This window comes from Magnetococcales bacterium, from assembly GCA_015231755.1.
GTDB lineage: Bacteria > Pseudomonadota > Magnetococcia > Magnetococcales > Magnetaquicoccaceae > Magnetaquiglobus.
The window spans coordinates 115,343-230,685 of the sequence record JADGAZ010000001.1 but is presented as its reverse complement, the minus strand read 5'-3'; the positions used below and the strand labels follow the sequence as shown (position 1 = coordinate 230,685).

Here is a 115,343-nt window from a genome sequence, read left to right as displayed (position 1 = left end):
TTCGCCGCGTGGCGCATCGGCTCCCGCACCCTGAAAAACCGGGTGTTGTGGACTCTGGCCATCCTGTCGTTTCTGGCGATCTTCGTCATGCATCTGCCCTTTCCCCTGATCGTGCTGGCTGCCGGCATACTCGGAGCCGTGGGGGGACGCTTGGCCCCGGACTCCTTCAAGGCCGGAGGGGGACATGGCTCCCAGGGCAAGCATTACGGCCCCGCCCTCCTGGATGACGACACCCCCCAACCCGAACACGTGCGTTTCAAACCGGGTCGATTGGGGGTGATGATCGTCGTTTCTCTGGCCATCTGGGGCGGGATCATGGCCCTGCTGACCAACCCCACCCTCCACGACATGGGACTGTTCTTCTCCAAGGCGGCCCTGGTCACCTTCGGGGGGGCCTACGCGGTGCTGCCTTATGTCTATCAAGGCGGCGTGGAAACCTTCGGCTGGCTAACCGGCGCCCAGATGGTGGATGGACTGGCCCTGGGAGAGACCACTCCCGGTCCCTTGATCATGGTGGTGGCCTTCGTGGGATTCGTGGGCGGCTGGACCAAGGCCCTGTTCGGAGCCGACGCCCTGTTCGTAGCCGGTGTGGCCGGGGCAACGGTGGCCACCATTTTCACCTTTCTGCCCTCTTATCTCTTCATCCTGGCGGGCGCGCCGCTGATCGAAGCCACCCACGGGGACCTCAAGTTCACCGCGCCCCTCACCGCCATCACCGCCGCTGTGGTGGGAGTGGTGGTCAATCTGGCGGTTTTCTTCGCCTGGCACGTGCTTTGGCCCCATGCCACCGAGGGCGCCCCTTTTTCCGGAGGTTTCGCCGGCTTGCAGGCCCTGATCGCCGCCGCCGCCTTTATCGCCCTGTTTCGCTTCAAGCTGGACATCATGCGGGTCATCGGTGTATGCATGGTGATCGGACTTATTCAGGTCTTCACCATTGGATGAGTCTCATTCCATCACTCCATGAAGCCATCCAGACATTCCCATGACCCGCTCCAGACACCTGTTCACCTTTCTGGCCCTGAAACGCGAAACCGTGGGGCTGCTGCTGTTGGTGATTCTGGTGGGGTTGGGGGAACGGATGGCGGAACGGTTTCTGCCCATCTATCTCCTGGCCCTGGGGGGCGGACCCTGGGTGATCGGCCTGCTCGGGGCCATGAACAATCTCCTGTCCGCCCTCTACTCCCTGCCCGGCGGCTATCTGGCGGAACACTTCGGCATCCGCAAAAGCCTGTTGATCATCAATCTGACCGCCATGAGCGGCTATCTGCTGGTGATCCTGATTCCCCGCTGGGAGGCGGTATTGGTGGGAGCCATCCTTTTCCTGGCCTGGAGTTCCCTGTCGCTTCCGGCCAGCATGGGATTGATCGCCAAAGTACTCCCGGCCAACAAACGCACCATGGGCGTGACCATGCACTCTTTGGTCAAACGGATTCCCATGGCCCTGGGCCCCATCATGGGAGGGGTGTGCATCGACCGGTTCGGGGAGGTGGACGGCATTCGTCTCTCCTTTGTCATGGCCCTGGTTTTGGCCCTGATGGGACTCTTCGCCCAGCAACGGCTCATCCCCGACGACCGTCCCGGACCCACGCCCCCCACCGCGCCGGGCCAGATTCTCGCCCTGCTCACCCCCAACATGCGCCGTCTGCTGGTTTCGGATATCCTGATCCGCTTTTGTGAACACATTCCCTACGCCTTCGTGGTGGTGTGGTGCATGAAAAACATCGCCCAACCGGTCACGGCGGTGGAATTCGGCCTGCTCACCTCCATCGAAATGGCCACAGCCGTGCTGATTTATCTGCCTGTGGCCTGGATGGCCGATCGCACCGGCAAAAAACCCTTCGTCTTGATCACCTTTTTGTTTTTCACCGCCTTTCCCCTGATGCTGCTGCACGCCGACTCCTTTGGCATGCTGGTGGTGGCCTTCGTGGTGCGGGGCTTGAAAGAGTTCGGCGAACCGGCCCGCAAGGCCCTGATCCTCGACCTCGCCCCCCCGGATCATCGGGCTGCCGCGTTCGGGGCCTATTATCTGGTGCGGGATCTGTTCGTCTCACTGGGGGCTCTGGGCGGGGCCTATCTGTGGCAACTCGGACCCGCCGTCAACCTCTGGGCCGCCACCGGGTTCGGCGTGGCCGGCACCCTGTGGTTCGCCCTGCGGGGCACCGACGACGCCTGATGCCGTCCCGCTTCCTCCCGGCAACGGGACTTGACGCGCCCTCCCAGCCTCTGTAGACTGATAACACTTTGCATTGCCAAAGAAAATCTTTGCCCTGCTTCCGGTCCACTCTCTTCCCTTGTCCCTTGATTGATCACTATGACCCACCCATCCGATCCATCCCAGCGCAACACACCCGACATTCACGCCGGCTCCCCGGACCGTTTCGGCTATTCCCATGTGCTCAAGAAACTGCTGGACATCCATGTGGAACAGTTCGACGGCTGGACTGCGGCCCTGCCCCGGGAACTCTGGAAAGAGGCCTCTTTTCTGGATGTGGGCTGCGGCATGGGACGCAACTCCCTGTGGGCCACCCAAAGAGGAGCCGGTCCCGGTGTGGCCATCGACGTGGATGAAGGTGCTTTGGCGTTCGCCCGCGACATCCTGCGCGCCAAGACCGATGTGCCGGTGGATGTGCGCTGGATGAGCGCCTATCAGATCGACTTCCAGGACCACTTCGACATCGCCTTCAGCCTCGGGGTGATCCACCACCTGGAAAATCCCGAACTGGCGGTGCGCAACATGACCAAAGCCACCAAACCCGGTGGCCGGGTGCTGGTGTGGCTCTATGGCCGGGAAAACAATGGCTGGATCGTGCATCTGTTCAATCCGGTACGCCGTTTTCTCTTCAGTCGGCTGCCGATCCGCATCACGGATCACCTGTCGTGGGGACTGGCGGTGGTACTGTGGGTCATGCTGCATCTGGGTTGGGGACGGCTGCCCTATCACGACCTGCTCCGCAAAACCACCCTGCGCCATCTGAAACAGATCACCTTCGATCACATGTTACCCCAGATCGCCCTGTACTACCGTCGGGAGGAGGCGGAAAATCTGCTGCGACAAGCGGGTTTGACGGATATCGTCTCGGTGTGGACCAACCAGATGTCCTGGTCGGTCTCCGGCGTCAAGCCCCAGACTCCGACCGCCCCTTCCGCCCCCTGACACCACCACCCGTCACGCTGCCGAACCCGAAACAGGGTCAAGGAGTCCAGATGTGCGGCATCACCGGATTCGCGGGTCCAGGAACCCAGACCGACCTGGAACGGATGACCCGTGCCCTGACCCATCGGGGACCGGACGGCGAGGGTCTGTGCGCCGATGAGGCACAGCGGGTCTTTCTGGGACACCGACGCCTGGCGATCCTGGACATCGACGGGGGCAAACAGCCCATGTGGACCACAGACCGGAAGCTGTGCGTGGTCTTCAACGGGGAGATCTACAACCACGCGGCCTTGCGCGCCACCTTGATCCAGCGGGGTCACCGCTTCGTCTCCCACCACTCGGATACCGAAACCCTGCTCCACGGCTACCGGGAGTGGGGCACGGGACTGCCCGAACGGCTCAACGGCATGTTCGCGTTCGTGATCTTCGATCCCGACAACCGACGGCTGTTCGCCGCCCGGGACCGCTTCGGCAAGAAACCGTTCTATTACGCCTTGCAAAAGGATTTATTCCTGTTTGCCTCCGAGTTGTCGGCCCTGCGGCGGCATCCGGGTTTCACCGGCGGCATCGATCCCAAGGTGTTGCAGAAATATTTCGCTTATGGCTTCATTCCGGCTCCCAACGCCTTGTATCAGGGCAGTCGCAAACTGCCGGGAGGAAGCTGGCTGGAGCTGGATTTGACCCGCTTCACCCTGCGGCAGCAACGCTACTGGCGCTTTCGTCTCACCCCGGATCCGGCCCTGCTGGAGCGGCGGGAAGAGTCCCTGGCGGAAGAGCTGCGGGCCCTGCTCTCCCAGGCGGTCAAGCGCCGCATGGAAAGCGATGTCCCGCTGGGATTTTTTTTAAGCGGAGGCATCGACTCCAGCGCCATTCTGGCTTTGGCGGCCCGACACGCCCCCCCCGCCTCCCTGAACACCTTTGCCATCGGCTTTCAAGAACCCTCCTTCGACGAATCCGCCTATGCCCGTCAGGAGGCGCAACGGATCGGATCCAACCATCGGGAGCAGATCCTCACCCTGGATGGGGCCAAAACCCTGATCCCTGCGGTGCTGGGACGTCTGGACGAGCCTCTGGGGGATCCGTCCATTCTGCCCACCCATCTTTTGAGCCACTTCACCCGCCAGCACGTCACCGTGGCCCTGGGGGGGGATGGGGGGGATGAACTGTTCGCCGGATACGATCCCTTTCTGGCCTTGGGGCCCGGCCAGCTTTACCACCGCCTGATGCCGGGTTTCCTGCATCGGGGTTTGAGAAACCTGACCGCACGACTGCCGGTATCGGGTCGCAACATGAGCCTGGATTTCAAGGTACGCCGTTTCCTGGCCGGACTCTCCCACCCCATGCCGTTGTGGAATCCCACCTGGATGGCCCCCCTGGCACCCGAGGAGATCGGAGAACTGTTCCATCAGCCCATGGACCCCGAGGAGCTGTACGCCGAAGCCCTGGCGGTCTGGCACGATTCCGAAGTCACCCATCCCATCGACAAAAGCCTGGAGTATTTCACCCATCTGTACCTGCCGGACGACATTCTCACCAAAGTGGATCGGGCCTCGATGATGGCCTCGTTGGAGGTGCGGGCACCATTTCTGGACAACGATGTGGTGGCCTTTGCCCAACGACTGCCCCACGCCCTCAAGTTGCGTCGGGGGGTGCGCAAATATCTGCTCAAAAAGGCCATGACCGGTCTGCTGCCCGATGGCATCATCCATCGTCGCAAAAAAGGATTTGGCGTGCCCATCGCCGACTGGCTGAAAACCGATCCGCTTCTTCCCCCCATGCTCCCCATGGCCGGAACCGACCTTGCCTGGGTGGCACAACGCTGGCAGGAGCATCGCGGAGGTCGGGGGGATCATCGCCTCTTTTTGTGGAGCTGGTTGAGCGCCCAGTATCATGCCACGTCAACCCCGGGAGGCGATTGAGATTCCATGCAAATCGGTCGCGCAGTGGAATGGCACAACCATGTGCTCCACTCCTGGCATCGTTCGTCGGGAGGCAAGCCCCAGCCCAAACCCGAGGTGTGGCAACCCCTGCCCGCCGGGGTGTGCTGGTTTCGCTGTCGCATGGAACCGGCTGACTGCGACAAGCTCTATGTGATCGGCTCCCAGGACTGGAAACTGCTGTTCGGTTCCTGTCGTCTGCCGATTGTGGCCGCGGATCCCTGCCTGGGCACGGACGATTACCGCCACAAATCCCGCATCCAGAGCATGAAAAAAGCCCTCGCCGTGGGGGACTCCTTCGAGCCTCTCATTCTGACCGCCTTTTCGGGAGAAGGCCCCTTCGTGATCATCGATGGCAACCATCGGGCCGTCGCCTTGCAGCAACTGGGCCTGCTGGTGGGACAGACGGTCTTCGTCGGCTTTCACCCCCGGATGGGCCATGATTTTGTCTGGTTCCGACGCGCGGTCCAGACATGACCCCCTCTTTCCATCCTTGAGAAACCAGGATCCCACCCATGGAGCGCGCCCACGACACCGCCACCCTGTTCGTCTCGATTGCCAGTTATCGCGACAGCGAATGCCCCTGGACCCTGACGGATCTGTTCGCCAAGGCCAGCCATCCGGAACGGATCAGGGTGGGGGTGTTGTGGCAGATCCTCCCGGAAGAAGACGACCACGCCACCTTTCTCCGGGTTCCCCCGGAATGGGCCGATCAGGTGCGGGGACGGGTGATCCACATCGACGACAGCCGGGGAGCCTGCTGGGCGCGCCATCGGATTCAGGTGGAGTTCTACCAGGGGGAGAGCTACTATCTACAGGTGGACAGCCATACCCGCTTCGATCCGGGCTGGGACGCGCAACTGATCGACATGCTCCACGCCTGTCCCTCCCCCAAGGCGATCCTCTCCACCCATCCCAACAAGTACATTCCCCCGGATGAACGGTTTGCCAGAGGCTATCCCTATCTGCGGGCGAAAAAATTCAATCGGGATGGCATCCTGGTGCCCCAGGGGGAGTATGTGGATCTGGAAGACCGCCCGGCGGTACCCCGTCCCTCGGCTTTCGTGGGGGGCGGATTGCTGTTCGGTCCCGGCTCCCTGGTTCACGAAGTGCCCTATGATCCCTATCTGTATTTCCAGGGGGAGGAGATCACCCTGTCGGTCCGATTGTGGACCCACGGTTATGACCTCTACAGTCCCAACGGGGTGATTCTGTATCACGACTACACCGACCGGACCCGCCGCCGCCACTGGGATGACCACAAAATCGACTGGAGCAGGCTGCAACGCCAATCCGTGGCCCGGCTGGAACATCTGCTGGAAATCCACGCCTCCACGGATCCGGAGGTATTGCAGGAGATCGAACGCCATGGTCTGGGCAAAATACGCACCCTGGCGGAATACGAAGCCTACGCGGATGTGGATCTGCGCCGCCGCCGCATCGGCACCCGCGGCGCGGACGGTCGATTTCCACCCCATCCCCCCACCACCGGAACTTCGGTGGAGATCCAAAAACTGTTTACCAAGATCCATCAGGAAAACCAGTGGGGCGCCAGCGAAACCCGCAGCGGGTCCGGCTCCCTGATGAGCGCCACCCGGGAGATGCGTCCCCATCTGCAAGACGCCTTGCGCCAACTGGGGGTGCGCACCCTGGTGGATGCGGGCTGCGGGGATCTGAACTGGATTGCGTCGCTGTCGGCGGAGTGGGATCTGTATCTGGGATTCGATGTGGTTCCGGAGATCATCGCCCACAATCGCACCCTGTTCGCCCTGCGCAAAAACCATTTTTTCAATGTGGCGGACATCTGCCATCAGGTGCTGCCCCGGGCCGACGCGGTGCTGTGCCGCAACACCCTGACCCATCTGCCGGACGCACTGGGAACCCAGGCGCTGCGCCACTTCAAAAGCAGCGAAGCCCGTTATCTGATCGCCACCACCTTTCCGAACGCCACCAATGGAGCCTCCAGGTTGGGCCACTGGCACAAGGTCAACCTGACCGCTCCCCCCTTCGGATTGCCGCAACCCGTGATGCTGATCCCGGACGGCAAAGCCCGGCACGAACGCTTCCTGGGCGTGTGGCGATTGGCAGAGTGGTGAACGCAACAAACCCTGTTGCTCCCCCCGGTTCCTGACTTTGCGACCGGGAGGCGACAGGGATTGTTCGTACCGGAAAAAAAGGAAAATGGCCAACGGATACAACCCACAACGCCCACTCCAGCCGGAACCTTTACCAACCGCTCCGGACCGATCCTGGCAAAAAAAAGCAGGTCACTTGAAATTGTGAAAAAAATAGGGCATTTTGTGGTGGTGGCAAACAGGTTCCTGATGCCGAGGTGCCCATCCACCCATACCCGCGACCTCTTCCATGCCGAGTTCCCGGATCGCCTGGAATGGGACAACCTGCTGTTGTGATGAAAAGAATCCATGTCAAATCCGCCTGTTGGAACCCTGTTCCATCCATGACGGATCACACGCCAAGAGGCGATACCGCCCCGGGGCACAACCGTTTCAAACCGATAGGAATCCAATGGATACTCAGAAAAATCGAGAACTCCTGATCCAGTTTCTGGCCACCATCAAACGTCCGGATCTGCCCCTGGATGGCATCGCCGACAGCGATGGTCTGATCAAGTCCGGTCTCATCGACTCCCTGGCCATGCTGGAGATCATCGCCTTTCTGGAATCCCGATTCGCCATTGATTTCTCGGATACCGGAGTCGATCCCGTTGAACTCGAATCCATTCAGAAAATCCTGGATCTGATCGACCGATACACAAAATGATTTTCCACAGTTATTATCATAAGATTTCCCAATTTCACGAAGACAGCCGTCTGCATGAGTTTTCGGTGTCGACTCCGGGAAATGTTATTCTTTGGGTAATCGTTTTTGCGCTGTTGTATACCACAAAATATCTTGCCCTGTTGCCCTTGATGATTCTGACGCAGTTGTTTCCCAACCAGCGCGCCTGGATCATGGCGGTGGGCTGCGGTGGACTGTTTCTTTATACCAAACTGAACCAACTGAACGTCGATGGCATTTTTTGGCTGACAATCGACTCGCTGTTGATTGTCGGAATACTTTATATTTTTTACAGTATCGCAAAATCATTTACATTGCTACCAAAAATCGCCAGAAATCATCCCCAGATCTTTTTGCACATCACTTTATGGATCTGGATCATCGTCATGTTGTTCTTTCCGGTGGATTTCCGCGATGATCCCTCCTGGATCGTGGCCACCAACCTGAATGCCGCCCTGGTCTTTTTCTCGTTTCTGGTCTGGCGCATCGGCTTTTTGCTGTATTCGGGCAAACGGGGATCCCTTAAGCAAAACGGATTCGTGGACCACCTGATCTACTGTCTGCCCTACCTGGGTTCCAGTCAGGTTCCTTATGGCAAAGGCCTCGACTATCTGTATTCCAAACGCGCCACGGGACGACTCGATCTGGCCCGCATCCAACTGGCGGGAATCAAGCTGCTGATTCTGGCTTCGATATGGGATTCGGCCCTGGATCTGCTCGATTGGTCCTTCTTCGATTCCGCCGATGGGGCCATTCCCCTGTTCAAGCTGCACCACATCAACGAACTGATCATCCTGAGCGCCACCCGGATGCCGGACCCGATCACGGTCTGGGGCAGCCTGATCATGGATATGGTCTACGAAACCACCCAACTGGCCATCGTCGGTCATTTGATCATCGGCTGTCTGCGGCTGTTCGGCTTCAATCTGTTCCGCAACACCTACAAGCCGCTGCTGGCCAAGACCCTGATCGACTTCTGGAACCGTTACTATTTTTATTTCAAGGAACTGCTGGTTGATTTCTTTTTCTTCCCGGTTTACCTCTCCTATTTCAAGCAACACCCGAAATGGCGTATCTTCGCCGCCACCATGGCGTCGGCCTTTTTCGGCAACCTCTATTATCACATTCTGCAACACTTTGACCGCCTGATCATCAACGGCGAGATTCTCTCCTTTGCGCGTTTCACCTCGTATGTGTTCTATACGTTCATCCTGGGCATCGCCATCTTCGTGAGCATCCTGCGGGAGCAGAATCAGCGGGGAAAACACTCGGCCCCTTGCACCACCCTGGTGACCATCCGCAAGGTGGCCGGGGTCTGGATCTTTTTTGCCATCCTGCGCATCTGGGACCGTACCGACTCTTCATTCGTGGAAGACACCACGTTCTTCCTCGGACTGTTAGGCCTGCACTGGTAAGACCTGGACCGTCATGACCAATCCGCAACCGATCAACATCGCCCAACGGTTCCATCAAACCGCCCTGCGACAACCGGAGCAGCCCGCCCTGTTTCTCGGCGACACCGGCTACCGTTACGGGGAGCTGCGGGAGCGGGTCTTGCAACTCGCCTCGGCCATCGAACGGTTCAACCCGGACCCTGCCAATCCCACGGTGGCTCTCTTCGGATACCGCTCCCTGACCGCCTACGCCTCCATTCTGGCGATCCTGTACGCGGGCAAGGGATATGTGCCCCTGAATCCGCATTTTCCCGTATCCCGCAACCGGCACATCACCGACTTGTCCGGGGTGCAACTGCTGATCCTGGATACCCGCTGCGCCGAGTCGGCCCAGGCGTTGTTGGAAACCAGCGCCAACGCTCTGACCATCCTGCTCCCCGAACACCCGACCCTGCCGGAGTGGACCCAATCCCTTTCCCGGCATCGTTTTGTGACGCAAACCGAATTGTTCGCCGTCTCGCCCCATGTGACGGCACCGCAGCCGGACGGAGGACCCGTCGCCTATCTGCTGTTCACCTCCGGCAGTACCGGCATTCCCAAGGGGGTGATGGTCTCCCATGCCAATGTCGAAGCCTTTGTGGTCGGCATGCTGGAGCGTTATCAACCCGGCCCCCAGGATCGCTTCTCCCAACACAGCGATCTGACCTTCGACGCGTCGGTCTATGACCAATTCGTCTGCTGGGCGGCGGGAGCCTGTCTGTATCCGGTTCCGGAAGCCAGCCGCATGGCTCCGGCCCGATTCATCCAGGATCACGCCCTGACCTTCTGGGAATCCGTGCCTGCGGTGATCACCTTCATGCAGCGCATGCGCCTGCTGCGGGCCGGGGCGTTTCCGTCATTGCGCTGGTGCGTGTTCGGCGGCGAACGGCTCACCCGGGAGGCGGCGCGCCTGTGGCAAAACGCCGCTCCCAACGCGGTGATCGACAACAGTTACGGCCCCACGGAAGGGACCATCTGCGTGACCGGATATCTCTGGAACGCCGCACACTCCCCGGAAGAGTGCCTCAACGGCATTGTCCCCATCGGCATCCCCTATCCGGGACAATCCGCGGCGATACTGGTGGATGGCAACCTGCTCGAAGAGACGGAAGGAATGCAAGGGGAGTTGTGTCTTTCCGGCTCACAGGTGACTCCGGGTTATTGGAACAATCCCACCGAAACCCAACGGAGCTATTTTTCGCAAACGGATGCCACCGGGAACTCCCGACGGTGGTACAAAACCGGGGATCTGGTGCGCTGGCAGACCGGGGTGGGCTATCACTATCTGGACCGGGTGGACCGGCAATTGAAAATCCGCGGCTACCGGGTGGAGTTGTCGGAAATCGAACACACCCTGCGTCAGGCCGCCCAGTCGGATCAGGTGGCGGTAGTGGGCTGGCCCGCCTCGGGGGAGAATGTCACCTGTGTGGTGGGCTTTGTCTGCGACTCGAAACGCACCGATGCGGAAATCCTGGAAACCTGCGCCCAACGGCTGCCCCATTACATGGTGCCCCGCCACCTGCAACGGCTGGCCCTGCTCCCCTTGAACGCCAATGGCAAAACCGATCTGCTCAAACTGGCGGAACTGGTGAATCCCCCCACCACGGCGGGCAACTGATCCCCCCTTTTTCAGAAGGCGACATCCACCGGAATGCCCGCCTCCTCCACCCGTCGCAAATCCGCCAGCAACTCGGCGGAAAGAGTCCCGTAGCGCCGTTCCAGCTCCCGGACGCCGTTCAAATCCCCATTGCCCTGCAAAATCAGGATGCGGCTGGCCAGTTCCCGGGAGGCTTCCCGCATGCGGGCCACATCCACCCGATAGCGACCCTGCCGGTCCCGTGCGAAGGCCCCACCCGCCTGCAAAAAATTGAACCGGATCAAATTGGCGCGGGCATGGGCACTGCCGGGACCAAAACGGATGGCGCGAAACAGGGAGGCGAATTCGGTGACGGCGCGACTCTCCTCGGTCATCAGCATCCCGTCGGGGGAGGAGTCCCACAACTCCATCTCCCCATCCAGATCCCCCAGCCACAAGGAGAGGGCATCCGCCTTGCCTTCTTCCATCATCCAGGCGTCTTCTTTCAAGGCGTCGTTGACCGTGCCGCCGGACTCGTCCCCCCGGATCACCTTCTTGATCCCCAGACCATGGGCCACCTCGTGAAACAACGTATTGACGAACAACGCCCCGAAGGTCACCTGACACACCTGGGCCGGATCCAGCAACGTTTGCGCCATGGGCAACAGAATCCGGTCGAACTTGGCGCGCATGACATTGCGCAATTGCAACCGCCGGGAGCCTTTTTCCAATTGCACCTGGGGGTCGTTGGGCAGATTGACGGCAATGGGTCGGGTGGCGGCGGCGTCACCGGTCATCAGCAGGGCGTCGTACACCCCGAGGTCCGACTCGGCGCCGGGAAGTTCCGCCCGATACGCCTCCGGCACCGGCAAATGGGCCTGATACGCCCCCAGCCGCCGGGTCTGACGCTCCAAACGCCGCTCCCAGGCCGGATCCTTGATCAACAGCAACGCCTCATGGGCAGCCTTGATGCTCATCAGTCCATCCTCGTAGGTCTCGATGGGGCCGATGATCAGATCCAGACGATTGTTCTTCATCTCCATCCAGGCCCGGTCGCTCTCCTGGTAACGATCGGTGAGCAACGCCTCGGCGCGCAAATTCAGATAACGGGCCTGGGCCTCATCCGTGGCCAGGGCCGCAGCCCGCCGCAGACGCTCGGCAGCCAACACGTGAAACGCGTGAAAAGCCTGATGATAAGGAACCGCCTTCAGCCCTCCTCTCCCATCCCGACGCACCAGGGCAAAAGGATCCTTCAAGGCGGGTTGCTCCAGGGCCGCGGCTTCAAAGGCCTCCCGGGTCAGATCCTCCGGATAGAAACGGCCCCCCTCGGGCTTGGGGGCGATCCCCGGCAGCAAGGGCCGATTGTTCTCCATCCGGTCCCAGGGACCATAATGGATCGCCAGCAACTGGCGTACCGGCTGAGTCCAGGGCACGGCGAACAACGCCTCCGGGTCCCCCACGCTCTGACGCCAGAAAACCGACTCCATGGCCCGGGCCGCCTCGGTGAGCAGGGGGATCATCTGGCGCTCCACGCTGCTCAAGCCGGAAAGATCCGCTTCCAAAGGGACCGTGACATAGCGGCTCAACTGGGCTTCGGCGTCGAACACCCCAGCACCCCCCACCCCCAAAGGCAGCAGGATCCCCATCCACACCAGACACCAGAAACCGATTCCGAACCGAAACGAACGCCCCATGCCCGAATGCCCCATTGATGTGTTGTCGCGCCTCACAGCAGCCATGCCATCAACACCACCGTTTCAAGCAGTTCACACGCCGCCCCTGCGGTATCTCCGGTGACGCCCCCAAAACGGCTCAACCATCCCCGCCGTACCAGCAGCCACGCCCCCGCCCCGGAGAGCAACACCCGCCATCCCCCCCATCCCGCAGCCAACCCCATCCCCAGCAGACACACCATCCAGGCCGCTCCCCGGGGCATGGCCCGGGCCGCCGCCTCACCCATGCCGCCGGGTCGCACGTAAGGCAGGGTCAGAAACAGCCCCACGATCCCCACCCGACCCAGCAGCGCCGCCACCAGCCACGGCTCCCAGGATCCGGTTTGCCACAGCACCCGCACCAGATTCCATTTGAGCAACAAAAGCAACACCAAAGCCATGACCCCGAACGGCCCGCAGTGGGGATCCTTCAGGATCGCCAGCGCCCGTTCCCGATTGCCCATGCCGCCAATCCAGCCATCGGCGGTATCCGACAACCCCTCCAGATGCATGCCCCCGGTCAGCCAGACCCAGGCGATCAGCAACCACGCCGCCCCCACTCCCGCCTCGACGCCGGCGGCCATCAGGATCCAGGCCAGACCCGCCAGCATCCCCCCCACCAGCACGCCCACCACCGGATAAAACAGCACCGAACGGCCTACCGCCCCAGGCTCCGGAGCAAAACCGTTCCAAGAAACCGGAATACGGGTCAGCAGCCCCAAAGCCATCAAAAAGGAAGACCACATGGGAACCGGATCAACCTGCGGCGATTCCGGCTTCGTCGAAGGTGGCCATCTCCCGGTGCAGCAGGCAGGCCAGACGCAGCAACGGTACCGCCACCGCGGCACCGCTGGCCTCGCCGAGACGCATGCCCAGGCTCAACAAGGGTGTCACCTTCATGGCGTCGAGCACCACCCGATGGCCCGGTTCGGCGGACTCATGGGCGAAAATCAGCCAGGGGGCCAGATCCGCCCGCAACCGGGTGGCCGCCAAAGCCGCCACGGAGGCGATGAAACCATCCACGAGCACCGGCATGCGCCGCTGGGCCGCGGCAATGAACGCCCCCACCAGGGCGACGATCTCGAAGCCGCCCAGCACACTCAGCACACCCAGAGGCGTTTTCAGCAGGTGTTGATGCAGCTCCAAAGCCTGTTCGATCACCTCCACCTTGTGGGCCACGCCCCGGGCATCCAGACCGGCACCGGGACCCGCCACCAGGATCGGCGCCTTGCGGGTCAAGGCACAGGCCACAGCCGCCGCGGAGGTGGTATTGCCAATGCCCATCTCCCCACCGATGAACAGTTGGCCGCCAGCTTCGGCAGCCCGCCAAGCGGCCTCGGCTCCGGCCCGCAAGGCGATCCTTAACGCTTCGCCGTTCATGGCCGGTTGCACCCGGAAATCGTTGGTGGACGCGCCGGCCCGATGGGAGATCACCCCGGGCAACGGGCCAGGATCGCTGGCCGCCCCCACATCCACCACCTCCAAATGGGCATTGATGGCCCGGGACAACACGCAAATCGCCGCCCCGCCATGGGAAAAACTGCGGATCATCTCCACGGTCACGGACTGGGGATAAAGGGAGATCCCGGCGGCGGTGACCCCATGATCTCCGGCAAACACCGCGATGCGCACCGATTCCACCGACGGATACTCCCGATCCTGCAAACCGGCGAGACGTACCGCCATCTCCTCCAACCGACCCAGGGAACCACGGGGTTTGATCAACAGGTTTTGACGGGCCTTGGCCGCCTCCATACGGGTCAGGGAGGGGGCGGGAATGGACTCGGACAACCAGGATGGGGTCATGTGGCAGATCCTTTGAGGGTCAAGGGGAGACCGGCGACCATCAAGGTCACCCGGTCGCACAAACGGGCCAACTCCTGATGCAGCCAGCCGCTTTCATCGATGAAACGACGGTTCATGGCACCCATGGGCACCACGCCCAGTCCGGTTTCGTTGCTCACCAGCACCACGGAACCGGCAAGACGGGGCAGCCGCTCCAGCAGTGCCCGGCGTTCCCGCAACCAGACGCTCCCGTCGTCGCCGGGAACGAACAGCACATGAGCCAACCATAAAGTCAGGCAATCCACCACCACAAACCGTCCGCAGGCGGCGTGTTCAGCCAGGGCGTCCGCCAAAGCCAGCGGCTCTTCCACCACCTGCCACCCGGCGGGACGGGACAGTCGATGGCGGGCGATGCGCTCGGCCATCTCCGCATCCCCGGCGGTGGCCGTGGCAATGAACACCACCGGCAAACCGCTCTCCGAGGCCAATCGGGCCCCCATGGCGCTTTTGCCGGAACGGGCCCCTCCCAATATCAAATGAACCGACAATCCCGTTTTCCTTTTGCGCCCCAGGGCAGGAGTGGAGTAGCTTGAACCGTGGATCCCGATCGAAAACCCAACAAAGATGCGATAAAAGCATAATCCCTTCTCCCATGCGAATCAAACCATACCTTACCTCCCGACTGATCATCCCGCTCTTGCTCGCTCTCGGACTGCCCCGGACCCTGCCAGCCGCCACCGACGCGACGGTTTTCGCCCGGGATGCCTCGGGTCGAGAGGTCCGGCTGCCCCATCCGGCCCAACGGGTGATCTCCCTGGCCCCCAATCTCACCGAAATGATGTTCGCCGTGGGGGCCGGAGCCCAATTGATCGGAGCGGCGGATCACAGCGACTTTCCCCCGCCGGCCCGACAGATCCCCCGCATCGGCGGATACGACCGCTTCGATCCCGAAACGGTCATCGCCTTGCGCCCGGATCTGGTGCTGGGATGGAGCAGCGGCAACCCTTCCGCCTCTCTGGAACTGCTGGAGCGGTTCGGATTGACCGTATTCAAAGCCGATCCCCTGCGATTGGATGAAATTCCCCTGGATCTGGAGCGTCTGGGCACCTTGACCGGTCACGTCCAACAGGCCGCAACCGAAGCGCAAGCCTTTCGCACCCGGCTGGCGGCGTTGCGGACCCGCCATCGGGATGCCCCCCGGGTGCGGATGTTCTATCAGGTGTGGCACCAACCCCTGATGACCATCAACGGCGTCCATCTGATCAGTGACGTGATGACCTTGTGCGGCGGGGAAAATGTCTTCGCTTCCTTGCCGGCCCTGGCTCCGGTGATCGACCTGGAGGCGGTGCTGGCCGCCAATCCGGAAGTGATCGTGGCCAGCGGCATGGACGAACAACGCCCGGAGTGGCTGGATCACTGGCGGGAGTGGCAACCCCTGACCGCGGTAATCCGGAACAATCTGTTTTTCATTCCTCCGGATCTGCTCCAGCGCCACACCCCGCGGATTCTCGACGGCGCCGAACGGTTGTGCCCCCTGTTGGAGACCGCCCGCCAGCGCCGTCCAGGGATCCACTAGAACCGGGCCGTGGCTCCAATCATGAACCGGCGTTCGGCTGAGGGAAACCAGGCCCGCTCCACCGGAAAGCCCCCCAGCACCCCGTATTCCGCATATTCCCGACCGGTCAGATTGGTGACATCGAACCATCCGGTTACGTTTGTCCATTTATAACGTAAACCGGTATCCAACACCACATAACCGGACTGATCCCCGAACGCATTGGAAAAGTCGCTGATGAAGGGCCTGGATCCCACATACCGACCGCTCCACTCCCAGGTGAATCGATCCGTGGGCAGATACTTGACCTTGGCACCACTCTGGAAAGAGGGCACGCCGGGAAAATCCTTGCCGCTGTAGATCCCGGAACGAATCTCCGCTTCGGTCCAGGTGACGTTGCCGGAAACCGACCACTGATCGTAACGTTTCTCCAATTCCAACTCCACCCCGTTACGACGCACGGAACCATTCAGATTGGCATTGTTATAGGTCAGAATATCGAAATAGAGTTCATCGCGGGTCATGACTGAAAACCCGGAGAGTTCACCGCTCAAGGTGGGAGAAAAATCACGATGCCAACCCAGTTGCCACTCCACAGAACGTTGGGGTTTCAACGCGGTGTTGACCGTGTTGGTGAAAAAACTGTACTGCTCGTCGAGCAACGGATAGCGGTAACTCTTGGATCCATGTAGATAAAGATGATTTTGATCATTCAGATCGTAACGCATCCCGAATGAATAAGCCTGCTGATCCAGGTTGACCCGCTCCGGAGTGCTCGGCAGAAAATCGAACATGGCCCGATCGATCCGCACGCCTTGAGTCAGACTCCAACGCTTGTCGATTTGAATCTCATTGTGCGCATATCCTCCGAGCGTTCTTTTGCGCAAGGAGAAGTCTCCAAGGGTTCGGGTTCCAAAAAACAGCGAATCGTTGCGGATCGACTCGTGATCGGAAAGATAATCCCCCCCCACGGTCAAACGATCCGAAAACAGGCCGGAGGCGGCATGCAATTGCGTACGAGGGGAGATGCCCCAAACCTGTGTGTCGTTCTGCCCGGTAAACTGCCCCCCGGTAAAATTGGAAAAGTTGGTGACCTCACGGTCACGCCAGGAGAGGTCCACCAGAAAACGGTCCTCCCCCCGGAAAGCGATTTCCGGAATGATATGGATGAAGGTGTCTGTCACCTTGGAGAAGTCATCCGGCGTCAGGGTGGATCTTCTGGACATACCTTTGGCAAAATCGCTCTCTTTCAGGGCCGAAGGCATGCCGGTGGCGTCGTTCTGATAACCGGCACTCACATCGATACCAAAAGTATTGTTTGGCTGAAATCGGAGTTTTGCTCCCCCCTCCCTGGCCTGGATATCCCCATTGTCCCGATAACCATCCTCGGTGCGATATCCGGCACTTAAAGAATACGATAGCTGATTTTTATTACCCTCGACTGTCAGATGACTTTTGGCCCGGCCATGGCTTCCCGCCTGGAGTTTGATTTCAGTGGCATCCTTTTGTCCCGAGCGGGTCAGGATGTTGATCACCCCCCCCGAGGCATTATCCCCATAAAGCACCCCTCCGGATCCACCCCGGATGATCTCGACACGTTCCACTTGTTCCAAAGGAATCCGTGCCCAATCCACTCCTCCCAGATCCGCCTGATTCAAGCGCCTGCCATCCACCAAAACCAGCACGTTGGTTGCCGCGCTTTCTCCAAATCCCCGCAAGTCCACAATAAAATTTCGACCGTTTCCGGTCATGTCCATGACGTGAATCCCGGCCTGTCCCCGCAGCAATTCGGGAATGGAGGTGGCCGAACTCGCCCGAATCTCCTCATGGGTCAAGGTCGTCACATGAGCCGGAATGGTGGTCCGTTTGGTGGGAAAACGGGTGGCGGTCACCACCATCTCATCCACGGTGGAGGACGGATCGGGGGGGGTGTCATCGGAAAAAACAACGGACGTTGGGTACAGCAGGGACAAAAGAGTCAGATAAGTCAGACGGTTCATGGCTGGCCTCGCGTTTGATCTTCGGGTGCTCTCCCGCACCACAAAGAAACCACTGAAGGCGTCCACGCGAAGAATGGAGAATACCAAACGGATCGAGCCGGGAAAACCGTCCACTCTGGGCACAACGGTCTCCAAGCCGCCGCCCCGCGCGACGCGACTTGTTTTTTGTCCACAAGGCCGGTCTCCGGGCTGACGAGCGACTCGGAAAAAAACTCTTTTTCCCGAATCAGCAAAAAACACCTTCCCACCCATAGGGCAGTGGCCAAGAACCTTTTTGCTTTGACTCGATCACCGTTGCGGGGGCAGCGCCGGATTGATCCACCTTTAAAGATGGATGGTTACCGGTCTTCCCGTTTCACCCCCCGGTCAAGGGGGGAACCTTGAGGCTTGGGAGGAAAGATAGTGAGGGATTGTAAACCAGGTCAAGGAAAATAATCCGTGGGGTCTGCGGGGGACATACAGGCTTAATCATGAACCGGAAAAAATACCGGTTCATGATTTACAAACCTCAATACTTGCCAAGGCAATCCGGCCACCAGTGGATCACCTGGTCATCCTTTTTGGTCAATCCACTGATGGGGCCATCCTGAGAGATCACGAAAGCCGCCGAACCGGAACAGTGCCCGACAAAATTAACCGTGGCATTGTGGCGGGTGCCGTAACGGGAGAACAACTCCTCCCGGGGCAGTTGACGGGCCTTGTTGTTTTTCCAATAGATGATCCGCTCCTGCCAAATGGGAGCGGATAAAAACGCCCCAAAAGAGAGGGGGCGCAACCGGTCCGACAGGATCAACGCTCCATCCACACAGGTCATCTGAGCCAGCAATTCGGCGTGTTCGATCACCTTGCGTTTGCACTCCAGCACGGTTTCGCCGATGATGCAGATGGTGGCCAGGGAGGAGGACTCCTCCATCTCCTGACGGAAACGCTCCTGTTTTTGTTCCACATCGCACAGGTCTCCCAGCAGTGCCACCCCGTCCGGACTTTCCAAAAGATTATGCTTGGTGATGATGCCGGAGGACTCGGTGGTGTCGATGGAATCGGTGGGCAGCCAGACAATGATCCCCCCATGTCCCCGCCGGTCCGTCTCCATGAGCAGATAGTCGATGAAGTCCCGATAGGTATGCCAATATTTCATCCCCAGCTTCTGGAATTCCGGATGACGCTTGACCACTTCCAGAAAACGCCATCCCATCAGACCGGAGGTGAAATGAGTGTGAACCGGTTCCAAAAATCTCCCGGACTTGAAACGGGCGATCAGTTCATCCCCCTGATAGATGGACAGTGAACCGGTTCTTTTCGAGATGATGGCCAGGGAGTTGGGCGCCGGTTGTTCCAAAGGCAGGGGATCAAAGCGGTTGCGCCCCCGATGGGTGGTGAAAATGGCACTCCAGATCTCCAGTTCCGTGGGATCCTCCTCGGTACCCCATACCGCCAGCAGCGTGGTATCCGGATCAAAGGCCGGAGCCAGCTTGACCAGGGTATCCACCGTCAGCAGGGGCTTGGGGGACATGCGCATGACGATGCTCTCTCCGGATCGGCCCTTGTCCGGCAGCAACGCGGGATCCGTCAGGGAGACGCCAACCCGCACGGGACGGTCCTCGTCGCGCTTGAGTCCGGCCAGAAAAACCATCTCCATGATGGTTCTGACTTTCTGAAACAGAATCGGATCCTCGGAAACCGGCGCTCCAGGCTTCCACAGTGCGATGATCTCCTCGATAATGACCGGATCAAACACGACGATTCTCTCCCCTTGTCAACGGCTCAAACCTCAAGCGATCCCAAACTGTTGCATCACCTTCCTGCACTTCAGTAACACATAATCATTCGGAATACCATCCCTGGAAACCGATTATCGGCCTGAACACCTCAAAAATGCATCGCGGAGCATAACTGAATCATAGCTTAAACAACCAATATAAAAACTTAATAATTATTAAGTTATTGAAAAATCCATTAGGGTGAATTATAAAATTTCAAGAAATTTCCAAACCTCCAGAGACGATTATCAATTGCATAAATTATCCGCCCTCCCCTACCATTCCCGACACCCATTCACGGCCTTCTGCGCCCCCATGCCCACCCACGAAAGGAGCTGCGTTGTGAACCGATTCCTCACCCGCACCAGTCAACACGCCGGATCGCTGGCCCTGACCTTGTTGTTGCCCGACAACGCCTGGGCCCAATCCCGGCTGGATGGTCCGACCGTGGCCGGAGTCCCGGTTGACTTCATTTTGTTTGGCCTGACCCTGATCGGCGTCGCCCTGTTTCACAACCGGGTACTGCACGTGGCGCTGGGGGGGCTGGCGGTAATCGTTTTGTATAATGTCTCGGTGACGGGATTCAAGCATGGGGCTGGTTTTCAGGGACTGGCGGCCCATTTTGGACACGAATGGGTGATCCTGACCAACCTGTTCTGTCTGCTGGTGGGCTTTGCGCTGCTGGCGGATCAGTTCGAGCGCAGCCATGTGCCGGAATGGATTCCCCGACTGCTGCCACAGGGCTGGAAGGGAGCCTTTATACTGCTGGTGTTGATTTTCGTGCTTTCCGGTTTCCTGGACAATATCGCAGCGGCGATCATCGGCGGAACGGTGGCGATGTCCATCTACAAACGTCGGGTTCACATCGGCTATGTGGCCGCCATCGTGGCCGCTTCCAACGCCGGAGGCGCCGGCAGCGTGGTGGGAGACACCACCACCACCATGATGTGGATCGCCGGCGTCAATCCCCTGGACGTTGTGCCCGCGTATGTGGCGGCGATAACCGCGCTGTTCGTCTTCGGCATCCCCGCCTCCATGCAGCAAGGCAAACACGCGGAGATGCTCACCGCCGGCTCCCGGACCCTCCACATCGACAAGGCCCGGGTGGCGATTGTCTTCATCATTCTGATCGCGGCGGTGGTCACCAATGTCGTCATCAACATCAAATTCGCCGTACTGGCGGATCATTTCCCCTTCATCGGGGTTGCGGTGTGGGTGGCGCTGCTGGCCACCGCCCCGTGGCGCGCCCCCAACTGGAAACTGATCCCGGAAACCGCACGCGGCTCCTTGTTCCTATTGGCCCTGGTCACCTGCGCTTCTTTGATGCCGGTGGAAAAACTCCCCCCAGCCTCCTGGTCATCCTCCCTGATTCTGGGCTTCATCTCCTCCATCTTCGACAACATCCCCCTCACCGCCCTGGCGATCAAACAGGGGGGCTATGACTGGGGCATGCTCGCCTACTCGGTGGGATTTGGCGGCTCCATGATCTGGTTTGGCTCTTCGGCGGGAGTGGCAATCTCCAACATCATTCCCGAGGCCAAATCGGTGGGAGCCTGGCTCAAGAACGGTTGGCATGTGGCCTTGGGCTATGTGGTGGGATTTGTGGTGATGCTTGTTTTGATGGGATGGCATCCCACCTCTTTGGGAGCGGTCGTCCCGACCCCTTGAAAAACGTCACACCAGGAAACACCCCATGGCCGAATCCATTGAAAGGCCATGGGGGATCACTCTTACGATTGACACCAGATCCGCCACATCTCCCGCCAGGCACCAGCCAGATTCTTTGCGAACAAAGCCGTATCCAGCACCGGTGAACCGGCCATCCGAAGACGCAAACCGGCACGCAACGCAGCCAATCCGGGCAAATCGGCAGAAAAAGCCATCGCCTTGGCCACATACTCCTGACAGTCCACCGCGATCCAGTCAGCCAAGCCGACATTGGCCAGAATGGACTCCCCCTGATGCGACAAAAAACGATTACCCTTCCGGGTGATCACCGGCACCCCCATCCATAAACCTTCCATACTGGTGGTCACTCCTGGATAAGGGAAACTGTCCAAGGCGATATCCACCCGATGATAGGCGCTCAAATAGCGTTTCCGATCGGATGGTCCTTCCAGCCATAATCGATCGCTGGTGATTCCATGAACAGCAAACCGTTCGATCACCGATTGTCTCATGCCTGGATCCAGCAGAGATTTATTCTTCAGGAACAGACGACTGCCCGCAACAGCCCGCAGGATGCCGCTCCAGCATCCGACCACATCATCGGTCATCTTGTTGGTATTGTTGAAAGATCCAAAGGTGACAAACCCGTGTTGCAAGGCAGGCAAAGGGGAGACCGGCGGAGCGGATTCCGGAGGGGTGAAACAAAAATAACAATCGGGCAGACGCCATGGCGTTTCAGTGAAATGATCCACTTCCGACTCCGGCAGATTGAACCGATCTCCGAGAATATAATCCATGGCGGACACACCAGTCGTGGCGAAATAACCCAACCAAGTCACCTGAACCGGTGCCGGTTTCCAGGCAAATACCGACAACCGGGTGCGGGCTGTATGACCGGACAGATCCACCAGAATATCCACCCTGTCTTGATGAATGCCATGGGCCAACACCTCATCACTCATGCCAAAAACCATGCGCCAATGGGGTGTCACCCGCTTCAAACGATGCGTCAGGTCGTCCTCTTGAAAATGATTGGAGTAAACGTAAAGCTCGACCTCTTCTCCTGACAAACAAGGCAACAACCCATCCAGGAAATATCCGACAGGATGGTTGAGCAGGTCTCCAGAGACCATTCCCACCCGCAAGGTGCGCCCCACCGCGGCAGCATCGGCAGCATGACTGAATGGCTTGGCTCTTGAGGCCACCAATGCGCCATATTGCTGGGCATCCTCCATCGCCTTTTCCATGCGACCATCTCCGTGGTAATTCTGCATGAAAAGCAAATTACTCAGAGAGTCAAGATAATTATAATCATATTTAATAGCCAGACGATAATAATTTTCAGCCTCTTTAAATTTCCCTAGATTATTGCAAACCACCCCCAGATTCAACAAAGTCCGCGCATCCTCGGGTTTCAAGGCAACCGCCCGCAACAACAGATCACGCGCCTCGACAAAGCGGCCCATGGAAGTCAATACATTCCCCAGATTGTTGAGCGCCGCCCCATCATCCGGGTTGAAGGCCAAAACATGACGAAAGGTTATTTCAGCCTCGGGATAACGGGCCGATTGAGTCAACACAACCCCCAACGCCAGATGTGTCCGCACATTGTCCGGCTCCACGGCCAAAACACGACGCAAACAACCCTCAGATTCTTCCATGCGCCCCATGGCGCTCAAGACGTTGCCCAATGCCTCCAGGGCAGACAAAGAATCCGGTTCCAATGCCAAAGCGTGCCGGCAGACCACCTCAGCCTCCTGGTGGCGTCCCATGCAGGACAAGGCATTGGCCAGATTGATATGAGCGCCCACAAAATCCGGTCGAATCCCCAAGGCAAGGCGACAAAAATGTGCCGATTCGGCAAACCGCCCCTGGGCACTGCGGATCACACTCAAATTTCCCAGAACGCAAACATATTCCGGCTTATTTGATGATACTTGCCCATAACACCATTCCGCCATGGCCAAATCACCCGCCAGATGATATTCTATTCCTTTTTGCCACCAATCCGTCTCGGATACGGGGGTTCGAGTCAAGGACAATCCAGCCACCAGGCATTTATGAACCCCTCCGGAATGCCCACTGCATGGGGGCTTCATGGCGCCCCATCCCCGGTGGGCACAAAGGCATTGAGCGCCGCAACCACTCTGTCCACCGACTCAATGGACAAAAATGGGTGACAGGGCAAGGAAAGACAACGGCATGCGTGCCGTTCGGCGTGAATGAGTCCAAGGGGATCGGATGGAGCATTCGACCACGCGGGTTGCCAATGGATCGGCAAGGCGTAATGCAACCCGGTATGCACACCCTTCTTTCGCAAATGCGCCCGCAAGGCATGACGCTGGGGCACATTCACCACAAATTGATGATAGACATGACCAGTCGGTTCTTCTGCGTCGGGTTGCAACGTTACCCAAGGATTGCACATCCGTTCCCGATATTTCCCTGCAGTGGTTCGTCTGGCTGCGTTGAACGTTTCCAGCCACGGAAGTCGTACGGCCAACAAAGCAGCCTGAATTTCATCCAGACGGCTGTTCATGCCGGCCAACAGATGCAATCCAGAGCCATCGGCAGCACTCCGACCATAATCCCGCCATTGTCGAGCCTTTTTGGCAATCATTTCATCGTCGGTGATCAACATGCCCGCATCTCCGATGGCGCCGAGATTCTTGGTGGGATAAAAGCTGAAGGCTCCCACCAGACCAAACGAACCAGCCATCTTGCTGTGTCTGCTGGCCAGATGCGCCTGAGCGCAATCCTCGATCAACGCCAAGCCGTGCTCACGACACCAGACAACCCATGCTTCCATCTCCACCATCCGGCCATACAGATGCACCACCACCACAGCCCGCGTACGCATGTTCAGAACCCGTTGTGCGCTTTCCAGACTCAACAACGCGGTCGCGGGATCGATATCCGCCAAAACCGGAGTGGCTCCGGTACGAATCACAGCCAATACCGTCGCAAAAGCGGTCATCGCCGGCACAATCACCTCATCCCCCGGACCGATCCCGCTGGCACACAAGGCGATACCTATGGCATCCATGCCGTTACCCACCCCAATCCCAAACCGTACCCCGCACTGCTCGGCCCATAGCTGCTCGAACCGTTCGACCTCCCGGTCCAGCACATATCGTCCAGAGGACAATACCCGTTCAACCGCCTGCAACATGGCCCGATGCATCGCTGCCGGTCCTCCGGTCAGATCAGTCATCGGAATGTCGGGTCTGTCACACACTGGCAAATGACCGGCTTGAACGTTCATGAATCCGCCTGAACATAGTGGTCGTAAAAACAATTATAATAATTAATCGTACTCCGCAATCCCGCCATCAGGTCAATTTTTGGTCTCCATCCCAGTTCGCAGGCGATCCTGGAAAAATTTCCATAACAACTCCCAATGTCGATTTTTTGCCGATCTCTGGGAAACGGCACCAGTTCATAGCCTCCCTGCTGGGTAAAACTGCTCATGCTCCTGGCCAAATCCAGCAACGACACCACCTCTTCCCCGCCCAACAGATAGACCTTGCCGATGGCCTCCGGACATGATCCGGCCAGCAACAAGGCCTCCACACAATCATCCACATGATTGAAATCCCGCAGTTGCTCACCATCTCCGAAAACAGGCAAAATTCTGCCTTCATGCAGCAGGCGAAACCAATATCCCAAAAACGACTGGCGCGCATCCATGATGCGCATACCACAGCCATAAGTATTGGTCATACGTATTATTGTCACTTCAAGACCGTACACGGTGTGATACAATTGATGATAATACTCTGCCGTTGCCTTGTGGATTCCATTGAAATCCACCGGTTGAACCGGATGCCGTTCGTCCAAGGGTAAATAACAGGGTTTGCCATGAATCTGCCGGGTACTGGCAAAAACGATACGCAACTGCGGATTCAACCTGCGACAGGTTTCCAGAAAAAGGTGTTGACCACCGACATTGATGGCACAATCCATCGCAGGATCGATCATGGACTCCAAATGTCCCGTCTGGGCCGCGAGATTGAAGACAATATCTTGTCCCGGCAGACACGCTTCCAAGGCCAAAGGATCCCGCACATCCTGGATGTGGAGGGCAATCTCAGAACGAATGTCACGAATATTGAACAGATTCCCCCCATGGCCGGGAAGCAGCACATCCAAAATGGCCACTTGGGCTCCCATGGCCACAAGACGGCGAGCCAGATTGGAACCGATCAATCCCAGGCCACCAGTAATCAGCACCTTCCTGTGCGCATAATTCATCGGTTGCTCCTCTTGCAACATCCGGTCAGACTCAATGACCGAGTGGACATGTACCCACCTCAGGAGCAAGCCCTACGCCATTCAATTTTATACTTAATAATCAGCATATTAATTCGTATTTTAACAACCATGCGGCCTGCCATGTTGCATAAATGCAACCCGCCAGACCGCAACACAAACCCACAGAAATCCGCTCAATGGGTCGGGAAACAAAAATCGGGGATTCAGCAATCTCTCACTGGAAAATCCGGGTTGAAATCAGAGGCGACAGCCATTGCAAGCCAATTTTCAAGAATGGTCGTCTGATGGCCGGTCGGCAGGTTCCACACTGTTGGAATGGGCGCGGATTTTCTTCAATCGTCTCCAAAGGGAGACCCGATCCAGCCCCAGTATTCTGGCCGCCAATCCCTGGTTGCCCTGGGTCTCCTGACAAATCCAGACGATATAGCGCTGGACCATCTCCTCCAATGAAAGATATTTCTGATCATCCGAACGCTTGAACAGATGCAACGACTCAGCGACACTCCATGATTCAGGTAGTTCAGAAACCCCCACCTCAGCCGTGGTGGCAAAGGCCACGGCACGCAAAATGACATTCTCCAGTTCCCGCACATTGCCCGGAAACCGGTGATCACACAGCAGCGCCATGGCCTGGGGGCTGATACCAGTGATTCTTTTGTTCAGAGCCTTGGCGTGTTTTTCGATAAAATGCTGCACCAGCAAGGGAATATCCCCCTGACGCTCCGACAGGGGAGGAAGATGAAAATCCACCACATTCAATCGATAATACAGATCACGTCGAAAACGACCCGCTTCCACCTCCTGACGAATATCCCGATTGGATGCGGCCATGAAACGCACATCGATGGGAACCGGCCTGCTCATGCCCAATCGCAGCAACTCTTTTTCTTGGATGACACGCAACAACTTGACCTGCATGGACAATGACATTTCGGTAATCTCATCGAGAAACAAACTCCCTCCGGCGGCAGCGTCCACCACACCCTTGCGATCCCGCACCGCGCCGGTGAAGGCTTCCCGTGCATGACCAAACAACTCGTTGGCCAGCAACTCCTCCTGAAATGCCCCGCAATTGACGGCTACAAAAGGCTTTTTGGCCCGAGTACTCAGGTCATGGACCAGTCGGGCCAGAATCTCCTTGCCGGTTCCGGTTTCCCCGGTGATCAGAACCGGCAGATCCAATCCCGCGATCCTGGAGACCTGAGCCAGCAGACGCAACATGACCGGATCCTGCGTGATCAACGGATGATGCCATCCGGCAATCACTCCGCTGGCGGGATTTCCCTGTTGTGCCGATTGACGACGACTGTTCTCGGCGGCACTGGCGACAGTCTGCCGCAAATCCTGGGGCCGAATGGGCTTGATCAGATAATGAAAGGCACCTTGTCGAATGACATCGACCACCGAAGAGACCGAAATCGTGTCGGATACGAAAATCAAGGCGCTGGAGGGTAGCAAACGCTGACAATGGCGCAGAAAATGACTCTCATCCATAGGGTCCAACCCCAAGTCGGCGAGAATCACCTCAACGGGTTCCGGATCCGCCACGTGTCGTTCCAGATATTGCAATGCGGATACCCCACCTGGGACGGTCATGACCCGACATCCTGCTTTGCGCAGGATATGCTCCAGAATATGCAAGGCCGCCTTGTCGCGATCCACCAGAAGAACGCGAACGGGTTCAGACATCGGAGTCAACGCTCCCGGAGCAAGGGATCCGTTGCCCCCATCCTTTCATGGCTTGCAGGCAACCAAAGACAAAAACGCACACGGGCGTCCTCCCTCGACTCCACCAACATGGCGCCACCATGACGGCGGATGATGCCCGGCAACAGACAGATTCCCGGATTGCCATCTTCTCCAGGAAGACAAAGCCAGGAGACATCCTGTAACGGCTGTTCCGGAGTCGAAGGGATTTCCCCGATCCACGGCAAAGAAATCTCCACCACTTCATGGCATTCGGGGGACAACCAAACCAGAGGACGCAATACGGAGCGTTCCAAGGTGGCGCGCATCTCCACTTCCGAAAGCCGTCGGGCTTTCAGGTCGCATGCCATGCCAACGGGAGACGATCCCAAAACATGAAGCATCCAATCACTCAACCCCTGTGCAAGCGTGGCCGGATTGCCGATCACCACCAGATCCGTGGACACCTCCAAGCCCACCATCCCCACGGATGGCCGAGTCTCTTTCAAGACGTTCAACACCCGATCCAACAACGGAGCCAATGGAATCGGGCTATTGGGTTTATCTTGCGCGTGGGCGTATTCCTGAATCGCAGTCAACAGACGGCTTCCCTGCTCCGCCTGCTGATGAATCCTCACCAGCATGTCCTGGGAGCCATTTTCCGGCTGTTCTTCCATCAGAATCTGGCAGGTGGTGGAAATATTGGCCATGGGTTTCTCAAGAGTTTTGACCAACCGGGACAACACCGCATCCGAATAGACGAATTGCGCCTGCCTGGAACGTTCCTCCCGATTCTGTCCAATGGTCTTCAAAGCCAAATTGATCATCCGGCTCAACGACACGATCTCCCGATCCTGACAGGGAGGATCCAATTGATCCCGATCCCCTTCCAGAATCGATGACAATCCTTCCTGCAACTCCCGCAACGGCAACACAGCCCGACGCAACAAAACAATCCCATAGAGAATCAACAAACCGAGAAAGAACACATTCGCCAAAATGATGAAGATGCGGGTATCACCCAGAATCACCGAAATATTATCCTCGGTATCCGCGGCAAGCTGCTCAGCCAATCCGATCAACTGCTTGCCCAACTGATGCAACGTGATTTCAAGGGTCTGAATGGCCTTGGGATCTTGTTCCAGCAATAAAGGATAACGCAGAAAATGATCCCGATACTCCACCGAAACATTCAACATCCGTTGAAAAATTTTCTCCCCATCCGGTCTGGAAAGGATGGCACCACGATATTCCCGCAATTGCCGATCCGTCTGATCAAGATAACTTAAAGTGTTTTCAAATGCACTTTTTTCATGATAGATCAAATAGCTTTTTTCAAATCTACGCACTTCCAGCACGGTGTTCAACAGGCTCAGGAAACCGTGATCATTCATGGCCTGCTGATGAATCCGGCCCGTTTCCTGAAATAACAAAAACGATACCGCGATCAAGAGACCACCGAGGATCACCAAGCCCACCCAAACCGTATGGCTCAACGATTGAAAAAGACGCATATTCTTCCATCCATCCAGGTTCAAGGTTATTCCGAATCAAGGATGCAATAATACCGCCAAATTCAATCCTGGAACCCAGCAAGGGCTGCTTCTTCCTGCCGCCTGCCGCCATGTTTCATCAATGCAACAAACCAGTTGCACTTTTGAAACATCACCCCAGACCATGGACCACTCACTCCGGCATCCAGAACCCCCTCTCCCCCCACGCCACCGCCCGCATGGGATGTCGGAACAGGCGGGAGAGCAGCGCCGGTTGCAACATCTGCTCCCGATCCCCCATCAGACTCTCCCCGGAACCGAACAGAAACAAAAAACGATCACAAAACCGCGCCGCCAGATTGATATCGTGCAGCACTAGAATCATGGCACCGTTCGACGCTGCGGTCTTGCGGACCAGCAACTCCAGCAGACCGATCTGATGCCCCAAGTCGAGATGATTGGTGGGTTCATCCAGCAGCAGCAGTCGCGGGGATTGCACCAGCAACGTGGCGGCTTCCATGCGTCTGCGCTCCCCGCCGGACAGGGTTTCCACCTGACGGTGGGCCAGAGCTTCCAATCCGGTTTCCCGCAAGGCGTCCAAAGCCAGTTGATGATCGTCCATCGTATCCCGCGCCCAGAAAGGGACATGGGGGGTGCGACCCGCCAACACACACTCCAGCACCGTGGCGGGAAAGGGATACTCCTGTTCCTGAAACAAAATTCCCACCCTCCGGGCCACGGCCCGACGGCTCAGAGCGCGCAGGGGACGCCCTTCCAGGAAAATCTCCCCCCCATCCACCGGCTGCAATCCGGCCAGGGCGTGCAACAAAGTGGATTTGCCCGCGCCATTGGGGCCCAACACCGCCCAACGCTCTCTGGGACGCACCGACCAATCCAGTTTGCGACAGAAACGCCGCTCCCCCACCCCCAGATCCACCTCCTGCAACGCCAGCAGTGGTGCCGTCACCGGAGGCTCCGACGCAACAGCCACAAAAAGAGGGGAGCGCCCAGCAAAGCGGTGAGGATACCTACCGGCATCTGTTGAGGGGCGATGAGGGTACGGGCCAAAAGATCGGCGAGAGTCAGCAAGGCGCCCCCGAGCAGGGCGGAGGCGGGCAACAAAATCCGATGGTCCACACAACCGACCATGCGCAACAGATGGGGAATCACCAAACCAACAAAACCGATACTGCCGGCGGTGGCCACAGCCGAAGCCGCCGCCAAAGAGGAGAGCAGGTACAATGCCAAACGCACCGGAGTGACCGCCACGCCCAGAGAGGCGGCCCGGGCCGGACCGGTGACCAACAGATTCAAGGCCCGGGAAAAAGGCCAGACACACCCCAGCACCAACACCAACACCACCAGCGAGGGAAGCGGATCCCCGCCCCGGGCCAGATCCCCCATGATCCAGAACAAAGCCCCCCGCAACCGTTCATCCGGCATCCAATACAGCAAAAAACTCACCCCGGCCCCCCAGCCGGAAGCCACCACCACCCCGGTCAACAACAGTCGGGATCCCCGTTCCCACCCGCCGGGTCCACCGGCAAGCCAGAACACCACCAGCATGGTGGCCATGGCCCCCAGCCAGGCTCCCCCATCCACCCACAGTCCGGAACCCCCGGCCATCAAAGCCAAAATCGCCCCGAAAGCCGCCCCTCCGGAAAGTCCCAGCACATACGGATCCGCCAAAGGATTGCGCAACAGCACCTGCATCAACACCCCGGAAAGAGCCAACAGACCCCCGACCCCCATGGAACCCAACGCCCGGGGCAGTCGCAATTCCAGAATCACCCGGCCCAGCAGCCCATCCCCCTGCCCCCGCAGCAGATCCAACACCCCCGGCATGCCTCCCGGCATGCCCCCCACCGACAACGCAGCCAGAAAAATCACGCAGGCGATCAACAGCAGCAGAGCCAAAACCGCGCCCTGCCCTTCCTGACGAAAAAAGGGAGTCAAAGGAGAAACCGGTTTATACTTTTGAATACTCATGATGGGGCACGATACACCGATTCAACCAATCCCGCAGCATGACGGCATATTTGTGACCATTCTCTTCCTGTGGGGTTCCCAGTTCGTCCAGGGCCGCCTTTTGGGTTTTGTGGCGGGACAGGGCGTGTTGAATGGCCCGCACCAGGGTACGGCGATTGACCTGTCCTTTGACCAGATAGTCCTGAGCCCCATCCTCCACCGCCTGAATGGCCTGCTGATCGTCATCCATGCCGGTGAACACGATGATCGGGGTGTCGAACGCCTGAGTCTGCATGCGCATAAAGGTCTCTTCATAGCCCTGGCTGTCGGAAAGGTTCAAGTCCAACAGAATCAGGTCGAATTTGTCCTGGCGCAACAGGGACTCGGCTTCGGCAAAGGTGGTGGCGTGGGTCAGTTTGTAGGTGGGAATGCGCAAGGGATCGTCCCGATTTTCCACCGAGTTGGCCAGCCACCCCTGAATCACCGAAAAATACTCCAATTCGTCTTCCACGATCAAAAAATGATAACAGACACTGAAATCATGGACATTGGGCAACTTGCGGCAGGGATTGGCAACCGAGGCGGACTCCGTCTTGCCGATTTTGTCGTTTTTGGCCAACCGGGCCAGTTTCTTGTTGCCTTTGCCAGTGGAGTGGGAACTGGAACCATGTTCCAGATCGAACAGTCGCTGGGAGAGGTGACGAATCAGGCGAAAGGCGATGGAGGGATCCTGATGCATGCGGGAGATAAACATTTTTTCATCGATCCCGAGAATATAGGAGTCTTCCAGCACCGTGGCCGTGGCAAAGCGCTCATGATTGACCGTGAAGGCCGAAGCGATCCCGAAAATTTCGCCGTCACCGATTTCCACCCGCATGCTTTTGCCGGCGGAGGTTTCACGGGTGAGCAAAACCCGACCCTTGCGCACCATGTAAAATTTGTCGGAAGAGTCGCCTTGACGAAAAATGATCTCTCCTGGTCGATAGTGTCGGCCCAGTTCCCTGGACTCGTCATGTACGTTCATCGATTCCACTCCACTTACCTGCAATAGGCCTGCAAGGCCTTGTCCGCCATCCGGATCTCCTCGAAGAGCTGTTCGGCCAGGGCGGGAACCCCTTCCAGCAGGCCGGCCCGGGCCATGGTTTCCAACTCCACCACCACCGGACGCATGCGACTCAGACCGAACTGGGCGCACAGACTTTTCAAGGAGTGTACTTCCAGACGCAAGCCATTGGGATCCCGGGCCGCCAACGCAGCCTGAATGCGCATCGCACGGTCGGCGAGCCCCATCTGAAAAGTCCGCAGCACATTATGGAACTCATCTCCGAGATCCTCCTGCAACTCTTGGATCTTAGCCCGATCGATTGGTTCCCGCCGGGGTTCTCCCTCCCGGGAAAACTCGGCAAAAGACAACGCCGCCGGACCACGGGACAACCATCGGGCCAACACCGCCAGCAGCGCACCGCGCTTGAATGGTTTGCTCAAATAATCATCCATGCCGGCGGCCAGACACTTTTCCCGATCCCCCTGCATGGCATTGGCGGTCAGGGCGATGACCGGGGTACGCCGTGTGGTACCGGAGACGAACTCCTGCTTGCGGAACTCCCGACAGGCGGTATAACCATCCATTTCGGGCATCAGGCAGTCCATCAACACCAAATCGAAGGGCTGCCGGGAAAGTCGATCCAGGGCGATGCGACCATTGGCGGCCACTTCGATGCGAATCTGGAACGGTTTCAACATGCCCTTGATCACCGCCAGATTGATGGGATCGTCTTCCACCAGCAACAAGGAGCGGTTGAGGGGGATTTCCACGGAACGGGGCACGGGAATGTGTACCCCGTCTTCGCTGGGCAGGGCGATACGGGCCATCTTGAAGGGAATTTCCACCCGGAAGGTGCTGCCCACGCCCGGGGTGCTGTCCACACTGATCTTGCCATCCATCATGCGCACCAGCCGATTGGTGATGCTCAACCCCAGTCCGGTACCGCCGAACTTGCGGGTCGTGGAGCTGTCCACCTGGGAAAAGGCGTCGAACAAACGGGAAAAATTCTCCGAACTGATGCCGATGCCCGTGTCACGGACAATAAAACAGATCATGGCCTGTTCCGCCGACACCCGCAGCGGCTCCACCGCCAGCAACACACTGCCGGCCTCGGTGAACTTGAGGGCATTGGAAAGCAAATTGGTCAAAATCTGCCGCACCCGCACCGGATCCCCGATCAAATCCCGGGGCAACAATCCTCCATACTCCACGCCAAAACCGATCTCCTTGTTGGCCGCCACCTGCCCGAACAACACATTCAACTCGTCCAGCAGTCCCCACAGACCAAACGGAATCTCCTCCAACTCCAGCCGGCCCGCCTCGATCTTGGAAAAATCCAGGATGTCATTGATGATCACCAGCAGATTTTCACCGGAACGACGAATCGTCTCGACATAAAGCCGATACTCCTCCGCCAGTTCCAGATCCATCAACAGCTCGGCCATGCCCAAAATGCCGTTCAAGGGGGTACGAATTTCATGGCTCATCACCGCCAGAAACTCGCTTTTGGCCATGTTGGCCCGTTCCGCAGCCAGCATGGCGGCATGCAGTTCCCGTTCGTTTTCCGCCAGTTTTTCCAAAGCCTGTTCCGCGTTGCAACGGGCGGTGTCCAGGGCGAGATTTTTCTGCTCCAGGGCGCGACGGGCCAACAGCAGATGCTCGATATTCTTGACCCGGGCCAGAATGATCTGGGGGCTGGACGGCTTGCGAATATAGTCGATGGCCCCCAGGGCCAGCCCCATGGCCTCGTCTTCAAACTCGGTCTTGGCGGTAAGAAAAATCACCGGAATCGCCGCGCTCAGGGGATCCTCCTTGAGCCGCTTGCAGGTTTCGTAGCCATCCATCACCGGCATCATGATGTCCAACAAAATGATGTCCGGCACCACCCGTCGCACCACCTGCAACGCCTTGACCCCATGGGTGGCCACCAGAATCTGGAAATGGTCATCCAGGGCGCTGCGGATGATGTCGATGTTCTCCGGTTGATCATCCACCAGCAACACGATGCGCTTGCGGGCATCGCCGATCAGATCCGGATTGATTCCAAGGGATTGGCTCTCCATGTCACGACTCCAAAACCACACCCATACGCGCAGACCACTGCATCAAGATATCGTTACATTTATCATATTCATACACTTCTAGATATTTGATCATCATCTGCCACCCCTCTTGACTCTCCTTGTCCGTGGCCCAAGGCTCCATGGCGCGAATCACCTCTTCGGCACGCACATCAAAGTGACGCAGCAACCGCCCGGCCTGGACAAACAAAGGCAACAGACCCTCCGGATTCATCGGTGTCGCGACTCCGGAAGGGGGTTCGCTGCCCCGCGGCTCCGGGAAGGCGGTACCGATGGTCAACAATACCGATTCCAGCAACCGGGCTGCTTCCAGGATCAAGGGACGCAAGGCTTTGCGACCGATCCGCTCCTTGACCCCATGCTCGATCTTCATGGCGGCCAGACTCAGATCCACGGCTCCGATGGTGGCCGCACCACCTTTGAGGGTATGGGCGACCCGTTCCAGCTCGCTCCACTCCTTGGCCTCCAGCAAACCACTCATCACCCGACACGCATCCGTCTGATTGACGACAAACTTGTTCATAACCCGACGATACAAGGTCACATCCCCCCCCATGCCCCGCAACCCCACCCGGGTGTTGATTCCCGGCAGGGTGGGCAGGAAGGATTTCACCTCCCCCTCCTCCACCGGCAAAGAGGCGGCATAAAGGGACAAGCGTTCTTGTGAACCGGTATCAGATTCAGAACTTTCGACGACATTCGACCGGCCACATCGCACCGTGAACATAAACCGGCTTCCACTCCCTGGAGAACTTTCCACATCGATGGTGCCCCCCATCATCGATACCAGACTCTTGGATAATGCAAGTCCCAGACCGGTTCCACCATATTTGCGGGTGGAACTGCCATCACCTTGATGAAATTTCTGGAACACCCCTTCCAATTGTTCCGGGGTCATGCCGATGCCCGTGTCACAAACCATGAACGACAATACAATCTCCAGGCCACTCACCTCCACCGGCTTGACCGAAACCACCACCTCCCCATGATCGGTAAACTTGATGGCATTGTTGGTCAGGTTGAGCAGCACCTGCCGCAAACGCAACGGATCCCCCATCAGGGGCAAACGCGTCGATTCCGCCTGTTCCACACGGAATTGCAAGGATTTTTCCTGGGCCTTGACCCCCATCAAAGACTCCAGGCTGGCCAGCACCTCGTGAAGGTCAAACTCGATCCGCTCGATTTCCAGATTGCCGGCCTCAATACGGGAAAAATCCAGAATATCATTGATCATGCGCAACATCCCATTGGCGCTGACATAAAGCTTTTGCAGATAATCCCGCTGCCGGTTGGTCAACGCGGTCCGCAGACACAAATGGCTGAATCCGATAATGGCATTCATGGGGGTGCGGATTTCATGGCTCATGTTGGCCAAAAACTCCCCCTTGATGCGGCTGGCCTCTTCCGCCTGTTCCTTGGCGGCGCGAAGTTCCCCTTCCAGAATCTTGCGGGGGGTGATGTCGAGCAGGGTGCCGGTCACCCGAATGGGCTCCCCCTGAAGATCACGGCTGATGCGGGCATTGCACTGGGTGAACCGGATGTGGCCATCCGAGCCAACGACACGGAATTCGAGTTCAAATTCCAGGGCATGGGTACGCAGCGCCTGCTCCAGGGCCTCGTTGACCAGCCGACGGTCCTCCATGTGCACCGATGACAAGAATCGCTTGTGGCTCGGCAACAAGGCATGGGGTCTCAATCCCAGAATACGGAACAACTCCGCGGACCACTGCACGGTTCCTTCCACCAGATCCCATTCCCAACTGCCCAAATGGGCAATCCGTTGCGCCTGATCCAGCAGTTCCAGATGACGCCGGGTTTCCGTTTCGACCCGGGTGCGCTCCACCACTTCGTGTTCCAGTTCCACATTGAGTTGGGCCAGAATGCGGGTCCGTTCCATCACCCGGTTTTCCAACTCCTTGCGTATCACCCACAGGGCGCGGGTACGCTCCTCGAACAAGGCGGCCAACTCTTCCAGCTCATCCCCGGTGCCCACCGGGGTGATGGCGGAGGTGCCATCTTCGGTGGCGCGGCGCACCCGCTCGCACAACATCAAAATCGGTTCCGCAGCCTTGGCGCCGAGTCGAAAAGCCAGCAGCATGGAGGCGATCACAATCGCCAGACCCAACAAGGTGGCGTTGGCAATGCTTTCGTAGATCGGGGCGCGAATCGCCGCCTTGTCCACGGTCAACCGCTGCCGCACCCCCAAACGGGTCAAAATCGCGGATCCGGGAGGCGGTGGCATGGTGAGTTCGATCACATCCTTGGAAACCGGAACCCGGCTCTGGAACAAGACCTGCTCCCCCAACAAAATGGCGTGTTGAATCGATTTGTCCCCGGAGACGATTTCCGCCAGCAGACCGGGAAAATCCACATGCACGATCATGGCCCCCTGAATCACATCATGCAGCACCAAAGCGTGACTCAGAATCAGATAGCGCCCGGTGGGATCGATCATCGGGGCCGGACGGCTCAGGGACAAGGCATTGCGCACCGCTTCGGAGTCGTGGAGTTCCGGGGCATGAGCATGATGATCCACAAACAAGGGGGTGCCATCAAAATTGACCAGATTGAACGCCGCGATGTGACGACCGCTGGAAAAATTCCGCGCCAGTTGCGGCAGATGGGGATCACTGGCGGTTCCTTCCATCATGGCGTTGATCATCAGGGGATTGCGGGCAAACTGTTCGAGGTTTTGCCGCAAAAAGCCGATCCGGGTTTCCACCCGCTCGAACAGATCCTGGCCATGGGCCCGCAACCCGAGTACCGACTGCTGGCGCAACGAATGGATCATGTCCGCCTGAAGCAGTCCCAGCACCAGCACCAGCGCCGCCCCCACGAATGAGGAAAATTGCAGAATATAACGCCGTCGCAGTTGTCCCCCATGTCCCGCCAGCGGTTCCATGCTCATTTCTCCTGATCCGCGGGCACGATCCGACCATCCGGGGTCAGCCGTCCCAAACGGTAGTCGCCGATGCCCAAGGCATCGTGACGCTGGACATCAAAAGGCGGCTCATGCCGACGGATCATCCCGTCGTGGCGCGGCAGTTTCTCCAAGGCATCCCGCACGCCCCGACGATCCGTGGAACCGGCGACGCGGATGGCGCTGGCGAGCATTTGAACCAGATCATAGGCCTGGACAAATCCGCTGCCCATCTGCACCGGGGGATCCCATTCGTTCAAAGACAAAAGACGCCGACTGGCCTTCAACAGATGCTCGCCAGCCTTGTTGCCGGAAACCCCAGGAAAAAAGGTCTGGGGAAACACCAAATCCAGATTGCCGATCACCTGCTGCTGAGCCGGGGTCAAACGGGCACCCAGCATGGCCCAATGGGAGACCACCGGCAAGGCTGGCAGACGACGGGAGAGTTCCAGCAAAAATCCGACACTCTCATCCGAAGTATCCACCAGGATCACCACCTCCACCCCGGCGGTGGCGATGGCCGACAGAATGGTGGCGAAATTCCCCAGGCCATTGTCCACCCAGTGGACCGCCACCGGCTGAATCCCCCGTGTGATCAGATGACGCCCAATGATCTTTTCAAATTCATGTCCCCACCTGGAATTCTCCAGCACCAAGGCGATGCGGGAACCCCGGCCCAGGGCCACATCCGCCAGAAAAGGGGCGGTCCAACGGTCGTTGAGACTCATCCGGAACACCTGATTGGAGGCAAAACCGTTTTCCGTCAGGTGACGGGCTGCCGACCAGGGCAACAACAAGGGCAGATCCAACCCGTGAACCTCTTCCACCTCCGCGGCCACCACGGAGCTTTTTTGTCCCCCCACCACCGCCACCAGATCATCCAGCCCCGCGAAAAATTTCAGATTGTCCACCCCCCGGGTGGCCAATCCATGGTTGTCCCGGGCCACCAGACGCATTTTCCGGTTCAAAACGCCCCCACGGGCATTGATCTCCTCAATGGCCAGCAATACCCCACGGGACAACTCCAACCCAACTCCGGCGCTCTCCCCGGACAACTGGGCATCCAGTCCCACGAAAATCTCCCGCCGTTCCCCATCCGACTCCTGCCCCCGCAACAACAGCCATTCCGCCATGCGGGCAATCACATCGGGTCCGATGCGTTCTTCAAACTTGCGGGGGGCATAAGCGAAGCTGGCGCGAAACCGCTCCCGGCCTTCCGGAGAGAGTTCATGCACGGTCACCCCCTCGTCCCGCAACTCCTGGAGCATCTTGCCCTCCTGGACCCGCAGCTCGCCGCGGCCCCACCAAGTGCTTTCCCGGGCCGCGTCCAGCAAAATCCGCTGCTGGCCGAAGGTCAACATGTCGAGGGCGTCGCGACTGACCGCCAACAAATCCACCGAATGACCATGACCGCTCAAGGTCAGATGGTTCAAAACCGCGGGACGGGCCGCGCCGGCCAAACCCCACAAGGTATCTTCCAGCACCTGTATTCCCGGCTCCGGACCGGTACGGACACCGGAGACGCCCACCACCGGCACCGCCTTGAGATGGTTGAACAACTCCTGACGCACCCGATTGTCGCTCTGATCCAACACCTGGAGGTCAACGAACGCCTCCGGGTCCAGCAACGGGCGATCCGCCAGCAGATGGCGACATCCCCCATCCAGCAGGGACAGCCCCTCCAGTCCCAAATCCCGCGCCTTGTCGAGAAGAATCCGTCCCGGTTCCCCGTCCAGGGCCCGATTGACAAATTCACGGGACGGAAACAAAAAAGGCAGATCAAACACCCGCATGGCCTCGATCCGCCCCCCCAGGGCGGCGTGGGGAACCACCAGCAAGGGCAACTCCCCCCGACTGGCCAATTCCAGCATGCGGTCATCCCCCCCCAGTTCCGCCGAGGCGTGGAGGGTGAGCCGAAACTGGCCATGACTCATGGCGGCGACCCGTTCCGCCAGCCGCTCCACCGCCATGCGGGAGACCGGACCCAGGGCACTGCTCACCCCCACTCGCCAGGTGATCTCCCGGGGGATTTCCGGTCCGGAAGTGGATGGCAAAGGCATGAACATGCTCTTGCCGAGCCGCATGAACAACAATCCCAGCACCACCACCAACAGGACCACCAGTATGCGCTGAACGGTTCGCTCCGACATGCGCGCTTCCTTATGGCCTCCCCGCGTCGCTCACGCCAGCCGCTCCCACAGAATCAATCCCCACACCAGAGCCACCAGGATCATCGCCACCAGCACCGCAGCCGATCCGATATCCTTGGCGCGACCCGACAGGGGATGCCATTCCGAACCGGTCCGGTCCACCACCGCCTCCACCGCCGAATTGATCAACTCGACAATCAGCACCAGCAGCAACGAACCGATCAGCAATCCCCGCTCCACCCCGCTGCGACCCAACCACAGCCCCAGGGGAAACAGAATCACCAGCAGTCCCAGTTCCTGGCGGAAAGCCGCCTCGTGTTGCCATGCGGCCCGCAGGCCCAACATGGAGTATCCGGCGGCATTGATCACCCGGGTCAACCCCGTGGCCCCTGGTTTCATGGTTGTCTCCCAGGGTTGCAATCCCGATTCACCATTCCGTCTCTCCTGTTTTCAAGAAATGTCGCACCCAACTCGCCACCCGGGGGGAGGAAACCAGCCCCACATGCATCATGGGCACCGTGGCATGCACCGCTCCGGGCAGATGGGTCTCCGCCACCGCCACCACCCCATCGTTGGGAGACTCCAGCCCCAAGACCAGATGCCCCAGACCCAAAGGAAGCGTGCCCGCCAAAACGCCGATCTGCCGTCCCGGAGGCACGCGCCACTCCCGTTGACCATCCAAAGCGCCCTCAAGACTGCGACCCAGCAGCCAGGCCCCACCCGGCCAGCGGGCCATGCGTCGGGCGGAATGCGACCCCCGGAACGGGGACCCCAAAGCCACCATGCGACCCATGGGAGCCTCCGGATGGCGTTCCAGCATGCGCAGGGCCACCAGCCCCCCCAGACTGTGACACACCAGATGAACCGCACCCGCCGTCACCCGTTTCATGCCAGGTCCGAAACGCAGTTCCAGAAACTCCCACAACCGTTCGGCATTGTCTTCCAGGTCACGCCGCGCCGTGGGATATTGAAAGGTCAACACCCGATAACCATCCCGGCGCAACTGCCGATCCAGCCAGAGAAACTCCGAGCCATCCAGCCACAATCCATGCACCAGCACCACCCACTCCTCCGGCATCACCTCCCACCTCCACCACCATCCTTCCCGAAGCAAAACCAACCCAAACCATCCTCATTCTACCCCCAAACCATTCAACCACACCACCACTCCACCATTTTCTTCCGGCATGCTGAAGTCATGCAACTGATTTTCTTCCACGCCGTGATGGATCATGCTCACCAGAATTGACTTCAAACCATGGGAGACGACCCAATCATGAAAACCGACAAACACATCCGAATGGTACAAAAATCCCTGCGCTTTCCCGAATCCCTGGCGGAGTGGATCGGAAACAAGGCCGAAACGGAACGCCGTTCCTTCAATCAGATGGTTGTCATGACCTTGGAAAAGATGCAGGAACAAGATTCCCCCCTGAACAACAGGGCGGATGGGTGACATCAGAACCATCGAACCGCACACAAAAAACAAGGAAACCATGTCCAAACGCTTCCAGGCCGGTTGCCCGGATGACAACGGGGTCATCCGGACATGGCCATCGCTCCACCACCCGTTTCCGGGCCTCGCTGCCCGCGCCAACCTGTGCGGGAGGTTGATCTTTCCACTGCTGGTCCGCTTTCCGGTGGTCCGGGAGGAAGAGGAAAGCCAAACGGTTCACACCTTGAACCGGGCCACCAATCCTTTCAACTCCCTGGCCATGCCGGTCAATTGACCGGCCCGTTGATCGAGCACGCCGCTGATGATCTGCATCTGACCCGCTTCATCGTTGACCGCCGCCATGGCCCGGGCGATTTCTCCCGTGGCCGTGGCCGCCTCGGTGACGCTGCGGGTGATCTCCTCGGCCCCTTCCGAGGCGTTGTGCACGCTTCGGGAGACATCCTCGATCCCCTGACTGGCCTGCCCCATCTGATTGCTCACATCCAGCAAACGATTGAACACCTGCATCACCTGTCCGGAACTCCCGGAAAGCCGTTCCACCGCGCCACCAAGACGATCCGTCACTTCGCTGGTCTCTCCGGCGGAAATCTCCATGGCCAACGAAACCGCCTCCGCCGCCGCCGACTGAGTGTTGACCGCCTGGGCGATTTCGCTGTTGGCCGCCGTAATTCCTTCGATCAAACGGATAATCTCCCGGATCGCGTCGGAAACCTCCCCGGACTGCCCCTGGATCGCCCCGGCCTGATCCTGAATCATCTGGGTGGCGAAACCGGTCTGCCGGGCCAACTCTTTCACCTCGTTGGCCACCACCGCGAAGCCCTTACCCGCGTCTCCGGCCCCCGCCGCCTCGATGGAGGCATTCAAGGCCAGCATGTTGGTCTGCTCGGCGATGTTGTTGATCACATCCACCACGGAACCGATCTCCTGGGCCGACTGGGCCAGTTGCACCATCACCCCCTCGGAACTCTGGATCCGGTCGGCGGCCTGCTGGGAATGGGTGTCGGCAAAGGCGCAACGCTCCCGCACCGCCAGAAACGAAGCGGTCACATCCTGAATCGACGACGCCGCCGAAGTGACCGAATGATTGGCCCGCACCGCGCCTGCGGAGATGGCAGTCAACTCGTGGCTCACCTGCTCCGAGGCTTCCGCCACCTGACTCAACACCGCGGCGGTCTCCTGGGAGGACTCGAAAACCGATTGAATGTTGCTGCTGGCCTGAGTCGTGCCGGAGGCGATGCTGTTGAGATTGGCGCTCGCCTCCTGGGCCGAGGAGGACACCTGCATCATGGTGGCGCTCAACTCCTCCACCGCCGAGGCGGTGGTGCCGGCCTTTTCGGTCATGTTGGCGGAACTGCCACTCAACTGACTGGAGACCTCCGCCAACTCCAGGGCGGACTTCTCCAGAGCCTGGGCATTGCCCGACATGCTGAGAACCAGATCCCGCAAGGAGGCGACCATCTGGTTCATGGTCCTCCCCAGTTGACCGATCTCATCTTTGCGCTTGAAATCCACCCCGGCATTCAGATCCCCGGTGGCCACCTGACGGGCAAACAGGTTGAGCGTCCCCAACGGACCGGTGATCAACCGGGTGATCACAATCGAAAACAACGTCGCCAGCACTCCCGCCACCACCGCCACCACCAACGCCACCGTGGCGCGGGTACGGGATTCTCCCCGGGTCTGGACCTCCAGACGTTTCATCTGTTCCACGGCGGCGGTCACGTTTTCGTCGATGATCGGCTCCATGCGGTGAACCGCATCACGCATCTTGTCGCTCACCCCGTTGATGCGTCCATTCTGATCCACCAGGGCGACAAAACTCTCCTCGTAATCGGTGACATTGGCCAGAATTCGCTCCTTGACATCTTTGGGAATCGCGGATTCATTGACATTCCCGACGATCACCGCCGCCACATCACGCAACTGCTTGACATATTTATCCTGCAAACGCATGAGATAATCCTTCTCATGACGCCGCATCATCAATAAATTCTTCCAGATACCGGGCACATAGTGGCTCTCCAGCAACTCTTCCACCACATGGGCCTTTTCGCTCATGCGCAGATAGAGCGGATCTTCCAGTTGGGTCAACACATCCTTGTGACGCACCGGCACAAACGCCTCGAACGCAGCGCGATAATCGCTCAACGCCCCAACGAGTTTCTCCTTGAGTTCCTTGTTCACCTGGGAAACGACCAGAAAGCCCTTGAAATGACCCGCCTGGGTCTGAAACTGGGTGACGTATTTGGCCTTGCCCCGCACCACAAAATCCTTTTCATTGCGCCGCATCTCCCCGAGTTCCACCACCAGTTGATCCAGATCGAAATCGTTGAGGATCTTTTCCATATCGTGGGCAGACTTGCGGAACCGTCCCTGCAAGCCGGATCCGGGATCCAACCCCTGGATTTTCCAGGCTTCGACGATTTCCAGGAATGCCGTATGATACTGCCCGATCAGCCCCCGGACCTTTTCGGCCATCTGCACACCGGTCATGCCCCCCACCGGCTCTTTCAACCGGCTCAGTTGTTCGGCCTCCTTTTGGGCCAGGCCCACATAGTGGGTCACCCGCTCCACATACTTGACCTCCTTGCGGGCCAGAAAATCCTTCTCGCCCCGCCGGGCTTCCAGGAGATACCGATGAATGTTCAGAAAATGGTCCTTGCGATCCCCGTATTCGCTTTGCAGAAATTCATAAGAGTCCAGGGAGTCGAACAGGGCGTCGTGAAATTGCCAGACCACACTCAAAAAAAACAGCCCGGTGATCCCGAACGCGATCCCCAGCTTGCGGCCAATCGGCAAATCCCGGAAAAAGCTCATATTGATCATCAATCAATCCCTTCTTGTTGTTTGACTGCCTCCGGAAAAATAATCACCGATGCGCCGCCGGAATGCAATCTGGGCGCAAAAGAGGGTTTTTGGCCATACATGCGATCTTCTTCCAAATACAAGGCGATCTCCTCCGGCGCAACCGGCTGGCTGAACAAAAATCCCTGCACCAGATCGCAGCCCAAGGAACGGAGAAACTCCAACTGATCCGGGGCGGCCACCCCTTCGGCCACCACCTGCAAATTCAGGTTTTTGGCCATGGAAACAATGGTCTTGGTAATGGCGGCGTCATCGGGATCGGCGATGATGTCCCGCACAAACGCCCGGTCGATCTTGAGGGTGTGAATGGGAAAACGCTTCAGATAACTCAAAGAAGAGTAACCGGTGCCGAAATCGTCGATGGACAATTGCAGATTCATGGACTTGAGGGTATGCAAGGTAGAGACGGTTTCGTCGATATCCCGCATGAACATACCTTCGGTCAATTCCAGCTCCAGATAGTGGGAATCCATCCCGGTATCTTTCAGGATCCGGGTGATTCTCGCCGGCAAATCCGGATTCTGGAACTGGCGCGCCGACAGATTGACCGCCATGCGAATGGGGGCGAACCCCTCTTCCTGCCAGCGCATGTTCTGTTCACAGGCGGTCCGCAACACCCATTCCCCGATGGCGGCGATCAGATCGCTCTCTTCGGCGATGGGAATGAAATTGACCGGCGAAACCAATCCCAGTTCGGGACTCTTCCAGCGCACCAGGGCCTCCACCCCCATGAGACGACCGGTGACCACATCGATTTGGGGCTGATAGTGCAAAAAAAGTTCTTTGCGCTCCAGGGCCAGCCGCAAACCATTCTCGATGGCCATACGCTTGGATGAAACCGCGTCGATCTCCTTGGTGAAAAACTGGATGGCGTTGCCCCCCTGCTCCTTGGCGCGGCGCATGGCGGACTCGGCTTTTTTGAGATGGCTGTCCTCGTCCCCTTCGTCCAGGGGGAACAGGGTGATGCCGATGCTGGCGGACAGATAATAACGCTCCTGCTCCACCAAAAAAGGTTCGCTCAGGGTGGCGAGGAGTTTGCGGGCGATACGTCCGGCATTGCCTCCTTGCAGCAGACCGGTGGCGATCACCACAAACTCGTCACCTCCCACCCGGGCCAAAGAGTCCTCATCCCGCAGACACTGGGTCAACCGCAAGGCCACATCCCGCAAAATGCGATCCCCGATATTGCGTCCCACCGCCTCGTTGATCAACGTGAAACGGTCGATGCCCAGAAACAATACCCCGACGATCTGATTGAACCGAACCGCGTAGGAGAAGGATTGCCGCATCCGGTCTTTGAGCTGCAAGCGGTTGGGCAGTCCGGTGAGGGAGTCGTGATGCACCAGGAAATGAAGCTGTTGTTCCGAACTGCGGATGCCGGAAAGATCGGTGAACACCTTGACGAATTGACGGATCGTCCCATCCCCGTCCCGGATGGCGCTGATATTGGCGAACTCCGGATAGATCGCCCCGTTCTTGCGCTGACTCCACATCTCCCCCCGCCAGCAGCCGTGGGCGGCGAGTTGCTGTTCGATCTGCCGATGGAAGGAGGCGTCGTGCTGGGTGGAGTAAAGCATACTCATGGACTGATGGATCGCCTCGTCTTCCGAATAGCCGGTGATGGCCACAAATGCCGGATTGACCGATTCGATGATCCCCTTGGGATCCATGACCATGATCCCTTCGGTGGTATTCTGGTAGACGCTGGCGGCCAGACAGAGTTCGACTTCGGTCTGACGCCGCACCTGGACTTCGATCTGGAGGGCCTGATTGGTGCGTGTCAGCTCCCGGGTGCGATCCTGAATACGTCGTTCCAGTTCGGATTTGTCCTGCTGGATCTGTTGCATGAACTGCAAGCGGTTCTGTTCGTGGGCACGGATGTGCCGCATCAGACGCCGCACCACCAGGCTGAACAGGCCCACGAACAGGGCCATGAACAGACCCACCGTGATCATCTCCTGCCACAACGAAACCCGGATCCGCTCCACGAAGGGGGTCACATCCTGATGCCACTCGAACACCCCCTCGACCGCCGATCCGCTCTCACGGGTCAGGGGCAGATGACTCTTGAGCAGGAAACGATCCGTCGTGCCCCCATCCAGACCGAGGACCGACGCCCCGGCATCGAGCGCGGTGGTGATGCGTCCGGCGAGAGCCGCCTTGACCGCCTCGTCGCCGGAGTGATCCTGACCGACCGCGTACCGGTAGTCGGTGGAAAACAGCACCTCACCCCGAAGATTGAAAACGGTGACATGGGAAATGGCGTATGCGCGCAGATGGGGGGCGAGCCGCGTGTCGAGTCTGGAGAATTCGGGCGGAGGCTCCACAGTGGCCTCACGCTCCAAAGGGGTGGCCAGGAGCGCGGAGAGGTCCGGTCCGAGGTCGGAAACCACGACGCGGGAGAGGAGTGTGAGACCGGTTTGACCCTGGGCGAGCAGTTGAGCGATCATGGCCTGCCGATGCCACAAACCGACAAGGCCCACCATGATCATGAAGGAGAGCAGACCAAAAGCGACCAGAAGTCGCATTCTGCGTACACCACGCATCGATCTCTCCCACCATCGGTCCATGAAAGAGGCAGGCCATGCCCCGAATCAACCCATACCGCTCCTGTAACCAAGTGTATCAGACCTGCATCCCCCGCGTCAAACCGTGCATTGGCCCGTTTCACCTTAAAAAAAGCACCAGAGTATGTCGACATTCAATAATTTGATCCCCATCCTGTCTCGCAGGAGGTGATGCTATGGATCGATGTGACTGCGTGATGACCAATGGAAACGGATTATATACCTTTTGTAATCTGATTCAGTTTCGGAAAGGAAAATCACGAGCAGAGATTTCACCGCAGACAGCCAGACCGACACCCAAAAGCAGCACATCTCCATCGGTCAGCAGGAGGACAAAAAGGTAACGAGCACTCGCCCGCTCCTTCGGTGTGCCATACCCCGGCAGATGCCGCATCAAAAGCCCCAGATTGAACCCGGCGCTGTAATTGGCCTTACTATCCAGCGAAATCCAACGCCCAAAGGCCAGTTGAAAAGAGCCAAAATCGGGCCGGTGGGTTTTCTGGGAGGGAAAGAAACAAATGGACGCCTTTGCGCACCGGGTCGCCATCGGCGATCAACAAGCCCATCTTGTGGACGAACTATTGCGCACCATTGCGTACCATCGAATCGGCAATCGACATGGACGTGCGGAACCTCGAGTCGTGAAACGCCAACCAAAGGCTTATCGACGCCTCAGCCAACCAAGGACAGAGGCTAGATTATCCCTGAGGAAATATGAGGTTGCGGCTAACTAAGCGCCATTGGATCATGGCCTATTCCCTGGCAAAGATAATGTTTTCCATGGAGCGATAAAAAGGTTTTGACATGTCCGAATGCAAGAAATCTCTTCCTGCCTTTTTGATTTGTCTGATTTTCTGTAGAGATATTGTTCTTAAATCTCTCCACATATCTTGCCAAGTTTCATATTGTCTGCAATCAATAAACACCTCTGACGGAATATATTTTTCAATATCATGCGCCCCAAGATATAATGGAACCGTTCCCGCATACAGGCAATCGAATATTTTCTCAGTAATGTAACCAGTCATAGCCATATTTTCAAAACATAAACAAAAATGATACTTTTTTAATATATCGAATTTTGACACACAAGACCCTTTGTAAATCGTCATCAGCTTTTTTCGATGCATCCAATACGGTAACCACATGGACTCGCGCGACCACCAGCGTTCCCATCCTCTGCCATACAGATCTACAGCCTGCAATTCAGCCAACGCACACATCGCCTGAATACGCAGACTGTAAAGTTCCTGGAATCGTAATCTGGGTCGATGATTGCCGTTGATAACAACAATACGATGCTCACGATTTTCATGACTCCAGACAGCATCCAGCACCGTGTTGTAGGGAATCGGCCAATAAAACCTGCGAAGTTTTTTCCGATCAACACCAGACAGGGAGTAACCGTTGCCTTCTACATTGTGCATATAAACATATTTGAATTTATCTGTCAACAGTGGCAAGGCGTCATACAGAGCGGGTGCCACAATGGGTGGTTCCATGATCACAAATGAATCCAGCACTATTGATTCCTGCTTTTCAAATCTCTTAATATTTTCCATCATTCCAAGAGAAATATAGCGATACAGAATACCAGAAGTCTTGGAGCTTTCCTGCCACAGATCAGCCGTATTGATCGAGATATTTTGACGCGTTAATTTTTCCTTTAGAACATGTAACTGCAACAAATGATTATCATGGTTCAAAATTGGATCCTGAAGATCAAACAATTTATTATTATTAAAAACCGGATAAGACGGATCAATAAGGATGTTTTTCATTTTGATGCTTTGTTTAACCGATCTGATTGTTGATTAAACCCATACACAAAGACCATAGGGCAATGGCGCTTAGTTAGCCGCAACCTCATATTTCTCCAGGAATAATCTAGCCTCTGCCCTTGGTTGGCTGAGGCGTCGATAAGCCTTTGGCCGGCGTTTTACGGCTCAAGGTTACACGTCCAGGTCGATGCCGATTCGATAGTACGCAATGGCGCGCAACAGTTCGTCCACAAGACGGGCTTGTTGATCGCCGATGGCGACCCGGTGCGCAAAAGCGTCCATTTGTTGCATCGCCCCCTTGAAGCTGATCCTGATGGGCATGATCCCCGCCCGGTTGGCGGCTTGAGCCATGACAGTCCGAATCAGATCGGTGTCTGGTCCCAACGTGTGATGGATGGTATACTGACATTCCATCACAGGAGGATTTATGAGCCAGATACTGCACGGCAGCGCCAAGACCACGTACGCCATCCGAACTGCAATGATACTGCACGGCAGCGCCAAAGACCACGTACGCCATCCGAACTGCAATACAACGATCGCAAGCTACGATCCAGGAGCTTGCTGAACAGTACGATCTCAACCACAAGACGGTCATGAAATGGCGCAAGCGTGATTTTATTCACGATATGCCCATGGGGCCGAAAGAGCGGCGATCAACCATACTGACAGCCGAACAGGAAGCGATAATCGTTGCATTCCGCAGGCACACGTGCTTCCTCTAGATGATTGTCTTTACGCCTTACAGGCCATGATCCCGGTACTGACTCGATCTTTACTGCACCGTTGTTTCCAATGCCATGGTATCAGCCGTCTTCCGAAAATCAAGGGCGATAAAAATTCAAAAAAGACATTCAAATCCTACCCTATAGGCTATTTTCATGTTGATATCGATGAAGTCGCACCGAGGAGGGCAAACTGTATCTCTACGTGGCTATTGACCGAACCAGCAAGTTCGCCTATGCCGAACTCCACGAAAACGCCAATCGCAAGACAGCGGCTTCATTCCTCGGGACATTGATCGAGGTCGTCCCTTATCAGATCCATACGGTGCTTACCGACAACGGCATCCAGTTCACGGAACTGCCCAGAAACCGAACCGGAGCAACCACCCACCTACGGGAGCACCCTTTTGACCGAACATGTCAAGCCCAGGTATTGAGCATCTCCTGACAAAACCTAACCATCCTTGGACCAACGGTCAGGTTGAACGAATGAATAGAACACTCAAGGAGACCACGGTCAAGGAGGTATCACTATGCCTCACACGCCCAACTCACAGAGCATTTAAACGCCTTCCTTATGGCCTATAACCACGCCAAAAGACTGAAAAGCCTCAAAAGTATGGACAACTGAACCTGAACGGTTCAGACTTGATCCAACCCATCACACTCCGGGACTAAACACATCGGGTACGTCTCTTTTGGAACGACACATGTTCATGCTACTTTTCACAAAGGTACGTTTTCATAAGATGAGAGAGCCTTCCTTATTTGCAACGAGCCTCAAACAAGGCTGGCCTGACCGCATTGCATAGTGGTTGAAAACACGCTCGTAGATCTCGTTGGCGACTAACGCACCTCATTACCGCAATATTCATAATCGGCACCAAACTAAAGAAAAACAATCTAAACCCGGCGAGTTGGGCTTGCGGACTGGAAGTCCAGATACCGGTTAAAGGTTGTGGATTTAATCTTGCGCATAGAGATTAAACTTTACCCTCCCCACATGAAACAGCAAGAAGCCGATTTTTTTAAGTTTTTGCAGAACTTTAAATCTGGAGTCCATCATGCTCTGTAAATCGAGTACGAAAATCTCTAATTGTAGCATTCAGTCCCTCCTGCAACGGAGTAAACAAAAAATCCCGGCCTACAGTTTTCAGGAAAAGGCTGTTATCCATGCAGCGCCAAGCGTTGCCTTCCGGCTGATCGGTATCTACCACGACTTCCACTTCACGACCCGTCTGACGCACCACCTCCTGGGCGACATTCATTAAAGTAACTACCTGGGAAGACGAAAGGTTGATCACCTCCGGAATATTCCGCTCCATGCCCAACAACGCCAACAATCCACGTACCAGATCATTCACATATAGAAAAGTCCTCTTCTGCATCCCTGATCCCCAGATTATCAGAGGATTGTCCTGATGCGCCTTACGCACTATGGATGGAATGACCTGCATACCCTGCACGGCATAGCTGTCACCCGGTCCGTAGGTATTGTCTGCCCGGACACAAATGCTTTGTATGCCGGTCTCACGTGTTAAAAACCGGAACAAACCTTCCATGACCAGTTTAGACCATGCGTAGCCGTCGGGGGTATCCACAAAGCGCACAGGAGATCGCTCGGTCAAAAGATGGTGCGCCAAATCCTCGTAAACCACCACGCTGCTCAAGAACATTACCTTCGGGATGCCACGCGCTCGACATCCCTCGATTAGATTGCGATGGATTTCCAAGTTTCGTTCCGCTACCATCAGCGCCTGTTCGGTATGAACTTTATAGTTAAACTTGACACTGGCCAAATGTATACAGATATCCGCCAAAGGAAATAGTTCAACAACGGTCCCTCGGTCCTCTAGGTTGCAGGAGAAAAACGCCACGTCGTCGGGCAGAAGGATCTTTGCCGCTTGCGGGTTACGCACCAGAGCCATGACTCGACATCCTTCCCGCACTAGGGCACGCGCTATAGCCTGTCCCACGAAACCGGTGGCTCCAGTAAGAAGAACCCTCTGCATAGCCAGAGAACCCGTCATGACCAAGCCAATCGGAAACCGGACATTTTCTCCCCGGAGATAAAGAATGAACTGAATAATTTTGATATGTTATGCATAATGAACCTGATGCTCTTCGGACAAAAAAGCTAAACTAAACCGTGGAATGCCGCCACACACCCCATTGAATCCCGTGTCTCTCTCACCATCGGCAATTGGTAACCGTTCAACCCGATAAAATGCTTCAGGCGGATTTAAACATTGAAACATCAAAACAGTCTATCTAGGAAGGAGGGCGGGCTTGTCTCGTAAATCCGCATCGATTGCCCGCATCAGGAATTTAAGGACGTTGTGCGTTGCTGTTGGCGACAAGTGGCAGCCACAGTCATGATCCGTTCCTCGAAGCTGCGGCCATTGGGCGACTTGTTCTGCTTTCCGGGCGGTAGGCCCATCGCCAGACGGTGACCTCGACGAGTTGCGCACGCTCTGCCGCAACCGCTCCTCCAACAGCACCACACGCTGCATCTAGGAGCACAATTTGCGCCTCCTAGTCTCAACTTTAGCCTAACGATGGCGATAAGAGCCAAACAATGTCATACAAAAAATCATCTATCGCACAATACGACAGAAAAATGATAATATCCTTGTGACGATATATGTCCAATTCTCCTATCAAGTTGTATTTTTTAAAACGTTAAGAGATTTTTTAAATCTTCTATGCTTTATTACTGTTAGCAAACCATCGCGTTTTTTAATACCTCAGCATACCCCGCTGATCTGATCAAAATAGGATTTGTACCATGCCCACGTTGATTTCAACCCTTCTGCGAGCGGAACTTTGGGCGTGTAGCCAAGAATACGTAGCTTATCGAGTTTGGGACATCGCCTACTAACGGAACCCGAAGGAGCCTCATGAGGGATGATTTCCTCCTTGCGACCCACGGTTCTCAGCACCAAACGGGCCAAATCGTCAATCCGGATCTCCTCCAGATCGTTTCCCACGTGGTAGATCCCCGAAGTTCCACTGGTTTCCATCAGCAGCCGGATTCCTGCTACGGCATCGGAAACATGGCAAAAGGCACGAGTTTGATCGACTCCATACACGTTCAGAGGAACTTCCCCACGATGTATACGCTGCATGAACTGAGGAATAACGTGCTCAAAACCCATGCGCGGACCGTAAATATTGTGAAATCGAAAAATACAGAAGGGCAGACCATAAGCTTTATCATAGGAGACGCAGGCGCTCTCGCCCAACAACTTGCTGGCCCCATAGGACCATCGGGGATTAGTAATATCCTGAATGCATAGAGGAATATCCTCCCCGGAGGGGATAAATTTACTCCCTTGCATCTCCACAGTGCCTGCATATACCTCAGAGGATGAGGCATAAAGAACTTTAATATTACCATGATCTCGGGCATAATCCAGCACGTTAAGCGTTCCGAGAACATTGACTTTAAGCACCTGATCCGGAATGTTGTAAAAATTTTCGGTACCGTTGATGGCTGCCAGATGGTAGATCTCTCCGATACTGTCTGGATCAATCATAGCCAAAGGATTTGGGGTCGTCAAATCTACCGTGTGAAAGGTGACGGCCGGATGGGCCAGCAAACCTTCAAAATCCTGATCATGACGTCCTCGCTTAAAATTATCGACCAAAATTACCTTGCGTCCATCTTCCACCAGTGATCTAGCCAGCCAATAGCCGACAAATCCAGCGGCTCCCGTAATCAGAGTTCTCATATTCCTACTCCCATGTAGCCCACACCATCTAACGTCATCACGCTATCCCTGTCCAGTATGCGCCATCCATCATACACCAAAGCTGGACGTGCTAGGCGTTCTGCCATGTCCAGCAGATCCCACTTGCGATAAGACGGATGATTGTTTGCAATAATTACCACATTCACCCCGTCAAAGCCCTGCGGAAGGGCTACTGGCTCCACACCCAAAGCAGATATTTCAGAATCCATCACTACCGCATCGTATCCCTGGATTCGACATTGCGGTGCATAGGCCTTCAACTCCCGCAGCAACCATAGGGTGGTAGAGTCCCGCAGGTCCGCCGTCTCCGGATCTCCCTTGAAGGCGAAACCTATCACCAGCACCTTGGCATGGTTTAGATCGCTTCCCAACCGTACCATCTCGGTTTGTATCCGCCTGACGATCAAACCGGGATAGCCTTCGTTAATCTCCCGAGCCTTGGCAATCAATTGCAGAGGATATCCATGACGGCTGGTCGTATCCATCAAGATGTAGGGGTCTTTAGATAGACACGCCCCGCCTACCCCTGGTGAAGGTACCGGAATGCTATTGCGCGGATAATGGATATTGGCCGCCCAGATTATTTCATGGATATCCAGACCAAGTGCCTCTGCCGCCTGTGCCATTTCGTTTGCATACGCAAAACGTACATCCCGATAGGTATTATCGATCAACTTACACATCTCTGCCGCTTCAAGGGATGAGAGATGGATCACTGCCGGTGTCATACGCTGGAAGAAAATGGCGGCCTTTTCGGTACAGCCGGTAGTCAGTCCCCCCACTACCTGGGGGTTATTGCGCAACTCGGTCAACGCCTTGCCTTCGATGGTCCGTTCCGGGGTGAAGGCTAAATAGAAATCCTCCCCCCCTTTCAGACCAGATATCCGCTCCAACAAAGGTAACACAATGTTGCGGCTGAGTCCCATGGGAACCGTGGAACGTATTAACACCATGGCACCCTTCTTCAAGTGTTTGCCCACATCCTTTACCACTTCTTGGATGTGGTCTAAGTTAGGGATATGTTGTCCGGGCAACAATGGCGTACCGACGGAGATCACAAAGATATCTATGGGAATATCCGGGACGCCCGATTCAATATGCAACGTCTTTCTGGCCAACTGATGCCGCAACCGAACATCCAGATTTTCTTCAAAGAAATGGGGATTCCCCTGACGAAGTTGCGTTACAACCGATGAATTGATCTCAATACCATAGACATTGTAACCGATCTCTGCCAGAATTACTGCTAACGTCATCCCGACATATCCCATTCCCATCACGGCGATCGTGTCATACATTGTTTAGAGTCCTAAGTAAAATGAATTGAAACATTCCCATCAAAGCCGAGGTGTTTGTTCTTGTAAGCCGCTCAAAGCGAATTCTGGGATGCTGATCACTTGAAGACGGCAACTGCTCTCACCATCGGCAGAGGTCAAGCCTACTGCGAACAGGCACAAAAAGTAGACTGCTTACAGAGGGAAAGAGCCATTGCTCTGTGGCATTGGCGGGAAAATGATGGCATTCGTCTCTCGATTCAACCGACGGTCGGTCCCCCGAATTTCAGATCACCAGCATTCAGTTAGTGATCTGAAATTCATTATTATTCGTACTATGGCGATGCCAAACCGGGTAAAAAGCAAGGATCAGAAGTTCCTCATGAACGCCGAGAAGATTTCAGCAATGTGATTCAACCCTTGCATCCCGACAGAAGGGTGGCATCCAATAAAGAAACAATGGTCCCGAATTAACTTAGATACAGGTAGATCTCCATGGATGCGATGGTGGAGTCCGACGTACCCGGGTTGATCAGGCAAGCACCCCCCCATCATGGGACGGGTCTCAATGTTGTGCTTCTCCAGAAATTCGCAGAGAGAACGCCGACTAAACGGAGCATCTTTCTGGACCATAATAGGATAGCCATAGTATCCGCACAGATCCCCAGGCAATGGCTGCCAAGGATAGACCCACTGGGCAAAGGGAGACAGAATGGCATCCAGTTGAGCTGCATTCGCACGACGTACTTCGTTTAAGGCATCAAGTTTTCCAAGTTGAACCAAACCGATGGCCGCCGTGATATCGGTCATTCGCATGTTGAAGCCAAGTCGAGTGAAAAGATAGCGCACGTCATAATCTACCAAGTTTCCCACGCTGAGGTAGCGATCCCCAGATCCCATCCAACGACCAAATTCCCGCAGGGAGCGTAGTACCACGGCCCGCTCTTCGCTTTCGGCGAAGACCATGCCCCCTTCTCCGGTAGTAATGTTATGGGCTACATGGAAGCTCAAGGTGCTCAACTGACCATATGTGCCGACATTGCGCCCTTGAGACTGGCTTCCATGAGCCTCACAGCAATCTTCCAGCAAGACCATACCCCGATGTTTGCACAAGCTGGATAATGCCGGCATATCAGCCGGAAACCCAAGGTTATGCACCGGCATCACAACTCGGGTACGCGCACCGATTGCCGATTCCGCCTCGTTCGGATCTATGCACCAAGTCCGTGTGTCACAATCAACATAAACGGGCACCAACCCGAGCTGGTAGATCGGCGAAGAGACAGTGGCGAAAGTGGCTGCAGGACAAATGACTTCGTCTCCAGATTTAACCTCTCCGCTTTCTAATAGACTGGCTAGCGCCAAAAAATTGGCCGATGATCCCGAATTGAGCGCCACAGATGTATGCATTCCCAGGTGGCTAGCATAACTCTTTTCAAATGTTTTGGTATGATAGCCCTGGGTCAAGCGCAAATCAAGCAGACATTGTAAACCAGCTTTCACCTCACCAATGTCATAGGCAGGCCAACCTACGCTGATCCAACCCTCCGGGCGATTTGCGGCCTCCGTACGGCGCCGGGCGTCGAACTCTCCCTGCAACATTTGCAACAACTCTACACTTAGATCCGCCATCTTCAATCCTTTTCTTCATGTTTGTTCACAACAAACTAATAACATAAGATCTTCCGGTAAAAATGGTAAAAAAAATTATCTGATCCGGTTCTGCCAACATCAAGCTTTTTCTGAGGGAAGCGTACCAGAATCACTCCAGATACGCTTCCCTCAGAAAAAGCCCAAAAATCCACCAGGAACAGCACGATATTAGCACCTTTAGGGCAAAGAAGTCAAGAGCTTAAATTCAGGACTTTCCCCAAAAATTTTCACCCAAAATCGAAGGCCATCTTGCTGCTCTCTGACGCTGCCGAGATCGGTCCACGCTTTGGATATCGGGCACAGACTTCCCAGACACCATCCGCCAGGGCGTAGAATCGAAAATCCAGGATGCCGAACACCAGTTTGGCTGCCTTCATTGAAATGAGTAGCCAGGATGTCCAATTTGAGCTTGTCCCCCAGGATCTGTAATAGGCAAGGCTTAATCTGACGTTTCTGGTAGGATGGATGGAAACCAACCCTAACAGTCCGTTGATAAAACCGTTTCTCTCCTTCTATTTCCCACCCATCTGCCCAGCGCCATCTCTCCCTCCTGTCAGGTTCAATGGCAACAGCATACCAAATGATTTAAATTTTATCAAAAGGCTGATAGCATCACCTCCTGGGAGACAGGACATGGATCCAATGTCAACACGACCTAAGAACCCAAATGGGTCGAGGACATTTCATTGAAGACGTAGTTGGTGATGGCATAACCCAGGATGGCACAATCCTTGGTGAGCAGCACGCCGACTCCGGTGGGGGTCTGGCGGGTCACGCGGCATTGGAAGGTGTATTGATCCTTGCCAAGTTGGATGGTCCCCTTGCCGCACCGGTCCACATAGACGACGCTTCCGGGGCGCATGACGACAAAAAAGCCGGTCAGGCTGACATCCTCCGAGTATCCTTGCAGCGTTTCTCCATCATCGAGGCTGAGGGTGACCGGAAACTGCATGCCATAGCGTTCGTGACGCCGCTGATTGGAAGGTTTCTGGAAGCGATTGCTCCGGGATGCCGTAGCGCCCGCTTGGAATTTCGGGCCAAACGAATGGGATTTCATCACGTTACCCTTGAGTCGGAGGAGCCTGGAGGAACGGGGCTGGCGACATCTCCAGCCTGGAGATCGGTCAACACGGTTTCGAGGGACTCATCGGAGTCTTGAACTTCCAGACCCATGCCATTGGACTGGAGGTGGACCACCCGACACGAGAACTCCTTGCGGAGATTGAGCACGGAAAACCGGAGGGTGCCGGTATCACCGACCGCAACCCCGGCAGGTTGACCGGCGGTGATCAGGAAAAGACCTTTCAAGGAGAGATCCTGGGTGGTCCCGGAAACCGCATGCCCCCCGGACAGCACCAGTTCAGCCTTGTACCGGAACCAAACCCGCTCATGCCGCCGTCGCGAAGAGGCAACCGGTCTTTCCCGTTCTTCATACATGCCTGTCCCCTGGTGGTCTCATACGGTCGGCAGTACAGTCGAATCCGGCCTGAGGGGCTGTCATCTACCATACCCATACACAGCAGGTCCTGATTTCAAGATCATCTTTGAACGATCTTCTCACAGGGGCACCCCCCGGATCAAGATGGCGCAACGTCCCACAGGGTCAATACCCGGTCTTGCCATCCTCGGCAAACGGGGGTCGACGGTTGACCAGGGCTTCGAGCATGAAAAGCTCCTCGTCGGTATGGTTGATCATGGGGCCTTTGCGGATCGAGGCGTCCGGGGAGAGATAACGGGCCGAATGATGACGGGCTTCCAGGGTTTCGGCGACGCGGGGGGAGGCATGCATGCGGATGTCCACCCGACCGTAACACAAACACAGGTAATCCTGCTCCGGGGCCACATGCAGAAACAAACCGGTACCCCGAATCCCAATGGTGGCGGTGGGAGTGATCAAGGTCCGGGAGCCGGCGCCGAACACCGACAAGGCGCGACCGGAGCGCAGGGTGAAACCCGTTGTCCTGGACATCGGATCCGCTTGCGCTGGTTTCTGCGGGGTGGAGCGGGATTCCGGCTCCGGGGTGGGTGTGGGGGTTGCAAGCGTCTCGGCGTGAAAGGAAAGAACCGTATTCTCCCCCAGCAAAAAAGCATCCTCACCCATCACCAGCACCATCCGACCCTTGGGTCCGGTGGTCACCGTATCCCCGGGTCGAACCAGGCCATCGACTCCCAACGGTCCCCCATCCAGGCGAGCCTCCCCTTCGATCCGCCGCACCCCCTGGCGAATCGGCAACGGCGCGCATCCCCCCTGTCCCAAGGCCACCCCCAAAAGCACGCCCTGCAACAAAAAAAGCCGCCTCGAACAATCCCGACCGTTCAACCCGCCTCCTCCGGCACGAACATCAGCGCCAACCCGTTGTTGCAATAACGTTTTCCCGATGGCGACCCCGGATCGTTGAACACATGTCCCTGATGCCCCCCACAGGCCGCGCAGTGGTATTCAATGCGGGGGATGAACAACTTGTAGTCGGTACGGGTCTCCAAAGCCCCGGGAATGGACTGGAAGAAACTGGGCCAGCCCGTGCCGCTGTCGTATTTCATGGAGGCGGTGAACAGTTCCTGTTCGCATCCGGCACACACGAAACGTCCGGGGCGGCGCTCCCCATTGAGGGGACTGGAAAAGGGATGTTCGGTTCCCTCGCACCGCAACACCTCGTAGCGCTCAGGGGCAAGAGACCGACGCCACTCCTCCTCGGTTTGCTCACGATTGCGACTCATCACACCCCCTTTATTTTTTGGTGCCGGGCGGACACGGCCCGATTGATCCCCATCCGTATTGAAACAAAAAAATCACATCATGACCGGAAACCCGCACCTTCAACAACCGCACACCACCCCATTTCAACTGCGATTGATCATACCGTTTTGCCCATGCTCGCGTAAAGAGTTGTTTACAAGCCGATTCAAAAGGAGGCCAATCCCTTAAAAAACCAACCAGTCAACTATATGACCCTCAAAAAATATATCACCGCCTGCTTGCGGCCCATCCGGATTCAAAACGCAAGGTGACCGACAAGACCTCAGAACCGAATCCCGCCGGTCACCCGCAAAGCTTACAGGGTCACGACGTTTTCCGCCTTGGGACCCTTGTCACCGGCGACGACATTGAACTCCACCCGCTGACCTTCGGCCAGGGTACGGAATCCGCTGCCGGAAATGGCGCTGAAGTGGACGAAGATGTCCCCCTTGCCGCCAGCACGCTCGATGAAGCCAAACCCCTTACCTTCGTTGAACCACTTGACGGTTCCAGTCTCACGATCTGCCATGGTACTCTCACTTCACTCCTGATGGTTGCTAAACATTTTGGCAGAACGATCCTTCAGCATGCGGGTAAGGCTTTGCTCTCGATACGACTGCCGACTCAGACTATATATATAACACAATCACCACCCCAGGTAAACAAGATTTTCATCCCTTCACACCGACCTTGTTGGCGGAACAACCCGATCCAGGTCGTGCATGGGCAGAATGGTTTCCACCAGGGTCCAACCGGGTCGGGAGAGATCCAGGCGGATGGATCCCCCCAGAGTCAAGGCGATGAGCCGGGCGGAATAGGTCCCCAGTCCAGTGCCGCGTTTTTTGCCAAATGTTGAAAATTTATTGAAAAATCGCTCACGAATTTCCAAAGCCACCTCCCCGGGATTGCCCACGCCGATCACATTCCAAGGTTCCCGACGCTCCAGCGAGACCCATACCACCCCTTCGGCAGTCGCGGCTTCCACGGCGTTGCGGATCAGATTCGACACCATGGCCCGCAGCAACAACGGATCTCCCGCCACCATGAACCGTTGTTCCCCATTGCGTTCCAGCACTTTTTCTCCCAGGCGCACCTCGAATCGCAAACAACGTTGCCGCAATGCATCCACGATTTCGAGACGAATGCCTTCCAACAACTCCACCAGATCCACAGCCACCGGCTCGTAAACGTAGTCGCCCCGTTCCATCTTGTACAGATCCAGGGTACGGTTGATCTGTTCGAGCAACAAATACCCGGATTCGGCCACCATGCGCAGCAACTTTTCCTGATGGCTGGAAAGCTGCAATTCGTGCAACAAAATCTCCGGTGCCGCCACGATGGCGTTCAGGGGACTCTTGAGATCATGGCGCAAAATCTGATCCACCACTTCCCGTTGCAAGGCGGCCTCCTTGAGTTCCGCATTGCGCCGTTCCAGTTCCCGCTGCGCCTGACGCAACGCCAGATGGGTCCGCACCCGGGCCCGCACGATGGGTCCGCTCACCGGCTTGGTGAGATAGTCCACCGCTCCCAGATCCAACCCCCGGGTTTCATCCTCCTCGCTGGTGCGCACGGTCACGAAGATCACCGGAATAGCGCTGGTGCGAGGATCGGCCTTGAGCCGCTCGCACACCCCGTAGCCATCCAGACCCGGCAACAGGATATCCAACAGAATCAAATCCGGTTGGGGGGAGGCAGCCGCCAACTCCAAAGCCGCCGGACCGCTCTTGGCGAACACCAGATCGTGTTCGGACCATAAAATCTCCCGCAACAGTTGCAGATTGGTGGCTTCGTCATCCACCAGCAAGATCGTGTGGCGCCTGTTCAAGATGACCCTCCCGGATTGATCCGTCGCAACGCCACCAGGAGGGATTCCAATTCCAGATCCTCCAACATTTCCAGCCAGCGCGCCAGATCGACCCGGGAGACCACACCCGCACCGCTCAACGCGCACAATCCCTCCTCCACCCCCTGGATCCGTCCCAACCTCAAACGATCGATCATCTCTCCGATCCCCACGTTCGCCTCCCGATCCAACGGATTCGGCACGCTCCCCCCGCACCGCTCCGACTCCCTGATTGCCGCCTCATGCCGCCTCCACCCCCCCGACGCTCCGACCATGCCAAGCAAGGCCGACTCGAACGCCGCGATCCGGAAAGCAAGCCCCTCGGGGGAGCACTCGGTGGTGATCATATCGACATTCAACGCCGATTCCAACTCCCGGGCCGCTTTTTCCAACCCGACCGCCGCCACGGCGGCCGCTCCCCCCTTGATCGCGTGGACCACGCCCCTGGCCCCCTCCCGATCCCCCCGTTCCACGGCCCCACGGACCAACGCCCCATCCTGGGCATGACGACGCACAAAACCGAGCAACGCCTTCCGATAGGCCGCCTCGCCTCCCCAACGCGCCACCCCGGCCCCCCAATCCACCCCCAAAAGCCCATCCGGATCCGGGCGGGCGACACCTGGACCATTCTTCATTGAACCACCCATTCCATAAATGATAATCTTTTCGTGCTCACACAATAACCACCCATCCATCGGGACGGATCGCTCCACTCCCTTGCCAAAACAGTCTAAAGACAAATGCCCAAACAAGACAGAATTTTCCATCCGGATCGACCGCTTCCCCTCAGCAGGCCAGCATGAGCCAGGGAAACGACGCCACCCATCCTGTCCGCACCCCCACGCCGCCTCCCAGCGATCAGCGCCTGCTCTCCGAACCCCGATATCAAGGATTGCGGGATCATCTGGCGCGCCATGATCTGGTGGAACCCCGCACCTTGGCCCGTCTGTTGGGTCACCCCCTCACCGAAGAGGAGGTCGGGCTGGTCCAGTTTCTGACCCAGACCCAACTCATCTCCCCGGAGGAGATGAAAAACGCCAAAGAACGCAAACGCACCCGCAACGACCTCTCTTTGGCCGACGCCCTGGTGGAGTCCGGCTCTTTGGGAGAAGTGGCCCTGGCCATGGGACTGGCGGCGGTTTCCCGACTCTCCTTTTTCGCCTTCAAGCCCGAAACCGCCGACAGCACCGCAACCCGGCGTCTCGATGCCCAAACCGCCCTTTCCTGGCGGGCCTTTCCGGCCCGTTTTCAAGGAGGCGTGCTGCTGCTGGCCACAACCGATCCTCGGCGCATCGACATCGAAGAGGCCACGGCTTTCATGGATCATCCGGTGCGGGTGGGCGTCGCTCCCGCCTCCACCATTCTCCAGGCCATCGACCTGTGGTACGGGGGGCCGAAAGGACGCCAAGAGCACACCCTGTCCGAAGAACTGGATCTGCGGGGTGCCCTCGACAAGGGGGAACCGGCCATCTCAGGATCCGACGCCACCACCCTGATCAACCGGATATTGCTGGCCGCGGCCCGCATGAAAGCCAGCGACATCCATCTGGTGCCCGACTCCCGGGCCATGCGGGTGGATTTCCGCCTGGACGGCGCCATCCAACCCCAGACGACCATCCCCCTCAATCTGGCCGGACACGTGGTGTCACGCATCAAGGTGCTGGCGGGTCTGGATATTTCCGAGCGTCGTCTGCCCCAGGATGGAGCCATCCGCGCCCGTCTGGCGGACCGGGAGCTGGATCTGCGGGTATCGGTACTCCCTGCGGTGCGGGGGGAAGCGGTGGTGTTGCGGCTGCTGGATATGCAAGTAGGCATCGTCAAACTGGAGGAACTGGGCTTCGACACCCCAGACCGGGAACAACTGCGCCGGGCGTTACGCCTGCCCCACGGCCTGATTCTGCTCACCGGCCCCACGGGCAGCGGCAAATCCACCACCTTGCGGGCGGCGCTGGATTACATTCTCTCCCAGGGCAACCGCCACATCCTTACCGTGGAAGATCCCGTGGAGGTCAAGATGGACGGCATCACCCAGGTCAGGGTACATGAGAAAATCGATTTCACCTTTGCCCGGGCCTTGCGACACTTTCTGCGCCACGATCCGGACGTGATCATGGTGGGGGAGATCCGGGATGGAGAAACCGCCCGCATCGCGGTTCAGGCCGCCCTCACCGGCCATCTGGTGCTCACCACCCTCCATACCAACGACGCCCCGGGGGCCGTGGCCCGACTGCTGGATATGGGGGTGGAGCCTTATCTGCTCTCTTCAGCAATAACCTTGGTAATCGCCCAAAGACTGGCTCGACTCTTGTGCCTCCACTGCCGCCGTCCGGCTCCCATCACCCCGGAAGAACAGCAATGGCTGCTCTCCATGGGGTGGAACGGCCCCACACCGACCACCCTGTGGCATCCCGTGGGATGCGGGGATTGCAACCGCACCGGATTCAAGGGACGTACCGTGCTCCATGAATTTCTGCCCATCGACGACGAACTGCGGGGCATGATCGCCCGTCGCGAAAGCGCCTCCGCGCTACGGGCCGCCGCCAGAACCCAGGGCTTTCTACCCCTGATCGCCAGCGGAATCGGCAAGGTTCTGGCGGGGACCATCCCCTTGAGCGAAGCCACCGCCCATCTGGATGTATTGAGCTGAAAATCCATACCCCACAAAGGGTCAGGCGTGACGGTTCACCCAATGAATCGCATCGCTGGGCAAGGTGCGCTTGTTGCCGGCCTCGTCCATGTAACCGATCCGGCCCGACTTCAGCAACACCACCACCCGTCTTTTCGCCTCGTCTTCGGTGACGCCGGAAACCCGACTCAACCAGCTCATGTGATACTGGAACAAACCGAGCAAGAAATCGGGGGTCAATCCCATCGGCAATTCGGTCTCGGTTTCCATTTTCCCCTCATCTCGGGCGACAAGGGGCGACCTGCCCCGGACCTTCGACCAACAGCCGAACGGTACCCCATTGGAAACATCCCTGCGGATCAGCTCCACGGCACACCTCCACCTTCCCAGAAACGAATCCCACACCCCCCATCTCCCCCCGGATTTGAGAGTGGTCCTGCATTGCATTAATCCTTCTTCGCGATGCAGCATAAGACCATGAATCACGCGGGGTCAATCTCTTTTCTACACAACACACAAAAAAATCAAAGTTTGACATGAGTTTTTCTCATTTATTTTTATTCATAAAAAAATAATAAAAAACGTGTTGTTATAATTTTTTTATGCTATTATCTATTTTATACTATTTCTAAAGGAATCGAAAAATTCAAAAACCTTACAAAAACAAAGAGGAAAATACCCCCATCAAAAAATAATTGTGAATGTTTATAAGCATATAAAATCACCTCTGGTCCCATGCGTGAAAAAAATCCCTGTCACGCAATACGGACTCGCATCACACCCGACAATCTGTTAGATTAACAACCATCGGACATACCATTCGACAGCGTTACGAAAGAAGCCAAACCCGCATGAAAACCATCGTCGCCTGTCACCATTGCAAAGCCAAATTCAAAACCCTGACCGATCATGTACCGGCTCATGGCCGTCCTTCCCCGTGCCCGTTATGCCGGGAACCCCTCGTCCTGTGGAGAGCCGACGAGTACTATCCGGAACATTTTTCCAAAGAATTGAGCTTTTTTCTGCTGCATTGCAAACAGGCGACTCCGGCCCGGGCGGTCAAAACCGAACTGGAACACCTCACCGCCCTGGAATCCTGGCTCCGATCCCACCACAAAACCCTGGCCAACGCCACCAAACCGGATCTGACACTGTATTTAGAGGAAATCCGCACGGGCCCCTCCCGCCAGGAAACAGACGCCATCCATGACTCCTTGTACCGCTTCTACGAACTGCTGACCCAACACGAGTGGATCCGCGCCAATCCCCTTTCCGCTTTGCGCGCCTCCCCCCCGGCACCCCCTCCGCCCCTGCCGAAACCGGAACCGGCATCCCCCTCCGCCCCACCCCCTCCACAGCCAAGAGGCAACTTACGTTTGGTCGGACTGGCACTGGGGTTGGGCGGAATGCTGGCGGTGGCCATCCACTTTCTGGCCCCGGCCTGGTCCCCCTTTTTCCCCCCCCCATCCCCCTCCGCCCCCCCGGGAGTCAAAACCGAGGCCGCCAGGGAGAGCGCGCTTCCCGCTCCGACAGCCGATCCTCTGGGAGAAGAGACCCGCCGGCAACAAGCGGAAATCGATCGCTGGGCCGAAGAGGTGGTGCGAAGGGCCCAATACATCCGGGAGGCCGATCGGGCCATTCTGGCAATCCGCCGGGAGCGCGACCAGGAACACAAGCGGCAACTCGAACAAGAGCAGGAAAAAGAACGTCTCAAGTCCCGGGAGGAGTCCCAGCGCGCCACCCAGACAACCAAACCCAAAGATCCCCCCAAAAACCACTGTCTCAGCGGCAATTGTCGCGACGGCACCGGACATTTCCGCTTTGACAACGGGGACGAATACCAGGGCAACTGGCGTTCCGGTCAACGCCACGGCACCGGAACCTACACCTACGCCAAAGGGGAAAAATACAGCGGCTCTTGGCGTCTCGACCAGATGGAAGGGCAAGGAACCTTTTACTACAAGGACGGCAGCCGCTACGAAGGGGAGTGGCGCGGCAATCAGCGCCACGGCTCCGGTACCCTGATTCAGGCCAACGGGGACAAATATGTCGGGGAGTGGCGTCAGGACAAACGCTATGGACACGGCACCCGACATCTGGTGTTCGCCGATCACCTCGCCAGACAGCAACAGGCCGCCGAACTGGAAGAAAAACGGGCCGAGGCGGAACAACAGCAGGCCCGAATCGCCGAAGAGCAGCGCCAATCCGTGGAACAGGCACGGTTGCAAAACAAGACCGGCTGTGTTCAAGGGGATTGCCAAAACGGCCAGGGGGTGTACATCTATCCCAGCGGCGACCACTACTCCGGCGCCTGGTCCAACGGCAACCGGCACGGTCTGGGAACCTACATCTTCACCAGCGGTGACCGCTACTCCGGAGAGTGGCAGCACAACCAGAAACACGGCCAGGGGAGCTACCGCTTTCAGAATGGCCAACAGTACGACGGTGGTTGGCAGTTCAACAAAAAACACGGGGTGGGAACCATCACGTTCGCCAACGGCCTGCGGTTGCGCGGGCAATGGGACAACGGCCAACAAATCGGTCAATAAGGGCTGAAATGGACGGGATCGGCAATCAGGGGAGTCCGGATAGCATGCGCAACGTGAACAGAATCGCTTTCGTGTCGCTGGTTTTGCTGCTGGCCACAGCCGTCGGGGCCGAGCCACTGCCGGGAACGACCCCCGCCGGCAATGCCCCGCTCCGGGAGATCAAACCCGGACACCCGTTGATCACCATCGCCTCCGGGGAGATCGGCGGACTGTTCTACCCCACCGCCGGAGCCATCTGCCGGGCGCTGCTGAAAAACAGCGCTCAGGCCGGAATCCAGCATCTGCATTGCGGGGTGGAGCCTTCATCCGGATCCACGGACAATCTCACCGCCCTGGCGGACCGGGAGGTGGAGTTGGCCATGGCCCACTCCGACGCGATTCGCAACGCCTGGGAGGGAAACACCCCTTTCCCCCGCGCCATCAAATCCCTGCGCAGCGTGATCACCTTGTACACCGAATCCTTCACCCTGGCGGTCCCGGCCAAGGCGGGCATCAAAACCCTGGACGACCTCAAGGGCAAACCCCTGCATCTGGGGCTGTCGGATCCCACCCTGGAACACACGGCCCGGGAGATCCTGAACGCCTGCGGATTCAAACCCGAAGAGACCATCTTCCAGCCACTGGCCCACGAAGCCATTGCCACGGCCTTGAAGAACCAACAGATCCAGGCCCATCTGTTCGTGGTGGGCCATCCGGATGAACGGGTCTGGAATCTCGCCTCCTCCGAGGCCCTGACCCTGGTGCCCCTGACCGGCAGTTGTCTGGAACCCCTGTTGGCCAAAACACGCCATTACGTCAAGTCGGTGATTCCCGGCGGCCTGTATCCCGGCTTGGATAACGACACTCCCACCCTGGGACTGCGGGCCACCCTCATGGCCAGTTCCGACACCCCCGAAGAGTTGGTCCACGCCCTCACCAAAGCCGTGGTGGAAAAGCTCTACCGGTTCCGCAGCGCCCAGCCGGATGTGGAAGCCCCGGATCCCCGTTCCCTGTTCGAGGGACTGGTGGCGCCGTTGCACCTGGGAGCTTTCCGTTATTTCCAGGAGTTGCGGGTGCTGGAGTTCAAGAAATCCGGCGTGGACATTCTGTCCAGGCTTCCTCCCTGCATCGACCGGGAGGGCAATACCCAGGATCTGGCCCTGAACCCCAAAGCCAGCGAGGCTCTGAAAGCCTTGCACCCCCCCATCGGCGGACCCCGGAATGGAGAGGCGGGCATTCCCTTGACTCTGGCCACCTCGCCGGCTGCGGCCAAGTCGGGCTCGGCCCACTGGCTGGTGGTGGAGCCGGGACGACAACCGGGGTGAACCACACCCGCGTTGACCGCTACACCCATCCGGGTTAATCTTGATCCGGATCAATCTTCACTCTTTCATTCTCCATCATCCGGAAGGAATCATTCCTCATGTCCAAAGCCCTCACCTATCTGGCCAAGACCCGACCCGAGGCGGCCACCCATCTGCTTGGTTTCTACAAACACAGCGTCCAGGCCTTAGACGACAAGACCCGTCATCTGATCCAGATCGTCACCAAGGTGACGGTCGGAACCGAGCGCGGTTTGCGCCAATACGCCCCCAAAGCCCTCAAGGCCGGCGCCAGCCGCGAAGAGATCCTGGACGCCGTGCTGATGGCCTTTCCCGCGGCCGGACTCAATAAAGTCCTCGACGCCATCGACATCATGCGGGAGATGGATCTGCTGCCCGAACCCCCGGACGCGGCCCCGACCGTCAACGCCGATAAGCGGCTCGGCGCCCTGGAAGAGTTCCCCCTGCAACGCATGCATGGTCTGCAACGCCCGGAAGCCAATCTGATCGTGTACCGAACCACGGCGGACAGCGCCACGGTTTACAGCGCCCGTTGTCCCCACTCCAAGGCCAACTTGTGCCGGGGCACGGATCACGGCACCACGGTGGAATGCCGGGTCCACAACTGGACCTTTGATCTGGCCACGGGCCATTGCGTGGAGCCCCAGGGCGGCGCGGGCCTGGAGGTGATCCCCTCGGTGGTGCGAGACGGTCAACTCTTTCTAGCCTGAGATTCCACACCCCATGGATCCCACCCCGCTGGTCACCCGACTGCTGGACCGCATCCCCCATGTGTGGGCGGTCTGTGGTATGGTTTCGGCAGCCGGGTGACCGGCGGGGCGGACGATGAAAGCGATCTGGATCTGGCGATTCTGACCCCACCCGCATCGATCCGCTGACATCGATCCCGCCTTGTCCCTGGCGCAGCAACCCATTGGTGGGCTTCAAAAACATCGCCATTCATAACGATCAAGCAGTCCACTCTCCCATCCCTGTCACAATCATTAACGAACATCTGAATGATCTGCTGGACTTTTCCCAAGACATGCCGCAGCACCGCAACGCCCCTTGAAACCCTCTGTTCATCCAGATTGGCACGTTTTTCTCAAGACCTCCCTCACCCAAGGGAACCAGGTGACTTGGTGTCATTCCAACTCGAAAAGACGGTTTGCCGAATCGACCATGGAAACCAACCCGACCGTACCCCAAGGCCTGCATCCGGAGCGTGATCCATTCCACCCGGAAAGCCGGCCCATGGCCAAAAAGACCCTGAGCAAACGCGCCCGCGCTCCGGAAGAGTTCCCGCCGGCGCGCTCTGTGGAGCCAAACGAATCCACCCTGGACCGGGCGCGGGAGATCGCCGCCAAGGGGATGTTCAAAGAGGCGCTGCTGTTGTGGGAGCGGGCCAGCCGCCAAGGGAACGCGACCCCTCTGCATCCGGCCACCCCGCTGGTGTGGATGATCAACGCCCGGCAGTATCCCAGGGGTGCGCGCCATTTCATGACCCACGAATCGGTGCTGCGCTACGATCATCCGGCGTTGTGGTCTTTGACCCGGGAACTGTTTGCCGCAGCTGCCCTCACCGCCGACCCGGAATCCCGACTGCTGCCTCCCTGGAATCTCCCCCCCTGGCACCACGCCACCACCTTGCATCAGGCCATGCAGGCCCTGAAGCAAGGGGAGGAACTGATGGTCCAGACCCTGTTGACCCCCATCGGGGTGGATTCCCCATTTCTGGCCTGTCGCCGCGTCATGGAAAGCCTGATGATCTCCACCCAGGCTCCGGAACGGATTCTGGGTCTGCTGGCGGAGATCCCCGACTCTTCCCCCTTCGCGCCTTTGGCGGCTTTGGCCCGTGCCCGCGCCCTGCCCCCCGAACAGCGGGTGGCGCTGCTGCTGGACCTGCCGACAGAAGAACGGGCCACAGGGGCGCGTCTGTGCGGCGCCCAGGAAAAATGGATCAAGCTGCTGCTCAAGCTGGAGCGCACCACGCCGCCAGGACGACTGCTGGAGCTGCTGTTGAGCCACGCGGAGTTGCTGCCCCGGGTCCAGACCCGGGCCGCCTGCCTGAATCTGCTGCCGGAGAGCCTGGAATCCCGTGGCTCCTTTGAAAAAAAACTCGGGCCTTTGGAAGAGTGGGAACGGGAACGGCTGTTCGCGTTGCATCACGAGCGGCAACGCTCCTTCGCCAAGGCGGTGGGCTATTGGCGCAAGTATCTTTCGTTGCTGGAAAACAGCCCGGAAACCGAAGAAAACCGGCTCAAAATCGCTCTGCTGTACCGGCGCATGGCCCAACTGGAACAGCGGGAGGCCCATCCTTCCACGCCCCAGATTCTCCAATATCTGGAAAAGAGCCTGGAATACGATCCGGACCACAAACCCACCTGGCAGGAACTGCTCCACACCCGCAACCGTCTGGGACGGGAGCGGGCCACGTTCCACCGGCTGGCGGATCAGGCGGCGCGACGTTTTCCCGACGACGAAGGCATTCTGGCCTTCGCCATGGCGGCGGCCATGGAAAAGGGCAGTTTCAAGAAGGCGTCCGGGATGGCGCGTCGCATCCACACCCTCAATCCCGGCCATGACGACATTCTCGCCACCCGCTTGAGCGCCCATCTGCAACACGCCCGCAAACGAATTCTGGAAGGGGAGTTCGCCGTGGCCCGTCGCGAACTGCTGCGGGCCGAACGGCTGCGGGCGGAAGGATCCCAACCCCTGGGGCTTTTGGCGGCCATGCTGGAGTTCCTCGCCGGGGATCCGGACCGGGGGGAGGAAATCCTGGAAAAAGGACGCCAGCAGGCGTTGCAAAAGGCGGTTCACGCGGTCAAGGCCTTCCTGGAGGCCTCCATTCTGCGGGTGCCGCCGCTGATTCTGGACGGGTTCCGCCGTGACCTGATCCGCTGCGACGGACTGGCTCCCAACCGGGATGAACTGGTGACTCTGGCGGGCATCATCACCCGCTCCTTTTCCACCCAGCCGGACGCCACCAGCGAGGCCATCACCCTGCTTTCCGGTTATTTCCGGGCCGGGGCCAAACTGACCTTCGACCCCGGGGAGAGCCGGCTGCTCTGCGAGGCCCTGTCGTTGACCCGTCGCCATGCCCTGCTGGCCCTGTACGCCCGGGTCGCGGAAAAACGGTGGCCGGATGAACCGGTTTTCATTTATTACCGGGCCAGGGGCCAATGCGAAAACCAGCCCTGGCGACTCCTGGACGACGATTTCCAACGTCTGCTGGCGGCCAAGGAGGAAATCCAGGACAAGGATCCCGCCACCGCGGCCATGATTCACACCCTGCTGGCCATCCCTGCGGATCGGCAACCCTTTGATCCGTTGCGCAGCGTGCCCCTCTCCCCGGCCCGGATTCCCAAGCCGTTGGAAAACAAGCTGCTGCGGGAACTGCGTGCCCGGCTGCGGGATGAAATGCGCTCGCCCCAAGACGAAAACGCCATTCGGGAGACCCGCAACCGATTGCTGGAAACCCTGGCTCCCACGGAATTCGGTCAACGGGGACCGGCGGTCCTGGGTTATCTGCTGGACCGGGCCTTCAAGCTGAAGCCCCCCCGTCGTTCCGGGCACCGACGACCAACCCCCATCCCCCGGCAACTGGAAATGGATCTGATGACGGAATGAACCACATCCACCTCCCCTCCTCCCCGTCGCCGGAAACCCGGGACGCTCTGCGGGAACGGCTGGCGCGACAACTCTTCGAGACCGATGCCCCGGAGATTGCCGCCCTGCTGGCCCCTGGCCCCTGGAACGGCTCACCCCCACGACCGGAGCCCGCCGAGCTGCTGGCTCCGTTGAACGCGGGACTGAAGCGGTTCCGGATCTCCTGGTAATTCCCCGGAAAATCCCCATGGATCGCGCCACTCCCACCCCGCCGGCCAACGCCTACACCACGGCCCGGCTTTTGTTGTGGTCGTTTCTGGGGACCATCCTTCTGGGAGCGGTGCTGCTCCATCTGCCCTTAAGCCGCCACAGTGAACCGGTGCTGGTTTCGTGGATCGACGCCCTGTTTACCGCCACCTCGGCGGTCTGCGTCACCGGATTGAGCGTGGTGGACACGGGCACCACCTTTTCCGCAACCGGACAAGGGGTGATTCTGTTGTTGATTCAGGTGGGCGGATTGGGCATTCTGACCTTTTCCACCTTTTTCATCACCCGGCTGCGCAGCAGACGCAGCGGGGTGGAAATCTCCCAACGCCTGCTGGTGGAAACTGCCCATGGCCAATTGGCCCAGATTCCGCCCCATCGTCTGCTGGGGATCATCCTGGTTTTCACCCTGGTGGCGGAACTGGTGGGCACTTTGATGTTATGGCAACGCTTCGCCCAGGACTTTCCCGGGGCCGAGGCGTTGTGGATGGCGGTGTTCCACGCGGTTTCCGCCTTCTGCAACGCCGGATTCGGTCTGCTGGAAGACAACCTGATGCGCTATCGGGGCGACTGGGGGGTCAATGGGGCGATCATGGGCCTGATCGTGCTGGGGGGATTGGGTTTCGTGGTGGTGGCGGATCTGCTGGGTCATCTCAAGACCCGGCTGGCGGGCACACCGCGCCGTCTTTCCCTCCACTCCCGACTGGTGTTGCGCACCTCGCTGTTATTGATCCTGCTGGGGTGTGGAACCATCCTGCTGGCGGAATGGGGCAACCCCCGGGCCATGGGAACCACGGCGGAAGCCAAACTCCTGGAAAGCCTGTTTCTTTCGGTCACCAGCCGCACCGCCGGGTTCAACACCGTGGCCATGGATCAACTCACCAACACCACCTTGTTGCTGGTGATCGTGTTGATGTTCATCGGCGGCTCCCCCGGATCCACCGCCGGCGGCATCAAAACCACCACCCTGGCGGTCTGTCACGCCCTGCTGCGCTCCCGCGCCCGCAACCGGCCCAAAGTCGAATGCCTGCAACGCAGCCTCTCCGACGAGACGGTATCGAGGGCGGTGTGGATCGTCACCGGTTATCTACTGGTGACGGCTTGCGGTTTTTTTCTGTTGCAACTGAGCGAAGGGGGCGGACGCTCCTTTCAAGAGACCACGGGCAATCCTTTTTTGGCCTATCTGTTTGAAACGGTTTCGGCCCTGGGAACCGTGGGGCTTTCCACCGGGTTGACCCCGTCGTTGAGCGCAGCCGGCAAAGGGGTGTTGATCGCACTGATGTTCATCGGTCGCCTGGGACCGCTGCTGGTGGCCACGGTCCTGCTCGGAGAGACCCGACAGGTGCGCTACTCCTATCCGGAAGAACCGGTCAACCTCGGTTGACCAGGAGGTCAACAACATGATCACGAAAAATTTTCTGGTGGTGGGACTGGGGACCTTCGGGCGGCAGGCGGCCCTGGCCCTGGCGGAAGGGGGCGCCGAAGTGTTGGCGGTGGACTGCTCCGAAGAGCGGGTCAACCGGGTGCGGGATCGGGTGAGCCGGGCGATCTGCTGCGATACCCTGGACGACGACGCCATGCACTCCATCGGCGCCTATGACGTGGATTGCGCCATCGTGGCCATCCGGCGTCATTTCGACATCACGGTGCTGGCCACCCACGCCCTGCACAAACACGGGGTGCCGCGGATTCTGGCCCAGGTGGATTCGGACAACGAAGCCGAAGCGATCCGGGCCTTGGGCTCCACGGAGGCGATCTTTCCCCAGCGGGACATGGCCTTGCGCATCGCCAACCGGCTGATGCACCCGGATTTGGCGGAACACATCCCCCTGGGCAACCACGCGGCCCTGATCGACATCCCCTGCCCGACGCCATTCGCCGGTCACACCCTGGGAGGTCTGGCGCTGCGCACCCGTCACGGAGTCAGCCTGATCGGCATTCGCCCGGCCCGGGATCACGGCTCCAGCCAACACCCCCGGGATCCGGTGCTGCTCAATCCGCCACCGGAAACCCGTCTGCGGGCCGAAGACCGTCTCTTGCTGCTGGGCAGCCTGGAGGAGTTGGAACGGATCCAGGCCATGTCCCCGGCGCCACGATGACACCATCAGGCACTGGGGAGACGGAACGGAAACTTGCCGGATCGGACGAAAAGGGGTAGTCTGCCCCTATCGCATCGAGAAAACCGGCTCCTCCATTTTTTTATACCAAGTAACGTCACCCCCGGACCGGTTTCCCCTTTCTCTATTTAGAAGACGCGCAAGAGACACACCCATGAGTTGGATCTGGATCCTTCCCGCCCTGTTGGTCACCGCGTTGGCCGGCGTGTTTTACCCCGTTTTTTCCCGGCGAGGGGGAGCTCCCTTGCCGGCGGGTCTGGAGGGGGATCCGGGACAGGAACTGACCGCCCAACGGGATGGGCTGCTGATGCAAATCAAGGAGATCGAGCTGGAAGGAGTCTCCGACCCCATGACCCGGCTCACCCGCGCCTCCCTGGAACAGGAGCTGGCGGAACTGCTGACCCGCCTGGACGCCCTGGCACCCAAACAACCCCTGCCCGCTTCCAGTCGGGGCGCCATCACCGCCCCCCCGACTTCCAGAAGTCCCCTGGACTTGGCCATGGCGATTGTGGCCATGCTGTGCATCAGTCTGATCGTCGGCGTAATGTATCTGCTGATGGGCACCCCCCGGGAGATCGCCCCGGCCAGCGGGCAGGCGCTCACCTCCCGGGAGATCGCCACCATGGTGGAACAGGCCGCCCAACGGCTCAAATCCACCCCCGACGACATTCCCGGCTGGATGCGTCTGGCCCGCTCCTACGTGGTGATGGACCGTCCGAACGACGCCATGACCGCCTATGCCCATATCCTCACCCGCCAGCCCGACTCGGCAGACGCCATCGTGGCCCTGGGTGAACTGGAACTGCAAAGCCCGGATCCGACCAAAAACCAGGGTGGCATCGACCGGTTGCAAGCCCTGCTGACCAAACATCCCGATCATCCCGAGGCCCTGTGGCTGCTGGGTGGCGCCGCCTTCAGGGTGGGGGACCGGAGCAAGGCTTTGGGCTATTGGAACCAACTCAAAACCCTGCTGCCTCCCGGTTCCCAGGCTCTGCAAACCGTGGAACAGGCCATCGCCCAGGCCGGCGCTCCGTAAGCGGCTGCAACCGTTGTGCGAGGAATCCTGGTGCCCGCTTCCCTGTTCGGGTATCATGAAAAGGATTCGCATGTGCGACACAATCATCAGCGTCAATCCATGCCGGATTCCGCGCCACATCATCTTCAACCATTCACACCAAGGAGTGCCTCTTCATGGGATTGGGAACTTCTCACTTATTGATCATCCTGGTGATCGTCCTGGTGGTTTTCGGGGCTGGCAAACTTCCTTCGGTGATGCGTGATCTGGGACAAGGGGTCAAAAGCTTCAAGGATGCCATGAGCGGCGACAAGGATCCCCCGGAAGATCCCAACAAACCCGAAGAAAAAATCGCCGCCGCCTCCACTCAGACCATCGAGGGCCAGGCCAAACGGGACGCCTCCTGAAAGCCGTATGCAACGGAGTGAAGCTCCATGTTTGGACTCAGCTGGTTTGAATTTTTCGTCATTCTGGTGGTTGCCCTGCTGGTCATCGGACCCGACAAACTGCCGGAGGTGGCCCGGGGTCTGGCCCGTGTGATCCGACAGTTCCAGCGGATCGTGAACGATGTCCGGGACAGCATCCACATGGAAGACCTGGAAGCCAAAATGCGGGAGAGTTCCCACTATACGCCTCCCCCACCACCGCCTCCGACCCTGCCCCAGTCGACTCCCGCCACCATGGCGCCCATCCGACCCGCCGACCCCCAACCGCCCGTCACCGGACAGACCGTCGCGCCTGCGGATCCCACACCTTCGACCCCCAACAAAAACGATCCGGCCCGCCCATGATGGGACCCAACGATACCGCCCCCCTTTTGTCGCATCTGACCGAACTGCGCAACCGCCTGATGATCTCGGTGTTGGCCATCATGGTCGGATTTCTGATCTGCTGGGGCTTTTCCGAAGAGATTTTCGCGTTTCTGATCCGTCCCTTGAAAGAACTCATGGGGCCGAACGACAAGATGATCTTCACGGGCCTGCACGAGGCGTTTTTCACCTATCTGAAGGTGTCGGCCTTCGCCGGATTCGTGCTGGCCTTGCCGGTGGTCCTCTCCCAGTTGTGGCTCTTTGTGGCTCCGGGACTGTACGAAACGGAAAAAAAATCGTTTCTGCCGTTTCTGCTGATGACCCCCGCCCTGTTCTTTCTGGGGGCATCCATGGCCTATGTGTTTGTTTTCCCCATGGCCTTCAAATATTTCCTAAGCTTCGCCACCCCGGATATCGCCGCCATGCCGTCGATTTCGGAGTATGTCAGCTTGATCATGCTGCTGATGCTCTCCTTCGGCTTGGTGTTTGAAATGCCCCTGGGGCTGCTGCTGATGATCAAAACCGGCGCGATCAGCACCCGGACGCTGGCCGACAAAAGACGCTACAACATCGTACTCTCCTTCGTGATCGCGGGCATCATCACGCCGCCGGATCCCATCTCCCAGATCATGCTGGCCGTACCCATGTGTCTGATGTATGAAATCGCGATCTTTCTGGGTCGCGGCATCGAACGCAAACGCGAACAAGAACGCTCACTCCCCACACAAGAGGCCGGAAAATGAACCGACAACCCCCCGCTCCCCTGGAGATCATGCCACTGGGGGGACTGGGTGAAATCGGCATGAACCTCATGGTCTATGGCTATGAGAACAAACTGCTTGTGGTCGATTGCGGCCTGACCTTTCCCTCCCCGGACACCCCGGGGGTGGATTTCATCATTCCCGACGCCCGCTTTCTGGTGGAAAACCGGGAACGGGTGGTGGGTATGGTCCTGACCCATGGCCACGAAGACCACATCGGCGCCATGCCCTACATCTGGCCCATCCTCCAGGTTCCGATCTACGGCACCGCCATGACCCTGGGCCTGCTGGAAGGCAAATTCCGCGAACACGGTCTGCTGGGTCAGGCCGACATGATCGAAACCAAACATCGGCAGCCGTTGCAGGTGGGGCCGTTCAACATCACCTTTGTCCACGTGACCCACTCCATCGTGGACTCCTCGGCGTTGGCCATCCGCACGCCTCTGGGCACCATTGTCCATACCGGTGACTTCAAGATCGATCACACCCCGGTCAACGATCTGCCCACCGATCTGTACACCTTCGCCCATCTGGGGGAAAAAGGGGTTCTGGCCCTGTTGTCGGACTCCACCAACATCAACCGCCCCGGGGCCACCATCTCGGAACAGACCGTCAGCGACGTGTTCACCAAACTGTTCCCGCGGGCCAAGGGACTGCTGGTGGTGGCCACCTTCTCGTCCAACATCCAGCGCATCCAGCAGGTCATGCACGCCGCGGCGGCGGTCAAGCGCAAGGTGCTGCTCAATGGCCGCTCCATGATCGCCAATGTCAACGTGGCCAGGGGACTCGGTTACATCGACATCCCGGACGACATCCTGATCGACATACGCAAACTCGACAACTATCCCCGGGATCAGGTGGTGGTGATCTCCACCGGCAGTCAGGGGGAACCCAACTCCTCCCTGGTGCGCATCGCCTCCGGAGAACATCAGGAAATCCAGATCCGTCCCGGTGACACGGTGATCCTCTCTTCCCGTTTCATTCCCGGCAACGAACGCACCATCTGGTCGCTGATCAACCTGCTGTTCAAGCGTGGCGCCGAGGTGATCCACGAAAAAATCCTGCCGGAAGTCCATGTCTCCGGACACGCCCCCCGGGAGGATCTGAAACTGATGCTGGCTTTGACCCGTCCCAAATTCTTCATTCCGATCCATGGGGAACGGCGTCATCTGCAAAACCATCGGGATCTGGCCCTGGGCCTGGGCATCCCGGAAACACACTCCCTGGTGCTGGAAAACGGCGACCGCGCTCTATTGAGCCGGGATTCCCTGCGTCTGGACGGCACCATTCCCTGTGGTCGTGTCTTTGTCGATGGCAAAGGCGTGGGAGATGTGGGAGATATCGTGCTGCGGGACCGGTTGCATCTGTCCGAGGACGGCATGGCCGTGGTGCTGCTGGTCATCTCCAAAGCCAGCGGCGAGGTACTCCAAAGACCCGAACTGCTCACCCGCGGCGTGGTCTACGAAGACGAAAACCTCGACCTCCTGGAAGAGGCCAAAGACGCGGTGGAAGCCGCCCTGGCCCTGGGTTCCAAAGGCATGGACTTCGCCGACGACGAAGTGGCGGGAGCCGCGGAAATCGCCCAGCGTGCCTTGCGTCGTTTTTTCAAAAAACGCCTTGGACGCCGGCCAGCGGTTTTCCCTCTCGTCATGGAGATGTGATCCATGACTCCCAAACGGCGCCATCCCTCCCCCCAAAAGGAACCGGAGCCTCGTCCCCAATACGGTCTGGTGATCGTGCGGGAGGCTTTGGGTGTGGTCCTGCTGTTTCTCGGGGCCTTCCTGCTGCTGACGCTGCTGTCCCACAATCCCGAAGACCCTTCGTTCAACTATGCCAGTGATAACGCGGCGGTCCACAACTTGGCGGGACGAACCGGCGCCCTGCTCTCCGATGCCTTGTATCAGGCCCTGGGCTATGGCGCCTTGTGGCCGGTGATCTTCCTGCTGGTGCCCGGTTATCGGCTGTTGCGGGCCAAGCCCGAAGAAGAGTTCTATCTGGACCGCCTCATCGCCTCCCCGGTGTTGGCCCTGGTCACCACCACCCTGATCTCCTTGTTGACCACCACCTCTCCGGGTCCCGACACCTTTCCCCCCACCGGACCGGGGGGAGTCCTGGGCACCTTGCTGTCGGAAGCCATGCGTCACGCCTTTGGCCTGTGGGGGGGAATTCTGCTGCTGGCACCCCTGGCCCTGCTGGCCCTGATGGTGCTGCTGCGGGTCTCTCTTTCCGCTATCGCCGATTCATTCCACAACGATGCCGGGGAGTTTCGTCTGCCCAAACCACCCCCTTTGCAGCAATCCAAAGAGGCGATTCTGCAATCCAGCGCCAACCACCTCTCCCGCAGCCTCGAAATCGGCAGCAAGGTGCTTCTGGCCTCCGCCGCCCTGCTGGCCATCGTGCCCGCCCTGCTGATCCGTTACCTGCCCCGGATCCGGGAGGCCATCGGCAAACTCGTCCCCCCGGGGAAAAAAACCGATCACCGGCCCCCCTCGGACCATTCCGACTCCCACGAAGTGCGTCTGGAACCGGTCATCGACGTGCCGGCTCCCCTGCCCCCCCGCCCACTGGGGAATGATGCACCGGTTCCACCCGCCTCCGAAACCAAAATGCCGGCGCCCCCCCCTTTTTCTCCGCCGCCGGAGGTCTCTCCACCCCTCGGATTCACCCCGAAGGCTGAACCGGTTGCACCAGTCACCCTCGAAACGTCCAAACCTGCCCAGGCCACCGCGCCATCGTTCCGGCAACCGGATGGCCTGTTTCACAAAAAAGACGAACCGGCTCCCGAACCAACCCGTTGGCAACCGGAGGAAAGCCCCTCCCCACCGGCCACAGCAACGTCCCCCATGCCGGATGCTGGAATGGGTCAGACAAACAAACCGGTTCATGATTCCTTCCTGACCAAGGCCCCGGAACCCGTGGAGAAAGAACCCTCCCGCTTCCAACTCCCATCCGTTGCCATCGAGGCCACGCCAGCAAAGGAGCCATCCCCCTTTCAGACTCCCCGGTTCACGGATGAGGCTCCCATGCCGGTGGAACTCGATCCGGATGACGCCTCCGATACCGCTCCCATGCCGGTGGAGCCGACTGAATCCATCTCCAGTCGTCCCCGGGCGGGGGTGATTTTTGGCGTGGGTCGGGCTGCCCCGGAGCCGCGGCACCCCCCCGCAGATCGGCCAGCCACCGACGCGCCCCCTGTCTTTTCCCAACCGCCCCGGCCGGCACCCGACTCCGTGTCCCCGGCGCCGAAACCCGGTTTGGAAGAAGAACCGGATCCGGATCTGGAGTTGGATGAAACCCTGGATCTGGACGAAGGCAACGACCCGGACGAAGAGTCCTATCTGCCGCCTCTGGAACACGACTCTTCCCCGCTGCCGCCCCTGTCGATTCTGGGGCTTCCCGAGGATACCGGCTATCTTGGCCCGGACCGGGAGGAGTTGCACACCACGGCCCGCCTGCTGGAACAGAAACTGGAGGATTTCAAGGTCAAGGGCCAGATCATCGACGCCCATCCCGGCCCGGTGATCACCACCTATGAGTTGGATCCGGCTCCGGGTCTGCGGGCCGCCAAGGTGATCGGACTGGCGGATGATCTGGCCCGCTCCATTTCGGCGGCTTCGGTGCGGGTGGTGGGCAACATTCCCGGCAAGAACGTCATCGGCATCGAAATCCCCAATCAGGTGCGTCGCACGGTCTATCTGCGGGAGATTCTCGACTCCGACACCTTCCGACAGGTCAAGAGTCCCCTGGCCATGGCCTTGGGCTCGGACATCAACGGTCGTCCGGTGGTGGGCAATCTGGGCAAGATGCCTCATCTGCTGGTGGCGGGGACCACGGGATCGGGCAAATCGGTGGCGGTGAACGCCATGATCTGCTCGGTGCTTTTCTCGGCCCGTCCCGAGGAGGTACGGTTCCTGATGGTGGATCCCAAAATGCTGGAACTATCCATCTACGAAGGCATTCCCCATCTGTTGGCCCCGGTGGTCACGGATGTCAACAAGGCGGCCACCCTGCTCAAGTGGGCGGTGGCGGAGATGGAGGAACGCTATCGTCTGATGTCGGAACTGGGGGTGCGCAATCTTTCGGGTTACAACCAGCGCATCCAGGAGTGCCTGATCGCCGGAGAAGAGCCGACCCGCCGGGTCAAGGTGGGCTTCGATCCCGAAACCGGAAGACCGGTGGAGCAGGAAGAGCCGATCCCCCTGGAGAAAAAACCCCTGATCGTCATCATCATCGACGAACTGGCGGATTTGATGATCCAGGTGGGCAAGGATGTGGAACCCGCCATTGCCCGTCTGGCCCAGATGGCCCGGGCTGCCGGCTTGCATTTGATCATTGCCACCCAGCGGCCATCGGTGGATGTGATCACCGGATTGATCAAGGCCAATTTCCCGACCCGATTGGCGTTTCAGGTCTCATCGAAAATCGATTCGCGCACCATTCTGGACTCCATGGGGGCGGATCGGCTGTTGGGCATGGGAGATGGATTGTTCCAACCTCCCGGCACCACCCATCTGCAACGGATCCATGCTCCGTTCGTGTCGGACAGCGAAGTCCACAAGTTGGTGAAATTTCTCAAATCCACCGGGCGACCGGAATACGATCACTCGATCCTGGAAAGCAGTCTGGGGGATGACGGGGATGACGGCCTGGGGGATCCCATGTCCGACGAATACGATCCGTTGTACGATCAGGCGGCTGCGGTGGTGATCCGGGCGGGCAAGGTGAGCACCAGCATGGTGCAACGTCATTTCAAGATCGGGTACAACCGCGCAGCGCGCATTGTGGAACGCATGGCCCTGGATGGTTTGATCTCCGAACCCAATCATGCCGGAAAACGGGAGGTTTTGGCCCCCAATTCCGGAGGACGCTGACACGAACAGAGCTGCGTTTTCCGGAAGATTACACCACCATCACGGGTCCAGGGGGATTATCCCCCTGGTGGGGTCCAGGGGCGAAGCCCTTGGTGGGGTTTGGGGCAACGCCCCAATCAAACATCCTCAAAAAGCTTGTTTGAAAATCGCTCGTTAAAGACAAAAGGAAAAAGGCAAAACCCTGGGAGAAGAATCTCCCAGACCCGCTCTTTTTTTCAATGGTTGTCTGGTCTAAACGCTGATCCGTTTGCGGCTCGGACGGCCCGCACCACTGCTGCTGCTGCCCTTGGTAATGGTCTCCACCGCCTCCACCAAACGATCCACCGACATGGCATCCGCCACCGACAACATCTTGAACTGCACCCCATAAAGCTGCCGGGAAACCTGCACATCCTTGGAATCCCGCGCCTTGGTCATGGAGGTGATGGTGCCGAACGTGATGATCGGCGTACCCATCAAAATCTCACCCCGAATGGAAAGCCCCACCTTGTCCCCACTTTCCAAAGGAATGGAAAGCGCATCACAGGTAAAAGACAAACCACCAGGAGAAATATCCACGATCCGAGCGGTAAAAGCCTCGGCACCACGTTTTTGCACCTGCACTTCCAGATTCATATCCTTTGGAATATCAACCCGATGCTGTTGACGCTTCGGGGAACTCTGAAAGGCCGGAGGCCAGGAAAGCTCTATCGCCTGCCCCGTCTCCACCCGCTGAACCTTGCGAAAGGTCACCACGGTACGAAACAATTCCAATCCCAAACAAAAACCGATCACCACCTTGGCGGACTTGCGAATACGCATGTTGCCTTCCGGCGGCTCCAAAGGGGTGATGAGAATCCACCGCTCATCCTGATCCGGACTGGAGGCACTCTCCCCGGGAGCCGACTGCACCTGGGCGGCATAACGGGAAAGCAACAGGTCGGCGGCCTGTTTTTTCAGACTTTCCACATCTTCGGAGAGGGTCAGAAGACGGGCTCCATACAATTTTTCCTCCCCATCGATCCGCACCTCCAGCAATACGCTCTCGCGAACGGCGCGATGCAGGATGTCCATCACACTCGCATGATTCTGTAACGCCTTTTCCATAACCGGTCACACTCCTTGCCAAACCGCCACAGGATAGATGGAGAAGCGTAAAACACATGTCTGTGCCCAAACGATCCCAATCCAATCAGGCTGCTCCCCGCGCCCCCTTCACATCACCCACCCGGTAATCATGGCGTCACCGACATGAAAACATTCCAGCCATCAACCGCCCATTGACAAACCCATTATTGATAACGCACCCCCTTTTTCGGATCCGCCGGAGGCGGCGGGGGGGTGACCGGGCCTTCCGGACCCAGGGCCGGGGGCAACGGTGGCGGATTGACCAGCTTGAAGTTCGCCGGAACCTGAAACAAGGCCCCATCCTGCGCCCCTTCACGAATGGCGGAAAACTCCATGGTGGCCTGTCGCCCCTCCCCCATGCGCACCGGCAGGCGCAAGGCCACATCGATCCATTGGAGATAACGGTTGCGCTGTTCTTTGAAACTGTGGCTGAATTCCCACTTTTCCGTATCCCGCCCATCGATCTTTTCGACGCCCAGGAGCTTGCGCTCCATGACAGGACCGTTCTCGGGTTGCTGACGCATCACGATACGCCGCTGGGAATCGACCCAGATCGAAACCACATGACTGGCTCCCTCTTTTCCGGAAGCCCTGATGGTCCACTTTTCAGTCTGGATGCCGTGAACCGTCTCGTCCCCTTCCCGGGTGCAAGACAATTGCGGATCGGTCTTGCACGGCCCCTTGGGATCATCCGGCATCCGTTCCACATCGGGCTTGGGGGGCATCAACGCCTCGCTCAGACCGTCATAATACTCTTTTTTGTCGGGAAACAGGGTGAACGCCTTGCGATCCGCCAGATTGACGATCAAAACCTTTTTGGTGCCCTGATAGATCCCCTCGGCCCGAAAACGATCCGGACCCACGAACAGCTTGCCCGCCGCCCGATCCTTGTCGTCCACCGGATTGATCATCAGGATGTCAGCCGCGAAGGGGGAGGTATACCACGTGGCGGCCCGGGATTGGGCCGGAGTCAGAAGAAAAAATGCCGCCAGCACGACCGTCAGGGAAAAACGAATCATGGACATCAACACCCCCCTTGTGGACAATGGGTCGAATCGAAGCTCATCCCGATCAATATATCTTGGCGGGAAGCCAAAAATCAAGCTATACACGATCCGGCATCCGGCCCCGAACCTCGCGTGTGCCCATGCCCAACCCCAAACGTCAGCAAACCCAAAACTCAAGGAGAGTACCGCCGTGGCCGTTCAACGCACCCTTTCGATGATCAAACCCGATGCTGTGGCCAAAAATGTCATCGGTGCCATTTATTCCCGTTTCGAGGCCGCCGGACTGCGGATCGTGGCATCCAAGATGCTCCATCTGACCCCGGCGGAAGCGGGTATTTTTTACGGCGTCCACAAGGGCAAGCCCTTCTATGACGATCTGGTGGCCTACATGAGTTCCGGACCGATCATGGCCCAGGTTCTCGAAGGGGAAGAAGCCATCGCCAAAAATCGTGAAGTCATGGGCGCCACCAATCCCGCCAAGGCCGCGCCGGGTACCATCCGTGCCGACTTCGCCGACAGCATCGAAGCCAACGCGGTCCACGGTTCCGACGCCCCGGAGACCGCTGCCCAGGAGATTGCCTTTTTCTTCAATCAAATGGAAATCTGTCCCCGCTGACATCAAGCCTTGTCCACCACCATGCCACTGCGTCTGACCGGCCTCACCCGCGGGGAGTTGACCGACCTGATGGTCCAATGGGGCGAAAAGCCCTATCGGGCACAGCAGGTCTGGTCCTGGGTGTTCGTGAAACTCGCCTCCTCGGTGGAGGAGATGAGCGATCTGTCCAAACCGTTCCGCGCCCGTCTGGCCGCCGCAATCGCGCCGCTGAGACCCCCAGCCATCTCCCACCGGGTCTCGGCGGATGGCACGGAAAAATGGGTTTTGGCCTGCGCAGACGGGGTGAACATGGAGACGGTGTTCATCCCGGAGACCAACCGGGGCACGGTCTGCATCTCCTCCCAGGCCGGATGCAGTCTGGCCTGCCCATTCTGTCGCACCGGCACCCTGCCCATGCGGCGCAACCTGACCGCCGCCGAAATCGTCGAACAGGTGACCTTCGTGCGCGGCACCCTGGCGGCACGGGGAATCCGGGTGACCAACGTGGTGCTGATGGGCATGGGAGAACCCCTGTACAACCTGGAGGCGGTCACCCGGGCGGTGAGCATCATCATGGATGGCAATGGCCTGGCCATCGGCTGTCGCAAGCTCACCCTCTCCACCTCCGGGGTGGTCAACCGCATGGAAGAGGCGGGGAAGAATCTCAACGTCAATCTGGCCATCTCCCTCCACAGCGTGCGGGACGCGGTGCGGGATCAACTGGTGCCCATCAACCGCAAGTTCAATCTGGCGGCGCTGAAACGGGCAGCACTGGCCTGGCCGCTGCGGGGTCGGGGTCGCATCACCTGGGAGTATGTGCTGCTCGACGGGGTCAACGACTCGGAACAAGACGCCCGGGAACTGGTGGCTTGGCTCAAGGGGATCCCCTCCAAGGTCAATCTGCTGGCTTTCAACCCCTGGCCCGGCGCCCCCTACGCCCCGTCGTCTCAAGAGACCATGCTGCGCTTCCAAGAGATCGTGGCCAATGCCGGACTGGTCACCATCATCCGCGACAGCCGAGGCGGCGATGTGGGGGCGGCCTGCGGTCAACTGGCGGGAGACGCGGATCTGGTGAATTCCCCCCTCGCGCAACTTGCGCCCGAGGAGAGTTCCGGGTAAAGTGCCCCCTTCCAAAAAGGCAACCACCCCGGATGGGAGATGACACGGCAGGGATTTCTTGCGACGTGGCGTAGCAATCGCTTGACTATTCGTGCGAATTGCATAGAATATGTTGTTTTTCGTTCCGGATGCCCCTCCATGAGGCAACGGTTACACTGACTCACTTTCAATAAAGACCAAAAGAGGCACAATCCATGGCGGTACGTATTCGCATGCAACGCAGAGGATCCAAAAAACGGCCCTTCTACGCAGTGGTCGCGGCCGACTCCCGGATGCCCCGGGATGGACGTTTCCTGGAAAAACTGGGTGTTTTCAATCCGCTCAAGGAGACCGACCGGGTTTCTCTGAACATGGAACGGATCAACCACTGGATCGGCGTCGGCGCCCTTCCCTCCGACACGGTGGGCCGTTTGATCAAACAGGTCCAAGAGGCCACGGCCTGACATGTCCAACGAGGCCACCCCCTGGGTGGTCCTCGGACGCCTCAAGGGGGCGTTCGGCGTGCGCGGCGAGATTCGGGTCGTGCCTGTATCTCATCCCATCGCCCGCATCCTTCCGGACCCTGGCCCGGAAGCGGACATGGATGGGGATTGGCTGACCCGGCAACCTCTGTGGTGGCTGGGATCACACAGCCCGCCGCAACACGAAGTCACTCTCCTGTCCGGTCGTCGCCATGGGGATGAACTTCTGGTGCGTCTCCAGGGACTCGAAAATCGGGAACAGATCCAGGGGTTGGCCGGTTTGAAGGTGTGGCTGCCCGAATCATCCCTGCCGAACCTGGGGGCCAATCGTCACTACTGGTTCCGCCTGATCGGTATGCGTGTCCTGGTCGCTCCGGACGAAACGGTTTCCCCGGAAAACGCGCCTCCGGATACGACCTGGGAGATGGGGGTGGTGGACAGCCTGATGGCCACAGGATCCAACGATGTGCTGGTGGTACGGGAACCCTCCGGAGAAGATCGCCTGCTCCCTTTCATCCAGGATACCATCCTGCGGGTGAACGAGCCGGAAAAAACAATCCTGGTCCGACTGATGCCCGGTTTGTAACCGAACACACCCGGCGGGCATAACGAGGAATCAACACACGTATGCGCTTTTCGATTCTGACCCTATTCCCCGAAATGTTTTCCCCCATCCTGGAGTGTTCCATCCTGGGACGGGCGATCAAACGGGGAGTGATCGAATCGCGATTGGTGCAACTCCGGGATTTCGCTCTGGACAAACATCAACGGGTGGATGACGCCCCCTTTGGCGGCGGTCCGGGCATGGTCTTGAAACCCGATGTGCTGGACCGGGCCGTGGAACAGGTCCGAAACCAACAACCGGGTCGGGTGATCTGGCTGTCACCCCAGGGCAAAACCTTCTCCCAGGAGGATGCCCGTCGCTTGGCCACACTGCCCCACCTGATTTTGGTGTGTGGTCATTACGAAGGGGTGGATGAACGGTGGGTGCAACACGGTGCGGACGAGGAACTCTCTTTGGGAGACTTCGTACTCACCGGCGGGGAACTGCCCGCCATGGTCATGGTGGATGCCGTGGCCCGACTGCTCCCCGGCGTACTGGGAGACGACGAAAGCGCGATTGCGGAGTCCTTCGGCGAGGGGTTGTTCGATCACCCCCACTACACAAGACCCGCAATCTGGCAACCGCTTCGTGGCAGTGAAGCACAACCGGTTCCGGCCACGCTGCTTTCGGGCAATCACGGGGCCGTGGCAGCATGGCGGCGACGCCAATCCATGCTGCGCACCCTGATCCGACGCCCGGAGCTTTTGCAACGCATCTCCTGGAGTCGTCAGGAACGCCGGGTGATCGAAGAGTTGGCCAAGGATCTGGAGGCCATGGAACACAACGGGGACCCCCGCACGAACGGGGATTTCTTGGAATCGCTTGATGGGAAAAAGGAATTATGAACGAATTACAGTTGTTTGAACAGTCTCAGATCAAGTCCGAGCCCCCCAAGTTCGGGGCCGGGGATACCCTGCGGGTCCATGTTCGGGTCATCGAAGGCACCCGGGAACGCATCCAGATGTTTGAAGGGGTATGCATCGCCTGCCGCAACGCCGGCAATCGTTCCACCTTCACGGTGCGCAAAGTCTCCTTCGGCGAAGGCGTCGAGCGTCTCTTCCCGCTCTACTCCCCCAAACTGGAAAAGATCGAAGTGCTGCGCAAAGGTGATGTGCGCCGCGCCAAGCTCTATTATCTCCGTGATCGTACCGGCAAGGGCGCACGTATCCGGGAGAAACGGGACTGGTAGCCAGATCCCGCGCCGGAAGCCTTCCCGGCCTCACCCTGGAAAAAGAACAGATCGCGGCCGGTTTCTCCACCATCTGTGGCGTGGACGAAGTCGGTCGCGGTCCGTTGTGCGGACCTGTGGTGGCTGCCGCGGTGATTTTGCCTCCGGGGGACTCCCTGCCCGCCTCTCTCATCGGGCTGGACGACTCCAAGCGTCTCTCCCCGTCCCAACGGGCCTCCCTGGCCTCAAGCATTCAGCGTGACGCCCTGGCCACCGGCATCGCCTTGGCCGATCCCGACGAAATCGACCGCATCAACATACGACAGGCGACCCTGCTGGCCATGTCCCGGGCCATCACGGCGCTACGCGCCACCCGGCAGGCTTCTTCCCCATCCGCCCCCCGGACCGAATGGATCCGACCCGATTTCATCCTCATCGACGGACGGGATCTGCCCGACGCGCTCCCGTGTCCCGCCAAAGCCGTGATCAAAGGGGATCAACTCTCCGCCTCCATCGCCGCCGCCTCGATCCTCGCCAAAACCCATCGGGATGCCCTCATGGCCCAATGGGCCATCCGCCATCCCGGTTACGGCTGGGAACGCAACGCCGGATATCCCACAGCCGAACATCTCCGGGCCATGGAAACCCTGGGCGTCACGCCCATCCACCGCAAAAGCTACGCGCCTGTCGCACGACTGATCCACGGAAATTGAGAAGAATTCAAGACCAAGGGCCGACGTCCGGGGGAGGGTGGTGTCGAGCCCTTGGCCTGAGACGCGGCAAAGCCTACGTCCCATCTCGGTTGAGCGAAGAAACCCAATCAAAAAATGACCAGGGGTCCGACTTGAGGGGGGGGGAGGTCGGACCCCTGGCGGGAGACGTGGTTTGATCCACATCCCTGTCCCGGCTATGATAAAGAACCAAGGGTCGGCTTGAGGGGGGGGGAGGCCGGACCCTTGGTCAGGGACGCAAGCGTCCCGTCTCGAAAATCACTGAAAGATAAAAAATCAAGGGTTGGATGGGGGGGAGGGTATCCAACCCTTGATCCGGTCATGTGACAACATGACCAGTACTACCAAACGACCACAACTTTGATGTTGCACGACTCACATCACCTGACATCCGTATCTCGTGCTCTCGTCCGTGTTCGTTTTATATATATCAAGATGCGCGCCAACTCTGAAATTAACAAAAAATATTTCAAAATCAAATACATAAAAAGACACCTCCCGCATACCGCAATGCAAGGAGGTGCAAAATTTTAAACGTCGAATCAGGTGAATCCGGAACAATGCCGCAGCGCAATAAAGCGAAGTGGATATTTATCAACCTAATAAAAGGGGGTGGAGATTTTTTTTACATCCCGGGGCCGGGCGAAAAAAAATCACCTATCACCAAGGTTAGGGGGTCCCGTTTAATCCAGGGGGGGAAGAGGCGCTTTTCTTCAACTGCTGCAAACGGTAATTGAGGGTCTGACGGGAGACTCCCAACAAGGTCGCCGCCAGACTCTTGTTGCCCTGGGCCCGTTCCAACGCCTCTTCCAGCAACAGGATTTCCGCCTCCCGCAAGGTGGGCAGCTTGCCGCTCAAGCGCTTGAAAGGATTTTCCAGCAAATCCACGGACAGGGTGTCTTCGGAAGCGCCATTGCTCAAGACGCTCTCCCGGAACCGCTCCAAAGAGAGCACTCCGGAGTGATGGCGGGCCACGGCGTCGAAGACGATCGCACGCAACTCCCGCACATTGCCCGGAAAGTCGTAAGTGTTGAGCAGATGAAACAGTTCCGGTGGCGGAATCGGGGGGGACTTGCCCATGGCCTGGGCCGCCTCTTCGATGAAGTGGGTGGTCAAGAGGGGCAGATCCTCCTTGCGCTCCTTGAGGGGTGGAATGCGCACCTGGTGGGAGGAGAGCCGAAAATACAGATCGGAACGGAAGGTCTTTTCGACCATCATGAATTTCAGATCCCGGTTGGTGGCGCAAATGATGCGGGCATCGGTTTTCATGTAGCCGTCGGAGCCGAGGGGGTAGTACTTGCGCTCCTGCAACAGACGCAACAACTTGACCTGGGACGACTCCTTGAGATCCCCGATCTCGTCCAGAAACAGGGACCCTCCGGCGGCGGCGGCGATCATGCCCTCCCGGTTGTCGTTGGCGCCGGTGAAGGCCCCCTTGCGATGGCCGAACAGGGTATCGGAAAACATGTTGTCATCCAATCCCGCCACATTCAGGGCCACCAGCGGCCCACTGCGATGGCTCACCTGATGGATCGCCTGGGCCAGCAACTCCTTGCCCACGCCGGTCTCGCCGATGATCAAAACCGGCTCGGAGGACGGGGCAATGGCCTCGACATACTGAAACACCGCCCGCATCTTGCGGCTGTGGGTGATGATGGCGGAAAAGGCTTCCGCGTGTTGCAAGGAGTCTTCGAGGAGATACTGCTTGAGGGTGCCCAACTCCCGACGCAACGAGCGCACCTCCATGGCCCGCTTGACGCAGGAGATGAACCGGCTGTTTTCCGTGGGTTTGACCAGATAGTCGAAAGCGCCATCCTTCATGCACTGGACCGCGATGTTGACCTCCTGGTTGGCGGACATGACAATCACCGGGATCTCCGGAAACCGCTCCTTGATCCGGGGCAGCAACTCGGTGCCCGGCGTGAAGGGCATCACCAGATCCAATACCACCACCGCCGCGCCATTCTCCTCCAGAAACGCCATCAGGGTGCGTCCATCGGTCATGGTGACCACCGGAGAGACATCGGCGGTCCTCAGGAGGATCTTCGAGCTGAACAGCACAGCCTCCTCGTCATCCACCAGCACAATGGGGAGACTTTTTTTGATCGGCTCGGTCATGTTGGATCTCCGCGCAAGGATTCGACATCGAGGGGCAGACGCACGGTCACGGTGGTGCCCCGATCCAGTTCGGACTCGAAAGACAAAACGCCCGCATGGTTTTCGATGATGGTTTTGGTGATGGACAAACCCAGACCCATACCCCCGGCCTCGGTCTTGGTGGAAAAGAATGGATCGGTCAATTTGTTCAGATGTTCCGGGGCGATGCCGCAGCCTTGATCGTGGAACATCACTTTGAGATGGGTCTGATCGGGTTCCGGGATCACGGAGATATCCACCCGCTGGCACCGGTTTTCCAGGGCGTGCAAGGCATTTTGCAAAATATTGATAAAGGCCTGTTCCAACTGCTGGGCATTGCCCCGCACCATGAGAGGCGCCGGCGCCGGATTGAAGTGGCAATGATCGGTGGCTTCCCGGATCTGGTTTTGCAGGATCATGAGGGCGGAACGCAGTGGATCCTGTATATTGATTTTCTGGGTCAGGATGCCTTTGTCGTGACGGGCCATGTGTTTGAGTCCGGCGATGATGGCCTGGATGCGTTGGGAACTCATGCGGATGCCGTCGAGCAGACGCGGGACCACCTCCATGGCCTCGTCGCACGGCATGCCACCCAGATAAAACGCCCCGGACGCCTCGTGGGCATGGAGCAGAATGGGACGGGCGTCCTCCCAGAGCGCCGAGAGAATCGGCACATTGAACTGGATGGCATTGTTGGGATTGTTGATCTCGTGGGCCACACTGGCGGACAGCACCCCCAGGGAGGCCAGACGGGCATTGCGCAGATTCTGGGCCTGAAGGGTATGTTTTTCGGTGACATCCTGACAGACGGCCAACACCTCGGAGACCTTGCCGTCGTGGAAAATCGGGGCCAACCGGGCCTCCCACCAAGCGGATTCGCTGTCCGTGAAGGGAAACTCCACCGCCTGACCGGTCTGAAACACCTCGGCGATCCGTTCCCGCAGATAAGGCAGTCGCACCCGGGGGAAAAAGTCGAGGGGATGTTGGGAGCCGGTCCGGTTGGTGAACTGGACCGATCCTTCCCGATCCAGGGTCATGAGGCAGTCCGGGGAGTGGTGAAACAGGGTCAGCAGTTTCTCTTCGGAGATTTGCATGGCCCGTTGCGCCCGACGCCGCTCCTCCGCCTCGCGAAACTTGAGAATGCCGAACGCCAGATTGTTGGCGAGATTTTCCAGCAGTTGGATCTCCTCGGGATCGAAGGCGTCCGACGCACTGCTGTAGATGTTGAGGGTTCCCAGGGGCAACAGATCATCCACAGGCAAAGGCAAGGCCAAAGAGGAGACGTAACCCCGCCGTGTGGCCTCCTGACGCCAGGGAGCGAAATTGGGATCCGACCGGATCTCCCGGGCCAGAATCGGTTTGCCGGTCCGAAACGCCGTACCGGTGGGACCCCGTCCTTTTTCCGCGTCGTCCCAGGAGATGTCCAGGTTGTCCAGATAACCATCGTCGAAACCGTACTGGGCCGCGGGCAGAATCCGACCGTCGGCGGTGGCGAATCCCACCCAGGCCATGCGATAGCCCCCCTCCTCCACGATCAAACGACAGATCCGTTTCAGGAGTTCTTGTTCCGAGGTGGCCTTGATCATGGTTTCGTTGCCATGGCTCAAGGTCAACAGGGTACGATTGGCCCGACGGATCACCCGTTCCGCCTGTTTGCGGGGACGTATATCCCGAGCGAAATTGCAATGAATCTGATGGCCTTCCATCTCCAGCAGAGTGGTTTGCACCTCCAGATGGAGAATGACGCCACTCTTGGTACGCACCACGGTTTCCATGCAGCGGATGCGGGCCATTTCCAGGTCCCGTCGGTGTTCATCCCATTGTGCCGCCGACCAGTCGTCGTGAATCTGGGCAATGTTCATGGCGAGCAGTTCGGCTCGGGAATACTCCATGGCTTTGCACATCGCCTCGTTGACATAGATGAACCGGCCATTGGGTTCCACCCAGCAGATCATGTCGGCGGCCTGATCGACGCTGAACTGGGTCCGTTTCAGCAGCCGATCGGTCTCCTTGTGAACCTGCAAGGCATTGTCAAACAGGGCCAAAGCCTGATTGATGAACGCAGCCAGCAGACCCAGTTCATCCCCCGCGTGTCCGGGAGGCACGGTGATGGGCTGACGGGCAGGTTGGGCGGGATCCACGCTGGCCAACTGGCGTCCGAGGCTCAAAATGGGGCCGGTGAGCAGACGGTGAAAAATGAAGGTCAGGATTGTGGCCAGCAAAATGGCCTGAATCAGGCTTCCCAACAACGTAAAGCCCGCACGCATCAAAAAATCCCGGGCACTCGCGGAGGCGTCCACGCCAATGGTCAGATCGCCGGCTGGCTGGTCATTGAAGATCAAAGGTAAGGTGACGGTGAAATCCTCATCCAACAATCCGGAAGCCATCCAACGCAACAGACCGGTCATGGGACGGGGACGAATTTTCTGCAAAAACGACAGCCCACCGGAGGTGTGCAAATGGGCCTGATGGACCCCCTGGCAATGAAACAGACCCGCCAGCACTTTTTCTGCCTGCACCGAATCCTGATGATGGGTGGCCTGGGCCGCCGAATCACGGATGATCTCCATCATCTGGGCAATGTTGGCGCGGATACGTTGCCGTTCCTTGAACAGATCCACCGCCACCTGCCCCAGGCCGAGCAAGAGTCCCACACACAATCCGACGAGTACGGCTGTCCGGGCCTGACGGTAAGAGAGACGCTGACGAACGGGCAAACGAACGGATGGCACGGCGATGTGTTGATTCATGCATGATCTCCCCTTAAGCCGGGATCATAGCAAAAAATCCCGCTCAAGGAAACCGGGCGTCATGAATCCCCACCGAAATCCAGGCTCCTCACCCCTGCTCTTCCCCGCCTTCCAACCGAATTTTTCTGCGACTCTTTCACCATGCGCGCAGGGTCCACCCCTCTCCAGGCAACCCACCAGTCAAGAATTCATGCTCTTCTTCTTCTGAATATGCACCATTTTTAAATGGTTATCAAATTTCGATACTGCCGGTACTCGCGGAAATACTCCTTGATCCTGCCAAATTATCATGCATACTTGATCGTTGGCATAAAGCGCGTCATACACCCTTTTTTTTCCGTCCCAGGCTTGCCTCGTAGCCCGGACTGTCAGCCACCCCAATCCAGATTGTCGCCATGATCACTTGGTTGTCACGCTTCCCAAAAATCTTCCCGGTTACCGGACAGATGAATGGCATCATGGACCGGCTGGGGGGTCGGATCCTGGTCTATGTGGGAGTCACCTTCATTGTCGGCTGGCTGGGTCTGTCGGCCCTGGTCTCCCGGATCCACGAACACCTCATCATGAGCCAAAACGAACGGGCCGTGTTGTTGGTCACCAAAAGCGTGGCCAGCGGATTGCGCACCATCATGCTCGCCGGCGACGCGGAAATTGCGGCTGATTTCATCAAAAATCTGGAAAGTGTGGCAGACGTGGTGGATTTCCGCATTCTGCGTCACGATGGCAGCGAAGCGTTCCTCACCAACGACACCATCCGCATCGTCAATGGCCGTCTCGGAGGCGACCGTTTCCCCCTGCGCAAAAAAGAAAATAAAGTTCAGGTATTGGCCAAGGATTCCGAAGCCTTGCGCAAGGTGCTCACCACGGGTCGCGAGGTTCCGCTCTACGAACAGGATCCCGCCAAGGGCACCCCACTGCTGACCTTTGTCGCCCCGATCCCCTCCCAGGAGGAGTGTCGTGCCTGCCATGGTCAAACCGAACCACTCCGGGGCGTGATCAAGCTCACCATGTCCCTGGCCAAGGCACGGGAGGATGTGGAAAAGGCCCGCTGGTGGATCTTCGGTTTCGGCACCCTGATCGCCGCTTTGGTCATGACGATCATCCATCTGGCGGTACGTCGTTCGGCGGTGACTCCTCTGGAACGCATGGCCCGCATCCTGACCACTCCCGAAAACAACAACCTGAGCCGGGCCATCCCCGAAGAGGGATGCGCCGAATTCCGTCAGGTGGCCGCCGCCTTCAACCAGATGACCACCCAGTTGAGCACCGCCTGGGACAACCTGCGGGGCGAACACGACAAACTCAACACCATCGTCCTCGGCTCCCAGGAGGGCATCGTGGTGACCGACCGCCTCGAACAGGTGGCCCTGGTCAATCCGGCTGCCGAACGACTGCTGGGCAAATCATCGGATCAAATCCGCGCGGAAGGATTCCTGCAACTGTTCAACGATCCGGAACACATGCAGGCCCTGTGCAAAGATCACGCACACGAACTGCCGGGACTGGCCTGGTTCAACAACCGCATGCTGCAAACCCATGCCGCGACCATTATCGATTCCCATGGTGCCCCCATCGGATCCGCCGCCATGATCCGCGACGTCACCCGGGAAAAAGCCCTGGAAGACGAACTGCGCAAACTCTCCAATACCGACGCCCTGACCGGACTCTACAACCGCCGCCGCTTCGACACCGCCTTGGTGGAGGAGTACGACCGGGCCAAGCGTTATGGCCTGATTCTGGGTTTGCTGCTGTTTGATGTGGACCACTTCAAACGGTTCAACGACGAACACGGACACGATCAGGGGGATCGTGTCCTCAAAGGGATCGCCCAGGTGATGCAGGGGCATTTCCGCTCCGTGGATTACCCCTGCCGCTATGGCGGCGAAGAGTTTTGCGTCATCATGCCCAGCACAGGACAGGCCGGCGTGGGCCGGTCCGCGGAACGGTTGCGCCAAAGTATCGAAAGAATGGTGATCGATGACCTGAAAGTCACCGTGAGCATCGGCGTGGCCATCTTCCCCGAGGCGGGGAAAGAGGGGTCCGCAGCCTTGCTCAAGGCTGCGGACCTGGCCCTCTATACCGCCAAAAGAAAGGGACGCAATCAGGTCTGCCACTTCACTCCGGGGTTGACGGACACTCCCCAGGAGTAGGTCCGGGAGTCAGAGACAGCACCATTTTCAACTCCATGGGTTCGCCGCCGGCGTGGGTCTCGAAGGAGAACTTCTCCAACAGCTTGCGCATGGGTTTGTTGTCCACCCGCACCACGCAACTCAAAGCGACCAGAGAGCGGGAGCGGGCGATATCGATCATGGTCTTGAGCAGACTGCTGGCCATCCCCTTGGCCCGATTGCCCTCCCGTACCACAAAGCTGGCATCCCCGGTATTCTCCGACTCCATCCAGAAATAACGCCCCACCGCCAGAATGGCTTCATGCGGCCCCTTGCGCCGCACGATGCATAACGCCAGATCGCGACTTTGATTGACGTTGACCATGTGACTGGCCTTCTGACGGGACATGCCGTCCGGGCGGTACCGATAGCGTTGCAACACGGTTTCGTCGTCGTGGGAATAGAAGAAATTCTGATAGATCCGCTCATCCGCGGCCCGCAACGGTCGCATCTGGTAAACCCCGCCTTTGAGACGCAGTTTGACCACCTGGGGATCCCCCAACTCCTCGATCCGACTGGGCTGGGCAATCTGGTAATCCGGAACCCAGTGCTGGGTGCGCACCTGGGAGAGCAACGTATCCCGGAAATCGGGATGGGCCACCTGAATCAGTTCCAGGGCGCGTTCCCGGATGCTTTTCCCCCGCAGGGTGGCGATACCGTATTCGGTCACCACATAGTGGACATCCCCCCGGGAGGTGACCACCCCCGACCCTTCGGTCAGAAACGGAACGATCTTGGAAATGGTGCCGTTCTTGGCGGTGGAGGGCAAGGCGATGATGGGTCGTCCCCCCGGACTCATGGCCGCACCCCGAATGAAATCCACCTGTCCGCCGATGCCGCTGTAGAAACGTCGTCCCACCGAGTCCGAAACCACCTGACCGCTTAAATCCACCTCGATGGCACTGTTGATGGCCACCATTTTATGGTTGCGGGCGATGATGGCGGGATTGTTGACATACTCGGAGGGGTGAAACTCCACATGCGGATTATTATCCACAAAATCATACAATTTTTGGGTTCCCATGCAGAACGAAACGATCATCTTGCCTGGATGCAGCGTTTTCTGCGCGTTATTGATCACCCCGGCGCGAAACAGGTCGATCACCCCATCGGAAAACATTTCGGTATGGATACCCAGATTCTTGTGTCCCGGGAGGGCGCGCAGCACCGCATCCGGAATGCGTCCGATGCCCATTTGCAAGGTGGAGCCATCCTCGATCAATTGGGCCACGTATTGGCCGATGCGAATGGCGGTGTCATCCAGTTCCGGGGGGGCCAGCATCGGCATGGGCAGATCGGCTTCGATGCAAGCATGAATGGAGCTGACATGGATGAAACTCTCACCCAGAGTGCGGGGAACCTGGGCATTGATCTGGGCAATGACGCACCGGGCGGATTTCCAGCCCGAAGCGACGATATCCACCGACGGTCCCAGAGAGCAGTAGCCGTACTGATCCGGCGGCGAAACCTGGATCAGGGCCACATCGATGGGCAATACCCCGTCGGTGAACAGGGAAGGAATCTCGGACAGGAAACAGGGCGTGTAATCCGCCACTCCGGAGGCCACCGGCTTGCGGGTGCCGGGGCCAAGAAACAGGGAGTTGACGTTGAACGTTCGGCCATATTTGGCTTCGGTCCACGGATGGGGACCGAGTATGAGAATATGGACCATCTCCAGATCACGAAAGTCGCCGGCGTGCTTGACGAGATCATCGGTCAAGGCGTGGGGACAGGCGGCGTTCGAGCCGATGAAAATCCGGTCACCGGACTTGAGATACTGTTTCCAATCCGTAAGCCTGGGGGGCAGCGTGTATTTGGCCATGATCTCTCCTTAAAGACATGATGACGATCTGAAGCAATACCGACGATCCTAGGGGGATGACGTGTAAAGCTCAAGAGAAATCACGCAGGCCAAGGAGTGGCCACACGTCTGCCGGGTCGGCCCGAGTGAAAGATCAGGAGTGGGCGGCCCCTTTTTGCACCGCCAGCGGGGAGATGCTGACCACATAAGCCTTGGAGGCCATGTAGCTGGGCACAGAGTTTTGTTGATTGATGACCTGAAGGGTGGCCGCAGATTGATTCTGGACCTTCTGGAAAATTTTCTGAGAGGCTTCGCGGGCACGAACCACGTTCATGCTGCTGATATCGGTCATAAGACTGCTGGTGACGTTCATGGGACGATCCTTGCCGATTGAAGAGTGGATGGAATCCAAAGGATTCCGCCATTGTCTCTCCAATTAGCAAGAATCGCTCCAGGATTTTGGCAACCCCGAGCGTGTCAGGGGTTTGACAAAACGACGCCCTGGCCCACTCCCGACCGCAGCGCGGCCCGTTTCGGGATGGTTTGGGTGGCGTACATGTTGATCAGGGCGTGCTTGACCGAACTGGGATCCATATCCAACTGCTGGCAGATCCATTGAAAAGAACCAACGCCCCGCCGGTTGGAACTGACCCACTCCATGGCCTCGGCCCGGGTGGTTTGTTCCTGGAGATCCAGAATGGCCCGTTCCAGGACCGCAGCCCAGAGACGACGGGCATTTTCGTTGTCGGCTGTCCGATGCTCCGCGTCGAAGATGGCATGACGCATCGACGGCGGAGGACGAACGGGAAGGGGTTGCTTGTGGGACATGAGTTGCATGGTGAATCTTCCTAATGCGTCAAGGGTGAGGTCTTGCGACCATCCGATTAAACAAACCAAGCACATCTCATGCCAAATTTGATTAACGGATCATACTTCCCGGACGTTTCAGTGGAAGACCACGGTGCGGCCCTGCCATTGAATGATTTTGCGCTCGATGAATTTGCGCAAGGCGGAAGCCAACACCTGTTTTTCGATATCGGCCCCCACCTGCTTCATGTCGGACACGGAGAACTGATGACCGATGCGCACCACATCCTGATGGATGATGGGGCCTTCGTCCAGTTCCCGGGTGACAAAATGGGCCGTGGCCCCGATGAGCTTGACGCCACGCAGATAGGCCTGCTCGTAAGGGTCGTTGCCGATAAAGGAGGGCAGAAAGGAGTGATGAATGTTGAGGATGGGAACCCGGGCCTCCTCCAGGAACGAACCGGAGAGGATTTTCATGTAGCGGGCCAGCACCACCAGATCCGGGCTGTAGCGATCCAGAATGCGCAGTTGATGCTGCTCGAAGTCAACGGTCTTTTCCCGGGTGGGAACATGATGAAACGGAATGTCGAGCTTTCGCACCACCGGATCGATATCCAGATGGTTGCTGATCACCGCCCGCAGATCGATGCGCAAATCCCCGCTGAGCCAACGGGAGATGATCTCCAGGGGACACGACAACGTCTTGGAACACAACATCACTACCCGAGGCCGTTCCATGGGATCATGAAACGAATATTCCATATCCAGTTCCCGGGCGATGGGAAAGAATTTCTCGGTCCAGGTCTGAATGGATTGCCGTTCCCCCTCCTCGCTGCCTTCGATGCGGATAAAAAAACGTCCCCGCTCCGAATGCTGGGAGAGATCGAGAATATTGAACAGCTCCCCGGCGAAAAATCCGGTGATGCGGGCATCCAGTCCAACCTGATCCGGACAATGGCCGAGAAAGATGATTTCCGAAGGCGTATGACTCATGACCACAGGATCCTTGTTACCATCGGACCAGGGCCGATCCCCAGGTAAACCCGCCGCCAAAAGCCACCATCAGCACCCGGTGTCCCGGATGAATCTGTCCGGCCCGCACCACCTCGTCGAGAGCCAGAGGGACACTGGCCGCCGAGGTGTTGCCATGGCGATCCACGGTGACGGCGACCCGTTCCATGGGCATGCCGAGGCGTTTGGCGGTACTTTGGATGATGCGAATGTTGGCCTGATGGGGAACCAGCCAATCGATCTGCTCCTTGGCCAAATTGTTGGCCAGCAGGGTTTCGTCCACGCAAGACTCCATGGCCTTGACCGCCTGTTTGAACACCTCGTTGCCTTGCATACGGATCACCCCCATGCCCCCGCCGGCGGGAACGCCTCTGGAGATGCCCCCATCCGTGAGCAGCAGTTCCATCTGGGAGCCGTCGGCGTGGAGATGGGTGGACAGAATCCCCCGTTCACCGCTGAGTTCCCCTTCCAGCACCACGGCTCCGGCCCCGTCCCCGAACAGGATGCAGGTACCCCGGTCACTCCAGTCCAGGATGCGGGAGGTGGTTTCAGCGCCGATGACCAAAACCCGCCAACAGGTGCCGGTGCGAATGTATTGATCCGCCACCGACAAGGCGTGCAAAAATCCCGCGCACACCGCCTGCACGTCGAACGCGGGCATGCGGGTGGCAGAAACCCCCAGTTTGTGCTGCACGATGGCGGCGGTGGAGGGAAAAATCAGGTCCGGCGTGGTGGTGGCCACGATGATCAGATCCAGGGATTCGGCGGGAATGCCGGCAGCCTGCAAGGCGTTGCGACCTGCCGCCACCGCCAGGTCCGAGGTGAACTCCCCATCCGCGGCGATGCGCCGCTCGCGGATGCCGGTACGGGAGAAGACCCACTCGTCGGAGGTCTCCACCATGCGGGCCAGATCCTGATTGAGAAGGCGTTTTTCCGGAAGATAAGACCCGGTTCCGATGATGCGGGCACTCAATCTGGACATGCGTTCACTCTCCCACAGGGGCGGCAGACGCCGCGATGTCACGACGGATCTTGTCGTTGACCCGGTTGGCCGCCAATCCCACCGCCACATCGATGGCACGACTGAAAGCATACGGGTCGGCGGATCCATGACTTTTGACCACGATCCCGTTCAGTCCCAACAGAATGGCCCCGTTGTATTTGCGCGGATCCACACGGGAACGAAAGACAGTCAAGGCGGGTTTGGCCGCCAGATAGCCCAGTTTGGTCCAGATGGAACCGCTGAAGGCCTCTTTGAGGAAATGGGTCAGCATGCGGGCCATTCCTTCCGTGGACTTGAGGGCCACATTGCCCACAAAACCGTCACACACCACCACATCCACGCCACCGGTAAAGATGTCCGACGCCTCCACGTTGCCGATGAACCCTTCGCCACCGGTCAACCTGAGCCGTTCCGCCGCCTCCTTGACCACTTCATTGCCCTTGATCTCCTCCTCGCCGATATTGAGCAGGCCGATGCGGGGCTTTTGAATGCCCAGCACCGCGGTGGCGTAGATGCGGCCCATCAAGGCGAACTGGCACAGGTGATCCGCCGTGCAGTCCACATTGGCCCCCACGTCGAGCATGAGGGTTTGCCCGGTGATGGAAGGCATGACCGCGACGATGGCGGGACGGTCCACTCCCGGCAAGGTTTTGAGCACATACCGGGCTGTTGCCATCAACGCCCCGGTGTTGCCCGAGGAGACAAAGGCATGGGCCTCGCCGCTTTTGACCAGATTGGCCCCCACCCGCATGGAGGAGTCCTTTTTGGTACGCAAAGCGACGGAGGGTTTTTCGGCCATGCCCACCACTTCGCTGGCCGGATGGATCACAAACCGATCCGGCCCCACGCCAACACGCGCCAATTCACCCTGGATCACATCGGGCTGACCGACCAGGGTGAAGGCGCACTGGGGATGTTGTTCCAGGGCGATCACCGCCCCTTCGATGGGGGAGCCAGGGGCACGATCACCCCCCATGGCATCCAAGGCAATACGAATGGTCACGATGCGCCATCCTCTCCCGACGAACCGGGGACTACTCCTTGACCGCCATGACCTCCTTGCCCTTGTACCAGCCACAATGGGGGCAAACCCGATGGGGCGGACGGGGTTCCTGACAATTGGAACACAGCGACAGGGCCGGAGGGGTCAAGGCGTTGTGAGAACGCCGATTGCCGCCACGGGAGGGTGAAACTTTCTTTTTGGGAACTGCCATGGATCTTCTCCTTCACCAGATTGATATTCAGCAACGTTGACTCCCGAACCACCGCGTCCAAGGGGTTCAGGTGGATTGCAAAGTTTTCAGAACCGCGAATGGGCCGCTTGACACCGTCGCACGGCAACCACAGGGGTTGCGATTCAGGTCCACCCCGCATCCGGCACACAGACCGGCACACCCGGAGACGCAAATCGGGTTCATGGGCAGGGCGAGCAACAACTCTTCCTCGACGAGATGCCGGATCTTGAGCAATCCGTCGGGAAGAAACTCCAAATCTTCTTCGATGCGCCAGTTCTTGTTCTTCATGGCCGGGTCCGGACCCACGGCGAAGATGGCGTCGATACGGGCGGCAAGCGGCAACGGAAACTCCACCAGACAACGGACACAGCTCAAGCGCATCACCCCCCGGCAATGGCCCCGCACCTGCACCCGCACCCGACCCGCCCGTTGGATCGGTCTGGCCTCGACATGGACTTCAATCGGGCCATCCACCGTACCCACCTGGGCGAGTTCCTCCATGGCCACAGGAACCAGAATGCCCGCCGCAGTCCAGAGGGTGGAGCGACCCACCAGGCTGCCCAACTCCAAAGTGACCGCGCTCAAGTCACGGGGGGATTCACCCAGTTCGCCCCAGCGCGGCTCAGCCAAGAACCGTACATCCTCCAGGCTCCCAAACCGATCCTCCACGCTCACCCTCCCCGCGCCAGATAGACCACCAACAATCCCAAGGCCATGAGAAAAAAGCCGGTGCGTCTCAACATGGAGTCGGGCAACTCCGTGATGCTGGCCACCCACTGCCGCATCCGACCCGGTGCCAGGAAATAGGGCACCCCTTCCAGAATCAACACCAGCCCCAAGGCACTCAAAAAATCCCGCATAGGTACTCTCTGTATTGCTGTCAGCGGGGAGCCGGAGTCGGGGTTGGAGCCTGAAGATACCGGAAAAAGCCCGTGGGTTCCATCACCACCGTGGTGGAATCCTTGCCCAGGGACTTGGTGTAGGCCTCCAGGGTACGGGTGAACTCGAAAAAGCGCGGATCCTGACGATAGGCGTCGGCATAGACCTTGGTGGCCTCCGCATCCCCGGCGCCCCGGATCTGTTGGGCGGTCTTGTAGGCTTCGGCCAGCAGGATTTCCCGCTCCCGCACCGCCTTGGAGCGAATCTTCACCGCCTCCTCCTCACCCTGGGCCCGATACTGCTTGGCCTGCCGATCCCGCTCGGTCTGCATGCGCCTAAAGACCGCCTTGGAGTTTTCCATGGGCAGATCGGTCCGCTTGATGCGCACATCCACGATCTCGATGCCGTACTTGTTGGCCTGGGTGTTGGTCTGCTCCCGGATGCGCAAGGTCAGATCGGCCCGGGACTCCGAGACGATCTCCATCATGGTGAACTGTCCCAGCACCTCGCGGATGTTGGAATAGATGATGTCGTTCAAGCGGTCCGCCGCCCCGTTTTCGTCCCGCACGGTCTGATAGAATTTCAAAGGATCCACGATCCGCCAGCGGGAGTAGCTGTCCACCTTGAGATTTTTCTTGTCCGCCGACAGGATCTCCTGGGGTTCCTGATCGAACTCCAGCAAACGGCGGTCGAAAAAGTGAACCTCTTGCAGGAATGGAATCTTGAAATGCAATCCCGGTTCGTGAATGGCCGGTTCCACCGGCTTGCCCAGTTGCACCACCAGGGCCTGACGCCATTGGGAAACGGTATACAGGGACTGGGACAAAATCACCAGAATGGCCACACCCATCAGGGTGAAACCCACCGAAAGATTTTTGTTCATGGGGCGTCTCCCTTGCCTGGGGAGGCGTCGCCTTTCGAGACGGCATCCCCCCGGACTCCACGGCCAGGAACCGGAATCGGCAGATACGGCAGCAGGTTGTGTCCCGCCTTGGGATCGACGATCACCTTGTTGACCCCACTCATGACCTCTTCCATGGCTTCGAGATACAGCCGGGTTTCGGTGACATCCCTGGCGGTTTCATATTCTTTCAAGATGGCCAGGAAACGATGGACATCACCCTGGGCCCGGGTCACCTTGGCGGCCCGATAGCCTTCCGCCTCCTGAATGGCCTTGGCCGCGTCGCCTTTGGCCTTGGGCAGGATGTCGTTGGCATAACCCTGGGCTTCGTTCATGGCCCGTTCCCGGTCTTCCCGGGCGCTGGCCACATCCTTGAAGGCATGCACCACTTCCGGTGGCGGCGCGACTTTTTGCAGTTGCACGGCGACGATGAGGATGCCGCTGTTGTAACTGTCGAGAATCTTTTGCATGGTCTGCTTGGCATCGGACTGGATTTTCTCCTTGCCCGCTGTCAAGGCGCTATCGATTTCGTTGCGTCCGATCACCTGCCGGATGGAGGATTCGGCGGCGTCACGCACCACCTTGTGGCGATCGCCGGTGGGATTGCGCAGATTGAACAGATAATTGGCCGCGCCACCATCCTTGATGCGGTATTGCACGCTCATGTCGATGTCGATGATGTTTTCGTCGCCCGTCAACATGAAGGATTCCGCGGGCACATCCACATCGTCACCGGAGGAGCGACCATCGGTGCGGGCACGGGAACGGTAGCCGATTTCGATCCGTTCGACCTTGGTGACCTTGGGCATCAACACCGAGGAGATGGGATAGGGAAGACGCCAGTGGGGTCCAGGGGAGGTGGTCTCCACATGACGACCGAACCGCAACACCACCCCGTTTTCGTCCGGGCCCACCACATAGATGCCGGTTCCCATCCACACCACCAGCGCGATCACGATCAGGACAGGCCAGAATTTGGCGACCGGGGCATTATTGTGCATTCGTTCCTTCAACACCCGCACGATCTGATCGATATCGGGGGGCTGAGGCGGCACGCCCCCTCCCTGTCCCCAGGGGCCTTGCTGTCCCCCTCCATTATCGTTCCACGCCATGGCCCGCACTCCTCGTTCAAGTCTGGACGCTTTGCGCCGGACGCCCAAGAAAATAAAGAATCCAGGGAGACGACCGGCTAAACACATCATTTTCCATCAGGAAGCCGCCGGAGTAAAGGCGTTATTTTGCATGCACCGAAACCGATCCGCTCGCCCCGCCCCGGACAGACCCGAAAAGGCGGGGCGAGCGGTCAATCGGAAAAGAATCAGTGAGTCGTTTTGGCAGGAGCGACAGAAGCATGACTGGCAGGGGCGGAGGCGCCGTCGGCGTGATAACGATCCACCGTCGGGTGCCAACCCACCAAAGAAAGCATCACGAAGAAACCGATGATATAGGCCACAGTCACATGCCAGCCGTGACGCAACCAGTTGCCCACGGATTTGGCCTCGGGGAAGTTGTTGGAGATGGCCACGCCCGCCGAGGAGCCAAACCAGATCATGGAGCCACCGAATCCGACGGAATAGGCCAGCACGCCCCAGTCATACCCCCCCTGCTTGATGGCCAAAGCGGTCAAGGGGATATTGTCGAAGACGGCGGAGACGAATCCCAATCCGAAGGCGGTCTGCCAGGAGGCCAGGGGCAATTTTTCCACCGGCATCAGCGAGGCGCACACCACCAGCGACAGCAGGAAAATGCTCCCCTTGAAGGTTTCCGGCATCAAGCCCCAATCGGGTTTGCGTACCGGTGCCGACAGCAGCAACGCCACCCAGACCGCCACCCCGATGAAGGGGAAGGTATCGGAGACTTCGTTGTATTTCACGTTGATGATGATGTTGACGGTAATCGCCATGACCAGAATGAAGGCCACGATGGCCACACGGGCGCCATCGATCTTGATGCCTTCCGGGGGATTGGCATTGATCGGGGAATATTTGTGTTGTTGCATGGCCGCCGGAATGCCGCTCAGCACCAAGGCCACCACCGCCGCCGCATAGGCGTGCAACACGGCCGAAGGCTGAATCCCCGCGATCCACATCATGGTGGTGGTGGTGTCACCGACCACGCTCCCGGATCCCCCGGCATTGGAGGCGGCGACGATGGAGGCCAAATACCCCACATGCACCTTGCCCCGGAACACCACGTTGGCAATGCTGCCACCGATCAAGGCGGCGGCAATGTTGTCCAGAAAACTGGAAAGCACCCCGATCAAAAACAGCAGCACAAAACCACCCATCCAGCCACTGGGCAGAAACTTGGGCAGAAGATCCGGCACTTTGCTGTGCTCGAAATGGTTGGAAAGCAACGCGAATCCCATGAGCAGACACAGCAGGTTGGCCAGAATCACCCACTCGTGCTGGAAATGGAGGGCCAGACCGGTCAGACCCGTACCATGCTTGAAGCCGGTGAAGATCAGTTTGTAGACAATGATGGTGGTCACACCCGTCAGCGCCACCTGGAGGGTGTTGTTGTGAAACAGGGCCACACCCACCAAAACCAGGGCGAACAGGACGAAATCCACCGGAATGCCAAACACTGTCGGCCCCTCAGGGGCAACGCCGGATCCGGCCCAGGCATTCAAGGGAAGCAAAAGAACAGCAAACAAGATCAACAGATATCGTTTCATTGCTGAGCGATCCTTATGAAGCTGATTGGTTGAAGATCACAAATTGTAACATCATCAACTCTATAAGTCAATCCTTATTAAGATATTTTGAACTAACGATTCCATCATGTTGATGAATACAAACTCAGGAAAGACCAGGGGGTTTGCCGCCGCCGAACAGACCCGCGCCCGGAAATCCACCGCCTCCCAGTCCGGGGAAACCGCCCCGCATGAATCCCTTGTTACCCAGCTTGCCGAACCGTTTCATCATGGTCTGGGTCTGGATGAACTGTTTAAGCAGTTGATTCACCTCCTGCACACTGGTTCCGGAACCCATGGCGATACGCTTTTTGCGGGAGGCGTTGAGCAGTTGATGCTTGCGCCGTTCCACCGGTGTCATGGAGAGGATGATCGCCTCGACCCGCTTCAAGTGGCGTTCGTCCACGTTCATGTCCCGGCCCTTCATGGCCTGCTTGACTCCGGGAATCATGGCCATCAACTCATCCAACGGTCCCATTTTCTTGATCTGCTGCATCTGGGCCAGGAAATCCTCCAGGGTGAAGGCGGAGGTCATGAGCTTTTCTTGAAGCTTGGAGGTCTCCTGGAGATCCACCTTCTCCATGACGTTTTCCACCAAGGAGAGAATATCCCCCATGCCCAGAATCCGGGAGGCCACCCGGTCCGGATGGAACGGCTCCAATCCATCCAGGGTTTCGCCGGTACCCAAAAACTTGATGGGCTTGCCGGTGACGTGACGGATCGACAGGGCCGCGCCCCCGCGGGCGTCACCATCGGTCTTGGTGAGGATAACCCCGGTGATATTGAGTTTCTCGTCAAAATTGCGGGCCACATGCACCGCGTCCTGACCGGTCATGGAGTCCACCACCAGCAGGATCTCGGTGGGTTTGACCAGTTCGGCCACATCCACCAGTTCGGTCATCAACTCCGCGTCGATGTGCAGACGACCGGCGGTGTCGAGCAGCAGCACATCGAAACCACCGGTGCGGGCGGTCTGCAAGGCCCGTTTGGCGATCTCCCGGGGATTTTCGCTAGGCAGGGTGGGCATCACCTTGGCCCCCACCGCCGCGCCCACCGTGGCGAGCTGATCCATGGCCGCGGGACGATAGACATCCAACGAAGCCAGCAGAGGCTTGCGACGATCCTTTTCCAGCAGACGCTTGGCCAACTTGGCCGTGGTGGTGGTCTTGCCGGATCCTTGCAGACCCACCATCACCACCACCACCGGAGGTTGGGCGGCGAGATTCAACCGCTCGTTCACCCCACCCATCACCTGGATCAACTCCTTGTGAACCAGATGAATCACCTGCTGACCCGGCGTCAAGGAACCCATCACCTCGTGACCCAGGGACTTCTCCCGCACCCGGGCGATGAAGGACTTGACCACGTCCAGATGGACATCCGCCTCCAGCAGGGCCATGCGCACCTCCCGCATGGCGTCGCGGATGTTTTTCTCGTTCAGGGAGCCTTGTCCCTTGAGCTTCTTGAAGACCGCTTCGAGACGGTCGGAGAGAGAATCAAACATGGGCAATCCTAAAACCTTGACTTAACGGGGGGTGTCGCCGGCCACTACCGGCAGATCGCACAAACGCCATTCGGCCATGGAACCGTCGTACAGACGAACCCGCTCCCAGCCCAGATGACGCAACAAAATCCACGAATGGGCCGCACGGTGCGCGGTTTCGCAATACAGAATCACCTCGCGTCCCGGATCCTCCAATCCCAGGGCACCACACTGGGCACGCAACCGCTCCACCGACTGCAAGCGGGGATCCTGGCGTCCCACCAGGGCATCCATCCAGTCCCAATGCAAAGCGCCGGGGAGATGTCCTCTGGGGGCGCGCAGGGTCAATCCCACATACTCGTTGCGGGAACGGGTATCGAGCAGTTGGGCCTCGCCTTGTCCCTGGGTCAAAGCCAGCACCGCATCCCGCTCCGCCAGCCACGACTCATCCGGCTCCGGCACGCACACCACCGGCGTCACCGTCGGCACACGGGATTCAAGAGGACGCTGTTCGTGATACCAGACCGACAAGCCCCCATTCAAAACCCCACAGCCGGCCCGATGTCCCAACGTGGCCAGAGTCCAGGCGAACCGGGCCGCGTCGGTCCCCCCCGACAGATCGTACACCACCACCGGGGTATCCAACGTAATCCCCAACCGACCCAACAAAGGCGCCAGATCCTCATCCTCGGGCCGCATGCCCGGCAGGCCATCCCGCTGGGTGGTGAACGCCGCATAAGAGACCAGCACCGCACCCGGCACATGCAAACGGGGATAATCCCGCTCCCCTCCCACCTGCACCACCCGCAATCCCGCTCCTTCCAGACGGGCCTGAAGCCAAGCCCCATCCACGAAAAAAGGTACTCTTTCCTTGCTGCCGCTCATTCCCCCTTGCTCCCCACTCCACATTCCGTCCCCGATTCCGGGACAGATGGCAAATCGGCGAGTTGCGCACGAATGCGCAGAAACTCATCCAGGTTTTCCAAAAACAGATCCACCAATCGGGGATCGAACCGCTTACCCCGACCACTGCGGATAAACTCCAGCGTGCTTTCCAAAGACCAAGCCTTTTTGTGGAGCCGCTCATGGGCCAAGGCGTCGAACACCTCCACCAGGGAGACGATCCGGGCAAACAGATGAATCTCCTCATTTTTCAATCCCAACGGATAGCCCGCTCCGTCCCAACGCTCATGGTGCTGCACCGCGATGATGCCCGCCATGCGGAAAATCCGCCGGTTCGATCCCTTGAGCATGCGCGCCCCCAACAGGGCGTGATCCTTCATCAACTCCCATTCGACGCTGTCGAGTTCGCCGGGTTTTCTGAGGATCGATTCCGGAATGCCGATCTTGCCCAGATCATGCAGGGGCGCGGCCAGCCACAACATTTCCAGGTCATCCTCCCCCAGACCCGCCAGCCTCCCCAGCAACCGGGAAAACTCCGCCACCCGTTTGACATGATGGCCGGTTTCGTTGCTGCGCCCCTCGATCAACTCCCCGAGGGTGAAGGTGAGATCCTGTTGCGTCTCGAAGATCTCCCGGTTCATCAACACATTATCAAACGCCAATCCCACATTGGCCGCATAAAGCCGCACCAGTTCCCGGTCCCACTCCTCCAACGGACCGATCCCCTTGAGCAACAAGAGATTGACCGAACCCTGACGGGTACGAAAATAACCCATGAAACAGTCGTTTTCAAACAGACTCTCCTGTCGCGCCAGAGCCTGCCGGACGGTCTCCATGGTGTCCAGATCCACCACGCTTTCCAAAGATTCCCCGATCCGGTCGCTGAAACGACCGGTCCCGGCGTACAGAAACAGTCGTCCGCTCTCTTCGTTGACCGCCAACCCGGAAGCCTGGGCATACAAGGCGCTTTCATCCAGTCCCAGAATGGAAACCAACTGGGTCAAGGCGCCAGCGGCCAGTTTGGTGATGGAGCGCGGCTCAAACAGACTGCCGGTGGCATGAATGATCTTTTTCAGGCCCCGACGGTTGTGCTCGATGATCATCATGTCCCGATACGAGCGCAACGAAGTGATCACCGCCGTGGTCAAACGGATGTCGGTCAGATCGGCTTTTTCTTTGTAGTCGTTGATGTCGTAATCCAGGATGACCTTTTGTTCCGGGGCATAACCCGGCTGACCGGTGCGCAGGATGATGCGGACAAAACGATTCTTCAAGGTTTCACGAATGAAACGCACCGCCTCCAACCCGGCATGATCACTCTCCATCACCACATCCAGCAGCAAAACCGCCGTATCCGGATGTTCTCCCATCAACCGTTCGACATCCATTCGGGAGTAGCCATGGACAAAGTTCAAGCCCCGTCCCTCGAAGCTGAACTGACGCAACACCAGACAACTCAAGGCATGCACGTCCGGATCGTCATCGACGATCATCACTTTCCAAGGACGCAGTTCCCGCCGGGGAGGGGATGGCTCCCGCCGGCGGGGGAATGGCGAGTTCCCGACCGGGGGAGAATCGTCGGCGAACAGCAGATCGCTGGCGTTGCTCATGCGGACCGCTCCGAAGCCGACAGCGACTCCGCCAGGGAGCGTTCACGACGGGCGGGAAAGGTAATGGTGAACGCCGTGCCCTGACCCGGCGCGGACTGGCAGCGAATCTCCCCACCCAGGGTGGCGGTGGCCAGATTGAAGACGATATGCATACCCAAGCCGCTTCCCCCCTTGTGCCGGGCCGTGGTGAAAAAGGGTTCAAAGATGCGCCCCCGCTCCTCTTCACCCATGCCCCGCCCGTTATCCGCGTAGTGAAGCACGATCTCGGCCCCACTGCTGGCCATTTCGATGCGCATCTCTCCGGCCTGATCATCCATCAGGCCATGCTGCAACGAATTTAGCACAAAATTGGTAATGATTTGAGAAAAAACATCGGGCCGACCGAAATGGACCAGATCCTCGGGACAGACGACCGTCACCTTGTGGGGTGTTTTTTTCAGGCGTGGATGCAGACTTTGCAGAATCTGATGGATGACCGTATGAAAATCAAACAACCGGGAAGCCTCGCTGCTGCTGTCCACCGCCACCTGCTTGAAACTGCGCACCAGTTCGGCGGCCCGGATCAGATTGGCCAGAATCATCGTCGACGCTTCGCTGGCATCTTGCAGATAGGCTTCCAGGTCGGCCCGGGACATGTTCCCTTCGAGATAACGGTTCTGGAACTCCCGTGTCTTGCTTTCCAGAAACGAAGCGGCGGTCACGCCGATGCCCACCGGGGTATTGATCTCATGGGCCACTCCCGCCACCAGACCTCCGAGGGCCGCCATCTTTTCCGAGGCCAACAGTTGCACATGGGTCCGTTTGAGCATGGTCAACGACGACTCCAGCGCCTGATTGGACTGGGCCAGACGCGCCGAAGCCTGAGCCTCCCGGGAGCGGGCCTCTTCGATCTCTGCGGAAAGCATGTCGAACTGCTGAATCATCTGGCGCAAGGCATTGCCGGGAGCGGCGGCGGACAAGGAGAGATTCAGGCGTTGCCGGGCAAACGTCACCATCCGCCGGGTCAAGTTCTCCATGGTCCGGCCCATCCAGTAAATGATGAGAACAAATACGGCAATCATCAACAAATGACCAATCGCCCACTGTTTTCGGCCTTCTTCCACCAGATACATGGACAACTCGTCCAGACGGCTCTTGGGAATCAAACCGGCAAAACGGATGTAAACCGTGGATGACAGACTGTCATCGGCGATCTCCTTGCCGAACATCAGGTAATTGGCTTGCAACTCCTTGAGGGGCGTGGCGCCCGCCACCCGATCGGGACGACTGCTGGCCATGACCCGCTGACCGGATTCGTCCAGAAAGACCAGCATGCCATCCTGGTCACGCAAGGCGTCGAACGACAACAAAAAATCGTTGTCCAAAGGGGCGACCAGCAGCAGCACGGCCCGGACCCCACCGGCGGGACCATCCAAAGCGGCACAACTCATATAATACGATATCCCTCCGTCAACCCGCAAAATACTGCCGGTCTCCACGGAGAGGCACTCTTTGGCGAACGCCTCCATGGTGGTCAGGGGCAAACTTTTGCCTTTGGCGGCCTGAAGTTCCCGGGGACGCCCCAGACCATCCACCAGCAGGGCATGGACCTCGTAACCCAGTTCCCGCAAGGTCCGGCGCACAGGCCACCAGCCCGGAGGCTCCTGATGACGGATCAGGGCCACGCTGCCACTCTGGGACCAGCCCACCCCCTCCAGTTGGGTGACATAATCCACAAACGCTTTGCGTTCCACCAGCAGACGGGTGGTGCGCACCTGCAAACGCAACCGCTCATCCAACCGCAGCCAGTCGATATGCACGGCCCGGCGCAGATCCTCGAACAGATAGTTCTGCACAATCTCCCGCAGCCTTTGGGTATGCAGGGAATCTTGCAGAAACCAGAACATCACCCCCGCCGCCCCGGTGACAATCAGGGCCTGCACCGTCAGGGGCACGCCATGCCGCAACCGTTCAAACCGCAGAAGCAAATGGCGCAGAAGCCGAGGCATGTTCACACGACCGGCATCCCGATCCGGTTGAGCATGCCGGTCAAGGCGATGAGGGGCAATCCCATCAAGGAGGTGGGATCATCCCCTTGCATACGGGAAAACAACGCGATGCCCAAACGCTCGGATTTGAATCCTCCGGCGCAATCGAAAGGCCGATCCCGCTCCAGATAACGCTGGATCTGATCGTCGCTCAGCGTCCGGAAAAACACCCGGAAAGGAATCATCGCGATCTGTCGGCGCGGTTCGGTGGGACTCAACAGGCACAAGCCGTTGCAATACACCACCTCCCGCCCGGAGGCCAGACGCAACTGGGCGGCGGCGTTTTCGACAGTGCCCGGTTTGCCCATCACCCGTCCGTCGATCACCGCCACCTGATCCGAACCGATCACCACCGCGTCGGGATCAAGCGACGCCACGGAACGGGCCTTTTCTTCGGCCAGACGGCACACCATCCGCTCCGGGGGTTCCCCGGGCAAAGATCTCTCCTCGCCACCGGGAGCGGCCACGGCAAAAGGCAATCCCAGTCTTTCGAGCAACTCCCGTCGATAAGGGGAGGTGGAGGCCAACACCAATCGGGAAAAACTCATGGTTGGGCCACCTCGACCAGCAGTTGCCCTCCGAACTGGATCTCCCGGACCCGGGCAGCGAGTTTACCGCTCCAACTGGTGGGGATGTCATCGGTGGAAACCAGGAAAGTCCGTCCGGTACCAGCCGGCAAGGGTTCGGACTGATCACCAAAAACCCCTCCCGAAACCACCATCGGATTGATCGGGCGCGACAGCAACACCTCTCCATTGGCGTTCAGAAACTGAATATCCACCCGGGCGGCCATCAACGGCTGACGCCCCTGATTGTACACCCTCCCCTGAACACGCCGCTCTCCGCTCTCCATGACCAACACGGTCAGTTGATCCACACTCACCCCCTGGACCGAAAGAGAAAGGGAAGGAGGCGGTTCCGGACCTTCGATTCCGGAGGGCAATCCCGTGAGCGGACCCGTCTGACGCACCGTTTTTTCCCCTGGTGCCACCTCGTGATGCGCCTGCTCGGCCCCGGACATGCCTTTCAACAATTTGGTGGCGACCAGCCAGCCGCCACCCGCAATCAACACCGCGCCAATAACCAGCGCTCCGAGCAGGAGGCGCTTGTTCTTCCCAGGCTTGGACCCTTCTTGTTCCGAGATTTCATCTTCGTCCATGGGTCTTCTCCCGACTCTTCAACCCGCCATGTCACGCCCCATCCAACCAAGACCGGGCATTGCCAAACATCCGGGACCAAGGCGCCTCCCCCTGGGCGCCATCCGGAATCCAGGAGTGCTGCACCCAACGGAACACCCGCTCCGGGTGCGGCATCAGGATGGTCACACGGCCATCCCGACTGGTCACACCGGCGATGCCCCCCGGTGAACCATTGGGATTGGCCGGATAGGTTTCCGTCACATGTCCCCGGTGATCCACATAACGGGCGGCGATCAAGGCGTGATCCGACACCATCGGATCGGCCCGCCCCTCCCCGTGGGCGCAGGGAACCAGCAGGCGGGAACCGGCCATGCCCGACAGCAGCACCGACGGCGTGGCACCGATCTCCACCCCCACCAACCGGGCCTCGAAGCGACCGCTGCGGTTGCGCTCGAATCGGGGCCATCCCTGGGCGCCGGGAATCAACTCCTGGAGGGCACTCATCATCTGACAACCGTTGCACACGCCCAAAGCAAAGGTGTCGGCGCGATGGAAAAAACGCTGAAACGACTCTTTCAATGCGGGATTGAACAGGATCGACCGCGCCCATCCCAGTCCGGCTCCCAGCACGTCGCCATAGGAGAACCCGCCACAGGCCGCCAGCCCCCGATAACGCTCCAGTTGAATCCGACCGCTCACCAGATCGGTCATGGTGGCGTCTACGGCGTCGAAACCGGCAGCGTGGAAAGCGGCGGCCATCTCCACATGACCATTGACCCCCTGCTCCCGCAGGATCAACACTTCGGGTCGGGCACCCCGATTGATCATGGGAGCCGGGGAGAAAGTCATCCGCACCGACAGACCCGGATCCCCGGCGTCGTACAGGGCATCGTACTCCTGACGGGCACACAGGGGATCATCCCGCAAGGCGCGCAGACGCCAACTGGTCTCGGACCACAACCGACGGTAGTGAATCCGCTCCGCTCCCAGCACCTCCTGCCCTTCCCGGGCGAAACGGATCCGGTCACCTTGCACCGGCGCACCCACCCGGATGGCCAGAATGCCCTGCCGGCTGAAACGGTCCCGGATCATCTCCAGTTGGGAACGCCGCACCTGCAACACCGCCCCCAACTCTTCGGAAAACAGTGCCGCCAGGGTATCCTTACCCAATCCATCCAGTTCGATCTCCAACCCGGTGCCACCCGCGAAGGCCATTTCGCACAGGGTCACGAACAATCCGCCGTCGCTGCGGTCGTGATAGCTCAAAATCATCCCCGCGTCGGTCAAGGCGCGGATCTCGGCGAAAAAGCGTTTGAACGCCGCCGGATCATCCAGATCCGGGGGTTCATCCCCCATCTGCCGGAACACCTGGGCCACCGCCGATCCTCCCAACCGATCCCGGCCATGGCCCAGATCCACCAACAGCAGATCCGTCGGTCCCAGATCGGTGCGCAACTGCGGGGTCAGGGAGCCCCGCACATCCTCCACCACCGCGAACGCGGAGACAATCAACGAAACCGGCGAGGTGACGGAACGGGGAGAGCCTTGTTCTTCCCAGACCGTCTTCATGGACAAGGAGTCCTTGCCCACCGGGATGCCGACCCCCAAAGCCGGACAGAGTTCCAGCCCCACGGCCCGCACCGCCGCGAACAAGGCGGCGTCCTCACCGGGATGGGAAGCGGCGGCCATCCAGTTGGCGGAGAGCTTGACCTGTTCCAGGGATTGCACCGGCGCGGACACCAAATTGGTGAGCGCCTCTCCCACCGCCAGCCGGGCCGCCGCCGCCGGATCCAGCAACGCCACCGGGGTACGTTCCCCCATGGCCATGGCTTCGCCGGCAAATCCCTGATAATCCCGCAACGTCACCGCCGCGTCCGCCACCGGCACCTGCCAGGGGCCCACCATCTGATCCCGATGCACCAGCCCGGTGACGGTCCGATCCCCGATGGTGATCAAAAATCCCTTGTCCGCCACGGTGGGCAGACGCAACACCCGCTCGGCGGCTTCGCGCAAGGAGATCTGGCGCGTATCGAACGGCATGCGCAACGGCACCCGGTTCTGGGTGCGACGGGTCATGCGGGGAGGCTTGCCGAACAGCACCTCCATGGGCAGATCGATGGCGATCTCCCCGGTGCGTCCATCCTCCAGCACCAGATCCGGCTTTGCGGTGGCCTGACCCAACACCCGGAAAGGACACCGTTCCCGGGCGCAAAAACCGGCGAACAACGCCTCATCCCGAGGCTCGATGGCCAGGACATAACGCTCCTGGGCCTCGTTGCACCAGATCTCCATGGGGGACATGGCCAGATCGTCGTTGGGGATATTCTCCAAGTCGAGCCGTCCCCCCACCCCGCCCCCGTGCAACAACTCGGGGACCGCGTTGGAGAGTCCACCCGCCCCCACGTCGTGAATGGAGAGAATGGGATTGTCCACCCCCAATTGCACACAGGCGTTGATCACCTCCTGGCAACGGCGCTGCATCTCCGCGTTCTCCCGCTGCACCGAGGCGAAATCCAACTCGGCCAGGGAGGCTCCGCTGGTCTGGGAAGAGGCGGCCCCACCCCCCAGGCCGATCAGCATGGCCGGCCCGCCGATCTGGATGATCAACGCTCCCGGTGTCAGGGGACGCTTGACGATCTGTTCCGGTCCGATGGTGCCCACGCCACCCGCCACCATGATGGGCTTGTGATACCCCCGCACCTCACCCCCGACCCGCTGCTCGAAGGTGCGGAAATAACCGGTCAGGTTGGGTCGTCCGAATTCGTTGTTGAAGGCCGCGGCCCCCAACGGCCCTTCGATCATGATTTCCAGTGCCGAGACGATCCGTCCGGGTCTGCCGTAATCCTCCTCCCAGGGCCGGACCGCGCCGGGCAACTGGAGATTGGAAACGGAAAATCCCGTCAATCCCGCCTTGGGCCGGGAACCCCGTCCCGTGGCCCCTTCGTCGCGGATCTCCCCCCCGGAACCGGTGGCCGCTCCCGGAAACGGAGAGATGGCCGTGGGATGGTTGTGGGTTTCCACCTTCATCAAAAGATGCAGATCACCCGGCGTGGCCTGATACACCCCGGTGGCATCCGGGACAAACCGCTCCCCCGGTCCGCCCCGCATCACCGCAGCATTGTCGCAATACGCCGACAAGGCGGGAAACGGGGTGCGGGCCTCGGTTTCCCGGATCATGCCGAAGAGGGTCTCCGGCTGCTCCCGACCGTCGATCACCCAGGCGGCGTTAAAAATCTTGTGCCGACAGTGCTCGGAATTGGCCTGGGCGAACATCATCAGTTCCACGTCCGTGGGATGACGTCCGACCCGTCGGAAATGATCCGCCAGATAATGAATCTCCTCCAGCGACAAGGCCAGCCCCAACTCCGTGTTGACCCGTTCCAGCTCCTCCACGGGCACCGAAACCAGAGGGCGGGCGGTATCCGTGGAAAACAGTCCCATCGCCTCCACCAGATTGTCGCACACCGACTGGGTCATGCGGTCGTGGAGCAACGGCGCGAGCCGTTCCCGTTGGGCGCGGTTGACCCGATGGTCGCCGAAGTCGTGCAGCACGCCCCGTTCGACCCGGGAAACCCCGGTCAATCCACATCCCCGCACGATTTCCGTGGCCTTGGTGGACCAGGGGGAGATGGATCCGAAACGGGGAATCACCACCAACGGTGGACGGACAAAGGCATGCAGCGCCAACTCCCTGGGAACCGCGTTCAACAGGGCGGCGAGCCGCTCTTCTCCCTTGTAGCCCAAAGGCTCGGAAAGGGCGATGAAATAGACGTACCGGGCCACAAAGACCGGAACCTCCAGCTCATCGGGCCAGAAAGAGAGCTGCAACCGGGAGTCGCACACCTCCCCCGGCCACACGAGGACGGGGCGCGTGGTCATGAGTCGAGAGCCAATCCCATGCGCCGGGCCACTTCGCGATAGGCCTCGACCACACCGCCGAGATCACGACGAAAACGATCCTTGTCCAGTTTCTCCCCGGTGACCAGATCCCACAGCCGACAGGTATCCGGCGAGATTTCATCCGCCAGCACCACCTGACCCGGCTGGGAGGCCAGACGTCCGAATTCCAGTTTGTAATCCACCAGACGGATGCCGATGTTGGCGAAAAAGCCGATCAGCACATCGTTGATGCGCAGGCAGGTCTGTTCGATCCAGGCCAGTTCCGCCTCCGAGGCCCAGCCGAATACCAGCACATGGTCGCGGATGACCAGGGGGTCGTCCAAGGCGTCGGCCTTGTAATAAAACTCCAGGATCGGCCTGGGGAGGGCCTGACCTTCGGGCAGTCCGAGCCGCTTGGCCATGGAACCCGCCACCACATTGCGGATCACCACCTCCACCGGGATGATTTCCACCTTGCGGATCAGTTGTTCCCGGGCGTTGAGACGCTTGACGAAATGAACCGGAATCCCCACCGCTTCCAGGATGGTC

The 115,343-nt window shown here is 58.7% G+C and carries 98 protein-coding genes, 1 pseudogene and 1 riboswitch (2 of these 100 running past the window's edge); of the genes and pseudogenes, 37 read left to right on the top strand and 62 right to left on the bottom strand.

Annotated features, from left to right (window positions below):
- The 10 genes from chrA to HQL98_01010 form a co-directional block, all read left to right on the top strand.
- Positions 1-942, top strand: partial view of a chromate efflux transporter gene (gene chrA, locus HQL98_01055; GenBank protein MBF0270650.1) — the 3' portion only. The gene continues 402 nt to the left of window position 1, outside the view; 942 of the gene's 1,344 nt are visible here — the last part of the coding sequence; its start codon lies beyond the left edge, outside the window; the stop codon is at positions 940-942.
- Positions 943-982: 40 nt separating this feature from the next.
- Positions 983-2,173 (top strand): MFS transporter, encoded by a 1,191-nt coding sequence (locus HQL98_01050; protein MBF0270649.1) that lies wholly within the window; start codon positions 983-985, stop codon positions 2,171-2,173.
- Between the two features lie 138 nt (positions 2,174-2,311).
- The gene (locus HQL98_01045) at positions 2,312-3,154 is read left to right on the top strand and encodes a class I SAM-dependent methyltransferase (GenBank protein MBF0270648.1); all 843 of its coding nucleotides are present in this window, start codon (positions 2,312-2,314) and stop codon (positions 3,152-3,154) included.
- 50 nt (positions 3,155-3,204) lie between these two features.
- Positions 3,205-5,073, top strand: a complete 1,869-nt coding sequence (gene asnB, locus HQL98_01040) for an asparagine synthase (glutamine-hydrolyzing) (protein MBF0270647.1) — start codon at positions 3,205-3,207, stop codon at positions 5,071-5,073.
- A gap of 6 nt (positions 5,074-5,079) precedes the next feature.
- Positions 5,080-5,568: a hypothetical protein gene (locus HQL98_01035; protein MBF0270646.1), complete on the top strand. Its 489-nt coding sequence runs from the start codon at positions 5,080-5,082 to the stop codon at positions 5,566-5,568.
- A 38-nt stretch (positions 5,569-5,606) separates the two neighbouring features.
- Positions 5,607-7,187 (top strand): hypothetical protein, encoded by a 1,581-nt coding sequence (locus HQL98_01030; protein ID MBF0270645.1) that lies wholly within the window; start codon positions 5,607-5,609, stop codon positions 7,185-7,187.
- A gap of 60 nt (positions 7,188-7,247) precedes the next feature.
- Positions 7,248-7,502, top strand: coding sequence for a hypothetical protein (locus tag HQL98_01025; GenBank protein ID MBF0270644.1), 255 nt, complete (start codon positions 7,248-7,250; stop codon positions 7,500-7,502).
- 115 nt (positions 7,503-7,617) lie between these two features.
- A complete protein-coding gene (locus HQL98_01020; GenBank protein ID MBF0270643.1) occupies positions 7,618-7,872 on the top strand; it encodes an acyl carrier protein in 255 nt (84 codons plus the stop codon).
- Between the two features lie 404 nt (positions 7,873-8,276).
- Positions 8,277-9,305, top strand: a complete 1,029-nt coding sequence (locus HQL98_01015) for a hypothetical protein (protein MBF0270642.1) — start codon at positions 8,277-8,279, stop codon at positions 9,303-9,305.
- 13 nt (positions 9,306-9,318) lie between these two features.
- Positions 9,319-10,941 carry an amino acid adenylation domain-containing protein gene (locus HQL98_01010; protein ID MBF0270641.1) on the top strand — a complete coding sequence of 541 codons (1,623 nt, stop codon included), beginning with the start codon at positions 9,319-9,321 and terminating at the stop codon, positions 10,939-10,941.
- Between the two features lie 11 nt (positions 10,942-10,952).
- Here HQL98_01010 and HQL98_01005 read toward each other — a convergent pair whose 3' ends face one another.
- Genes HQL98_01005 through cobU form a run of 4 tightly spaced genes read right to left on the bottom strand, consistent with a single transcriptional unit; the run spans position 10,953 to position 14,896 of the window.
- Positions 10,953-12,593, bottom strand: coding sequence for a Zn-dependent hydrolase (locus HQL98_01005; GenBank protein MBF0270640.1), 1,641 nt, complete (start codon positions 12,591-12,593; stop codon positions 10,953-10,955).
- 32 nt (positions 12,594-12,625) lie between these two features.
- On the bottom strand, positions 12,626-13,357 hold the full coding sequence (locus HQL98_01000) for an adenosylcobinamide-GDP ribazoletransferase (GenBank protein MBF0270639.1): 732 nt from the start codon (positions 13,355-13,357) through the stop codon (positions 12,626-12,628).
- 10 nt (positions 13,358-13,367) lie between these two features.
- Positions 13,368-14,417, bottom strand: a complete 1,050-nt coding sequence (gene cobT / locus HQL98_00995; protein MBF0270638.1) for a nicotinate-nucleotide--dimethylbenzimidazole phosphoribosyltransferase — start codon at positions 14,415-14,417, stop codon at positions 13,368-13,370.
- Positions 14,414-14,896, bottom strand: a complete 483-nt coding sequence (gene cobU, locus HQL98_00990) for a bifunctional adenosylcobinamide kinase/adenosylcobinamide-phosphate guanylyltransferase (GenBank protein ID MBF0270637.1) — start codon at positions 14,894-14,896, stop codon at positions 14,414-14,416. Before cobU ends, cobT begins: the two co-directional genes overlap by 4 nt.
- A 152-nt stretch (positions 14,897-15,048) precedes the next feature.
- Here cobU and HQL98_00985 point away from each other — a divergent pair, with 152 nt between their 5' ends.
- Positions 15,049-15,972: a cobalamin-binding protein gene (locus HQL98_00985; protein MBF0270636.1), complete on the top strand. Its 924-nt coding sequence runs from the start codon at positions 15,049-15,051 to the stop codon at positions 15,970-15,972.
- Here HQL98_00985 and HQL98_00980 read toward each other — a convergent pair.
- Both HQL98_00980 and HQL98_00975 read right to left on the bottom strand, forming a co-directional pair.
- Positions 15,969-17,951, bottom strand: a complete 1,983-nt coding sequence (locus HQL98_00980) for a TonB-dependent receptor (GenBank protein MBF0270635.1) — start codon at positions 17,949-17,951, stop codon at positions 15,969-15,971. The genes HQL98_00985 and HQL98_00980 overlap by 4 nt on opposite strands.
- A 157-nt stretch (positions 17,952-18,108) precedes the next feature.
- Positions 18,109-18,349, bottom strand: a riboswitch (cobalamin riboswitch).
- Between the two features lie 110 nt (positions 18,350-18,459).
- Positions 18,460-19,689 carry a hypothetical protein gene (locus HQL98_00975; GenBank protein MBF0270634.1) on the bottom strand — a complete coding sequence of 410 codons (1,230 nt, stop codon included), beginning with the start codon at positions 19,687-19,689 and terminating at the stop codon, positions 18,460-18,462.
- Positions 19,690-20,101: 412 nt separating this feature from the next.
- On the opposite strand from HQL98_00975, the gene HQL98_00970 reads away from it, so the two are divergent.
- Positions 20,102-21,379 carry a citrate transporter gene (locus HQL98_00970; GenBank protein MBF0270633.1) on the top strand — a complete coding sequence of 426 codons (1,278 nt, stop codon included), beginning with the start codon at positions 20,102-20,104 and terminating at the stop codon, positions 21,377-21,379.
- A 62-nt stretch (positions 21,380-21,441) separates the two neighbouring features.
- On the opposite strand, the gene HQL98_00965 is transcribed toward HQL98_00970, so the two are convergent.
- The 15 genes from HQL98_00965 to HQL98_00895 form a co-directional block, all read right to left on the bottom strand.
- Positions 21,442-23,268, bottom strand: coding sequence for a tetratricopeptide repeat protein (locus tag HQL98_00965; protein MBF0270632.1), 1,827 nt, complete (start codon positions 23,266-23,268; stop codon positions 21,442-21,444).
- Between the two features lie 206 nt (positions 23,269-23,474).
- Entirely contained in the window at positions 23,475-24,593 is a 1,119-nt protein-coding gene (locus tag HQL98_00960) for a DegT/DnrJ/EryC1/StrS family aminotransferase (GenBank protein MBF0270631.1), read from the bottom strand.
- A 47-nt stretch (positions 24,594-24,640) separates the two neighbouring features.
- Positions 24,641-25,633, bottom strand: coding sequence for an NAD-dependent epimerase/dehydratase family protein (locus HQL98_00955; protein ID MBF0270630.1), 993 nt, complete (start codon positions 25,631-25,633; stop codon positions 24,641-24,643).
- A 288-nt stretch (positions 25,634-25,921) separates the two neighbouring features.
- Complete coding sequence (locus tag HQL98_00950) at positions 25,922-27,343, bottom strand: sigma-54-dependent Fis family transcriptional regulator (protein MBF0270629.1); 1,422 nt, start codon at positions 27,341-27,343, stop codon at positions 25,922-25,924.
- Between the two features lie 5 nt (positions 27,344-27,348).
- On the bottom strand, positions 27,349-28,734 hold the full coding sequence (locus HQL98_00945; GenBank protein MBF0270628.1) for a hypothetical protein: 1,386 nt from the start codon (positions 28,732-28,734) through the stop codon (positions 27,349-27,351).
- Entirely contained in the window at positions 28,727-28,966 is a 240-nt protein-coding gene (locus tag HQL98_00940; protein ID MBF0270627.1) for a hypothetical protein, read from the bottom strand. The genes HQL98_00945 and HQL98_00940 overlap by 8 nt, the downstream gene beginning before the upstream one ends.
- 60 nt (positions 28,967-29,026) lie before the next feature.
- Complete coding sequence (locus HQL98_00935) at positions 29,027-29,824, bottom strand: ABC transporter ATP-binding protein (protein MBF0270626.1); 798 nt, start codon at positions 29,822-29,824, stop codon at positions 29,027-29,029.
- On the bottom strand, positions 29,797-30,822 hold the full coding sequence (locus tag HQL98_00930; protein MBF0270625.1) for an iron ABC transporter permease: 1,026 nt from the start codon (positions 30,820-30,822) through the stop codon (positions 29,797-29,799). The genes HQL98_00935 and HQL98_00930 overlap by 28 nt, the downstream gene beginning before the upstream one ends.
- A complete protein-coding gene (locus HQL98_00925) occupies positions 30,803-31,825 on the bottom strand; it encodes a cyclic nucleotide-binding domain-containing protein (GenBank protein ID MBF0270624.1) in 1,023 nt (340 codons plus the stop codon). Before HQL98_00925 ends, HQL98_00930 begins: the two co-directional genes overlap by 20 nt.
- 14 nt (positions 31,826-31,839) lie before the next feature.
- Positions 31,840-33,909 carry a response regulator gene (locus HQL98_00920; GenBank protein ID MBF0270623.1) on the bottom strand — a complete coding sequence of 690 codons (2,070 nt, stop codon included), beginning with the start codon at positions 33,907-33,909 and terminating at the stop codon, positions 31,840-31,842.
- Position 33,910: 1 nt separating this feature from the next.
- Positions 33,911-36,835: a PAS domain-containing protein gene (locus HQL98_00915; GenBank protein ID MBF0270622.1), complete on the bottom strand. Its 2,925-nt coding sequence runs from the start codon at positions 36,833-36,835 to the stop codon at positions 33,911-33,913.
- Positions 36,832-38,997 carry a TRAP transporter substrate-binding protein DctP gene (gene dctP / locus HQL98_00910; GenBank protein MBF0270621.1) on the bottom strand — a complete coding sequence of 722 codons (2,166 nt, stop codon included), beginning with the start codon at positions 38,995-38,997 and terminating at the stop codon, positions 36,832-36,834. The genes HQL98_00915 and dctP overlap by 4 nt, the downstream gene beginning before the upstream one ends.
- A gap of 30 nt (positions 38,998-39,027) precedes the next feature.
- Positions 39,028-39,396, bottom strand: coding sequence for a diacylglycerol kinase (locus tag HQL98_00905; GenBank protein ID MBF0270620.1), 369 nt, complete (start codon positions 39,394-39,396; stop codon positions 39,028-39,030).
- A gap of 28 nt (positions 39,397-39,424) precedes the next feature.
- The gene (locus tag HQL98_00900; protein MBF0270619.1) at positions 39,425-40,075 is read right to left on the bottom strand and encodes an alpha/beta fold hydrolase; all 651 of its coding nucleotides are present in this window, start codon (positions 40,073-40,075) and stop codon (positions 39,425-39,427) included.
- 54 nt (positions 40,076-40,129) lie between these two features.
- Complete coding sequence (locus HQL98_00895) at positions 40,130-40,495, bottom strand: hypothetical protein (GenBank protein ID MBF0270618.1); 366 nt, start codon at positions 40,493-40,495, stop codon at positions 40,130-40,132.
- Here HQL98_00895 and HQL98_00890 point away from each other — a divergent pair.
- The gene (locus HQL98_00890; GenBank protein ID MBF0270617.1) at positions 40,494-40,727 is read left to right on the top strand and encodes a hypothetical protein; all 234 of its coding nucleotides are present in this window, start codon (positions 40,494-40,496) and stop codon (positions 40,725-40,727) included. The two genes, HQL98_00895 and HQL98_00890, sit on opposite strands and share 2 nt — an antisense overlap.
- Here the strand turns inward: HQL98_00890 and HQL98_00885 are convergent.
- The 5 genes from HQL98_00885 to HQL98_00865 all read right to left on the bottom strand — a co-directional run bounded on the left by HQL98_00885 (position 40,670) and on the right by HQL98_00865 (position 47,987).
- Positions 40,670-43,279, bottom strand: coding sequence for a methyl-accepting chemotaxis protein (locus tag HQL98_00885; protein ID MBF0270616.1), 2,610 nt, complete (start codon positions 43,277-43,279; stop codon positions 40,670-40,672). The two genes, HQL98_00890 and HQL98_00885, sit on opposite strands and share 58 nt — an antisense overlap.
- Positions 43,279-45,846, bottom strand: a complete 2,568-nt coding sequence (locus tag HQL98_00880) for an EAL domain-containing protein (protein ID MBF0270615.1) — start codon at positions 45,844-45,846, stop codon at positions 43,279-43,281. Before HQL98_00880 ends, HQL98_00885 begins: the two co-directional genes overlap by 1 nt.
- A gap of 277 nt (positions 45,847-46,123) precedes the next feature.
- Positions 46,124-46,432: a hypothetical protein gene (locus tag HQL98_00875; GenBank protein ID MBF0270614.1), complete on the bottom strand. Its 309-nt coding sequence runs from the start codon at positions 46,430-46,432 to the stop codon at positions 46,124-46,126.
- 205 nt (positions 46,433-46,637) lie between these two features.
- On the bottom strand, positions 46,638-47,666 hold the full coding sequence (locus HQL98_00870) for a hypothetical protein (GenBank protein ID MBF0270613.1): 1,029 nt from the start codon (positions 47,664-47,666) through the stop codon (positions 46,638-46,640).
- Between the two features lie 171 nt (positions 47,667-47,837).
- A complete protein-coding gene (locus HQL98_00865) occupies positions 47,838-47,987 on the bottom strand; it encodes a hypothetical protein (protein ID MBF0270612.1) in 150 nt (49 codons plus the stop codon).
- A gap of 230 nt (positions 47,988-48,217) precedes the next feature.
- On the opposite strand from HQL98_00865, the pseudogene HQL98_00860 reads away from it, so the two are divergent.
- Positions 48,218-49,071: pseudogene (locus HQL98_00860) on the top strand (IS481 family transposase).
- 366 nt (positions 49,072-49,437) lie between these two features.
- On the opposite strand, the gene HQL98_00855 reads toward HQL98_00860, so the two are convergent.
- From HQL98_00855 to HQL98_00805, 11 genes are all read right to left on the bottom strand, one after another.
- The gene (locus HQL98_00855; GenBank protein MBF0270611.1) at positions 49,438-50,421 is read right to left on the bottom strand and encodes an NAD-dependent epimerase/dehydratase family protein; all 984 of its coding nucleotides are present in this window, start codon (positions 50,419-50,421) and stop codon (positions 49,438-49,440) included.
- 717 nt (positions 50,422-51,138) lie between these two features.
- Positions 51,139-52,125 carry an NAD-dependent epimerase/dehydratase family protein gene (locus HQL98_00850; GenBank protein MBF0270610.1) on the bottom strand — a complete coding sequence of 329 codons (987 nt, stop codon included), beginning with the start codon at positions 52,123-52,125 and terminating at the stop codon, positions 51,139-51,141.
- Positions 52,122-53,444: a nucleotide sugar dehydrogenase gene (locus HQL98_00845; protein ID MBF0270609.1), complete on the bottom strand. Its 1,323-nt coding sequence runs from the start codon at positions 53,442-53,444 to the stop codon at positions 52,122-52,124. Before HQL98_00845 ends, HQL98_00850 begins: the two co-directional genes overlap by 4 nt.
- 345 nt (positions 53,445-53,789) lie before the next feature.
- A complete protein-coding gene (locus tag HQL98_00840; protein ID MBF0270608.1) occupies positions 53,790-55,052 on the bottom strand; it encodes a DegT/DnrJ/EryC1/StrS family aminotransferase in 1,263 nt (420 codons plus the stop codon).
- A 676-nt stretch (positions 55,053-55,728) separates the two neighbouring features.
- Positions 55,729-56,130, bottom strand: a complete 402-nt coding sequence (locus tag HQL98_00835; protein MBF0270607.1) for a PilZ domain-containing protein — start codon at positions 56,128-56,130, stop codon at positions 55,729-55,731.
- Positions 56,130-56,510, bottom strand: a complete 381-nt coding sequence (locus tag HQL98_00830; protein MBF0270606.1) for a PilZ domain-containing protein — start codon at positions 56,508-56,510, stop codon at positions 56,130-56,132. Before HQL98_00830 ends, HQL98_00835 begins: the two co-directional genes overlap by 1 nt.
- 166 nt (positions 56,511-56,676) lie before the next feature.
- Positions 56,677-57,393, bottom strand: coding sequence for a hypothetical protein (locus tag HQL98_00825; protein MBF0270605.1), 717 nt, complete (start codon positions 57,391-57,393; stop codon positions 56,677-56,679).
- Positions 57,390-57,791, bottom strand: a complete 402-nt coding sequence (msrB, locus tag HQL98_00820) for a peptide-methionine (R)-S-oxide reductase MsrB (GenBank protein MBF0270604.1) — start codon at positions 57,789-57,791, stop codon at positions 57,390-57,392. The genes HQL98_00825 and msrB overlap by 4 nt, the downstream gene beginning before the upstream one ends.
- Before the next feature lie 335 nt (positions 57,792-58,126).
- Positions 58,127-58,339 (bottom strand): cold-shock protein, encoded by a 213-nt coding sequence (locus tag HQL98_00815; protein ID MBF0270603.1) that lies wholly within the window; start codon positions 58,337-58,339, stop codon positions 58,127-58,129.
- A 150-nt stretch (positions 58,340-58,489) separates the two neighbouring features.
- Entirely contained in the window at positions 58,490-59,635 is a 1,146-nt protein-coding gene (locus HQL98_00810) for a hybrid sensor histidine kinase/response regulator (protein MBF0270602.1), read from the bottom strand.
- A complete protein-coding gene (locus tag HQL98_00805; protein ID MBF0270601.1) occupies positions 59,632-60,288 on the bottom strand; it encodes an Hpt domain-containing protein in 657 nt (218 codons plus the stop codon). The genes HQL98_00810 and HQL98_00805 overlap by 4 nt, the downstream gene beginning before the upstream one ends.
- 164 nt (positions 60,289-60,452) lie before the next feature.
- Here HQL98_00805 and tadA point away from each other — a divergent pair, with 164 nt between their 5' ends.
- Positions 60,453-62,300, top strand: a complete 1,848-nt coding sequence (tadA, locus tag HQL98_00800; GenBank protein ID MBF0270600.1) for a Flp pilus assembly complex ATPase component TadA — start codon at positions 60,453-60,455, stop codon at positions 62,298-62,300.
- A gap of 21 nt (positions 62,301-62,321) precedes the next feature.
- Here the strand turns inward: tadA and HQL98_00795 are convergent, their stop codons facing one another.
- Positions 62,322-62,549, bottom strand: coding sequence for a hypothetical protein (locus tag HQL98_00795; GenBank protein ID MBF0270599.1), 228 nt, complete (start codon positions 62,547-62,549; stop codon positions 62,322-62,324).
- A 581-nt stretch (positions 62,550-63,130) separates the two neighbouring features.
- Between HQL98_00795 and HQL98_00790 the strand changes: the two genes are divergently transcribed.
- The 14 genes from HQL98_00790 to HQL98_00725 all read left to right on the top strand — a co-directional run bounded on the left by HQL98_00790 (position 63,131) and on the right by HQL98_00725 (position 79,575).
- Complete coding sequence (locus HQL98_00790; protein MBF0270598.1) at positions 63,131-64,828, top strand: hypothetical protein; 1,698 nt, start codon at positions 63,131-63,133, stop codon at positions 64,826-64,828.
- 44 nt (positions 64,829-64,872) lie between these two features.
- Positions 64,873-66,132 (top strand): TAXI family TRAP transporter solute-binding subunit, encoded by a 1,260-nt coding sequence (locus tag HQL98_00785; protein MBF0270597.1) that lies wholly within the window; start codon positions 64,873-64,875, stop codon positions 66,130-66,132.
- A 98-nt stretch (positions 66,133-66,230) separates the two neighbouring features.
- Positions 66,231-66,860 (top strand): Rieske 2Fe-2S domain-containing protein, encoded by a 630-nt coding sequence (locus HQL98_00780; GenBank protein MBF0270596.1) that lies wholly within the window; start codon positions 66,231-66,233, stop codon positions 66,858-66,860.
- A 63-nt stretch (positions 66,861-66,923) separates the two neighbouring features.
- Entirely contained in the window at positions 66,924-67,028 is a 105-nt protein-coding gene (locus HQL98_00775) for a nucleotidyltransferase domain-containing protein (protein ID MBF0270595.1), read from the top strand.
- Positions 67,029-67,383: 355 nt separating this feature from the next.
- On the top strand, positions 67,384-69,759 hold the full coding sequence (locus HQL98_00770) for a hypothetical protein (protein MBF0270594.1): 2,376 nt from the start codon (positions 67,384-67,386) through the stop codon (positions 69,757-69,759).
- Entirely contained in the window at positions 69,756-69,968 is a 213-nt protein-coding gene (locus HQL98_00765) for a hypothetical protein (protein ID MBF0270593.1), read from the top strand. The genes HQL98_00770 and HQL98_00765 overlap by 4 nt, the downstream gene beginning before the upstream one ends.
- A 17-nt stretch (positions 69,969-69,985) precedes the next feature.
- Positions 69,986-71,386 (top strand): potassium transporter TrkH, encoded by a 1,401-nt coding sequence (locus HQL98_00760; GenBank protein MBF0270592.1) that lies wholly within the window; start codon positions 69,986-69,988, stop codon positions 71,384-71,386.
- Positions 71,387-71,402: 16 nt separating this feature from the next.
- Complete coding sequence (locus HQL98_00755) at positions 71,403-72,101, top strand: TrkA family potassium uptake protein (protein MBF0270591.1); 699 nt, start codon at positions 71,403-71,405, stop codon at positions 72,099-72,101.
- Between the two features lie 172 nt (positions 72,102-72,273).
- Complete coding sequence (locus HQL98_00750) at positions 72,274-73,155, top strand: tetratricopeptide repeat protein (GenBank protein MBF0270590.1); 882 nt, start codon at positions 72,274-72,276, stop codon at positions 73,153-73,155.
- A gap of 155 nt (positions 73,156-73,310) precedes the next feature.
- Positions 73,311-73,541 (top strand): twin-arginine translocase TatA/TatE family subunit, encoded by a 231-nt coding sequence (gene tatA / locus HQL98_00745; protein ID MBF0270589.1) that lies wholly within the window; start codon positions 73,311-73,313, stop codon positions 73,539-73,541.
- A 27-nt stretch (positions 73,542-73,568) separates the two neighbouring features.
- Entirely contained in the window at positions 73,569-73,925 is a 357-nt protein-coding gene (locus HQL98_00740) for a twin-arginine translocase TatA/TatE family subunit (GenBank protein MBF0270588.1), read from the top strand.
- A complete protein-coding gene (tatC, locus tag HQL98_00735; protein MBF0270587.1) occupies positions 73,922-74,686 on the top strand; it encodes a twin-arginine translocase subunit TatC in 765 nt (254 codons plus the stop codon). The genes HQL98_00740 and tatC overlap by 4 nt, the downstream gene beginning before the upstream one ends.
- Positions 74,683-76,365, top strand: coding sequence for a ribonuclease J (locus HQL98_00730; GenBank protein ID MBF0270586.1), 1,683 nt, complete (start codon positions 74,683-74,685; stop codon positions 76,363-76,365). The genes tatC and HQL98_00730 overlap by 4 nt, the downstream gene beginning before the upstream one ends.
- Positions 76,366-76,839: 474 nt before the next feature.
- Positions 76,840-79,575 carry a DNA translocase FtsK gene (locus HQL98_00725; GenBank protein ID MBF0270585.1) on the top strand — a complete coding sequence of 912 codons (2,736 nt, stop codon included), beginning with the start codon at positions 76,840-76,842 and terminating at the stop codon, positions 79,573-79,575.
- A gap of 231 nt (positions 79,576-79,806) precedes the next feature.
- On the opposite strand, the gene HQL98_00720 is transcribed toward HQL98_00725, so the two are convergent.
- Together HQL98_00720 and HQL98_00715 are read right to left on the bottom strand one after the other, a co-directional pair.
- Positions 79,807-80,661, bottom strand: a complete 855-nt coding sequence (locus HQL98_00720) for a PilZ domain-containing protein (GenBank protein MBF0270584.1) — start codon at positions 80,659-80,661, stop codon at positions 79,807-79,809.
- A gap of 185 nt (positions 80,662-80,846) precedes the next feature.
- Positions 80,847-81,707 (bottom strand): hypothetical protein, encoded by an 861-nt coding sequence (locus HQL98_00715; protein MBF0270583.1) that lies wholly within the window; start codon positions 81,705-81,707, stop codon positions 80,847-80,849.
- 172 nt (positions 81,708-81,879) lie between these two features.
- Between HQL98_00715 and ndk the strand changes: the two genes are divergently transcribed.
- The 7 genes from ndk (at position 81,880) to HQL98_00680 (ending at position 86,349) form a co-directional block, all read left to right on the top strand.
- Positions 81,880-82,305: a nucleoside-diphosphate kinase gene (gene ndk / locus HQL98_00710; protein MBF0270582.1), complete on the top strand. Its 426-nt coding sequence runs from the start codon at positions 81,880-81,882 to the stop codon at positions 82,303-82,305.
- A 21-nt stretch (positions 82,306-82,326) separates the two neighbouring features.
- A complete protein-coding gene (rlmN, locus tag HQL98_00705; GenBank protein MBF0270581.1) occupies positions 82,327-83,403 on the top strand; it encodes a 23S rRNA (adenine(2503)-C(2))-methyltransferase RlmN in 1,077 nt (358 codons plus the stop codon).
- 194 nt (positions 83,404-83,597) lie between these two features.
- Positions 83,598-83,846, top strand: coding sequence for a 30S ribosomal protein S16 (rpsP, locus tag HQL98_00700; GenBank protein MBF0270580.1), 249 nt, complete (start codon positions 83,598-83,600; stop codon positions 83,844-83,846).
- Position 83,847: 1 nt separating this feature from the next.
- On the top strand, positions 83,848-84,450 hold the full coding sequence (gene rimM / locus HQL98_00695; GenBank protein MBF0270579.1) for a 16S rRNA processing protein RimM: 603 nt from the start codon (positions 83,848-83,850) through the stop codon (positions 84,448-84,450).
- Between the two features lie 41 nt (positions 84,451-84,491).
- Positions 84,492-85,313 carry a tRNA (guanosine(37)-N1)-methyltransferase TrmD gene (trmD, locus tag HQL98_00690; protein MBF0270578.1) on the top strand — a complete coding sequence of 274 codons (822 nt, stop codon included), beginning with the start codon at positions 84,492-84,494 and terminating at the stop codon, positions 85,311-85,313.
- A complete protein-coding gene (rplS, locus tag HQL98_00685) occupies positions 85,310-85,657 on the top strand; it encodes a 50S ribosomal protein L19 (protein ID MBF0270577.1) in 348 nt (115 codons plus the stop codon). The genes trmD and rplS overlap by 4 nt, the downstream gene beginning before the upstream one ends.
- A gap of 35 nt (positions 85,658-85,692) precedes the next feature.
- Entirely contained in the window at positions 85,693-86,349 is a 657-nt protein-coding gene (locus tag HQL98_00680) for a ribonuclease HII (GenBank protein MBF0270576.1), read from the top strand.
- Positions 86,350-87,036: 687 nt separating this feature from the next.
- Here HQL98_00680 and HQL98_00675 read toward each other — a convergent pair.
- Together HQL98_00675 and HQL98_00670 are read right to left on the bottom strand one after the other, a co-directional pair.
- Positions 87,037-88,485 carry a sigma-54-dependent Fis family transcriptional regulator gene (locus HQL98_00675; protein ID MBF0270575.1) on the bottom strand — a complete coding sequence of 483 codons (1,449 nt, stop codon included), beginning with the start codon at positions 88,483-88,485 and terminating at the stop codon, positions 87,037-87,039.
- A complete protein-coding gene (locus HQL98_00670) occupies positions 88,482-91,253 on the bottom strand; it encodes a PAS domain S-box protein (protein MBF0270574.1) in 2,772 nt (923 codons plus the stop codon). The genes HQL98_00675 and HQL98_00670 overlap by 4 nt, the downstream gene beginning before the upstream one ends.
- A gap of 446 nt (positions 91,254-91,699) precedes the next feature.
- Here HQL98_00670 and HQL98_00665 point away from each other — a divergent pair, with 446 nt between their 5' ends.
- Entirely contained in the window at positions 91,700-93,403 is a 1,704-nt protein-coding gene (locus HQL98_00665) for a diguanylate cyclase (protein ID MBF0270573.1), read from the top strand.
- Here HQL98_00665 and HQL98_00660 read toward each other — a convergent pair.
- From HQL98_00660 to HQL98_00565, 20 genes are all read right to left on the bottom strand, one after another.
- Positions 93,369-95,243, bottom strand: coding sequence for a GNAT family N-acetyltransferase (locus HQL98_00660; GenBank protein ID MBF0270572.1), 1,875 nt, complete (start codon positions 95,241-95,243; stop codon positions 93,369-93,371). The two genes, HQL98_00665 and HQL98_00660, sit on opposite strands and share 35 nt — an antisense overlap.
- A gap of 133 nt (positions 95,244-95,376) precedes the next feature.
- Positions 95,377-95,595 (bottom strand): hypothetical protein, encoded by a 219-nt coding sequence (locus HQL98_00655; protein MBF0270571.1) that lies wholly within the window; start codon positions 95,593-95,595, stop codon positions 95,377-95,379.
- Between the two features lie 104 nt (positions 95,596-95,699).
- A complete protein-coding gene (locus HQL98_00650; protein MBF0270570.1) occupies positions 95,700-96,059 on the bottom strand; it encodes a hypothetical protein in 360 nt (119 codons plus the stop codon).
- Positions 96,060-96,167: 108 nt separating this feature from the next.
- Positions 96,168-97,022 carry a formyltetrahydrofolate deformylase gene (gene purU, locus HQL98_00645; protein MBF0270569.1) on the bottom strand — a complete coding sequence of 285 codons (855 nt, stop codon included), beginning with the start codon at positions 97,020-97,022 and terminating at the stop codon, positions 96,168-96,170.
- 16 nt (positions 97,023-97,038) lie between these two features.
- Positions 97,039-98,022: a ketoacyl-ACP synthase III gene (locus HQL98_00640; protein MBF0270568.1), complete on the bottom strand. Its 984-nt coding sequence runs from the start codon at positions 98,020-98,022 to the stop codon at positions 97,039-97,041.
- A gap of 4 nt (positions 98,023-98,026) precedes the next feature.
- A complete protein-coding gene (gene plsX / locus HQL98_00635; protein ID MBF0270567.1) occupies positions 98,027-99,046 on the bottom strand; it encodes a phosphate acyltransferase PlsX in 1,020 nt (339 codons plus the stop codon).
- Positions 99,047-99,077: 31 nt separating this feature from the next.
- On the bottom strand, positions 99,078-99,257 hold the full coding sequence (rpmF, locus tag HQL98_00630; protein MBF0270566.1) for a 50S ribosomal protein L32: 180 nt from the start codon (positions 99,255-99,257) through the stop codon (positions 99,078-99,080).
- Positions 99,258-99,323: 66 nt separating this feature from the next.
- Positions 99,324-99,908: a DUF177 domain-containing protein gene (locus tag HQL98_00625; protein MBF0270565.1), complete on the bottom strand. Its 585-nt coding sequence runs from the start codon at positions 99,906-99,908 to the stop codon at positions 99,324-99,326.
- Positions 99,909-99,949: 41 nt separating this feature from the next.
- The gene (locus tag HQL98_00620; protein ID MBF0270564.1) at positions 99,950-100,138 is read right to left on the bottom strand and encodes a DUF2065 domain-containing protein; all 189 of its coding nucleotides are present in this window, start codon (positions 100,136-100,138) and stop codon (positions 99,950-99,952) included.
- Positions 100,139-100,158: 20 nt separating this feature from the next.
- The gene (gene hflC / locus HQL98_00615; protein ID MBF0270563.1) at positions 100,159-101,040 is read right to left on the bottom strand and encodes a protease modulator HflC; all 882 of its coding nucleotides are present in this window, start codon (positions 101,038-101,040) and stop codon (positions 100,159-100,161) included.
- Positions 101,037-102,170, bottom strand: coding sequence for an FtsH protease activity modulator HflK (gene hflK / locus HQL98_00610; protein MBF0270562.1), 1,134 nt, complete (start codon positions 102,168-102,170; stop codon positions 101,037-101,039). Before hflK ends, hflC begins: the two co-directional genes overlap by 4 nt.
- Positions 102,171-102,376: 206 nt before the next feature.
- On the bottom strand, positions 102,377-103,735 hold the full coding sequence (locus HQL98_00605; protein MBF0270561.1) for a citrate transporter: 1,359 nt from the start codon (positions 103,733-103,735) through the stop codon (positions 102,377-102,379).
- Positions 103,736-103,859: 124 nt separating this feature from the next.
- Positions 103,860-105,257, bottom strand: coding sequence for a signal recognition particle protein (gene ffh / locus HQL98_00600; GenBank protein ID MBF0270560.1), 1,398 nt, complete (start codon positions 105,255-105,257; stop codon positions 103,860-103,862).
- Positions 105,258-105,278: 21 nt separating this feature from the next.
- On the bottom strand, positions 105,279-106,121 hold the full coding sequence (locus tag HQL98_00595; GenBank protein MBF0270559.1) for a sulfurtransferase: 843 nt from the start codon (positions 106,119-106,121) through the stop codon (positions 105,279-105,281).
- Positions 106,118-107,749 carry a DUF3369 domain-containing protein gene (locus HQL98_00590; protein ID MBF0270558.1) on the bottom strand — a complete coding sequence of 544 codons (1,632 nt, stop codon included), beginning with the start codon at positions 107,747-107,749 and terminating at the stop codon, positions 106,118-106,120. The genes HQL98_00595 and HQL98_00590 overlap by 4 nt, the downstream gene beginning before the upstream one ends.
- A complete protein-coding gene (locus tag HQL98_00585) occupies positions 107,746-109,743 on the bottom strand; it encodes a HAMP domain-containing histidine kinase (GenBank protein MBF0270557.1) in 1,998 nt (665 codons plus the stop codon). The genes HQL98_00590 and HQL98_00585 overlap by 4 nt, the downstream gene beginning before the upstream one ends.
- Positions 109,740-110,324: a septum formation inhibitor Maf gene (gene maf, locus HQL98_00580; protein ID MBF0270556.1), complete on the bottom strand. Its 585-nt coding sequence runs from the start codon at positions 110,322-110,324 to the stop codon at positions 109,740-109,742. The genes HQL98_00585 and maf overlap by 4 nt, the downstream gene beginning before the upstream one ends.
- The gene (locus HQL98_00575) at positions 110,321-110,935 is read right to left on the bottom strand and encodes a hypothetical protein (protein MBF0270555.1); all 615 of its coding nucleotides are present in this window, start codon (positions 110,933-110,935) and stop codon (positions 110,321-110,323) included. Before HQL98_00575 ends, maf begins: the two co-directional genes overlap by 4 nt.
- Positions 110,936-110,966: 31 nt before the next feature.
- On the bottom strand, positions 110,967-114,794 hold the full coding sequence (gene purL, locus HQL98_00570) for a phosphoribosylformylglycinamidine synthase (protein MBF0270554.1): 3,828 nt from the start codon (positions 114,792-114,794) through the stop codon (positions 110,967-110,969).
- Positions 114,791-115,343: the 3' portion of a phosphoribosylaminoimidazolesuccinocarboxamide synthase gene (locus tag HQL98_00565; protein ID MBF0270553.1), read on the bottom strand. It continues 173 nt past the right edge of the window; 553 of the gene's 726 nt are visible here — the last part of the coding sequence; its start codon lies off the right edge, out of view — the gene reads right to left on this strand; the stop codon is at positions 114,791-114,793. Before HQL98_00565 ends, purL begins: the two co-directional genes overlap by 4 nt.

What these genes read in the sequence shown, in the direction of transcription:
- HQL98_01050 (MBF0270649.1), top strand. Translation starts at nt 983, where the DNA reads ATGACCCGCTCCAGACACCTGTTCACCTTTCTGGCCCTGAAACGCGAA.
- HQL98_01045 (MBF0270648.1), top strand. Translation starts at nt 2,312, where the DNA reads ATGACCCACCCATCCGATCCATCCCAGCGCAACACACCCGACATTCAC.
- asnB (MBF0270647.1), top strand. Translation starts at nt 3,205, where the DNA reads ATGTGCGGCATCACCGGATTCGCGGGTCCAGGAACCCAGACCGACCTG.
- HQL98_01035 (MBF0270646.1), top strand. Translation starts at nt 5,080, where the DNA reads ATGCAAATCGGTCGCGCAGTGGAATGGCACAACCATGTGCTCCACTCC.
- HQL98_01030 (MBF0270645.1), top strand. Translation starts at nt 5,607, where the DNA reads ATGGAGCGCGCCCACGACACCGCCACCCTGTTCGTCTCGATTGCCAGT.
- HQL98_01020 (MBF0270643.1), top strand. Translation starts at nt 7,618, where the DNA reads ATGGATACTCAGAAAAATCGAGAACTCCTGATCCAGTTTCTGGCCACC.
- HQL98_01015 (MBF0270642.1), top strand. Translation starts at nt 8,277, where the DNA reads ATGTTGTTCTTTCCGGTGGATTTCCGCGATGATCCCTCCTGGATCGTG.
- HQL98_01010 (MBF0270641.1), top strand. Translation starts at nt 9,319, where the DNA reads ATGACCAATCCGCAACCGATCAACATCGCCCAACGGTTCCATCAAACC.
- HQL98_01005 (MBF0270640.1), bottom strand. Translation starts at nt 12,593, where the DNA reads ATGGGGCGTTCGTTTCGGTTCGGAATCGGTTTCTGGTGTCTGGTGTGG.
- HQL98_01000 (MBF0270639.1), bottom strand. Translation starts at nt 13,357, where the DNA reads ATGTGGTCTTCCTTTTTGATGGCTTTGGGGCTGCTGACCCGTATTCCG.
- cobT (MBF0270638.1), bottom strand. Translation starts at nt 14,417, where the DNA reads ATGACCCCATCCTGGTTGTCCGAGTCCATTCCCGCCCCCTCCCTGACC.
- cobU (MBF0270637.1), bottom strand. Translation starts at nt 14,896, where the DNA reads ATGGGGGCCCGATTGGCCTCGGAGAGCGGTTTGCCGGTGGTGTTCATT.
- HQL98_00985 (MBF0270636.1), top strand. Translation starts at nt 15,049, where the DNA reads ATGCGAATCAAACCATACCTTACCTCCCGACTGATCATCCCGCTCTTG.
- HQL98_00980 (MBF0270635.1), bottom strand. Translation starts at nt 17,951, where the DNA reads ATGAACCGTCTGACTTATCTGACTCTTTTGTCCCTGCTGTACCCAACG.
- HQL98_00960 (MBF0270631.1), bottom strand. Translation starts at nt 24,593, where the DNA reads ATGACTGATCTGACCGGAGGACCGGCAGCGATGCATCGGGCCATGTTG.
- HQL98_00955 (MBF0270630.1), bottom strand. Translation starts at nt 25,633, where the DNA reads ATGAATTATGCGCACAGGAAGGTGCTGATTACTGGTGGCCTGGGATTG.
- HQL98_00950 (MBF0270629.1), bottom strand. Translation starts at nt 27,343, where the DNA reads ATGTCTGAACCCGTTCGCGTTCTTCTGGTGGATCGCGACAAGGCGGCC.
- HQL98_00945 (MBF0270628.1), bottom strand. Translation starts at nt 28,734, where the DNA reads ATGAATGATCACGGTTTCCTGAGCCTGTTGAACACCGTGCTGGAAGTG.
- HQL98_00940 (MBF0270627.1), bottom strand. Translation starts at nt 28,966, where the DNA reads ATGGCGGCAGGCGGCAGGAAGAAGCAGCCCTTGCTGGGTTCCAGGATT.
- HQL98_00930 (MBF0270625.1), bottom strand. Translation starts at nt 30,822, where the DNA reads ATGAGTATTCAAAAGTATAAACCGGTTTCTCCTTTGACTCCCTTTTTT.
- HQL98_00925 (MBF0270624.1), bottom strand. Translation starts at nt 31,825, where the DNA reads ATGAACGTACATGACGAGTCCAGGGAACTGGGCCGACACTATCGACCA.
- HQL98_00920 (MBF0270623.1), bottom strand. Translation starts at nt 33,909, where the DNA reads ATGGAGAGCCAATCCCTTGGAATCAATCCGGATCTGATCGGCGATGCC.
- HQL98_00915 (MBF0270622.1), bottom strand. Translation starts at nt 36,835, where the DNA reads ATGAGCATGGAACCGCTGGCGGGACATGGGGGACAACTGCGACGGCGT.
- dctP (MBF0270621.1), bottom strand. Translation starts at nt 38,997, where the DNA reads ATGTCGGAGCGAACCGTTCAGCGCATACTGGTGGTCCTGTTGGTGGTG.
- HQL98_00905 (MBF0270620.1), bottom strand. Translation starts at nt 39,396, where the DNA reads ATGAAACCAGGGGCCACGGGGTTGACCCGGGTGATCAATGCCGCCGGA.
- HQL98_00900 (MBF0270619.1), bottom strand. Translation starts at nt 40,075, where the DNA reads ATGCCGGAGGAGTGGGTGGTGCTGGTGCATGGATTGTGGCTGGATGGC.
- HQL98_00890 (MBF0270617.1), top strand. Translation starts at nt 40,494, where the DNA reads ATGTCCAAACGCTTCCAGGCCGGTTGCCCGGATGACAACGGGGTCATC.
- HQL98_00895 (MBF0270618.1), bottom strand. Translation starts at nt 40,495, where the DNA reads ATGGTTTCCTTGTTTTTTGTGTGCGGTTCGATGGTTCTGATGTCACCC.
- HQL98_00885 (MBF0270616.1), bottom strand. Translation starts at nt 43,279, where the DNA reads ATGATCAATATGAGCTTTTTCCGGGATTTGCCGATTGGCCGCAAGCTG.
- HQL98_00880 (MBF0270615.1), bottom strand. Translation starts at nt 45,846, where the DNA reads ATGCGACTTCTGGTCGCTTTTGGTCTGCTCTCCTTCATGATCATGGTG.
- HQL98_00875 (MBF0270614.1), bottom strand. Translation starts at nt 46,432, where the DNA reads ATGGCGACCCGGTGCGCAAAGGCGTCCATTTGTTTCTTTCCCTCCCAG.
- HQL98_00870 (MBF0270613.1), bottom strand. Translation starts at nt 47,666, where the DNA reads ATGAAAAACATCCTTATTGATCCGTCTTATCCGGTTTTTAATAATAAT.
- HQL98_00865 (MBF0270612.1), bottom strand. Translation starts at nt 47,987, where the DNA reads ATGCCCATCAGGATCAGCTTCAAGGGGGCGATGCAACAAATGGACGCT.
- HQL98_00855 (MBF0270611.1), bottom strand. Translation starts at nt 50,421, where the DNA reads ATGACGGGTTCTCTGGCTATGCAGAGGGTTCTTCTTACTGGAGCCACC.
- HQL98_00850 (MBF0270610.1), bottom strand. Translation starts at nt 52,125, where the DNA reads ATGAGAACTCTGATTACGGGAGCCGCTGGATTTGTCGGCTATTGGCTG.
- HQL98_00845 (MBF0270609.1), bottom strand. Translation starts at nt 53,444, where the DNA reads ATGTATGACACGATCGCCGTGATGGGAATGGGATATGTCGGGATGACG.
- HQL98_00840 (MBF0270608.1), bottom strand. Translation starts at nt 55,052, where the DNA reads ATGGCGGATCTAAGTGTAGAGTTGTTGCAAATGTTGCAGGGAGAGTTC.
- HQL98_00835 (MBF0270607.1), bottom strand. Translation starts at nt 56,130, where the DNA reads ATGAAATCCCATTCGTTTGGCCCGAAATTCCAAGCGGGCGCTACGGCA.
- HQL98_00830 (MBF0270606.1), bottom strand. Translation starts at nt 56,510, where the DNA reads ATGTATGAAGAACGGGAAAGACCGGTTGCCTCTTCGCGACGGCGGCAT.
- msrB (MBF0270604.1), bottom strand. Translation starts at nt 57,791, where the DNA reads ATGAGTCGCAATCGTGAGCAAACCGAGGAGGAGTGGCGTCGGTCTCTT.
- HQL98_00815 (MBF0270603.1), bottom strand. Translation starts at nt 58,339, where the DNA reads ATGGCAGATCGTGAGACTGGAACCGTCAAGTGGTTCAACGAAGGTAAG.
- HQL98_00805 (MBF0270601.1), bottom strand. Translation starts at nt 60,288, where the DNA reads ATGAAGAATGGTCCAGGTGTCGCCCGCCCGGATCCGGATGGGCTTTTG.
- tadA (MBF0270600.1), top strand. Translation starts at nt 60,453, where the DNA reads ATGAGCCAGGGAAACGACGCCACCCATCCTGTCCGCACCCCCACGCCG.
- HQL98_00795 (MBF0270599.1), bottom strand. Translation starts at nt 62,549, where the DNA reads ATGGAAACCGAGACCGAATTGCCGATGGGATTGACCCCCGATTTCTTG.
- HQL98_00790 (MBF0270598.1), top strand. Translation starts at nt 63,131, where the DNA reads ATGAAAACCATCGTCGCCTGTCACCATTGCAAAGCCAAATTCAAAACC.
- HQL98_00785 (MBF0270597.1), top strand. Translation starts at nt 64,873, where the DNA reads ATGCGCAACGTGAACAGAATCGCTTTCGTGTCGCTGGTTTTGCTGCTG.
- HQL98_00780 (MBF0270596.1), top strand. Translation starts at nt 66,231, where the DNA reads ATGTCCAAAGCCCTCACCTATCTGGCCAAGACCCGACCCGAGGCGGCC.
- HQL98_00770 (MBF0270594.1), top strand. Translation starts at nt 67,384, where the DNA reads ATGGCCAAAAAGACCCTGAGCAAACGCGCCCGCGCTCCGGAAGAGTTC.
- HQL98_00765 (MBF0270593.1), top strand. Translation starts at nt 69,756, where the DNA reads ATGAACCACATCCACCTCCCCTCCTCCCCGTCGCCGGAAACCCGGGAC.
- HQL98_00760 (MBF0270592.1), top strand. Translation starts at nt 69,986, where the DNA reads ATGGATCGCGCCACTCCCACCCCGCCGGCCAACGCCTACACCACGGCC.
- HQL98_00755 (MBF0270591.1), top strand. Translation starts at nt 71,403, where the DNA reads ATGATCACGAAAAATTTTCTGGTGGTGGGACTGGGGACCTTCGGGCGG.
- HQL98_00750 (MBF0270590.1), top strand. Translation starts at nt 72,274, where the DNA reads ATGAGTTGGATCTGGATCCTTCCCGCCCTGTTGGTCACCGCGTTGGCC.
- tatA (MBF0270589.1), top strand. Translation starts at nt 73,311, where the DNA reads ATGGGATTGGGAACTTCTCACTTATTGATCATCCTGGTGATCGTCCTG.
- HQL98_00740 (MBF0270588.1), top strand. Translation starts at nt 73,569, where the DNA reads ATGTTTGGACTCAGCTGGTTTGAATTTTTCGTCATTCTGGTGGTTGCC.
- tatC (MBF0270587.1), top strand. Translation starts at nt 73,922, where the DNA reads ATGATGGGACCCAACGATACCGCCCCCCTTTTGTCGCATCTGACCGAA.
- HQL98_00730 (MBF0270586.1), top strand. Translation starts at nt 74,683, where the DNA reads ATGAACCGACAACCCCCCGCTCCCCTGGAGATCATGCCACTGGGGGGA.
- HQL98_00725 (MBF0270585.1), top strand. Translation starts at nt 76,840, where the DNA reads ATGCGTCACGCCTTTGGCCTGTGGGGGGGAATTCTGCTGCTGGCACCC.
- HQL98_00720 (MBF0270584.1), bottom strand. Translation starts at nt 80,661, where the DNA reads ATGGAAAAGGCGTTACAGAATCATGCGAGTGTGATGGACATCCTGCAT.
- HQL98_00715 (MBF0270583.1), bottom strand. Translation starts at nt 81,707, where the DNA reads ATGTCCATGATTCGTTTTTCCCTGACGGTCGTGCTGGCGGCATTTTTT.
- rlmN (MBF0270581.1), top strand. Translation starts at nt 82,327, where the DNA reads ATGCCACTGCGTCTGACCGGCCTCACCCGCGGGGAGTTGACCGACCTG.
- rpsP (MBF0270580.1), top strand. Translation starts at nt 83,598, where the DNA reads ATGGCGGTACGTATTCGCATGCAACGCAGAGGATCCAAAAAACGGCCC.
- rimM (MBF0270579.1), top strand. Translation starts at nt 83,848, where the DNA reads ATGTCCAACGAGGCCACCCCCTGGGTGGTCCTCGGACGCCTCAAGGGG.
- trmD (MBF0270578.1), top strand. Translation starts at nt 84,492, where the DNA reads ATGCGCTTTTCGATTCTGACCCTATTCCCCGAAATGTTTTCCCCCATC.
- rplS (MBF0270577.1), top strand. Translation starts at nt 85,310, where the DNA reads ATGAACGAATTACAGTTGTTTGAACAGTCTCAGATCAAGTCCGAGCCC.
- HQL98_00675 (MBF0270575.1), bottom strand. Translation starts at nt 88,485, where the DNA reads ATGACCGAGCCGATCAAAAAAAGTCTCCCCATTGTGCTGGTGGATGAC.
- HQL98_00670 (MBF0270574.1), bottom strand. Translation starts at nt 91,253, where the DNA reads ATGAATCAACACATCGCCGTGCCATCCGTTCGTTTGCCCGTTCGTCAG.
- HQL98_00665 (MBF0270573.1), top strand. Translation starts at nt 91,700, where the DNA reads ATGAATGGCATCATGGACCGGCTGGGGGGTCGGATCCTGGTCTATGTG.
- HQL98_00660 (MBF0270572.1), bottom strand. Translation starts at nt 95,243, where the DNA reads ATGGCCAAATACACGCTGCCCCCCAGGCTTACGGATTGGAAACAGTAT.
- HQL98_00655 (MBF0270571.1), bottom strand. Translation starts at nt 95,595, where the DNA reads ATGAACGTCACCAGCAGTCTTATGACCGATATCAGCAGCATGAACGTG.
- HQL98_00650 (MBF0270570.1), bottom strand. Translation starts at nt 96,059, where the DNA reads ATGCAACTCATGTCCCACAAGCAACCCCTTCCCGTTCGTCCTCCGCCG.
- purU (MBF0270569.1), bottom strand. Translation starts at nt 97,022, where the DNA reads ATGAGTCATACGCCTTCGGAAATCATCTTTCTCGGCCATTGTCCGGAT.
- HQL98_00640 (MBF0270568.1), bottom strand. Translation starts at nt 98,022, where the DNA reads ATGTCCAGATTGAGTGCCCGCATCATCGGAACCGGGTCTTATCTTCCG.
- rpmF (MBF0270566.1), bottom strand. Translation starts at nt 99,257, where the DNA reads ATGGCAGTTCCCAAAAAGAAAGTTTCACCCTCCCGTGGCGGCAATCGG.
- HQL98_00620 (MBF0270564.1), bottom strand. Translation starts at nt 100,138, where the DNA reads ATGCGGGATTTTTTGAGTGCCTTGGGGCTGGTGTTGATTCTGGAAGGG.
- hflC (MBF0270563.1), bottom strand. Translation starts at nt 101,040, where the DNA reads ATGAACAAAAATCTTTCGGTGGGTTTCACCCTGATGGGTGTGGCCATT.
- hflK (MBF0270562.1), bottom strand. Translation starts at nt 102,170, where the DNA reads ATGGCGTGGAACGATAATGGAGGGGGACAGCAAGGCCCCTGGGGACAG.
- HQL98_00605 (MBF0270561.1), bottom strand. Translation starts at nt 103,735, where the DNA reads ATGAAACGATATCTGTTGATCTTGTTTGCTGTTCTTTTGCTTCCCTTG.
- ffh (MBF0270560.1), bottom strand. Translation starts at nt 105,257, where the DNA reads ATGTTTGATTCTCTCTCCGACCGTCTCGAAGCGGTCTTCAAGAAGCTC.
- HQL98_00595 (MBF0270559.1), bottom strand. Translation starts at nt 106,121, where the DNA reads ATGAGCGGCAGCAAGGAAAGAGTACCTTTTTTCGTGGATGGGGCTTGG.
- HQL98_00590 (MBF0270558.1), bottom strand. Translation starts at nt 107,749, where the DNA reads ATGAGCAACGCCAGCGATCTGCTGTTCGCCGACGATTCTCCCCCGGTC.
- maf (MBF0270556.1), bottom strand. Translation starts at nt 110,324, where the DNA reads ATGAGTTTTTCCCGATTGGTGTTGGCCTCCACCTCCCCTTATCGACGG.
- HQL98_00575 (MBF0270555.1), bottom strand. Translation starts at nt 110,935, where the DNA reads ATGGACGAAGATGAAATCTCGGAACAAGAAGGGTCCAAGCCTGGGAAG.
- purL (MBF0270554.1), bottom strand. Translation starts at nt 114,794, where the DNA reads ATGACCACGCGCCCCGTCCTCGTGTGGCCGGGGGAGGTGTGCGACTCC.